The 115,343-nt window shown below is 70.4% G+C and carries 88 protein-coding genes, 1 tRNA gene and 1 riboswitch (2 of these 90 running past the window's edge); of the genes, 49 read left to right on the forward strand and 40 right to left on the reverse strand.

Annotated elements, in window-relative coordinates; genetic code table 11:
* Nucleotides 1–895, forward strand: partial view of a sensor histidine kinase gene (locus tag ACI2LP_RS14250; RefSeq protein WP_404724808.1) — the 3' portion only. 440 nt of this gene lie to the left of the window's left edge; 895 of the gene's 1,335 nt are visible here — the last part of the coding sequence; its start codon lies off the left edge, out of view; it ends in the stop codon at nucleotides 893–895.
* 125 nt (nucleotides 896–1,020) lie between these two features.
* Here the strand turns inward: ACI2LP_RS14250 and ACI2LP_RS14255 are convergent, their stop codons facing one another.
* Nucleotides 1,021–1,512: an SUKH-3 domain-containing protein gene (locus ACI2LP_RS14255; RefSeq protein WP_404724809.1), complete on the reverse strand. Its 492-nt coding sequence runs from the start codon at nucleotides 1,510–1,512 to the stop codon at nucleotides 1,021–1,023.
* 10 nt (nucleotides 1,513–1,522) lie between these two features.
* Entirely contained in the window at nucleotides 1,523–2,038 is a 516-nt protein-coding gene (locus ACI2LP_RS14260; protein ID WP_404724810.1) for a YwqJ-related putative deaminase, read from the reverse strand.
* Between the two features lie 229 nt (nucleotides 2,039–2,267).
* Here ACI2LP_RS14260 and ACI2LP_RS14265 point away from each other — a divergent pair, with 229 nt between their 5' ends.
* From ACI2LP_RS14265 to ACI2LP_RS14280, 4 genes are all read left to right on the forward strand, one after another.
* Entirely contained in the window at nucleotides 2,268–3,254 is a 987-nt protein-coding gene (locus ACI2LP_RS14265) for an SMI1/KNR4 family protein (RefSeq protein ID WP_404724811.1), read from the forward strand.
* 7 nt (nucleotides 3,255–3,261) lie between these two features.
* On the forward strand, nucleotides 3,262–5,967 hold the full coding sequence (locus ACI2LP_RS14270) for an SUKH-4 family immunity protein (RefSeq protein ID WP_404724812.1): 2,706 nt from the start codon (nucleotides 3,262–3,264) through the stop codon (nucleotides 5,965–5,967).
* 222 nt (nucleotides 5,968–6,189) lie between these two features.
* On the forward strand, nucleotides 6,190–7,080 hold the full coding sequence (locus ACI2LP_RS14275; RefSeq protein ID WP_404724813.1) for a cellulose-binding protein: 891 nt from the start codon (nucleotides 6,190–6,192) through the stop codon (nucleotides 7,078–7,080).
* Nucleotides 7,081–7,201: 121 nt separating this feature from the next.
* Complete coding sequence (locus ACI2LP_RS14280; protein ID WP_404724814.1) at nucleotides 7,202–7,540, forward strand: hypothetical protein; 339 nt, start codon at nucleotides 7,202–7,204, stop codon at nucleotides 7,538–7,540.
* Between the two features lie 65 nt (nucleotides 7,541–7,605).
* Here ACI2LP_RS14280 and ACI2LP_RS14285 read toward each other — a convergent pair whose 3' ends face one another.
* From ACI2LP_RS14285 to ACI2LP_RS14300, 4 genes are all read right to left on the reverse strand, one after another.
* Nucleotides 7,606–8,307, reverse strand: a complete 702-nt coding sequence (locus tag ACI2LP_RS14285; protein ID WP_404724815.1) for a hypothetical protein — start codon at nucleotides 8,305–8,307, stop codon at nucleotides 7,606–7,608.
* A 2-nt stretch (nucleotides 8,308–8,309) separates the two neighbouring features.
* On the reverse strand, nucleotides 8,310–10,595 hold the full coding sequence (locus ACI2LP_RS14290) for a DUF6571 family protein (protein ID WP_404724816.1): 2,286 nt from the start codon (nucleotides 10,593–10,595) through the stop codon (nucleotides 8,310–8,312).
* A gap of 19 nt (nucleotides 10,596–10,614) precedes the next feature.
* Nucleotides 10,615–11,055: a hypothetical protein gene (locus ACI2LP_RS14295; RefSeq protein WP_404724817.1), complete on the reverse strand. Its 441-nt coding sequence runs from the start codon at nucleotides 11,053–11,055 to the stop codon at nucleotides 10,615–10,617.
* A gap of 149 nt (nucleotides 11,056–11,204) precedes the next feature.
* Nucleotides 11,205–12,995: an MFS transporter gene (locus tag ACI2LP_RS14300; RefSeq protein ID WP_404724818.1), complete on the reverse strand. Its 1,791-nt coding sequence runs from the start codon at nucleotides 12,993–12,995 to the stop codon at nucleotides 11,205–11,207.
* A gap of 347 nt (nucleotides 12,996–13,342) precedes the next feature.
* On the opposite strand from ACI2LP_RS14300, the gene ACI2LP_RS14305 reads away from it, so the two are divergent.
* The 5 genes from ACI2LP_RS14305 to ACI2LP_RS14325 all read left to right on the forward strand — a co-directional run bounded on the left by ACI2LP_RS14305 (nucleotide 13,343) and on the right by ACI2LP_RS14325 (nucleotide 22,288).
* The gene (locus ACI2LP_RS14305; RefSeq protein ID WP_404724819.1) at nucleotides 13,343–14,131 is read left to right on the forward strand and encodes an ABC transporter ATP-binding protein; all 789 of its coding nucleotides are present in this window, start codon (nucleotides 13,343–13,345) and stop codon (nucleotides 14,129–14,131) included.
* On the forward strand, nucleotides 14,128–16,701 hold the full coding sequence (locus ACI2LP_RS14310; protein WP_404724820.1) for an ABC transporter permease: 2,574 nt from the start codon (nucleotides 14,128–14,130) through the stop codon (nucleotides 16,699–16,701). Before ACI2LP_RS14305 ends, ACI2LP_RS14310 begins: the two co-directional genes overlap by 4 nt.
* Before the next feature lie 301 nt (nucleotides 16,702–17,002).
* The gene (gene mfd / locus ACI2LP_RS14315) at nucleotides 17,003–20,551 is read left to right on the forward strand and encodes a transcription-repair coupling factor (protein WP_404724821.1); all 3,549 of its coding nucleotides are present in this window, start codon (nucleotides 17,003–17,005) and stop codon (nucleotides 20,549–20,551) included.
* Nucleotides 20,552–20,792: 241 nt separating this feature from the next.
* On the forward strand, nucleotides 20,793–21,746 hold the full coding sequence (locus ACI2LP_RS14320; RefSeq protein ID WP_404724822.1) for a M48 family metallopeptidase: 954 nt from the start codon (nucleotides 20,793–20,795) through the stop codon (nucleotides 21,744–21,746).
* Nucleotides 21,743–22,288 carry a zinc ribbon domain-containing protein gene (locus ACI2LP_RS14325; RefSeq protein WP_404724823.1) on the forward strand — a complete coding sequence of 182 codons (546 nt, stop codon included), beginning with the start codon at nucleotides 21,743–21,745 and terminating at the stop codon, nucleotides 22,286–22,288. Before ACI2LP_RS14320 ends, ACI2LP_RS14325 begins: the two co-directional genes overlap by 4 nt.
* Here ACI2LP_RS14325 and ACI2LP_RS14330 read toward each other — a convergent pair.
* The 3 genes from ACI2LP_RS14330 to ACI2LP_RS14340 form a co-directional block, all read right to left on the reverse strand.
* A complete protein-coding gene (locus ACI2LP_RS14330; RefSeq protein ID WP_404724824.1) occupies nucleotides 22,270–24,354 on the reverse strand; it encodes a TCP-1/cpn60 chaperonin family protein in 2,085 nt (694 codons plus the stop codon). The two genes, ACI2LP_RS14325 and ACI2LP_RS14330, sit on opposite strands and share 19 nt — an antisense overlap.
* Nucleotides 24,351–24,761: a hypothetical protein gene (locus ACI2LP_RS14335; RefSeq protein WP_404724825.1), complete on the reverse strand. Its 411-nt coding sequence runs from the start codon at nucleotides 24,759–24,761 to the stop codon at nucleotides 24,351–24,353. The genes ACI2LP_RS14330 and ACI2LP_RS14335 overlap by 4 nt, the downstream gene beginning before the upstream one ends.
* 71 nt (nucleotides 24,762–24,832) lie before the next feature.
* Nucleotides 24,833–25,393: a TetR/AcrR family transcriptional regulator gene (locus ACI2LP_RS14340; RefSeq protein WP_404724826.1), complete on the reverse strand. Its 561-nt coding sequence runs from the start codon at nucleotides 25,391–25,393 to the stop codon at nucleotides 24,833–24,835.
* A 94-nt stretch (nucleotides 25,394–25,487) separates the two neighbouring features.
* On the opposite strand from ACI2LP_RS14340, the gene ACI2LP_RS14345 reads away from it, so the two are divergent.
* Entirely contained in the window at nucleotides 25,488–26,360 is an 873-nt protein-coding gene (locus tag ACI2LP_RS14345; RefSeq protein ID WP_404724827.1) for a hypothetical protein, read from the forward strand.
* Between the two features lie 219 nt (nucleotides 26,361–26,579).
* Nucleotides 26,580–27,365 (forward strand): HNH endonuclease family protein, encoded by a 786-nt coding sequence (locus ACI2LP_RS14350; RefSeq protein ID WP_404724828.1) that lies wholly within the window; start codon nucleotides 26,580–26,582, stop codon nucleotides 27,363–27,365.
* A 108-nt stretch (nucleotides 27,366–27,473) separates the two neighbouring features.
* On the opposite strand, the gene ACI2LP_RS14355 is transcribed toward ACI2LP_RS14350, so the two are convergent.
* The gene (locus ACI2LP_RS14355) at nucleotides 27,474–28,328 is read right to left on the reverse strand and encodes a DUF4352 domain-containing protein (RefSeq protein ID WP_404724829.1); all 855 of its coding nucleotides are present in this window, start codon (nucleotides 28,326–28,328) and stop codon (nucleotides 27,474–27,476) included.
* Nucleotides 28,329–28,554: 226 nt separating this feature from the next.
* Between ACI2LP_RS14355 and ACI2LP_RS14360 the strand changes: the two genes are divergently transcribed.
* The 3 genes from ACI2LP_RS14360 (at nucleotide 28,555) to ACI2LP_RS14370 (ending at nucleotide 32,930) form a co-directional block, all read left to right on the forward strand.
* A complete protein-coding gene (locus ACI2LP_RS14360; RefSeq protein WP_404724830.1) occupies nucleotides 28,555–30,678 on the forward strand; it encodes an N-6 DNA methylase in 2,124 nt (707 codons plus the stop codon).
* Between the two features lie 114 nt (nucleotides 30,679–30,792).
* The gene (locus ACI2LP_RS14365) at nucleotides 30,793–31,374 is read left to right on the forward strand and encodes a hypothetical protein (protein WP_404724831.1); all 582 of its coding nucleotides are present in this window, start codon (nucleotides 30,793–30,795) and stop codon (nucleotides 31,372–31,374) included.
* The gene (locus tag ACI2LP_RS14370) at nucleotides 31,371–32,930 is read left to right on the forward strand and encodes a protein kinase (protein ID WP_404724832.1); all 1,560 of its coding nucleotides are present in this window, start codon (nucleotides 31,371–31,373) and stop codon (nucleotides 32,928–32,930) included. Before ACI2LP_RS14365 ends, ACI2LP_RS14370 begins: the two co-directional genes overlap by 4 nt.
* On the opposite strand, the gene ACI2LP_RS14375 is transcribed toward ACI2LP_RS14370, so the two are convergent.
* From ACI2LP_RS14375 to ACI2LP_RS14385, 3 genes are all read right to left on the reverse strand, one after another.
* Nucleotides 32,904–36,293: a LamG-like jellyroll fold domain-containing protein gene (locus tag ACI2LP_RS14375; RefSeq protein ID WP_404724833.1), complete on the reverse strand. Its 3,390-nt coding sequence runs from the start codon at nucleotides 36,291–36,293 to the stop codon at nucleotides 32,904–32,906. The genes ACI2LP_RS14370 and ACI2LP_RS14375 overlap by 27 nt on opposite strands.
* Before the next feature lie 93 nt (nucleotides 36,294–36,386).
* Nucleotides 36,387–38,354 carry a tachylectin-related carbohydrate-binding protein gene (locus ACI2LP_RS14380; RefSeq protein ID WP_404724834.1) on the reverse strand — a complete coding sequence of 656 codons (1,968 nt, stop codon included), beginning with the start codon at nucleotides 38,352–38,354 and terminating at the stop codon, nucleotides 36,387–36,389.
* Between the two features lie 87 nt (nucleotides 38,355–38,441).
* Complete coding sequence (locus ACI2LP_RS14385; RefSeq protein WP_404724835.1) at nucleotides 38,442–40,865, reverse strand: YfhO family protein; 2,424 nt, start codon at nucleotides 40,863–40,865, stop codon at nucleotides 38,442–38,444.
* A gap of 124 nt (nucleotides 40,866–40,989) precedes the next feature.
* Between ACI2LP_RS14385 and ACI2LP_RS14390 the strand changes: the two genes are divergently transcribed.
* Together ACI2LP_RS14390 and ACI2LP_RS14395 are read left to right on the forward strand one after the other, a co-directional pair.
* Nucleotides 40,990–41,967, forward strand: a complete 978-nt coding sequence (locus ACI2LP_RS14390) for a glycosyltransferase family 2 protein (protein WP_404724836.1) — start codon at nucleotides 40,990–40,992, stop codon at nucleotides 41,965–41,967.
* A complete protein-coding gene (locus ACI2LP_RS14395; protein ID WP_404724837.1) occupies nucleotides 41,964–42,395 on the forward strand; it encodes a GtrA family protein in 432 nt (143 codons plus the stop codon). Before ACI2LP_RS14390 ends, ACI2LP_RS14395 begins: the two co-directional genes overlap by 4 nt.
* On the opposite strand, the gene ACI2LP_RS14400 is transcribed toward ACI2LP_RS14395, so the two are convergent.
* Nucleotides 42,379–43,872 carry a D-glucuronyl C5-epimerase family protein gene (locus tag ACI2LP_RS14400; protein WP_404724838.1) on the reverse strand — a complete coding sequence of 498 codons (1,494 nt, stop codon included), beginning with the start codon at nucleotides 43,870–43,872 and terminating at the stop codon, nucleotides 42,379–42,381. The genes ACI2LP_RS14395 and ACI2LP_RS14400 overlap by 17 nt on opposite strands.
* Before the next feature lie 72 nt (nucleotides 43,873–43,944).
* Nucleotides 43,945–45,867: a tachylectin-related carbohydrate-binding protein gene (locus ACI2LP_RS14405; RefSeq protein ID WP_404724839.1), complete on the reverse strand. Its 1,923-nt coding sequence runs from the start codon at nucleotides 45,865–45,867 to the stop codon at nucleotides 43,945–43,947.
* A gap of 272 nt (nucleotides 45,868–46,139) precedes the next feature.
* On the opposite strand from ACI2LP_RS14405, the gene ACI2LP_RS14410 reads away from it, so the two are divergent.
* The 13 genes from ACI2LP_RS14410 to ACI2LP_RS14470 all read left to right on the forward strand — a co-directional run bounded on the left by ACI2LP_RS14410 (nucleotide 46,140) and on the right by ACI2LP_RS14470 (nucleotide 68,568).
* Complete coding sequence (locus tag ACI2LP_RS14410) at nucleotides 46,140–55,712, forward strand: polymorphic toxin-type HINT domain-containing protein (protein WP_404724840.1); 9,573 nt, start codon at nucleotides 46,140–46,142, stop codon at nucleotides 55,710–55,712.
* Nucleotides 55,657–56,031, forward strand: a complete 375-nt coding sequence (locus ACI2LP_RS14415; protein ID WP_404724841.1) for an Imm53 family immunity protein — start codon at nucleotides 55,657–55,659, stop codon at nucleotides 56,029–56,031. The genes ACI2LP_RS14410 and ACI2LP_RS14415 overlap by 56 nt, the downstream gene beginning before the upstream one ends.
* A gap of 192 nt (nucleotides 56,032–56,223) precedes the next feature.
* On the forward strand, nucleotides 56,224–56,874 hold the full coding sequence (locus tag ACI2LP_RS14420; RefSeq protein WP_404724842.1) for a SurA N-terminal domain-containing protein: 651 nt from the start codon (nucleotides 56,224–56,226) through the stop codon (nucleotides 56,872–56,874).
* A gap of 54 nt (nucleotides 56,875–56,928) precedes the next feature.
* Nucleotides 56,929–57,912: a nucleoside triphosphate pyrophosphohydrolase gene (locus tag ACI2LP_RS14425; RefSeq protein WP_404724843.1), complete on the forward strand. Its 984-nt coding sequence runs from the start codon at nucleotides 56,929–56,931 to the stop codon at nucleotides 57,910–57,912.
* A complete protein-coding gene (locus ACI2LP_RS14430; protein WP_404724844.1) occupies nucleotides 57,909–59,144 on the forward strand; it encodes a cytochrome P450 in 1,236 nt (411 codons plus the stop codon). The genes ACI2LP_RS14425 and ACI2LP_RS14430 overlap by 4 nt, the downstream gene beginning before the upstream one ends.
* Nucleotides 59,145–59,256: 112 nt before the next feature.
* On the forward strand, nucleotides 59,257–60,162 hold the full coding sequence (locus tag ACI2LP_RS14435) for a transglycosylase family protein (RefSeq protein WP_404724845.1): 906 nt from the start codon (nucleotides 59,257–59,259) through the stop codon (nucleotides 60,160–60,162).
* A gap of 265 nt (nucleotides 60,163–60,427) precedes the next feature.
* A riboswitch (cyclic di-AMP (ydaO/yuaA leader) is annotated at nucleotides 60,428–60,599 on the forward strand.
* A 3-nt stretch (nucleotides 60,600–60,602) separates the two neighbouring features.
* Nucleotides 60,603–61,271 (forward strand): transglycosylase family protein, encoded by a 669-nt coding sequence (locus ACI2LP_RS14440; protein WP_404724846.1) that lies wholly within the window; start codon nucleotides 60,603–60,605, stop codon nucleotides 61,269–61,271.
* Nucleotides 61,272–61,656: 385 nt separating this feature from the next.
* Entirely contained in the window at nucleotides 61,657–62,943 is a 1,287-nt protein-coding gene (gene eno, locus ACI2LP_RS14445; protein WP_360884865.1) for a phosphopyruvate hydratase, read from the forward strand.
* A 148-nt stretch (nucleotides 62,944–63,091) separates the two neighbouring features.
* Nucleotides 63,092–63,568, forward strand: a complete 477-nt coding sequence (locus ACI2LP_RS14450; protein WP_404724847.1) for a septum formation initiator family protein — start codon at nucleotides 63,092–63,094, stop codon at nucleotides 63,566–63,568.
* Between the two features lie 104 nt (nucleotides 63,569–63,672).
* Complete coding sequence (locus tag ACI2LP_RS14455; RefSeq protein ID WP_404724848.1) at nucleotides 63,673–64,206, forward strand: DUF501 domain-containing protein; 534 nt, start codon at nucleotides 63,673–63,675, stop codon at nucleotides 64,204–64,206.
* The gene (locus ACI2LP_RS14460) at nucleotides 64,203–65,117 is read left to right on the forward strand and encodes an exopolyphosphatase (RefSeq protein ID WP_404724849.1); all 915 of its coding nucleotides are present in this window, start codon (nucleotides 64,203–64,205) and stop codon (nucleotides 65,115–65,117) included. Before ACI2LP_RS14455 ends, ACI2LP_RS14460 begins: the two co-directional genes overlap by 4 nt.
* A gap of 357 nt (nucleotides 65,118–65,474) precedes the next feature.
* Nucleotides 65,475–66,854: an NAD(P)/FAD-dependent oxidoreductase gene (locus tag ACI2LP_RS14465; RefSeq protein WP_404724850.1), complete on the forward strand. Its 1,380-nt coding sequence runs from the start codon at nucleotides 65,475–65,477 to the stop codon at nucleotides 66,852–66,854.
* 415 nt (nucleotides 66,855–67,269) lie between these two features.
* Entirely contained in the window at nucleotides 67,270–68,568 is a 1,299-nt protein-coding gene (locus ACI2LP_RS14470; protein WP_404724851.1) for a class I SAM-dependent methyltransferase, read from the forward strand.
* A gap of 62 nt (nucleotides 68,569–68,630) precedes the next feature.
* Here the strand turns inward: ACI2LP_RS14470 and ACI2LP_RS14475 are convergent, their stop codons facing one another.
* Nucleotides 68,631–71,180 (reverse strand): ABC transporter permease, encoded by a 2,550-nt coding sequence (locus ACI2LP_RS14475; RefSeq protein WP_404724852.1) that lies wholly within the window; start codon nucleotides 71,178–71,180, stop codon nucleotides 68,631–68,633.
* 53 nt (nucleotides 71,181–71,233) lie between these two features.
* Nucleotides 71,234–72,004 (reverse strand): ABC transporter ATP-binding protein, encoded by a 771-nt coding sequence (locus ACI2LP_RS14480; protein WP_404724853.1) that lies wholly within the window; start codon nucleotides 72,002–72,004, stop codon nucleotides 71,234–71,236.
* A gap of 454 nt (nucleotides 72,005–72,458) precedes the next feature.
* Here ACI2LP_RS14480 and ACI2LP_RS14485 point away from each other — a divergent pair.
* A tRNA-Leu gene (locus ACI2LP_RS14485) sits at nucleotides 72,459–72,541 on the forward strand.
* Nucleotides 72,542–72,706: 165 nt separating this feature from the next.
* Nucleotides 72,707–73,576: a Bax inhibitor-1/YccA family protein gene (locus ACI2LP_RS14490; protein WP_404724854.1), complete on the forward strand. Its 870-nt coding sequence runs from the start codon at nucleotides 72,707–72,709 to the stop codon at nucleotides 73,574–73,576.
* An 82-nt stretch (nucleotides 73,577–73,658) separates the two neighbouring features.
* Here ACI2LP_RS14490 and ACI2LP_RS14495 read toward each other — a convergent pair whose 3' ends face one another.
* Nucleotides 73,659–73,889 (reverse strand): DUF4287 domain-containing protein, encoded by a 231-nt coding sequence (locus ACI2LP_RS14495; protein ID WP_360883100.1) that lies wholly within the window; start codon nucleotides 73,887–73,889, stop codon nucleotides 73,659–73,661.
* Between the two features lie 99 nt (nucleotides 73,890–73,988).
* Here ACI2LP_RS14495 and ACI2LP_RS14500 point away from each other — a divergent pair, with 99 nt between their 5' ends.
* Entirely contained in the window at nucleotides 73,989–74,339 is a 351-nt protein-coding gene (locus tag ACI2LP_RS14500) for a hypothetical protein (RefSeq protein ID WP_404724855.1), read from the forward strand.
* Between the two features lie 197 nt (nucleotides 74,340–74,536).
* Here the strand turns inward: ACI2LP_RS14500 and ACI2LP_RS14505 are convergent, their stop codons facing one another.
* The 3 genes from ACI2LP_RS14505 to ACI2LP_RS14515 form a co-directional block, all read right to left on the reverse strand.
* Nucleotides 74,537–75,352 (reverse strand): hypothetical protein, encoded by an 816-nt coding sequence (locus ACI2LP_RS14505; RefSeq protein WP_404724937.1) that lies wholly within the window; start codon nucleotides 75,350–75,352, stop codon nucleotides 74,537–74,539.
* A gap of 278 nt (nucleotides 75,353–75,630) precedes the next feature.
* Complete coding sequence (locus ACI2LP_RS14510) at nucleotides 75,631–76,851, reverse strand: acetyl-CoA C-acetyltransferase (protein ID WP_404724856.1); 1,221 nt, start codon at nucleotides 76,849–76,851, stop codon at nucleotides 75,631–75,633.
* A 375-nt stretch (nucleotides 76,852–77,226) separates the two neighbouring features.
* Nucleotides 77,227–78,228 carry an SGNH/GDSL hydrolase family protein gene (locus ACI2LP_RS14515; protein WP_404724938.1) on the reverse strand — a complete coding sequence of 334 codons (1,002 nt, stop codon included), beginning with the start codon at nucleotides 78,226–78,228 and terminating at the stop codon, nucleotides 77,227–77,229.
* 140 nt (nucleotides 78,229–78,368) lie between these two features.
* On the opposite strand from ACI2LP_RS14515, the gene ACI2LP_RS14520 reads away from it, so the two are divergent.
* Entirely contained in the window at nucleotides 78,369–79,757 is a 1,389-nt protein-coding gene (locus tag ACI2LP_RS14520; RefSeq protein ID WP_404724857.1) for a cystathionine beta-synthase, read from the forward strand.
* 485 nt (nucleotides 79,758–80,242) lie between these two features.
* Here the strand turns inward: ACI2LP_RS14520 and ACI2LP_RS14525 are convergent, their stop codons facing one another.
* The 5 genes from ACI2LP_RS14525 to ACI2LP_RS14545 form a co-directional block, all read right to left on the reverse strand.
* A complete protein-coding gene (locus ACI2LP_RS14525; RefSeq protein WP_404724858.1) occupies nucleotides 80,243–80,662 on the reverse strand; it encodes a hypothetical protein in 420 nt (139 codons plus the stop codon).
* Between the two features lie 78 nt (nucleotides 80,663–80,740).
* The gene (locus ACI2LP_RS14530) at nucleotides 80,741–81,682 is read right to left on the reverse strand and encodes an ABC transporter substrate-binding protein (protein WP_404724859.1); all 942 of its coding nucleotides are present in this window, start codon (nucleotides 81,680–81,682) and stop codon (nucleotides 80,741–80,743) included.
* A gap of 9 nt (nucleotides 81,683–81,691) precedes the next feature.
* Nucleotides 81,692–82,354, reverse strand: coding sequence for an ABC transporter permease (locus ACI2LP_RS14535; protein ID WP_404724860.1), 663 nt, complete (start codon nucleotides 82,352–82,354; stop codon nucleotides 81,692–81,694).
* Nucleotide 82,355: 1 nt separating this feature from the next.
* The gene (locus ACI2LP_RS14540) at nucleotides 82,356–83,000 is read right to left on the reverse strand and encodes an ABC transporter permease (RefSeq protein WP_404724861.1); all 645 of its coding nucleotides are present in this window, start codon (nucleotides 82,998–83,000) and stop codon (nucleotides 82,356–82,358) included.
* The gene (locus tag ACI2LP_RS14545; RefSeq protein WP_404724862.1) at nucleotides 82,997–84,130 is read right to left on the reverse strand and encodes an ABC transporter ATP-binding protein; all 1,134 of its coding nucleotides are present in this window, start codon (nucleotides 84,128–84,130) and stop codon (nucleotides 82,997–82,999) included. The genes ACI2LP_RS14540 and ACI2LP_RS14545 overlap by 4 nt, the downstream gene beginning before the upstream one ends.
* 141 nt (nucleotides 84,131–84,271) lie before the next feature.
* Here ACI2LP_RS14545 and ACI2LP_RS14550 point away from each other — a divergent pair, with 141 nt between their 5' ends.
* Nucleotides 84,272–85,777, forward strand: a complete 1,506-nt coding sequence (locus ACI2LP_RS14550) for an aromatic amino acid ammonia-lyase (protein ID WP_404724939.1) — start codon at nucleotides 84,272–84,274, stop codon at nucleotides 85,775–85,777.
* Nucleotides 85,774–86,610, forward strand: coding sequence for a MurR/RpiR family transcriptional regulator (locus ACI2LP_RS14555; protein ID WP_404724863.1), 837 nt, complete (start codon nucleotides 85,774–85,776; stop codon nucleotides 86,608–86,610). Before ACI2LP_RS14550 ends, ACI2LP_RS14555 begins: the two co-directional genes overlap by 4 nt.
* An 88-nt stretch (nucleotides 86,611–86,698) precedes the next feature.
* Here the strand turns inward: ACI2LP_RS14555 and ACI2LP_RS14560 are convergent, their stop codons facing one another.
* The 5 genes from ACI2LP_RS14560 to ACI2LP_RS14580 all read right to left on the reverse strand — a co-directional run bounded on the left by ACI2LP_RS14560 (nucleotide 86,699) and on the right by ACI2LP_RS14580 (nucleotide 90,222).
* On the reverse strand, nucleotides 86,699–87,073 hold the full coding sequence (locus tag ACI2LP_RS14560) for a hypothetical protein (protein WP_404724864.1): 375 nt from the start codon (nucleotides 87,071–87,073) through the stop codon (nucleotides 86,699–86,701).
* A gap of 57 nt (nucleotides 87,074–87,130) precedes the next feature.
* Nucleotides 87,131–87,517 (reverse strand): roadblock/LC7 domain-containing protein, encoded by a 387-nt coding sequence (locus ACI2LP_RS14565; RefSeq protein WP_360883057.1) that lies wholly within the window; start codon nucleotides 87,515–87,517, stop codon nucleotides 87,131–87,133.
* Between the two features lie 79 nt (nucleotides 87,518–87,596).
* A complete protein-coding gene (locus ACI2LP_RS14570; protein WP_404724865.1) occupies nucleotides 87,597–88,358 on the reverse strand; it encodes a transcriptional regulator in 762 nt (253 codons plus the stop codon).
* A gap of 17 nt (nucleotides 88,359–88,375) precedes the next feature.
* Nucleotides 88,376–88,756: a hypothetical protein gene (locus tag ACI2LP_RS14575; protein WP_404724866.1), complete on the reverse strand. Its 381-nt coding sequence runs from the start codon at nucleotides 88,754–88,756 to the stop codon at nucleotides 88,376–88,378.
* A gap of 137 nt (nucleotides 88,757–88,893) precedes the next feature.
* Complete coding sequence (locus ACI2LP_RS14580; RefSeq protein ID WP_404724867.1) at nucleotides 88,894–90,222, reverse strand: diaminopimelate decarboxylase; 1,329 nt, start codon at nucleotides 90,220–90,222, stop codon at nucleotides 88,894–88,896.
* A 118-nt stretch (nucleotides 90,223–90,340) separates the two neighbouring features.
* On the opposite strand from ACI2LP_RS14580, the gene hutU reads away from it, so the two are divergent.
* The 4 genes from hutU (at nucleotide 90,341) to hutI (ending at nucleotide 95,938) form a co-directional block, all read left to right on the forward strand.
* Nucleotides 90,341–92,002 (forward strand): urocanate hydratase, encoded by a 1,662-nt coding sequence (gene hutU / locus ACI2LP_RS14585; RefSeq protein WP_404724868.1) that lies wholly within the window; start codon nucleotides 90,341–90,343, stop codon nucleotides 92,000–92,002.
* Between the two features lie 74 nt (nucleotides 92,003–92,076).
* Nucleotides 92,077–93,282: an allantoate amidohydrolase gene (locus ACI2LP_RS14590; protein WP_404724940.1), complete on the forward strand. Its 1,206-nt coding sequence runs from the start codon at nucleotides 92,077–92,079 to the stop codon at nucleotides 93,280–93,282.
* Entirely contained in the window at nucleotides 93,273–94,607 is a 1,335-nt protein-coding gene (locus ACI2LP_RS14595) for a formimidoylglutamate deiminase (RefSeq protein ID WP_404724869.1), read from the forward strand. The genes ACI2LP_RS14590 and ACI2LP_RS14595 overlap by 10 nt, the downstream gene beginning before the upstream one ends.
* Before the next feature lie 164 nt (nucleotides 94,608–94,771).
* A complete protein-coding gene (hutI, locus tag ACI2LP_RS14600; RefSeq protein ID WP_404724870.1) occupies nucleotides 94,772–95,938 on the forward strand; it encodes an imidazolonepropionase in 1,167 nt (388 codons plus the stop codon).
* Here hutI and ACI2LP_RS14605 read toward each other — a convergent pair.
* Nucleotides 95,917–96,783 (reverse strand): SDR family oxidoreductase, encoded by an 867-nt coding sequence (locus ACI2LP_RS14605; protein WP_404724871.1) that lies wholly within the window; start codon nucleotides 96,781–96,783, stop codon nucleotides 95,917–95,919. The genes hutI and ACI2LP_RS14605 overlap by 22 nt on opposite strands.
* 36 nt (nucleotides 96,784–96,819) lie before the next feature.
* Nucleotides 96,820–97,578 (reverse strand): hypothetical protein, encoded by a 759-nt coding sequence (locus ACI2LP_RS14610; RefSeq protein ID WP_404724872.1) that lies wholly within the window; start codon nucleotides 97,576–97,578, stop codon nucleotides 96,820–96,822.
* Nucleotides 97,579–97,681: 103 nt separating this feature from the next.
* Between ACI2LP_RS14610 and ACI2LP_RS14615 the strand changes: the two genes are divergently transcribed.
* Nucleotides 97,682–98,377, forward strand: a complete 696-nt coding sequence (locus ACI2LP_RS14615) for an aspartate/glutamate racemase family protein (RefSeq protein ID WP_404724873.1) — start codon at nucleotides 97,682–97,684, stop codon at nucleotides 98,375–98,377.
* A 21-nt stretch (nucleotides 98,378–98,398) separates the two neighbouring features.
* On the opposite strand, the gene ACI2LP_RS14620 is transcribed toward ACI2LP_RS14615, so the two are convergent.
* Nucleotides 98,399–99,604, reverse strand: coding sequence for a cytochrome P450 (locus ACI2LP_RS14620; protein ID WP_404724941.1), 1,206 nt, complete (start codon nucleotides 99,602–99,604; stop codon nucleotides 98,399–98,401).
* Nucleotides 99,605–99,930: 326 nt separating this feature from the next.
* Here ACI2LP_RS14620 and ACI2LP_RS14625 point away from each other — a divergent pair, with 326 nt between their 5' ends.
* The 3 genes from ACI2LP_RS14625 to ACI2LP_RS14635 are packed head-to-tail and all read left to right on the forward strand — an operon-like array spanning nucleotide 99,931 to nucleotide 103,178.
* On the forward strand, nucleotides 99,931–101,007 hold the full coding sequence (locus tag ACI2LP_RS14625; RefSeq protein WP_404724874.1) for a GNAT family N-acetyltransferase: 1,077 nt from the start codon (nucleotides 99,931–99,933) through the stop codon (nucleotides 101,005–101,007).
* Between the two features lie 12 nt (nucleotides 101,008–101,019).
* Nucleotides 101,020–102,384 (forward strand): glycosyltransferase, encoded by a 1,365-nt coding sequence (locus ACI2LP_RS14630; protein ID WP_404724875.1) that lies wholly within the window; start codon nucleotides 101,020–101,022, stop codon nucleotides 102,382–102,384.
* Entirely contained in the window at nucleotides 102,381–103,178 is a 798-nt protein-coding gene (locus tag ACI2LP_RS14635; protein ID WP_404724876.1) for a polysaccharide deacetylase family protein, read from the forward strand. Before ACI2LP_RS14630 ends, ACI2LP_RS14635 begins: the two co-directional genes overlap by 4 nt.
* Before the next feature lie 39 nt (nucleotides 103,179–103,217).
* On the opposite strand, the gene ACI2LP_RS14640 is transcribed toward ACI2LP_RS14635, so the two are convergent.
* The 6 genes from ACI2LP_RS14640 to ACI2LP_RS14665 form a co-directional block, all read right to left on the reverse strand.
* Nucleotides 103,218–104,201 carry a glycoside hydrolase family 26 protein gene (locus ACI2LP_RS14640; RefSeq protein ID WP_404724877.1) on the reverse strand — a complete coding sequence of 328 codons (984 nt, stop codon included), beginning with the start codon at nucleotides 104,199–104,201 and terminating at the stop codon, nucleotides 103,218–103,220.
* A 104-nt stretch (nucleotides 104,202–104,305) separates the two neighbouring features.
* Entirely contained in the window at nucleotides 104,306–104,752 is a 447-nt protein-coding gene (locus ACI2LP_RS14645) for a hypothetical protein (RefSeq protein WP_404724878.1), read from the reverse strand.
* Complete coding sequence (locus ACI2LP_RS14650) at nucleotides 104,749–106,581, reverse strand: glycosyltransferase (protein WP_404724879.1); 1,833 nt, start codon at nucleotides 106,579–106,581, stop codon at nucleotides 104,749–104,751. The genes ACI2LP_RS14645 and ACI2LP_RS14650 overlap by 4 nt, the downstream gene beginning before the upstream one ends.
* A 90-nt stretch (nucleotides 106,582–106,671) precedes the next feature.
* Complete coding sequence (locus ACI2LP_RS14655; RefSeq protein WP_404724880.1) at nucleotides 106,672–108,885, reverse strand: lipopolysaccharide biosynthesis protein; 2,214 nt, start codon at nucleotides 108,883–108,885, stop codon at nucleotides 106,672–106,674.
* Nucleotides 108,878–110,062, reverse strand: coding sequence for a DegT/DnrJ/EryC1/StrS family aminotransferase (locus ACI2LP_RS14660; protein ID WP_404724942.1), 1,185 nt, complete (start codon nucleotides 110,060–110,062; stop codon nucleotides 108,878–108,880). Before ACI2LP_RS14660 ends, ACI2LP_RS14655 begins: the two co-directional genes overlap by 8 nt.
* A gap of 184 nt (nucleotides 110,063–110,246) precedes the next feature.
* Nucleotides 110,247–111,140: an RNA polymerase sigma factor SigF gene (locus tag ACI2LP_RS14665; protein WP_404724881.1), complete on the reverse strand. Its 894-nt coding sequence runs from the start codon at nucleotides 111,138–111,140 to the stop codon at nucleotides 110,247–110,249.
* A gap of 327 nt (nucleotides 111,141–111,467) precedes the next feature.
* Here ACI2LP_RS14665 and ACI2LP_RS14670 point away from each other — a divergent pair, with 327 nt between their 5' ends.
* The 5 genes from ACI2LP_RS14670 to ACI2LP_RS14690 form a co-directional block, all read left to right on the forward strand.
* On the forward strand, nucleotides 111,468–111,836 hold the full coding sequence (locus tag ACI2LP_RS14670) for an STAS domain-containing protein (protein WP_404724882.1): 369 nt from the start codon (nucleotides 111,468–111,470) through the stop codon (nucleotides 111,834–111,836).
* A 156-nt stretch (nucleotides 111,837–111,992) separates the two neighbouring features.
* Nucleotides 111,993–112,481 carry an ATP-binding protein gene (locus ACI2LP_RS14675; protein ID WP_404724883.1) on the forward strand — a complete coding sequence of 163 codons (489 nt, stop codon included), beginning with the start codon at nucleotides 111,993–111,995 and terminating at the stop codon, nucleotides 112,479–112,481.
* A gap of 185 nt (nucleotides 112,482–112,666) precedes the next feature.
* Nucleotides 112,667–113,332 (forward strand): peptidase, encoded by a 666-nt coding sequence (locus tag ACI2LP_RS14680; protein WP_404724884.1) that lies wholly within the window; start codon nucleotides 112,667–112,669, stop codon nucleotides 113,330–113,332.
* 9 nt (nucleotides 113,333–113,341) lie between these two features.
* Nucleotides 113,342–114,256 carry a hypothetical protein gene (locus tag ACI2LP_RS14685; RefSeq protein WP_404724885.1) on the forward strand — a complete coding sequence of 305 codons (915 nt, stop codon included), beginning with the start codon at nucleotides 113,342–113,344 and terminating at the stop codon, nucleotides 114,254–114,256.
* Between the two features lie 299 nt (nucleotides 114,257–114,555).
* On the forward strand, nucleotides 114,556–115,343 hold the 5' portion of the coding sequence (locus tag ACI2LP_RS14690) for a hypothetical protein (protein WP_404724886.1). It continues 346 nt past the right edge of the window; the window shows 788 of its 1,134 coding nt (coding positions 1–788); the start codon lies at nucleotides 114,556–114,558; its stop codon lies beyond the right edge, outside the window.

The following is a 115,343-nucleotide window of genomic DNA, read 5'->3' on the forward strand; positions in this document are numbered from 1 at the left end:
CGCGTGGTACGTGCCGACGATGGCGGGCTTCATGTCGGTGGGGCTGACCGCGCCGCCCGTGCTGCTCGGTCTCTACATAGGGGCCAGGCGTCGGCTGATGGAGAGTCTGCGGGACCGCGCCGACAGCCTGGAGCAGGAGTTGTCGCTGCTGGCCGACCGGGCGGAGCAGCGGGCCCAGTGGGCGCGTACGGAGGAGCGGACCCGGATCGCGCGCGAGATGCACGACGTCGTGGCGCACCGGGTGAGCCTGATGGTGGTGCATGCGGCCGCGCTGCAGGCGGTGGCTTTGAAGGATCCCCAGAAGGCTGTGAAGAACGCGGCGCTGGTGGGTGACATGGGGCGGCAGGCGCTGACCGAGCTGCGGGAGATGCTCGGGGTGCTGCGGGCGGGCGAGAACGAGCAGCGGGGGGCGGCGCCGGTGCCGCTGGCGGCGGTGGGTGCGGCTGCTGCCGCGGCGGCTGCGGCGGCCGCGGACGACGGGCCGTCTCTGGCGGACATCGACGCGCTTGTCGGGCAGTCCCGGCAGGCCGGGATGGTCGTGGAGCTGGCTGTGCACGGCGAGGCGAGGGTGTATGCGCCGGAGGTCGAGCAGACCGCGTACCGCGTGGTTCAGGAGGCTCTGACGAATGTCCACAAGCATGCGGCGGGGGCGAAGGTGATGGTGCGCCTTGCGCACCGTGAGTCCGAGGTTGCGATGCAGGTGGAGAACGGCGCTCCGGACGCGAGTGGCGCGGCCGTGGCCGCTGGCCTGCCGAGTGGTGGCAACGGCCTGGTCGGCATGCGGGAGCGGGTGCTGGCGTTGGGCGGGGTCTTTGTGTCGGGCCCGACCGATGCGGGCGGCTTCCGGGTCTCGGCGGTGCTGCCGGACCGGGTCGGGGTCGGGGAGCCGGCCTGAGTGACGGGTCGGGGTCGGGGAGCCGGCCTGAGTGACGGGTCGGGGTCGCGGAGCCGGCCTGAGTGACGGGCCGTGGTGGCAGAGCCGGCCTGAGTGACGGGCCGGTACAGGACGTCGGTGTGTCCTCAGTCCAGGGTCAGGCGGGCCGGCTGGATGCCGGTGACCAGGGTTGTCAGGGCGTGCTCGAGGTCCGGGCCCAGGTACCAGTCGCCCGTGTGGTCCAGGCTGTAGACGCGGCCCTCGGTGTCGATTGCCAGTACTGCCTGGCTGTCGCCCTCCTCGCCGAGCGGGGAGATCTCCGTGTCCAGTGCCCGGCCGAGGTCGGCCAGCGTACGGGCGAGGTGGAGTCCGGCCAGCGGGTCGAAGCGCACCGGGGTGGGGGCGGTCTGGCGGCCGGGGCCGGGGGATGTGATGCGCAGGCCGCCGAATTCAGCCCATGCCTCGACGGCTGCTGGGAAGACGATGTGCCGGTGGCCCGCCGGGGAGGCGTACGCGCGCAGCGTGTCGGCCCAGTGTTCGGCCAGCTTGATGTCCCAGCGGCCGGGCTGCCAGCCTGCCTCGCGCAGCGCGGCGTCGACCGCGACCGGGAATCGGGTGGTGCTGAGGTGGTCGCGCATCGGTGCGGGGTCAGCCGTTCTCGGTTGTGGTCGGGGCGACGGGGCGTACCCCGAAGTGGTCGAGCATCTGCGTACAGGAGCGGCAGGGTGGTGCGTAGCTGCCGTGCAGCGGGTCGCCGTCTTCGCGGATGCGGCGTGCGGTGAGTTTTGCCTGTTTGAGGGAACGCTTTGCCTCGCTGTGAGTCAGTGGCTTGCGCTGTGCCCGCTTCGAGCGCGCTGTCTCCGCCGCGGTCAGATGCCGTGAGAGCAGGATCGCCTCGGGGCAGCGGCCGGTGAAGCGTTCGCGCTGGCCGCTGGTGAGGGTGTCGAGGAAGTCCTGTACGAGTGGGTGGAGTACGGGTGGCTGGTCGCCCTTGCCCGCGGTGCAGGTGAGGGTTTCGCCGCGTACCGAGAGTGCTGCGGCGACGGCGGGCAGGATGCCGTCGCGGCGGTGGTTCAGTGCGGGCGGGTGATGGGCCTCGGTGCTGCTCCAGCTGAGGCGTGGATCACCCGAGGTGCCCGACGCGCTTGGTTGCGCTGTGTGCATGGTGCTGTGATCCCCTCCCGTGCACGCCCCCCAGTTGAGGGGACAGCCTGCCAAATGGGGCGGGTGGTGTGGAAGCTGGGGCACTGAAACGTGTCTGCGTGTCGTCGGTGCTTCGGCTTTCGGTCACTCGTATGTGACTGATCGTGATCGAAGTGGAGCGTTGGTTCCCCCTATTGCCCCACCGCTTAGGCTGTCCTGAACCAGCCAGAAGCAGCAGGGGGCAACCGCCATGACGACAGGTCGGCTCGGGCAGCAGCATGCCGCGCCACCGAACGCGGCCTACGCCGGGCAGGTCGTGAATTTCCCGGACCCGGTCCGGGCTTCCCGCCACCCCAGGGGTGTGCGCGTGGACGAGCACGGCCATCCGGATTTCTCGCCGTACGCGCGCGCGGCCGCGGAGATCGCCGAACCTCCGCAGGGCTTCGGCATCGACGAGCTGCGGCTCACGGACTATGTGTCGGCGAACGCCGCGCTGCACGCCGATGGCCATGCGTTGTGGGACACGATTGCTTCGGTCGCCACTCCGCACGGCTGGACCTGGCACCACGTGCCGGGCACTCGCCGTCTTGAGCTGGTGCCGGTCGAGGTGAAGGCGCTGCTGCGGCATCACGGTGGTCTGGCGACGGCGCCGGTGGACCAGGGCAAGCGGGGCACGCGGCCGTTGCAGGAGACCCGGCCCACGCACTTCGGGCTGCCCAAGGGTGCGGTGTCGGTGACGGAGGAGCAACTGCTGGGCGTCGAGGAGGACTTGGGCTACCGGCTGCCCGGTGCGTACCGCACGTTCCTGAAGGCGGCCGGTGGCTGTGCCCCGGTCGGGGCGGCGCTCGACGCCGAGTTGGGGCTGCTGGTCGACCAGCCGTTCTTCACGGTGCGGGACGAGGCCGCGGTCAATGATCTGGTGTACGTCAACAAGTGTCTGCGGGACCATCTCACCAAGGACTACCTGGGCGTTGCGTTCGTTCAGGGCGGGATCCTGGCCGTGAAGGTCAAGGGTTCGGCGACCGGCTCGGTGTGGTTCTGTGCGTACGACGACGCGCGGGACCAGGACGGGTGGAGCGTGCAGGAGCGTGTGGAGCGGCTGTTGCTGCCGTGCGGCGACGACTTCGACGGTTTTCTGCAGCGTCTTGCGGGCAGTCCGCCGGAGCTGGAGACCGTGGCGAACCTGATGGTGGACGGCGGCTTCGCGCGCGCCGTCCCGATTTCGGACGAGGGGTGACGGTCCGATGGTGACCTTCGCGCAGGCGCAGGAGCGCGCGGAAGAGTGGGTGAATGGCGATGTGCCCGCGTATCAGCACCGCGAGGTGCGGGTGCGGGAGTTCGAGCTGGGCTTTGTGGTGTGGGCGGAGGACCGCGAGGGCGGTGTGCGCTCGGACGGCGGGCAGCAGCGTCTGGTGATCGCCCGGGACAGTGGTGAGGCGACGCTGTGGCCGGGGCTGCCGGTGGGTGAGGTGATCCGCCGGTACGAGGAGGAGTACGGGGCGCCGGAGGAGGCTCCGGCGGCGCCGGAGCCGCCGCAGCGGATCGATCTGAACCAGACGTCGTTCCTGTTGAGCCCGCCGGAGTGGCTCCAGGACGCGGCGGACAAGCTGGGGATCCCGGACCGGCGTTCGCCGCAGTCCGGGGAGTCTGTGGCCGCTTCGGCGGCGTCCGAGGCTGCGGCTGGGCGGGCTTCCGCGCCCTCGCCCACCCCGTCGCCCACCCCGTCGCCCACCCCGTCTTCCGCGCCGCCTTCTGCGCCTTCGTCCGGGGCGGACTGGTCGGCTGCCGCTGCCGCTTCCGGCGCCACGGGCCCCAATGCCTCGCAGGCCGGGGGGAGTTCGTCCGCGGCAGGGTCGATGTGGCCCGAGGCCGGTTCCTTGGGTGGCGGCGCCTCGCAGGGCGGGGCCGGGTGGCCCAGTGCCGGTGGCGGCGACTACGAGCCGACGGCTTCCGACGGGGTTCCGCCGACGCCGTCCGGGGCCACGCCGTGGACGGACACCAACGCGGCCGGTTCGGGCGATGCGTCAGTGCCGTTGCCGGCGACGGTGTTTGCGCCGCCGATCTCCGGGGCCGACGACGACGACAGTCCGACGCCCGTGGTGGGCGCGGACGCGCCGACGGCGCTGATGTCGGGCGGCAGCAGTCTGCCGCGGACGACGGTCTCCCCGGCGCTGAACCAGCCTGGTCCCGGCGCCCCTTCGGGTCCTGGCGCACCTTCCGGGCCCGGTGCTCCTTCCCGTCCGGTTGCGCCCGGGGCCAGTGACATCGCGGACGCGGCGACGAGCAAGGCGGCGGTGCCGCCGCGTGGTGCGCGCGGCACCGGTTCCACGACTCCGCCGCCGCCCGGCGCTCCCGGCATTCCGGGTGCGCGGCCGGGTGCGACTCCGCCGGGCCCGCCCGGGGCTCCGGGTGCTCCCGGTGCGGCGGCCGGCTATCTGCCGACGCAGCTTGTCTCGCAGCTCGGCCCGGAGGGTCCGCAGCCGCCTGGCGCTCCGCAGCCTCCTGGTCCGCCCGGTCCGCCTGGTTCCACGCCGCCGCCGGGTGGTGGTGTTCACCATGCTGCGACGATGCTTGCGGACCCGAGTCAGATGGGTCCGGGGGCTCCCCAGCCGCCCGGTCCGCCCGGGGCACCGCAGCCTCCCGGTCCGCCCGGTCCGCCTGGTTCCACGCCGCCGCCGGGTGGTGGCGTTCACCATGCTGCGACGATGCTTGCGGACCCGAGTCAGATGGGTCCCGGTGCGCCGCAGCCCCCCGGTCCGCCGGGAGCGCCGACGCCGCCCGGTCCGCCTGGCGGTGGCGTGCACCACGCTGCGACCATGCTCGCCGGACCCGCCCAGATGGGTCCCGGCGCTCCGCAGCCGCCCGGCCCTCCCGGTGCACCGCCCGGTGCGCCTCCCGGCCCCGCACCGCATGCGCCGCAGCCTCCGCACGGCGGTCAGCCGCCCGCGTACGGCTATCCGCAGCAGCCGACCGGTCAGCCGACCGTCGGCCCCGGCTACCAGGCCGTGTTGCGCTACCGCGCGCCCGACGGCTCCGAGGCCCAGTTGATCCGCCGCTCGGCGCCCGGCACTCCGCATCCGGAGTGGCAGATCCTGCATGAGCTGCGGGCCATGAACGTGCCGCCGCAGCAGGTGCTCGAGCTGCACACCGAGCTGGAGTCGTGCGAGCTGCCCGGCGGCTACTGCGCCCGGATGATCCGGGAGACCTGGCCGCAGGTGCGGATCACCTCCGTCGCGCCGTACGGCAGGGACCACGCCAGCCGACAGCAGGGCATGCAGCATCTGCTCACCCACCAGGGCGAGTTGCACCAGGTCGCGGACGGCCCGGCGCGCCCCGCGCCGGTGCGGGCGCCGCTGCCGCAGCTGCCGCCGGCTCCGCCGATTCCCCCGGAGGGGATCGCGCAGGAACTGGTGGCCGCGTTCGGGCCGCAGGGCATCTGCCGGTTCGACCAGCGGGCCGTGTCGCGTCAGGGCGTGCCGGAGATCGTCGCGGCCACGCTGGTGTGGGCGGGGCTGCCGGGCGACTTCAACCCGTTCTTCTGGGCGCAGCCCGCGCAGCCGGTCGTCCCGACGCTGGCGGAGCTGGCGGCGCAGCGGCAGGTGCAGCCCGCGGCCGACGCGGGTTCGTATCTGGTGGTGGGCAGTGACTTCGGCCGGGCGATCTGCGTCCAGTACGGCACGGCGCACATCGTGGCGGTTCCGGTGGAGTCGGGCCCGGGCGGTCAGCCGGTGGCGCCGCAGTTCGTGAACAGCGGGCTGCCGGAGTTTGTCCGCTGCCTGGCGCTGCTCGGCCGGATGTGGCGGCTGCGGTTCAACCTCAACCCGGAGCAGGCCGGCCGTTGGACGGTCGACTTCCAGGCGCAGCTCACGGCGCTGGACCCGGCGGCGCTGGCGTCGCCGGAGAGCTGGTGGTCGGTGCTGCTCGAGCAGATGTGGGACGGACTGTTGTAGCCCGGTACTCATGAATCACCGGGGCGCCCGGCCTGCTTGCGGCAGGCCGGGCGCCCCTGTCTTTTGCCCCTGATAGGTCTGATTCCGACTTCTTTCTTCCCTCTTTTGACAAATGGCGCACCACTGATCGCTGCGGCTGGTGGAGTGTCGGTTATGGGTACTTCGCTGCAATCGAGCAGGATGTGCGCCAATCGCGTTGTCTGTCGGAGAGGGGCTCGAAGGATGAGTGCTGCATCGGTGTCACCTCACGGCTTCGTCGCCGTACGTGGCCGTGGCTACCGCATGGAGGAGGCCGACGCCCATGTCACCGCACTGTCCCAGAACCGCGACGACGCGTGGGAGCGTGCGGCGCGCCTCACCGTCCTCGCGAGGGACATGGAGGCGGAGGCGGCCGGCCTGCGCGAGGTGGTCTCCGCTCTCGTCCCCCAGACGTACGACACGCTCGGCACGCGCGCCCAGTATCTGCTGGCGGTCGCCGAGGAGGAGGCCGAGGAAGTACGCACCGCGGCCGGGGAAGCGGCGCAGGGCGTGATCGAGGCGGCCGACGCGGCGGGCCGGCAGACGCGTGACGCGGCCCGGGAACAGGCCGAGGCGGTACGGGCGGACGCCGAGGCGCGTGTCCAGCAGATTCTGCTCGCGGCGCAGGCGGAGGCCGACGAGACCCGTGTCGAGGCGCGCCGCCAGGTGAAGGAGCTGCGCGGCGAGGCGGTGGCCGCCTGGAAGGAGATGCGCCGCCGGGCCGAGGGCATGCTGGCCGAGCTGGAGCAGGAGCAGGCCGAACGCTGGGAAGTGATGGAGCGTGAACTGGCGGACTGCGAGTCGGCGTTGGACGCGCACCACGCCGAGCTCACGGCCTGCGCCGAGGCCGGCCTCTCGGCGGCCGAGCGCACCTTCGCGGAGGCGGAGGAGAGCGCCCGCCACGGCCAGGAGGACGCGGAGGCGCGGGCCGCGGAGCTGATTGCCGAGGCCCGGGTCCACGAGGAGCGGATCGGGCGGGACGTGGAGCGGGCGCTGCGGCAGCACGAGGAGTCGCGCGACGAGATGCAGGCGCACATGGCGCACATCCGCAACAGCCTGGCGGCACTGACGGGGCGGGCGGCTGCGGAGGGCTGACGGGGGTTCCGGGGTTCGGGCTGAGCCATCCATTGCCCGGGCATGGTCGTCACATGGGCAAATCTTGATCATGCCCTTCTAGGGTCGGGAGTTGCAGTCCGGACGACGGGGGAGGCTTCGCGTGGGCGGAGGCAAGGGTGACGGCAAGGTCCTGGAAATACTTGCCGCAGGGGCGCACGGGCCGTCGCCGGTGATTATTGGCGTCTTTGCGGTTGGCGGCCTGGTCGCGGTGTGGTGCGGTGCGAGTTGGGCGTTCAATGTACGGGGCATTGCCGACCGGCGGGCCGAGAACATCCGGCAGCGGCGCCAGTTGAGCGGGGCGCCGCTGGGGCAGCTGGATGGCGCGCCCTCGGGGCTGATGTGGGCTCAGCCTTGGTACCAGCGGCTTCTGGGGGCGGTCATGGCCCTCGCAGGCCTGGTGATGGTGCTCGCGGGCGCCATGCTCTGGCATCTCGGCTGAGGGAGGGCGGAGCGGCCGGTCCGCACGGCGGCGGAGAGCTGAGCAGCCCTCCGCCGCGGAAGGCGCTACTTCACCGAGGCGGGCGGCTCGGCCGGGACGACGGGCTTGTTCTGGCAGTCCAGGTTGTCGGCCATCACCTTGGCGGAGTGCAGCAGATGGGTGAGGTGGACGCGGGCACCGGTGTCGCCGGTGAGCGTGTCGGTCAGCTGTCCCTCGATCGGCACCTCGTTCTCCTGCTTGGGGGACGTGCCCGGAATTTTGCACTTGACGTACACGCGGTAACGGACCATGCCATCGCGGTCCTTCCCGTGTACAAGTTTGACGGTGGAATTGACCGGGGTCACGGTCTGCGCAGGACTGACTTCGGAAGCCTTGTCGAATGGGGCATCGAAGCGGAAGTACGAGGGCCCGTACCGGATTTCGAGCTGCTTTTCGGCATTCGTGACGTCTGTCCTCGCCAAGCAGGTATCGGCCCTCAGGAACGTGCGGGCGCCGCTATCGTCCGGACCCCAGTTCTCCACCTGCTGGTAGAACAGCGAGCGTGCCTTCTTGAGATCGTCGACGACCTTCAGACGTACCTTGCCTCCTGTACGCTCTTCGATCCATTTCAGTCCGGCGTTGCCCAGGAGTTCGTTGCAGGTGGAGTCGTCGAGAACGTCCCCCTTGGCTGTCTCTTCGGCCTCCTCCTTGGCCTCCTTGTCGGCCGTGCAGGCGCACGCACCCAGCAGGAGGACGGTCACGGCGGTAAGTGTGAGCGCGCTTCTCATGATCACCATCCTCGGGAGGCGCCGGTATTGCTGAGATGCCCGCCGTTGTTGTACTGGCCCTCGGCGCGCTCGGCCAGATCGCCGACTGCCGTTTCGCTCATTCCGTGCGCCTCTGCATAGTTCAGGAGAGGGGTCATCGCATTTCTGCGACCGTCATACATGGCCTTGTCGACGCCCGCGACCGAATCATCGAAGTTGTCGAACTCGTGGTCCTTGAGCCATTGCAGTGTATCCGTGGAGACATGGGTGTTGGCTGCGCCGCCGATCGTCTCAATGGCGAGAGGGACGGCAACCACCGCCACCGGACCGGTGGGGACGATCAAGGCAGTGGCTACGCCCGCGCCGACGCCGACCGCAGCCTCGGCGGCGAATTTGCGCCATTCGCCCTGCTTCTCGAGCTCCAGATTCCGCCGGTCCTTGTCGTCGGCGAATTCGTGGCCGATGGCCTCGGCTCGCGCTTGGTCCAGCAGACCGTGCATCCTGACGCTTTTTACCCCGGCGTCCAGCGCGGCCTCGTGGTCGGCGCCCTGGGCGGCCATCGAGCTGGCCCCGTACACCTGCTGGGCTGTTGAAACCGTCTCGTAGGAGCCCTCGTCTGCGGCCAGGGCTCGCAGGAAGTTCTTGCTGCCCATCTCTCCGAAGTCGCGGAGGTGTTGCTCCTTGGCATGAAACAGATCATCCCTGCCGGAGGCTTCTCCAGTGCCGCCCCAGTTGGCCATTGTGTAGTCGAGGCTGTCGATATGGCCGGCCGCCATGTTCGCCAGGCTGTCGCGGATTCCGTCCTGCTTGTCGATCATGTCGGCGCTCTGATAGTGGTCCACGACGCGGTCCATGAGCAACGTGCGCTGTTCGCGCGCCGCGATCTGCTCATCGGTCTTCATCGGAGGGATGGACGGGTCCTTGTCGTCGTACGCGTACCCGAGCGTCCCCGACTCCAGCGCGTGGCCCAGGTTCTTGAACCCCGTCGTCTTCCCGTCATCGTCGGTCGGCCACTCGCGCGCGCCCTCGCCGTCCTTGTTGACCAGGTAGTCCCAGTTGCTCATGGCGTCGTCGCCCTTGCCGGACGAGCCGTTGAAGAACTGCAGGGAGGCTTCCGGGTTGTGGCCGAGCGCCTCCATCAGGTTGGCGACCGGGTCGCTGTCCGGCTTGGTGCCGCCGGGCGGGTAGGAGAGCTGGGCCGGGTTGAAGCGGTTCTCCCAGAGCTCTTTCGGGCCGCCCAGCACCGGGTCGTCGGACTTGCGCTCGAACTCGAGCATCTTCTCGCCGTACTTGTTGAGGAAGGACGTGTCCCACTTGCCTTCAGTCATCAGTGGGCCGAGGACCTGGAAGCCGTACGGTGCGCTGGGGATGCCGCTCTTGGCCTTGATCGGATCGTCGCCCAGCTCGATCATCCGGTCCTTCCACGCCTGCATTTCAGGGGTGTCGACACGGGTGGCGTTGGCGAGGGTGATGCCCAGGTTGTCCTGCACCTTCGCGAGGATCTTCGCGCGATCGCCGTCAGGGTCCGGTGTGCGTCCCCGGCCCGGGTCGGCGAGGCTGCGCCAGAACTCGAGCGTGCCTTCGGGGCCCAGCTTGGTCGCGAACCGCTCGGCGAAGGCGGGATTGTCGCGGTGGTACTTGGAGATCTCGTTGAAGCGCTTCAGCTCGTCGTCGGTCATCCCGTCGCCCTTGGATGCGAGCTTCACCATCGCGTCGGCGTCCTCGATGCCCTGCTGCCGGTCGGCGTCCTTGAGGCCCTTGTAGCCCGTCTCGTCGAAGTCGTACTTGCTCTGGGCGTGCTTGCGCAGCGCACGCGCGGCGATCCGGTCGGTCTCGTTCGCCGCCTCCAGGATCCTGCCGACCTCGCGTGCCGCCTGGTCGACCTCTTCCTGGCTGGTCTGCTCCTTGGGGCCGCCCGGGACCTCGCGCTGCGGACCGGAGTACATCGCGCTGCCCTTGTCGTCGATGTAGACGTTCTTCTTGGCCCACGTGTCGATCGTGGTCTTCAGGTCTTCCTTGTGCTTCTTCAGGTTGGCGTGGGCTTCCTCAAGGATCTTGTGGATGCTGCGGGCCTCGGTGACCATGTCGTCGAACTGGCGCGCCGTCGTGGTGGTGAACTCCTTGGTGACGGTGGCGTTGTCGCCCTTCCAGTCCGCGGCGTTGGCCTTGCGCTCCAGATCGGCGGCGTTGATGCCTCCGTCGCCCCCGTCGGCGAGCGTGACCAGCTTGTCGAGCATCTGCTTCCACTGCGTGACCGCGGTGTTCAGCTTGGTGAGGTTGAGGTCCTGCAGTTCCTGGCAGGTGACCATGGCGAGCTTCCCCTTTGCCCTACTTGAACTCGTCGTAGATGCGCGACACGGTCATCGTCTTGCCGTCCAGGGACTGCATCCCCGTCACGATCTTGTGCTCCTGCTTTGCATGTGTGGAGCGCGAATAGTCGAGATGGTTGGAGATGTGCGCACAGGCTTCCTTGAGCGTGGCCAGCTTGGTGCTCCAGGCGTCGTGCACTTCAAGGAGTCCGGAGCCCATGTCCAGGCCGTCGTTGAAGAGCTGATTCGAGGCCTCGAAAGTGGCTACGCGGGCGTGATCGCCATCGGTGGACAACTGCTCGCGCAGGGAGCGTGCCAGGTCGCCGAGTTTGCCCAACTCATCGTCGTGGACAGTCAGGTCGTCCTTCCCACCGCCTGATCCACCGCCCTCCGCGGGCAGTTGATTCAGCCGCGTCTGCGTCGAACTGGACTTGGCCTGCTCCCACTCGTCCCATGCCACTGGCTGCCCCCGTCGTGATCACTGCAATGTGCATGCCTTCACTCCGCTCCACGGTAGACGGGTGTCATGTGCGATTGCCAAGCGGGAAAGCCCCGGTGGTGAAAGCTTCACGGAGATCGCACAATCCCTTGGCGGACAGGAGCATCCGGCTAGCGGACAGGAGCATCCGGCTTCGGTTCGTCGATTACGGGGAAGCGGCGCGGGGCGACGAACAGCAGGACCAGCAGGGCGACTCCGGCCGCCGCTGCCGCGCCCACGTACACGTAGTCCACCGCCGCGTCCACTGCGCGCCGCAGATGGTCCGTAGCTTCGGTGGTCATCGACGACGGGTCGGCGAGCGCGTGCGCGACCGAGTCCAGGTCGCCCGTGCCGCCGAGGCGGGCGGCGAGGACGGTGTTGGCCACGGCACCGAACAGCGCCGCGCCCACGCTCTGGCCGACCTGGCGGCAGAAGAGTACGGACGCGGTCGTCGTGCCGCGTTCCGACCAGCCGACCGTCGACTGGACGCCGACGATCAGCGGCAGTTGGAAGAGGCCGAGTGCCCCGCCGAGCAGCAGCATGATCAGGGCCGGCTGCCAGGGTTCGCCGGGGAAGGGGAGCAGGGGGAAGGCCGCGAGGATCAGGCCGGCGAGCGTGATGCCGACGATCGCCGTCCGTCGGAAGCCGATCCGGGTGTAGACCCGGTTCGACAGCGCGGCGCTGACCGGCCAGCTCAGCGTCATGACCGACAGGACGAAGCCCGCTGCGATCGGGCCGAGTCCGAGCACCGATTGTGCGTACGTCGGGAGGAAGACGGTCGGGGCCACCATCAGCAGGCCCAGCGCGCCGAGGGCCAGGTTCACCGCGGCTATGGTGCGCCGCCGCCAGACCCAGCCGGGGATGATCGGCTCCGCGGCCCGCCGTTCGATGACAACGACGACGGCGACGAGGAGGGCGCTTGCGCCGAGCAGCGCGAGTGACGGCGCGGACAGCCACGGCCAGGCGATGCCGCCCTGGACGAGCGCGGTGAGCAGGAGTGTGCCCGCCGCGAAGATGGCCAGTGCGCCCGGCCAGTCGATACGGGGGCGGGCGGCCGGTCGCGTACGGGACGGCTCGCGCAGATGACGGGCGATCAGCCAGAGAGCGACCGCGCCCACGGGGAGGTTGATCAGGAAGATCCAGCGCCAGTCGGCGTACGAGGCGAGCAGCCCGCCGATCGCGGGCCCGGCGACGGCCGAGACCGCCCACACGGTCGACAACCTGGCCTGGATTCTGGGGCGTTCCTTCAGCGGGTAGAGGTCGGCGGCGATGGTCTGGACGGTTCCTTGCAGCGCTCCGCCGCCCAGTCCCTGGACCACGCGGAAGGCGATCAGCGCGGCCATGTTCCAGGCGGCGGCGCACAGCACCGAACCGGCGAGGAAGAGGACGATGCCGGCGATCAGGACCGGCTTGCGGCCGAAGGTGTCGGAGAGCTTTCCGTACACGGGGAGTGTGACGGTCACGGCGAGGAGATAGCCGGAGAAGAGCCAGGAGAAGACGGTGAAGCCGCCGAGGTCGCCCACGATTTGGGGGACGACAGTGGAGACGATGGTCCCGTCGAGCGCGGCGAGCGCCATCCCGAGCATGAGGGCGGCAACGACGGGCCCACGGCGGGCGGCGTCGGCGCGGGGTGTCCCGGGTGTCTCGGTCGCACCTCTCGTGCGGGCCGTGGGCCCGGTGCCGCTTCCCGGCCCGGTGGCGGCACCAGGGGCCGCCGCGGTGTCGGCAGGCCCACTGCCGGCCGCGGGCCCGGCCCCGGCGGCGGTGCCTGGCGTGGTCCCGGCCGGAGCGGCCGTGGCGCGGCCACCGCGCCGGGCCTCGCCGGCTGGCGACCGACGCGGCGCACGGCCCCCGCGCCCCGCGTCTGTCGGGGGCCTGGTCCGTATGCCCTCCGGATCGTCCGTGCTTTCCTCCGCGCTCACCCCAGGATCCTTTCCCCCTGCACGTATTTTCCCGGGACACCATCTCACTTGAGCCTCACGCAGGGGGAGGGTGCAGGCTCAAGCCGTGCGGATCCACCCGCAGGTGGAGTCCCCCTAGGGGCTCCTCCTTACTGATGGCCAGGGGAGGTTCGTCCCGGGGGACGAGGAGGAGGCGGGGAGGATTCCTTAGGTTGGTCTTACGGCCGCAGCTGAGGCCCCACCACCGGGGGGTGGGGAAAACCCCCGGCTCAAGACTGCGCTGCGCACCAGCGACCCGGACCGTCTCGGCCGACAGACTCAAACCGTACGGGGCAACACCCTTTCATCACCGACATAGGAGAAATACCGTGACAACGGCTGTGACCATTCCTCAGCACGGGGGCACCGGAGGGAGTACGGCCGTTGCCGCTCGCGGGCGGCAGGTCGTCAAGGCATACGGCTCGGGGGAGACCCGTGTCGTCGCCCTCGACCATGTCGATGTCGACATCGCCCGCGGGCAGTTCACCGCGATCATGGGCCCCTCCGGGTCCGGCAAGTCGACGCTGATGCACTGCCTGGCCGGCCTCGACACCGTCACCTCGGGCAAGATCTACCTCGACGAGACCGAGATCACCGGGCTCAAGGACAAGAAGCTCACGCAGCTGCGCCGGGACCGGATCGGTTTCATCTTCCAGGCCTTCAATCTGCTGCCGACGCTCAACGCCCTGGAGAACATCACCCTGCCCATGGACATCGCCGGCCGTAAGCCGGACGCCGCCTGGCTGAACCGGGTCGTCGAGACCGTGGGCCTGTCCGAGCGCCTCAAGCACCGGCCCACCCAGCTCTCCGGCGGCCAGCAGCAGCGTGTCGCCGTGGCCAGGGCGCTCGCCGCCCGGCCCGAGATCATCTTCGGTGACGAGCCGACCGGAAACCTCGACTCCCGCGCGGGCGCAGAGGTGCTGAGCTTCCTGCGCCGTTCGGTCGACGAGTTGGGTCAGACCATCGTGATGGTCACGCACGACCCGGTGGCCGCCTCGTACGCGGACCGGGTCCTCTACCTCGCCGACGGGCGGATAGTCGACGAGATGTTCCGGCCCACCGCCGACGCCGTACTGGACCGCATGAAGGACTTCGACGCGCGGGGGCGGACGTCGTGACCGTACTCAGGACATCCCTGCGCAACTTCCTGGCGCACAAGGGGAGAATGGCGCTCTCGGCGGTGGCGGTGCTGCTGTCCGTCGCCTTTGTGTCGGGGACGCTCGTTTTCACCGACACGATGAACGCGACGTTCGACAAGCTCTTCGCCGCGACCGCGTCCGATGTCACCGTCAGTCCCAAGGGCGCCGGCGACGACGACAACCCGCAGACCGGCAAGCCCGAGTCGTTGCCCGCCTCGCTCGTCGAGAAGGTGGCGGGGGCCAAGGGCGTGAAGTCCGCCGAGGGCTCGGTCACCAGCATGAGCGTGACGGTCGTCAACTCCCGGAACAAGAACATGGGTTCCAGCACCGGCGCTCCGACGATCGCCGGCAACTGGAACCAGAACGACCTCAAGGCGATGGAGATCAGCTCCGGCCACGCGCCGCGCGGTCCCACCGAGGTGATGGTCGACGCCGACACCGCCGAGAAGCACCGGCTGAAACTCGGCGACGAACTGCGCACCATCTCCGTCATCGGCGACCTCACCGCCAAGATCTCCGGCATCGCCTCTTTCAAGGTCACCAACCCCGGTGCGGCGGTCGTCTACTTCGACACCGCCACCGCGCAGCGTGCACTGCTCGGCAAGGAGGGCCTGTTCACGGGCGTCTCCGTCACCGCCGCGGCGGGCGTCAGCGACGAGCAGCTCAAGCAGAACGTCGCCCAGGTGCTCGGCAGCGGCACGTACAAGCTGCAGACGGCGAAGGAGTCCGCCGACTCCAACCGCGAGGACGTCGGCTCCTTCCTCAAGGTGATGAAGTACGCGATGCTCGGCTTCGCGGGTATCGCCTTCCTCGTCGGCATCTTCCTGATCGTCAACACCTTCTCGATGCTGGTTGCCCAGCGCACCCGCGAGATCGGCCTGATGCGGGCGATCGGCTCCAGCCGCAAGCAGGTCAACCGCTCCGTGCTGGTCGAGGCGCTGCTGCTCGGCATCGTCGGATCCATCGCGGGCGTCGCTGCCGGCGTGGGCCTGGCCGTGGGGCTGATGAAGCTGATGGGTTCCATGGGCATGGAGCTGTCCACCCGGGACCTGACCGTGAAGTGGACGACTCCGGCGGTCGGCCTGGTCCTCGGCATCGTGGTCACCGTCGTCGCCGCGTATGTTCCGGCGCGCCGGGCCGGCAAGGTCTCCCCGATGGCCGCCCTGCGCGAGTCCGGTACGCCGGCCGACGGCAAGGCGGGACGGCTCCGGGCCGCGATCGGCCTGGTCCTCACGGGCGGTGGCGCGGCCGCGCTGCTGGTCGCCACCCAGGCAGACAAGGCGAGCGAGGGCTCGATGTTCCTCGGCCTCGGCGTGGTCCTCTCCCTCATCGGCTTCGTGGTCATCGGCCCGCTGCTCGCCGGTGTCGTGGTGCGGGCGCTCAGCGCCGTCGTACTGCGGATGTTCGGCTCGGTCGGCCGGCTCGCCGAGCGCAACGCGCTGCGCAACCCCCGTCGTACGGGAGCGACGGGCGCCGCCCTGATGATCGGCCTCGCCCTGGTGGCGTGCCTGTCGGTGGTCGGCTCCTCGATGGTCGCCTCGGCGACGGAGGAGCTCGACAAGTCGGTCGGCGCGGACTTCATCGTCTCGTCCGCCACTAGGCAGCCGATCATGCCGCAGGTCGAGAAGGCCCTGAAGAAGACCCGGTACATCGACCACGTCACCAACTACAAGGAGGTCATGACCAAGCTGACCGCCCCGGACGGCAAGACCGAGGACGAAGGCCTGATCGCCGCCGACCCGACGTACGCACAGGATCTGCGCCGCGAGATGGTCGCGGGCGAGATCTCGGCGGCGTACGGCAAGGACGCCATGTCGGTCGGTGACGCGTACGCCAAGGAGCACGCCGTCAAGGTCGGGGACAAGATCAAGGTCGCGTTCAAGAACGGCCGGACCGCCGAGCTCAAGGTCGCGGCGATCACGTCCGACGACACGAACGTCGACAAGGGCGCGATGTACACCAACATCACGACCGCCGCGCAGTACGTTCCCGCCGACCGGATGCCGAAGAACATGATCATGTTCGCGTCGGCGCAGGACGGCAAGGAGAAGGAGGCGTACGCGGCGCTCAAGGCGTCGCTGGCCAAGTATCCGCAGTACAAGGTGCAGAACCAGACCGACTTCAAGCAGGAACTGAAGGACCAGGTCGGCCAGCTGCTGAACATCGTCTACGGCCTGCTGGCGCTCGCGATCATCGTCGCGGTGCTGGGTGTGGTGAACACGCTGGCCCTGTCGGTGGTCGAGCGGACCCGGGAGATCGGCCTGATGCGGGCGATCGGCCTCTCGCGCCGCCAGCTGCGCCGGATGATCCGCCTGGAGTCGGTGGTCATCGCCCTCTTCGGCGCCCTGCTCGGCCTCGGTCTGGGCATGGGCTGGGGCACGGCGGCCCAGAAGCTGCTGGCGCTGGAGGGTCTGGGGGTCCTGGAGATCCCGTGGTCGACGATCATCACGGTCTTCGTGGCCTCGGCGTTCGTGGGCCTGTTCGCGGCCCTGGTCCCGGCCTTCCGGGCGGGCCGGATGAACGTCCTGAACGCGATCGCCACGGAGTAGGTGCGGGGGAGGCCCTGCCCGGCCGATGACCAGCGGGCCCCGGTGAGCACAGATGTGCTCACCAGGGCCCGCGCATGCCCGCGGACCGCATATGACCTGCTGTTTCCGGCGCCCGGCGAGTGGGGTGGCGCCCGTGGCGGACGCGGGAGCGTGCCGCAGCCGCGGAACCGGACGGCGGGTGTCGCACCCACGTCGTAGGCTGGAGACCCCCGGCCCGTTCGACGTGTCGGGCGGTTCGCGTTGCCCACTCCACGCCCCAGTATCGCCACGCCCCAGCCTCGCCCCCGGATGGAAGCCCTTCATGAGCCTGCACGGTCTGCTCGATGCCGTCGTACGTGACCCGTCGCTCGCCGAAGCGGTGAAGGCGGCGAGCGACGGTCACCGTATGCATGTCGATCTGGTCGGCCCGCCCGCCGCGCGCCCCTTCGCGGTGGCCGCGCTCGCCCGCGAGACCGGCCGGCCGGTGCTGGCCGTCACGGCGACCGGGCGGGAGGCCGAGGATCTCGCGGCCGCGCTGCGTTCGCTGCTGCCCGAGGAGGGCATCGCCGAGTACCCCTCCTGGGAGACCCTGCCGCACGAGCGGCTCTCGCCCCGCTCCGACACCGTGGGCCGCCGGCTGGCCGTGCTGCGCCGGCTGACCCACCCGTCGAAGGACGACCCGAGCGCCGGACCGGTCTCGGTGGTCGTCGCGCCGATCCGTTCCGTACTGCAGCCGCAGGTCAAGGGGCTTGGGGAGCTGGAGCCCGTGGCGCTGCGCACCGGGCAGCAGGCCGATCTGAACGAGGTCGTGGACGGCCTCGCGGCCGCCGCGTACTCCCGGGTCGAACTGGTCGAGAAGCGCGGCGAGTTCGCCGTACGCGGCGGCATCCTCGATGTCTTCCCGCCGACCGAGGAGCACCCCCTTCGGGTGGAGTTCTGGGGCGACGACGTCGAGGAGATCCGCTATTTCAAGGTCGCGGACCAGCGGTCGCTGGAGGTCGCCGAGCACGGTCTGTGGGCGCCGCCCTGCCGCGAGCTGCTGCTGACCGACGATGTACGGCAGAGGGCCGCGGCCCTCGCCGAAGCGCACCCCGAGCTGGGCGAGCTGCTCGGCAAGATCGCCGAGGGCATCGCGGTCGAGGGCATGGAATCCCTGGCACCCGTCCTCGTCGATGACATGGAGCTGCTGCTCGACGTGCTGCCCGAGGGCTCCATGGCCGTGGTCTGCGACCCGGAGCGGGTACGCACCCGGGCGGCGGACCTGGTGGCCACCAGCCAGGAGTTCCTCCAGGCGTCCTGGGCAGCGACCGCCGGCGGAGGCGCGGCCCCGATCGACGTCGGCGCGGCCTCGCTGTGGGGGATCGCCGACGTCCGGGACCGGGCGCGCGAGCTCGGCATGATGTGGTGGTCCGTGTCCCCCTTCGCCGCGGACGAGGAGCTTGCCGACGACACCGTCAAGCTGGGGATGCACGCCCCGGAGGTGTACCGCGGCGACACGGCCCGCGCGCTCGCCGACACCAAGGGCTGGCTGGCGGACGGCTGGCGCACGGTGTTCGTGACGGAGGCGCACGGCCCCGCGGCCCGTACCGTCGAGGTGCTGGGCGGCGAAGGCATCCCCGCCCGCCTGACTGCGTTTGATTCAAGGACGGGGGAGCTCGGCGAGATCTCGCCGTCCGTCGTCCATGTCGCGTGCGGCTCCATCGACTACGGCTTCGTGGACCCGGCGCTCAAGCTGGCCGTGCTCACGGAGACGGACCTCTCCGGCCAGAAGGCGGCCGGCAAGGACGGCCAGCGGATGCCCACCCGGCGCCGCAAGACGATCGACCCGCTCACCCTTGAATCGGGCGACTACATCGTGCACGAGCAGCACGGTGTGGGCCGCTACATCGAGATGGTGCAGCGCACCGTCCAGGGCGCCACGCGGGAATACCTGCTGGTGGAGTACGCGCCGGCGAAGCGCGGCCAGCCCGGCGACCGGCTGTACATCCCCACGGACCAGCTGGAGCAGGTCACCAAGTACGTCGGCGGCGAGGCCCCGACGCTGCACCGGCTCGGCGGCGCGGACTGGACGAAGACGAAGGCGCGCGCCAAGAAGGCCGTGAAGGAGATCGCGGCCGACCTCATCAAGCTGTACTCCGCCCGGATGGCGGCGCCCGGCCACGCCTTCGGCGCGGACACCCCCTGGCAGCGGGAGCTGGAGGACGCCTTCCCGTACGTGGAGACCCCCGACCAGCTGAGCACCATCGCCGAGGTCAAGGAGGACATGGAGAAGACGGTCCCGATGGACCGCCTGGTCTGCGGCGACGTCGGTTACGGAAAGACGGAGATCGCGGTACGGGCCGCGTTCAAGGCCGTCCAGGACGGCAAGCAGGTCGCGGTCCTGGTCCCGACGACCCTTCTCGTGCAGCAGCACTTCGGCACCTTCTCCGAGCGCTACTCCCAATTCCCGGTGAACGTACGGGCGTTGTCCCGCTTCCAGTCGGACGCGGAGGCGAAGGCGACCCTTGAGGGGCTGCGGGACGGCGCGGTCGACATCGTGATCGGCACGCACCGCCTCTTCTCCGCCGAGACCACGTTCAAGGACCTGGGCCTGGTGATCGTCGACGAGGAGCAGCGCTTCGGCGTCGAGCACAAGGAGCAGCTGAAGAAGCTCCGCGCGAATGTCGACGTACTGACGATGTCCGCGACACCGATCCCCCGTACGTTGGAGATGGCGGTCACCGGCATCCGCGAGATGTCCACGATCACCACCCCGCCGGAGGAGCGGCACCCCGTTCTCACCTTCGTCGGCCCGTACGAGGAGAAGCAGCTCGGCGCGGCGATCCGCCGTGAACTGCTGCGTGAGGGCCAGGTCTTCTACATCCACAACCGTGTGGAGTCGATCGACCGGGCCGCGGCCCGGCTTCGCGACATCGTGCCCGAGGCCCGCATCGCGACCGCCCACGGCCAGATGCCCGAGTCGGCGCTCGAACAGGTCGTGGTGGACTTCTGGGAGAAGAAGTTCGACGTGCTCGTCTCGACGACGATCGTCGAGTCCGGCATCGACATCTCCAACGCGAACACCCTGATCGTGGAGCGCGGCGACAACTTCGGTCTCTCGCAGCTGCACCAGCTGCGCGGCCGCGTCGGCCGTGGCCGCGAGCGCGGTTACGCCTACTTCCTCTACCCGCCGGAGAAGCCCCTCACCGAGACCGCCCACGAGCGTCTCGCGACGATCGCCCAGCACACCGAGATGGGCGCGGGCATGTATGTCGCGATGAAGGACCTGGAGATCCGCGGCGCGGGCAACCTCCTGGGCGGCGAACAGTCCGGCCATATCGCGGGCGTCGGCTTCGACCTGTACATCCGCATGGTGGGTGAGGCGGTCGCCGACTACCGCGCAGCGGTCGAGGGCGGCGTGGAGGAGGAGCCCCCGCTCGAGGTCAAGATCGAGCTCCCGGTCGACGCGCATGTCCCGCACGACTACGCACCGGGCGAGCGGCTGCGCCTGCAGGCCTACCGCGCGATCGCCTCGGCGAACAGCGAGGAGGACATCAAGGCGGTCCGCGAAGAACTCTCCGACCGCTACGGCAAGCTCCCCGAGCCCGTCGAGAACCTGCTGCTGGTGGCGGGCCTGCGAATGCTGGCCCGCGCCTGCGGAGTGAGCGAGATCGTGCTCCAGGGGCCGAACATCCGCTTCGCGCCGGTGGAGTTGAGGGAGTCGCAGGAGCTGCGGCTGAAGCGCCTGTATCCGCGTACGGTGATCAAGCCGGCGGTGCGCCAGGTCCTGGTGCCGCGCCCGACGGCGGGGAAGATCGGCGGGAAGCCGGTGGTGGGGCGTGAACTGCTGGCGTGGACGGGGGAGTTCCTGACCACGATCCTGGGGTCGTAGAGCTTCGCCGGGCGGCTTGCCCGGCTCCCGGTTCAAAGACCTTGCCGTCGAGGTGAGTTCGCGTCAGCTCTTTGCCGTACGCCTCGACCAGGATCAGGCTGATCCGGTCACCGTGGAGGCGTAATTCACGGCGAATCGGGTTCGGCCGTGTGCTCCGTTACGCCACGATTGCGCACAGGTCGGGCACATCGGGGACTCCCGGGCATCGGCCGCGCAATGGCCTGCACCACGAGGGGGAGCCGTGACGCTCGCGTCCTTCAACACCCATGACATTCTCCATCCCCTTGATCTCGCCGCCCGTCAGCAACTGGAGAAGATCCCGGGGCTCCAGACCGCGGCGAAGAAGTACCGCAGCATGATCGCGGACCGCCGCGACCGTGCCCGGCTGCTCTCCAACGCGATCCGGCTGGGCCCTCACCAGGTTCCGGACGTCTACAACCTGCTGCCGCCGATATGTACGGCCTTCGGCATCGAGGAGCCCGAGCTCTTTCTGATGCCCGGACCGGCCAACGCGCTGACGACGGGGCACTCCAGAACCTGTGTCGTGATCCACAACGAGCTGTTCCTCGACCTTCCCGAGGACGAGATCCAGGCGGTGCTGGCGCACGAGTGCGGCCATATCCTGGCCGAGCACGTGCTCTACCGGCAGATGGCGCTGGCGGTGTTCGGCGGCATGGGAGCCCTGAGCGGCAAGGCCGGGATGGTGGCCGCTCTGCTCTCGGAACCCCTGAAGGTGGCGCTGCTGGACTGGTACCGCAAGAGCGAGCTCACCGCCGACCGGGCCGCGGTGGCGTTCATGGGCGGCCCCGAGGAGCTCCAGCGGGCTCTCTTCCACCTCCACGGGATACCCAAGTGGCTGCCGAAGGAGCAGATCAGCTACGCGGCGTTCGCGGCGCAGGCCGACGAGTTCGACGCGGCGATGAGTGAGACGAAGCTGGACCGCTTCCTCCTGCGCCAGTTGGACAACGAGGCGACCCACCCGAACCCGGCGCTGCGGCTGCGGGAGATTCAGCGTTGGGCGGAGTCGGAAACGTTCCGGCAGGTCATGGCGATCGCGAAGGCCCCCGGCACTGCCGGGATCGGCGGGACCGATCCGGAGCCGTGCGGCGGGTGCGGTCGCCCGGTCAGGGCCGACTGGCTGTACTGCCAGGGCTGCGGAAAGGATCTCAAGGCGACTGCGGGGGCAAACTCATGAGCGCGTTCAGCAGCGAGAAGCTCATCACCGTCACGATTCCCGACCTCGCGCCCGTGACCGCCGATCTCGTCACCCACTTCCAGGAACGGGGCTACGAGAGCGTCAGCATCGCGGGTCCGGACGGCGGACATGAAGTCAGTATCACCAAGGGGGGCACCTTCAAGAAGGTGGTCGGCCTACGGACCGCGCTCAAGATCGAGATCCTGCCGCAACCGACGGGAACGCTGATCCGGGCGGGGGTCGGGATCTTCGGCAAGCAAGCGCTGCCGTTCGCGATCGCCATGCTGGTCACCTGGCCCGTACTGCTGACCCAGATCTGGGGGCTCATCAACCAGGCCGGGCTGGACGACGAGGCGATCAAGGTGGCCGAGCTGAGCCTGAACCGCCTCTCCCGACTCGCGGGCCAGCCGGATTTTGCCGGTGCGCCGGCACTGAACGGGGCGCGGAGTTTCTGCCACAAGTGCGGCCACGCACAGTCCGGCGATGCCGACTTCTGCACGAAGTGCGGCACCCGGAGTACGGATCACAAGGCGGCCACATAACGGGAGACCGTGGCCACCGCGTTCTCCACCACGCCCCGTAATGTCGCCACCGGATCCAGCACTCCCGCGGCACGCAGATCGGTCACCGAGCCGCTGTCGTACTCGAACCCGGCAGACGCATCGGCCGACGTGGCGTCGAGCAGGGCCATCACCTTGTCGGCATCCTGCCCCGCATTGCGGACGAGCTGCCGCAGCGGGGCGGCCAGCGCGGTGCGGAACAGACCGGCATCCGCTCCGAGTGGACGCCCGGCGCGGTACAGTCCGGTCCCGCCTCCGGGCAGCACACCGGAGCGGGTCGCCGAGCGGGCCACGGCGAGCGCCCGTACGGCTGCGGCGTGTGCCGCTTCCCCCGCCGGACCTGCGTGAACCTGGACCCGCCCGCTGTCGCGTGGTGCGGCCCCGGGTAGCCCGGTGACCGTGGTGGAGGACGGGGTGACCAGCGCCCGGCCGGCCCGGCCCAGCGGCCGGCCGGCCAGCAGGCCGTGACCGGTCCGGGTGCACAATGCATCCCAGTCGGTGGCGGTGCCCGTGGGGCGCACCACGACCACCGTCCCTGCGAACAGACTGTGCAGGGAGCTCATGGCGAAGGAGTCGATACGCGGCGCGATGATCAGCAGCGGTCCCGGCTCCCGCCAGCCGATCCGCTGCAACTCCTCGACCGGGATGTCCCCTCCCGGTGCGACCAGAACGTACGGCTCATGGAGCGTCACGGGACGGGCGGAGGAGTTCGGGGCCAGGACCGACGTGTCCAGGGTGAGCCGGCTGACGAAGGACAGCCCCGGCTCGGGGTCGGCGGCAGCCCGGGTGCCGGTGGCGATCTCGACCTGGTTCGCCCCCACGCGTGCGACTGCCGACATGACCAGCGTTCGTGCCGGGACGTCCCCGAGGGCTGTCGCCACGGCTCCGCCCAGTTCTTCCACGGAGAGCGTTTCCGGGTCCCGGTCCGGGTCCGGCGCGGTCAGCCGGCGCAGGACTGCGGCGGCATCCTCCTCGGCGCGGTCGGCGATCTCCTCCCACCGGGCGCCCGCCCGTACCGCCTCATGGATCCCGGAGAGCAGTTCGCTGACGACGATCGCGGCGGTCGCGGCCCCGTCACCGTAGTCCCGGCGCATCGCCGTCATCACGTCACGGACCAGTTCCATCCCCGGCAGCCAGCGGCGGTCGGCCGTGTCGATCGCCGCCTCGAGCTCAGTGAGGCAATCCGGCCCTGCGGGGCCGAATACGGGCCGCAGCGCGCTCACGCCGACATGGATCCCCACGACGAGGTCCGAGGCGTCCGTCCCTGCTCCCGCGGCGGGGCGTCGACGCTGCGTGAACCATCGGAGCACGCCCGACCATGGATTTCGCATGAGCTGCAGCTCCCGAATCCTGTTTTCGTGGCCCTGCGTCGGTTGCGGCCAGCCATGACTGGCCATGATCTTCTGGGTGTAGTCAAAGAGGTCGCCGGGGGTGAGAAACGGTCTTCCGCTGGGGACACCGCTGCCGATGACCTCCAGCAGCCCGCCCGTGAACGCGGTGTGCCGATTGCCCTCGGGGGCCATGCCCAGCACCGTGGCTCCTGTGGCGGACAGGACATACGTCCCCTCGATCTCCAACTGCCCCACGACGACCGAGGACGGATCCGCCATGATGCCGGTCGCCCGCCCGCTGAAGCAGCAGTCCAGGATGAGCAGCAGTCTTCTGGCCCGGCAGCGCCGGAGGATGTCCCGGACGTCCGGGTATCTCAACCCGGTGAGATGCGGTAACCGGGAGGTTGTCCTGCCAGTGGCCAGGACCAGTTCACCGGTTGTCGGTTCGACCAGTCCGTGCCCGGAGAAGTAGACGAGCAGGGTGTCGAGCGGCTCCTCCGCGACCTGGGCCAGCACGGTGCTGACATCGGCGGAGTCTCTTCGGTCGGGCAGTACGACGCAGTGTTCCTGCGGCAGTCCCCACTTCTCCGGGTCACGGAGAGCCGCGGCGAGATCCGTGACGTTGTTGACGACAGCGGGCAGCGGAGGCAGCTCCTCGTACGTGCTGTTGCCGATCAGAACCGCCTTGGAAAGCAGCGGATCAGCGGGATCGGTCATGACGCCCCGTCAGCGGGCGCACCGTCGTCACGATCACTGTCAGGGGACGAACCGCTGTCGGTGGCGGGGCGTTGCTCCAGGAGCTGCGTGATCAGGGCGGCAGGGTCCCTGACGTTCCCGGCCTCCACCTCAAGGCTTCCCTGCGGACCCTCGATCCGTACCTTGACCTGCGTCACACGGCTTTGCAGCCACACCGAGACAGAGTTCGCCATCACCGCCCCGGCGCCTCCCGCACCCAATGACGCCAGCAGAATCTCGCTGACCGCTCCCATCTCGCCCGGCCGGGGAGCGGGCGCGGGGCGCGTGATACGAGCCTGCCGCAGACCAGGCTCCTGAAGCAGCCACTGCTCCAAGGAGCGAAGGTCCGCTTCGCCCTGTTCGGAGTCAACTGTGATGCTGATATCCACCTTTGTACTGTGACACAGGCGGTGGCCGCACCGAGGCGGGTCGCCGAGATTGAGCGGACGGGGGCGGCCGGTCAGCTCGGCGGGGCCTTGAAGGTCAGGCCGGTCAGCGCGCGGAACACCTCCTCCGGATCGCGGTCGCCCACCGGCCCCTCCAGGTTGTGACTCAGCAGCAGCGTCGCGAAGCCGTGGGCGATGGACCAGGCCGCGATGCCCATCAGGCCGGCGTCCTCGGCGGGGATGCGGTCCGCGACCGACGCGCGGAGTTGCTCCGCGGCCCGGGCCTTGGCTGCCAGGAGTTCCGGATCGTCGGGGCGGTACAGGTCCGGCTGGAACATCACCTGGAAGTGCGCGGGGTGCTCGACCGCGAAACGGACGTAGTGCACGCCTCGTTCGCGAAGGTCGGGCGCGCCCGCGAGGGAGGCGGCCAGAAGGTCGTAGCCCTCCGTCGCGATCGCTGTGAGCAGGCCGGCCCGGTCCTTGAAGTGGTGTGCGGGGGCCGCGTGCGAGACGCCCGCCCGGCGGGCAAGGTCGCGCAGGCTCAGGGCGGACGGGCCTTCGGTGGTGATGACGTCGAGCGCGGCGGTCAGGACGGCCTGCCGCAGATCGCCGTGGTGGTAGGTGCGCTGGCTCATGAGTTCAGGCTACGCGGAATCTAGGCATTGACAAGTTCGGCACGGGAGAGCAATCTAGTCGGTGTCAAGATGACGACGGGTTGAGGAGAAGGACATGTCGGAGCAGCTTGAGCTGGGCAAGGTCCGCCAGATGTGGCATCTGCTGGAGCCCCTGCATGCCGTGCTCTACTACGCGCCGGAGGCCTTCGAGGAGGCCGCCGCCCTCGGCTACAAGACCGATGAGCGCTGGCCGAGTTACTTCGCCTGGCGTGCCGCGCCGCTCGGCGCGGCCGGGGCGGCGCGAGTGACCTCGGCGTTCTACAGCTTCAGCCCGCGAATGGTGGAGCGGTACGTCCCCGCCGCCTGGGGCATCGCCTCGCCCGGCGACGTACTCGACGCACGGCTGCGGGCCGTCGACCGCACCTACCGGAAGGTGTTCGGGGACCGGGTGGACGCACCCGAGACCGCAGAGGCGGCCGCGCTTGTGCGTCGTGCGGCCGAGGCCGCGAACCTGGCCGGGCGGCCGCTGGCCGCCGGCAACGCCGAGCTCGCCTGGCCCGACGAGCCGCATCTGGTGCTCTGGCAGGCCGCGACGATCCTGCGCGAGCACCGCGGCGACGGTCATCTCGCCGCGCTGCTGACCGCGGGGCTCGACCCCGTCGAGTCGCTCGTCTCCTTCGCGGCCATCGGCGCGGCCTCGGTGGAGAGGTTCGCCAGCCGCGGCTGGAGCGATCAGGAGTGGCGTGCGGCGCGCGAACGGCTCGTCGCGCGCGGCCTGTTGGACGCGGACGGCACGGCCACAGGGGCCGGGCGCGAGCTGCGGGCCGAGGTCGAGCGGCGGACGGACGAACTGGCCGCCGCGCCGTGGGCGGCGCTCGGCGCCGCGGGCCGGGAGCGGCTGACGGAGCTGCTCGGGACGCTGTGGGTCGAGGTGCTGAGCGCCGGTGTGCTGCCCGCCGAGACGACCCTCGGCATCGGCAAGGTGTGAGGCCCGGGCAGGCGAAACGCCTGCGAACGCCACACCGCCCGCGGGGGCCGGCTCGGCTCCGCGGGCGGTGCGTGTGCGTATGTATCTGATGCGTCCGTCTGCTGATGTCGCCTCCGGTGGGGTGGAGGCCTCTGCTCGGGCCTGTGCGTTTTCGACGCTACGCCCGCCCTGCGCATCCCGCGCGCCGGACAACGGACTTGGGCTCAGTAAGGTACGACGGTGGACAGACTCGGGGTACGAATATCGCGTGCGCTCTCGGCCGCGCTGGTCGCCGCCGTCGTGCTCACCGGCTGCGACGGAGCCGGACTCGACGGAAACGGACTCGGCGGAAGCGGAGTCCCGGACAGCTCCAAGCCCGGTGACCCCGCCACCACCGGCACCTCCCCGTTGGCCAACCCCGACGGTACGAAGCCCGGCCTCGGGGCCCTCACCTCCGAGCGGGACCGCGCCGCCGCCCGCCGGCTGATCGAGAAGGTGGCCACCAAGGGGCGTGGTCCCAAGACCGGTTACGCCCGCGACCGCTTCGGCCACGCCTGGATGGACACCGCCGACGGTGTGCCGCTGGCCCGCAACGGCTGTGACACGAGGAACGATCTGCTCGCCCGCGACGGCCGGCAGCTGCGTTACCGCTCAGGATCGGACTGTGTCGTCATCGCGATGACGCTCGACGACCCGTACACCGGCACGGTCATCGACTGGAAGAAGCAGAAGGCGTCGGCGGTTCAGATCGACCATGTCGTGCCGCTCTCCTACGGCTGGCAGATGGGCGCCGCCCGCTGGGACAGGGCGAAGCGGCAGCAGCTCGCCAACGATCCGCTGAATCTGCTGCCCGTCCAGGGCTCCGCCAACAGCTCGAAGAGCGACTCAGGTCCGGCGTCCTGGCTGCCGCCCAACAAGCGGATCCGCTGCTCGTACGCGGTACGGATCTCGCAGGTGGCGCTCAAGTACGGCCTGCCGGTGACGGCGGCGGACAAGAAGGCGATGCTCACGCAGTGCGGCGGCTGAACCAGGCCGTGCCGGGGGAACGAGCCGTGCCGGGGAAAGAACCCGTGCCGGGGGAACGAGAAGAGGCCGCCCCGGAGGCGGCCTCTGCGCCCGAGGGGCGGCGGGGGGTCAGAGCGTCAGCTCCCACTGGGAGGCGTCGTACGAGATGCCGGGGCTGATCTCGACCGTGAGGATCTTGGCGTCCGCCGGGGCGTCGAAGGCGAACTTCACCGTGGCCTTCTTTCCGGGCAGGATCTTGCCGTTGAAGCCGTCGCCGACCCCTTCGTCGAAGATCTGCTCGGCCTTGACGCCGTCCTTGCCGGCGCGCGCCTCGGCGGTCGCCAGGGTGGCGTCGAACTTCTCCTTGCCGGCGTTCTCGATGACGACGGTCACCACGTAGGCCTTGTGGCCCTTGGTGTGCCCGACGGCGAAATCGTTGGGGGTGAAGTCCTTGGGCGCGGAGACGGTGACCTGAAGGTCGTCGTCGTAGATGGACGTGTCGCCCGCCGCGAGGGTTTCGGCCGGGTCGGCCTTGTCGTCGCTCTTGGGCTTCTCGGCCGTCTCGGCCTTGCCCTTGCCACCCTTTGCGGCGGCCGGCGCCTTCGACGCCGTGGTGCCCGAGGTGGCCTTGTTGATCTCGTCCACCGCGTCGCCCACGGCCTTGAAGGTGATGACCGCGCCGACGATCGAGAGGATCAGCGCGACCAGCCCGAGGATCGCGCCGGTCGTGGTCACACCCTTGTTGGCGGCCTCACCGCGCTTGACGCGGCCGCGGCCCACCAGGCCCAGGATCAGGGCGATCAGGCCGAGGATGCCGGCCAGCCAGAAGAAGAAGGGGATCAGCCCGGAGATGGTGCCGATGATCCCGAGCACCAGAGCGGCCGTGCCGAGCCCGCCCCGCAGCTGCTGAGGGGCCGGCGCGTAGGGGGCCGCGCCGGGCGGCTGCTGCGGGTCGTACTGGGGCTGCTGCGTGGAGTGGGACATGGGTGCCCTCCCGGACGTGGAGTGTGGTCGGGACCGTGTCATGAGCCCCGTTCAGCGCGCCGCTGCGGCGACGGGTTAATAAGAGCAGAGCCTGTGAACCGAGTCAACGTGCGTCACGGAATTGTGATTTGCTCACACTGTGAAGGGGTTTCTCTTGTGTGCGCGGCTATGCTCGGCCGCACAACAGGCAAGTGCAGATCAGCGCTTACGCGAGGGAGCCAGCCAGGTGCCGGAGAAATCGAGCGAGGTGACCGCGGCCGGAATCGCCCGGCTTGCGGGAGTCGGACGCGCCGCGGTCAGCAACTGGCGGCGCCGTCACGCCGACTTCCCGAAGCCGGTCGGCGGCACGGAGACGAGCCCGTCGTTCGCACTCGCCGAGGTCGAGCAGTGGCTCCGTGACCAGGGCAAACTCGCCGAAGTCCCGCTCCGTGAAAGGGTTTGGCAACAGCTGTCAGGTCATCTCGCGGGCCCCGTACCGGCGTTGGTACAGGCGGGCTGCACGCTGCTGCTCGTGAGGGACCGTCACCCGGCCTGGCTGGAGCTGGCGGCGGTCTCGGACGAGCGCCTGGCGAAGCTGCTGCCCGGCGCGCTGGAGCAGGTGCTCACGGCGCGCTTCGAAGAGGATGCGGTCGCGCTCTTCACGGAAGTGTTCACAGCGCACGCGAGCTCGGTGACGCGCCCGGAACTGTTCACCGAGGCGACGGGCTCGGAGTCGGCAGCGTCCGTCCCCTTCCTGCGTGGTGTCGCCGAGCTGGCCGCCGAACTCGGCGCACGCCAGGCCTTCGAGTTTCTGCTGGGGCGCTACCTCGATGCCAACCCGCGGCAGTACACCCTCACTCCGCCCGGGCCCGCCGCGCTCATGGCCGCGCTCGCCGGGGCCGGCGCCCGCGTCGTGCTCGATCCTGCTGCCGGGACCGGGACACTGCTACGAGCCGTCGAGCGGCCCGCCGAGCTGTATGCGCAGGACGCCGACCCCGACCTCGCCGCGCTCACCGGACTGCGGCTCGCCCTGCACTGCGACGCCACCGTGCGCGCCCGCTCTGGCGACACCCTGCGCGGCGACGCGTTCCCGAAGCCCGCTTTCGACGCCGTGCTCTGCCACCCGCCGTTCAACGAACGCAACTGGGGTCACGACGAACTCGCCTACGACCCCCGCTGGGAGTACGGCTTCCCGGCCCGCACCGAGTCCGAACTGGCCTGGGTCCAGCACGCGCTCGCCCGGCTGCGCCCCGGCGGTGCCGCCGTCCTGCTGATGCCGCCCGCCGCCGCGTCCCGCCGTTCCGGCCGCCGGATCCGCGCCGGGCTGCTGCGCCGCGGTGCGCTGCGTGCCGTCGTCGCCCTGCCCGCCGGCGCCGCGCCCCCGTACGGCATCCCTCTGCACATCTGGGTGCTGCGCAAGCCCGATCCGGGCCGGCCGGCCCCGCCCGAGCTGCTGTTCGTCGACACCACGGAGCACGCAGGGGCGGGCGGCGGCCGCGACAAGCTGGACTGGCAGGCCGTTCACAGCGCCGTACTCGACGCCTGGCAGCCCTTCGAGAATCACGGCACGGCCCAGGAGCAGCCGGGCGTCAGCCGCTCGGTTCCCGTCATCGAACTCCTCGACGACGACGTGGACCTGGCCCCCGCCCGGCACCTGCCGCCCCCCGCCGCGGGCGGCGGCGCGGCCGAGCTGCTGCGGGTGCGGGACCGGCTCGCCGACACCCTCCGGCTGACCGGAGAGCTCACCCCCGCGCCCGCCGCCCACGCGGAGCCCGCGCCCTGGCCCGCCACCACCGTCGGCGAACTGGCCCGCGCGGGCGCGCTGGTGCTCAGCGCCGGCGGCACGGGCAGCACGAGCGGCACCGGCAGCACGCGCAGTACGAACGCCGAGCCCGTGCCCGTACTCACCGAGCAGGACGTGCTCTCCGGCACCGCGCCCTCGGGCACGCTCCCCGAAGGCCCCGACGAGGAGCCCGTACGCGTCGAGGAGGGCGATGTCGTTGTGCCCGTGCTCGGCGGCGGATCCGTCGTACGCGTCGTCGACGAGGCCACCGCAGGAGCGGCCCTGGGCCGAAACCTCCAGCTACTGCACCCAGATCAGGCCGCGCTCGACTCCTGGTTCCTGGCCGGCTTCCTGCGCGGCACCGCCAACAACCGGCAGGCCAGCAGCTACGCCTCCACCGCGACCCGGCTCGATGTGCGCCGGCTCCAGCTGCCCCGGCTGCCGCTCGCGGACCAGCAGCGCTACGGCGAACGTTTCCGGGCGCTCGCCGAGTTCGAGGACGCGCTCAGGCAGGCCGGGCGGCTCGGCGAGCAGCTCGTCCAGGGGCTGTACGACGGGCTGACGGACGGCACGGTCACACCGGAGTGAGAGCCGGAGCGTGACGCATCGGACAACGGGTCGGTACAACCCGGGACCCCTTGTCCGTGTCGGTGTATACGCTCATCCTCTATCTGCCTCGTCCCCAGGCCTTCAGGAGCAGTAATGCACGGCCACGGCTATGCGCCGCCGCAGCCCAAGCGACCGCCCACCGCACTGCTCGTCGCCATGCGCGTGCTCTTCGTGGCGCTCGCGCTGCTCAGCTTCGGCATGCTCGCCTGGGGCACGATGCTCCGAATAGCGATCATGCGCCGCCGACGGCTCGACTGGCTGCTGTTCTGGGTCAGCCTCGCCCTCGCGATCACCGCGTTCGTCGTCATCGGCGAGTTCGGTTCCGACGCCGAGACCCAGGACGCCAAGCAGGACGAGATGACCGCCCTCGACTATGTGTTCGTGCCGGTTCTGCTCGGGCTCGCCATCGGGGTGCCCATTCACTATCTGGTGGCCGACATCCGCCACTACCAGGAGCCCCGGGCGGCCTGGGGCCCGCCGCCCCCGCCGTACGCCGCGCCGAGCGCCCCCTACGGCCTGCCGCCCCGGCCGCAGCCCACCTACGGCTCTCCGCCGGTCCAGCCCCAGCCACCGGCACCGGCACCGGACAAGCCCCGTATCGACCAGGTCCGCGCCGAGCTCGACGAGCTCAGTGACTACCTCCGCAAGGAGAAGGACCGAGGGCAGGGCCGGTGAACGGACGCGTCATAGCGAACCGTTACGAGCTCTCGACCGTCATCGGCCAGGGCGGCATGGGCCAGGTCTGGACGGGATACGACGGCCGCCTCGACCGCCGCGTCGCCGTCAAGCTGCTCCGCCCCGACCGCATGGCAGCCGCCACCGCCGCCGACGAGATGCGCCGCCGGTTCGTGCGCGAGTGCCGGGTCACCGCCCAGGTCTCGCACCCCGGCCTGGTGACCGTCCACGACGCGGGCAGCGACGGGGACGACCTCTATCTCGTCATGCAGTACGTCGAGGGCGCGGACCTCGCCGACCATCTCGCCGAGCACGAGCCGTACCCCTGGACGTGGGCCGCCTCCGTCGCCGCCCAGCTGTGCGCCGTGCTCGCCGCCGTGCACGCCGTGCCGATCGTCCACCGCGACCTCAAGCCGCGGAATGTGATGGTCAAGCCGGACGGCACGGTCACCGTCCTCGACCTCGGCGTCGCCTCCGTCATCGACGTGGACACCACCCGCCTCACCCACACCGGATCACCCATCGGCAGCCCCGCCTACATGGCCCCCGAACAGGCGATGGGCGGCGCGGTCGGCCCGTACACCGATCTCTACGCACTCGGCGTGCTGATGCACGAACTGCTCAGCGGGAACGTCCCGTTCGCGGGTTCCACCGCCCTCGGCGTGCTCCACCGCCATCTCTACGAGCCGCCGCTGCCGGTCCGCCAGCTGCGCCCCGAGATACCCGAGCCGCTCGAAGCGCTCGTCCTGCGGCTGCTCGCCAAGGACCCGCAGCACCGCCCGTCCGGCGCGCAGGAAGTGTACGAGGCGCTGGTGCCGCTGCTGCCGGGCCGCGGTGCGCCCGGGCGCAGTCCCGGGGGAGGGCCGCTCGATCCCACCCGCCCCTTCCTGCGCCCTCACGCCCCCTGGCCGGACCGCGTGGCGACCCCGCCGCCGCCCGCCGCGCCCCCGGAGCCGCCCGCGCCCCGCCCGGATGTCGCGGCCGCCGTCGACGAGGCCAAGCGCCTCCTCGGCGAGGGCAGCATCACCCAGGCCGTGGACATCCTCGGCGGCATCCTCCCGGCGGCCGCCGCCGAGCACGGCGAGCACTCCCCGGTCGTGCGGATCCTGCGCAAGCAGTACGCGGCGACGCTGCTGGACGACGGGCAGTACCGGCGTGCGCTGCCCGAGCTGCGACGGCTCGCCGACGACCGGAGTGCCGAGGCGGGCCCGGCCGACTCTCAGACACTGCACTACCGCTACGACGCCGCGCAGTGCCTGGAGCAGCTGGGAGAGCCGGCCGCCGCGCTCGCGGAGTACCGGGCCGTGCTGCCGTACTACGAGGGCCGGCAGGCCGCCGACCCCGCCCGCGCCTTCGACGTGCGCCACCGCATCGGGAATCTGCTGCTCGCGGTGGGCGATCACACGGCGGCGTGGCGGCAGCTTCAGGGGCTGCTCCACGACGCGGAGCGTGCGTACGGGCCGTACCACCCGCTGCCGATCGAGCTGCGTCGTGCGCTCGACCGGCAGCGGCAGTTCAACGGCGGCGGATCACATCCGGGCGTACCCCTGCGCTGACAGCGTCTCGAACGGCAGCCGGACCGCGGTGGCCGTCCCGGTGTCGGCGTTCGACGCCCTGAGCGCGGTCAGCTCCGTGTCGCTCAACGCCCGCCGCACCAGACGGAATTCGTCCAGTGAGCCCTTGAAGTGCTCCCCGCCGTCCGGCCTGACGCCCAGCTGGATGCCCCAGACGGCGAAGCTGTCCCCGTACGTCACCGAACCGGCCGGGACCGTGGCGTCGTCCAGTACCTTCCCGTCCACCGACAGACTCAGCACGGTGCCGGAGCGCTTGAGCACGACATGGTGCCAGGCTCCGTCGCCGAAGCCCGAAGCGCTGCCGCTGTCGGCTCCGTACAGCTGGACGGTGGCGGTGTCGGTCTGCAGGAGCGCGGTGAGCCGGTCCTGGGCGGGCTGGGCGCGCAGCCACAACTGCCGTTCCGTACCGCCCATTCCGTACGACCACGCAATCACCTGGCTGCCCGTGGTGGGTCCCGCGGTGTACTTCAGCCAGGTCGCGACGGTGAAGTCACCTCCGCCCAGTGCCTCGTCGGCGCCGTAGGGCAGCTCGACGCCGTCGTCCGTGCCGTCCAGCGCCAGCCCGGAGCCGAACCGCCCGCTGCCCGCCCAGGACGACGGCAGCGCGCCGCCGCGCACATAGGCGTGGTTGCAGTGCGCCGACGAGTCGGGTGTCGCGGGCCCCGCGGCGGGCCGCGCCACCGAGTGGACCTCGGTGTTCCCGGCTTCCATGGACCACCACAGATCGGGCCGATCGGCAGGATAGCCGCCGGTCGAACCCGTCGCGGAGGCCGCCACCTTCTGCACCTCGGCCTGCGTCAGAGCCCGCCCGTAGAGCCGGAAGTCGTCGAGCTGCCCGGTGAGGATGTCGGTGCCGCCCGGCTTGGAGCCGACCCGGACGCCCTCCGGGTTCGCGGCGGCGGTCAGCGATCCCGAAAGACCGCCCGCTTCGGCCGCCGCGGCTCCGTCCACGCTCAGCCGCAGCGTGCCGCCGCTGCGGCTGAGCGCCAGCAGATGCCACTTGCCGTCTCCGTAGGCGAGGGAGGTCCCGGGGTCGGGCAGCGCGACCTGAACCGGGCCCGCCACCGTCTGGGCCCAGGCGAACAGCCGGTCCTGGGCGGGCTGGGCACGCACCCACAGGGAAGGCTCCCCCGACGCGGAGCCGTACGCCCACAGCAGCGCGGAGTTCGCACTCGACGCGGTCGCCGAGTGCGAGAACCACAGGGTGTAGGTGAAGTCGTCCGCACCGACCCCCAGCGCGGGGACGTACGGCACCTCGACGCCCGGCCGGGTGGCCGAGACGCCGATCGCGCCCTTGCCGATGCGGCCGGGGGTCTCGGTGGGCAGCCCGCCGAGCAGGCTGCCGTCGGCGCAGTGGCCGGAGACGTCGTCCTCGACGGCGACCGGGGTGAGTGCGGGCACTTCGGCCGTGTCCGCCACCTGGAAGGGCAGCCGGACGGACTGGGTTGCCGCGGCGTCCGGCGCGCTGTTGGCGGTACGCAACCCGGCGAGCTGGGCATCTGTCAGCGCCGTGCGATGGAGGCGGAATTCGTCGATCGAGCCGGTGAAGTAGTCGCCGGCGCCGGCGTCCGGCTTGGCCCCGAGCCGGATGCCGTCGACGCCCTCGGCCCGGGAGTCGGTCAGCGAGCCGGTCACACCCGTGCCGACCGCGGGCACCCCGCCGTCCACCGAGAGCCGGAACTGCCCTGCCGAGCGCACCAGCGACAGCTGGTGCCACGCGCCGTCGCCGTAGGCAACCGACGCCCCCGGGTCGGGCAGCGGAAGCGCCACCGAGCCCGAGTCGGTCTCGGCCCAGGCGAACAGCCGGTCCTGCGCGGGCTGCGCGCGCACCCACAGCTGGGGCTTGCCCGCGCCGAACCCGTACGCCCACAGCAGCGCCTGCTGCGGGCTGCTCGCGGTGGCGGAGTAGCGGAAGAAGAGGGAGTACGTGACGTCCGACGCGCCCGGATCGAGGGACGGCGTGTACGGCAGGTCGGCGAAGTCGCCGGTCCCGTCGAGGACCAGGCCCTGGCCGAACCGGCCGGCACCCAGCGTCGAACTGCCGCCCAGATAGGCGTCGTTGGCCTCCGGGCCCGCATCGGGGGTGGTGCGTCCGGCGGGCGGCGACGGCTGCGGATCCAGGGCGCCGGTGAAGGTGCCGGGCACCCCGACCGCGGTCGGGGTGAAGCGGTTGAAGTAGATGTTCGCGGCGGAGAAGTCGGCGCCGCCCTCGTAGACGAGCCCGAGCTGGCCGTCGCCGAGCTCGGCCAGGTCCGAGTAGCCCGCGCGCCTGCTGTTGATCTGACCGCCGGATGCGTCGCGCCAGGTGGTGCCCCGGTCCGTCGAGTAGCGGATGCGCATGCTCTGCCGGTCGGTGGGGTGCGAGGGCGCGGCGAGGACCAGGGTGTCGCCCGGCGTGCTGCGGTAGGTCTTCCGCAGCGCGAGCACCGAGCCCTGCACCTGCGGCGTGACAAGGCCCGGCACGAGGCGCTGCGCGGGCACGGTGGCGCCCTGGTCGGTGCTCACCGCGTGGGTGCGGTGCCCGGCGTCGGTGTTGTTGCGGGAGGTGATGTAGATGCCGCCGTCGTCGAGTTCTGCGACCGCGGGCTCGCCGGGCAGCAGTACGTCCATCTCGTACGAGTTCGCAGTCTGGCTGGTCTTCCAGTTCTCGCCGTGGTCGTCGCTGTAGATCAGGCCGACGTACTGCGTGGTGGGCGTCGGGCTCTCGTACGCCCCGACCACCAGCCGGCCCTCGGCCTCACCCTGCCTCAGCTGGATGCCGTGCGTGGGCCCGGTGCCGAACCAGCCCGTCTCGCCTCCGCTGAACCGGGGCAGCGGCGCGGGCGCCCCGAAGCCGATGCCGTCGTCGGTGCTGCGCTGCACCCACGGCAGCCGCCTGCCGCCGGGCTCGGCGGTGGCGGGCTCCGAGGTGGAGAGCAGGAAGACGTCGCCGGTGATCTCGTCGGCGACGGGCGACGGGTTGCCGCGGGTGTAGGGCGTGTCGGGGTCGCTGTCGCTGCCGGAGAGCACCACGCGGATCGGGCTCCAGGTGCGCCCGTCGTTGGTGGAGCGGCGGACAACGATGTCGATGGAGCCGCGGTCGGCACAGGACGGGGATCTGCGGCCCTCGGCGAAGGCGAGCAGGGTGCCCGCCTTGGTGCGGACGAGGGTGGGGATGCGGAAGCAGCCGTAGCCCCCGGTGCCGGAGCGGAAGAGGATCTGTTCGGTGCCGGTCAGGGCGTCGGCGGATTTCTGGGTGCCGCTGGCGGCGGCGGGCGGTGCGGTGACTAACGGGGCGGCGGTGGCCCCGAGCAGCAGGCTCAGCCCCGCGAGTGCGGTTCTGAGCCGGGTTCGTATGTGAGCCAAGGGGTTTCGGGCCTTTCTCGTACGACCTCGGGCAGGACGCCGACCGCCGTCCGGTCCCTGAAGGACCGGACGGCGGTCGGCGTGGTGTACCGGTTACGGACGGGGCAGCGCGCGGCCGGCGAAGGCCGGCGCCTTGTCCTCGGCGCGCATCGCGCTGAGCGAGGCGGTCTGCTGCACCTGGTAGACGCGGGTCTGGTTGTCGGCCGTGCGGAACGAGTACGCCCAGGTCGGGCCGGTCGCGTTGGTGTAGGTGAACGCGGTGGGCTCGGTGGCGGAGGTCTCGAAGGAGGCCTGCTGCCAGGTGCGCCAGGTGCCGCTGCCCTGGGTGGTCTCACCGGTGCTGTAGGTGTAGCCGTCCTCGCCGCGTACGACGATCTCGGTGAGGCCGGTGAGCGGGGAGATCACGGCGCTGGGGGAGCCGTTGGCGGTGAGCCCCTCGAGGGCGGTCCACTCGCTGTAGGTGCTGCCCTCGGCGGACTGGGACGCGGTCACGACCCTGCCGAGGCCGTCCGTCGCGAAGACCCGGATGCGGTAGCCCGGGTAGACGACCGCGGTCGGTGTGCCCGTGATGGCCTGCGCGCCCAGCGACGACCAGGCGGAGATGGTTCCGGCCTCCTTGAACAGCGCCGTGCTCAGCACGCCGGACGCGTTCTTGCCGAAGAGCTGAATGCCGTCCCGTACGGTCACGGCGGTGAAGGGACCGCTGAAGCCGGAGCCGGCCAGCGGCGTCCACCCCATGAAGTCCACATTGGCGCGCTGCTGGATGCGGTACCAGGGCTTGCCGTCCGCGTCCACGGCGAACTGCACCAGCAGACCGGAGGGGGTCTTCGCGGTGACGACGTGCTGCGCCATCGCGCCCGCGAGATTGATCCAACTGCCCCAGTCGGAACTGGATTTGGCGGCCTGGTTGCGCTGCCAGACGCTGCCGGACGTGTTGTGCGCGGAGACGACGACGCGGCCGTCGGTGTGCTCGGCGAGCGAGGGCTGGCCGGTGAAGGCCTCATTGCCGGAGATCGTCGTCCACAGCACATCGTTGATGTTGGAGGCGTCCGGCATCCGGCCGTGCACCAGGCGGCCGATGTTGTCGGTGTACGCGAACTCCAGCGAACCGGCCGAGGACTGCATCACCGAGGCGCGGCTGTAGTTCTCCAGCGGCACGGACGGCGAGGCCGGGGTGTGGTTGACATCGATGCGGCAGGGGTCGGGCGCGCCGGACACCGAGGTGAACGCGGCCCAGCCGCTCGCCTCGATCTGCTTGTTGTAGACCGGGAAGTCCCGGATGCCCTCGTCGAAGCGGTAGTACGCGACCGAGCCGTTGCCCTTGACCCGGAAGAGGGTGTCGCCGCCGAAGGAGGTGATCGTCTTGGAGTCGCTCCAGTCGGCCGCGGACTCCAGGACGTGCCGCTCGATCCAGCGCTGGCTGGTCACGTCGTAGCGCGAGCGGTAGAGCTTGCCGTCGGTCGCCGAGCGGCCGTACAGCACGCCCTTGTCGCCGGCGTAGATCGCGTCGTAGCGGTCCCAGCCCATGTCGACGATCTTTCCGCTGCCGGTGATGAAGTCCCCGGCGGTGGCGTCGTACTTGTACCAGCGCAGACCGCCGGTGGTGCCGGCCAGCGTCCAGATGTAGCCGCCGCGGTCGGTGGTGATCTCATCGGTCTTGCCCGCGGCCTTGAACTCCGTGAAGCCGGAGCTGATCTTCTTGTGGTGCACGTCCCATGTCGCCGACGAGCTGATGCGGTGGGAGTAGTAGAGGCCGTCCGACTTGATCCCGTAGAACGTGGCGCCGGGTCCGGCCATCATCTGCCCGTAACCGGTCCATGTCGTGTCGATCGCGCTGCCGGTCGGCACGGCTGCGCCGGTCAGCGGGGTCGGCATGTCCTGCCGGTACAGCTTGCCCGCCGAGTCCAGCGTGTACGTGGGGCCGGTGGCGGTGCAGGTCACCGGCGCATTGGCCGCCTGGGCGGTGCCGGCGGGCAGTGCCACGAGCACCGGAAGAGCCACGGCAAGGGCGGCGGTGAGTGCCGTGCTTCCTATGTGTGAACGGGGTGAAGTCCTTGTCATGGTCTGGACGTTAGGCGTCGGCAGGTGAACGGTGCGGTGGCCTTCGGATGAACAAGATCCACTGGTAGATCACGAGTTGATGAACAGTCAATGTGCTTGCTGTAGTTGGTTGTTGCTTGTGATGCCGATGGTTTCGGGGGTCCCGGGAGTGCGGCGCGAGCGCTTGAGGGGCCTGGGCAGCAGCGCAAGCAGTACGAGTCCCAGCAGGCCTGCGGCCCCCAGCGCCGAGCCCGCCTTCAGGCCGGGCGGGCGGAAGGTGCAGTCCACCGTCGTCGACGAGCCGTCCAGCGGTACGGCGACGAGCCCCAGATAGGAGCCGGCGGGCTTGCCGTTGCAGCTCCAGCCCGCGATCCGGGGCGCGGCGAGGACGGCCGTTCCCTCGGTGCCGGGTGGAAGCTCGGCCCGTACACCGCTGTCGGTGACCTCGACCGAGCCCGCGCCCGTCGTCTTCAGCCGGTCCACGGCGGCGGTCAGCTTCGCCCGGTCCAGACAGCCGAGAGTCGTGCGATGCGGGTCCTTGCTGTAACCGACCTTCTGGCCGGGCGAGTTCACCGTCCCGAGTGAGGTGAGCGCGGCACGCCGTTTGGGCTGTCCGCCGCGCAGCGTCACCCACGGGGAGTCGCCCAGCCTGGCCTTGCCACTGTAGTTGGGCGCCCAGAGGAAGACCTCGCTGCCGACCGGACAGGAGCCGCCCACGGGGGCGCTGTAGACCGGTGAGCCGAGCAGCCTCTCCTGGTTGCGGAACGGGTTCCAGTCATAGCGCGGCTCGGCCCCCGGCGGCCGCACGGTCACCAGCGGTGGCGTCCGGTCGGCCCGGATCACTTCCGGGTGCGCGCCGGGCGCGGTGCGCACCCGTGCGCCGACGGCGAAGATCGCGTCCGTGACCGGGTTGTCGAGGGACTGCACACTGCGGCCGTTGGAGGTCCAGCCCGCGCCGAGTGCGGCCAGCGTGCGTGTGTACACATCAGGGGTGTGGCTGCTGTAGTACGAGCCGCCCTGGCCGCCGACCAGGACCGGATCGTTCCCGGTGAGCTGGTCGCGGCCCGGGTCGGTGCGGTAGCGCGGCCAGCCGTCGGCCTTCGCCACGGCCGCCGCACGCTCGCTGTGGGCCTCGCCCCAGGCCGGGTAGTCGTCCAGCCTGCCGAGCCGCATCCGGTCGGAGTATGCGGTGGTCGCCGCGGCCTGGCCGACCAGAGCGCCGCTGAGCAGCAGCGCGGCGACAACGGCGTACCTGCCGCGCCTGGCGAGGACCAGACCGCCGACGACGGCGGCAAACCCGGCCGCGAACAGCGGAAACGTCCAGACAGTGACCAGCTCACTGGTGGCGCCCCCGAGCGCGATCACCGTCACCACGGCGCCGCCGCGGAGCAGGGCGCGCCATCCCGGCCAGTCGTACGAGAGACACACCCAGGCGGCGATCACCAGGATTCCGGCGAAGACGAAGGTCTGCCGGTACGGGCTGCCGTTGGGCGTCGCGAAGACATGCCACACCAGATGCGTCGGAGCCCACTGCAGGGACAGCGCGACCGCCATGGCCAGCCCCGTCCACACCCAGCGCTCGCGCCGCGGGACCGCGCCGTTGAAGGCGAGCGTGCACGCCAGCAGCAGCGCACCGGTGCCCAGGAAGACGGCGGGAGTGAAGAAGCTGTACGTCGCGGGCAGCGTGCGCGCGAACACATCGGCCCAGCCGGCCGGCGCGAACTGCTTCGTCCACCCCGGATAGGCGTGCCGGGAGCCGAGGAAGACGGGGATGAGCACGGGCCCGGCCAGCGCGACCCCGAGCAGCACGGTCCGGGTGGCCCGCAGCAGCGCCCGCATCCGCTCCCGTGTGTCCGTATCCGCGAGCAGCAGCCGCACCGCGAGCACCAGTGCGGCCCCGATGGTCGCCATGTAGGCGGTGTAGAAGTTGGCGATCCACGCCACCGCGACGATCAGCGGGCCGAGCAGCGGCCGCCGTCCCGTGCGCGCCCACTCGCCGGCCAGGCACAGCAGAGGGAAGGCGACCAGGCCGTCCATCCACATCGGGTTGTACGAGGCCTCGACGACCGACCAGCCGCACAGCGCGTACGAGCCGCCGAGGACCGCCGCCATCCACCAGCGGCCGCCCTCTCGTCCGCCTCGGTGCAGGCAGAACAGCAGCCAGGTCATGGCCGCGGCCGCCGTCGCCATCTTCAGCAGCGTGATGACATAGACGGCGAGGTCGATCTCGTCCCGCGGGAAGAGCCCGACCAGTACCGAGTAGGGGCTGGTCAGATAGGTCCCGAGGTCCGGTAGAAAGCTGGTGCCGTACCCGGACTGCCAGTTGAGCAGCAGCCCGCCGTCCGCCCGGCCGTGCAGCAGATCCCACAGATGGGCGTGGAACGGCACGAACTGATTCCCGAGGTCGTTCACGCTGCGGGTCTTCGGCCCGAAGGGGAAGCTGCGGGCCACGGCGTCACCGGCGCACACGGTCACCACGGTGATCAGCGCGGCGAGGGCGGCGGCACGGCCGCGCGCGGATTGCAGAGTCATGATGACTCGAATATGCCAGCGCCGCTCGTGAAAACATGCCGCAGGAAGCCCAGTTCACTGGATGGTCGCCTACGCGTCATGTGAGGAATCCACCTCGGACATTCGGGTGGGATGTTGTTCTTCCGTGCTGATCTCGATAGTCGTCCCCTGCTTCAACGAAGAGGAGATCATCGGCCGCTTCCACGACCATGTGACCACGGAACTCGCCCTGCTCGGGCAGGAATTCGAGCTGGTCTATGTGGACGACGGAAGCCAGGACCGAACCCTTCCTCTCCTCGAGGAGATCGCCGGGGCCGACCCGCGCACCCGCTATGTCTCTTTCAGCCGCAACTTCGGCAAGGAGGCGGCGATGCTGGCCGGTCTCCAGCATGCCGAAGGCGACGCCGTGGTCATCATGGACGCCGACCTCCAGCACCCTCCGGAGCTGGTCAGGCGCATGCTGCAGCTGCACGAGGAGGGCTTCGACCAGGTCATCGCGCGGCGCACCCGCAAGGGCGACCGGGTCACTCGCACCGTCACCGCGCGGGCCTATTACTGGCTGATCAACCGCCTTGTCGATGTCGAGCTCGTCGACGGCGTGGGCGATTTCCGGCTGTTGTCGCGCCGTACCGTGGACGCGATCCTCGAACTCACCGAGTACAACCGCTTCTCCAAGGGCATCTTCGCCTGGGTCGGATTCCGCACCACGACCTTCGAGTACGAAAATGCGGTGCGTGAGCAGGGCCGCTCCAAATGGAGCTTCGGGAAACTGCTCAACTACGGGCTCGACGGACTGCTCTCCTTCAACAACAAGCCGCTGCGCGCGGCCGTCTATCTCGGGCTTCTCCTGGTCACCGTCGCCATGGCGTATGCCGCCTGGATCGTCGGTGTCGCCCTGGTGAACGGCGTGGACACCCCCGGGTATGTCACCCTTCTGGTGGCGGTCACCGCACTCGCCGGCGTCCAGATGCTGATGCTGGGGGTGGTCGGCGAGTACGTCGGCCGTATCTACTACGAGGTGAAGCGGCGACCGCACTTCCTGGTGAAGGCCACCAACGCCGGTCTTCCCGAGCAGCGGGAAGCGGACCGGCACAAACGCACGGGGGAGCTCGTAAGACGATGACAGTCCAGGTCCAGATGGTCAGATTCGCCCTGGTGGGTGTCGTGAACACCGGGACGTACTACGGCCTGTATCTGGCCCTGCTGACCTGGCTGCCCTATGTCGCGGCCCATGTTGTCGCCTTCGCGCTCAGCATGGTCGGGTCCTTCTTCCTGACCTCGTACTTCACCTACCGGACCCGGCCCACCTGGCGGAAGTTCCTGCTGTTCCCGCTCACCAACGCCGCGAACTTCGTCGTCACGACGAGCGGCGTCTATCTGCTGGTGGACGTGCTGCACTTCGGCAGCCGCTATGCCCCGCTGATCGCGGCGGGTGCCGCCGTCCCGATCACCTTTGTCGTCTCGCGGGCGATCATGCTGCGGCCGGAGCGGGCGCGGCGGGAGCCGGAGCCGGCCCGCGAGGGGCCGGCACCGGTCAGCGCCCGTCGGTGAGGACCTGGGCGCAGGGAGCCCAGAAGCCCGTGAGCGCGCCCGCGGTGATCTGCACCATGGGCCGGCCGTTGACGATCGACCTGCGGTCGAAGGGCGCGTTGGAGTCCTTGGCGAACTCGACCGTCCTCGTCGCCTCGACGGTGCCGTCGGAGGCCACCTTGGTGCAGGTGATGCTGAGGTTCGCGGGGAATGTGGCGACCCGCTGCGGCCGGTACACGGACCGGAACCACTCGCCCAGCAGATACACCTTGGGGAAGTACTCGGGCAGGTACCAGCCCGTGTAGGCACCTTCCTTGATCAGATAGTGGATGCCGCGTCCCTCGATACGCACCCGTTGGGAGGCGGGCGCCTGGGTGTCACGCGTGAAGGACACATCCTTGGTCGCGGTGACCGCTCCCGTTCCGTCGAACTTGTAGAAGGTGTGGCCGCCCGCACCGATGGCGATCGTGCCGCCGTCCGCTCCCAGATGCGGGTGCGGATAGTCGTCCATCAGCACATCCGACAGATAGGCGTGCCGCACGCTGCCGGAGAGCCAGTGCAGCTGGCGCAGCAGATTGATGTGCACCGGGTGGTAGGACGAGGTCGCGATGCTGTGGGTCAGGCAGTAGTGCGACAGCCAGCCCTTGTTGCGCATGCTCGGGAAGTATGCGTTGAAGGTGGTCAGCGCGCCGTCGAAGAGCTGCTCGGCCAGCGGATTCCCGGTCAGCCGGTGGTAGTCCCACAGGCCGAGCGTGGCGAACATGAAGCCGTTGTACGTGTAGTCCGACGTGCCCGGCGCGTCCATCGGGTACTCGTGGATCCACAGGTAACCCGCGCTGTCCTTGGCGACCACCCAGGGCTTGGCGTCGTCCGCACGCAGCAGTGACGCGAACGCCCCGTCGGCCGCGGCTCGGTAGCCGGCCCGCTCCTGTGCCGAGACCCCGTCCAGTTGTGCAAGCTGTGCGAACAGGCTCAGCGCCTCGCCCTGGGCCATGCCGGAGTACCACGGGGCCTTGTAGGTGATCCCGGTGTGCACGGCATGGGCATAGTCGAAGGGGTACGGGAAGTACCAGGCGCCGCGTGCCTCCACCCGCCGGTCGGTCAGCCGCTTGGCCTGGGCTTTGGCCCTCTCGAGGTAGAAGCTGTCCTTGGTCTGGCGATAGCTGGTGATGTTCTGCAGGCCGAACTGGATCTGGCCGACCGGGTGGTCGTACAGCTTCCCGTCCACCTCGAACATCCGGATGCCCTCGGCGTCGTGCGGAGCGGTGTCCACCCGTGCCGCGTTGCGGTCCCGCCACGGCTGCATCGCGTCCGGCACATCGCTCGCGCAGGTGTAGCCGCTGGTCCTGAACTCGAAGGGCAGGGTGGTGGGTACGTCGTCGGCGTGCGCGGGCCCGGCGAAGGGCCCGCCGATCCCCACGGCGGCGACGGCCGCGGCACCTCCGGTAAGCCGTATGAAGGTCCTGCGGCTGAGGTGGTCATGCCTCGCCTCGGTCATGGATTCTCCCGTCGAAAATGTGCGGGGGCGGCCGGAGGGGCCGCCCCCGCGGTCGTGCTTGGCCGGTCGGTGCTACTCGGGCGCGGGCAGTGAGCGCGCGGCGAACGCCGAGCTCGGCTGGACCTGGTAGACCCGGGTCTGGTTGTCCGCCGTGCGGAAGGAGAACGCCCAGGTCGGACCGGAGCTGTTGGTGTAGGTGAAGGCCGTCGGCTCGGTCGCGGAGGTCTCGAAGCTCTCCGACTTCCAGGTGCGCCAGACGCCCGAGCCCTGGGTGGTCTCGCCGGTGCTGTGGATGTAGCCGTCCGTGCCGCGCACGACGATCTCGGTGAGGCCGGTCAGCGGGGAGATCACGGCGCTGGGGGAGCCGGCCGCGGCGACCGTGTCGACCTGGGTCCACGCGCCGTACGCCCCGCCCTCGGCGGACTGCGTCGCGGTCACCACGCTGCCCGCGGTGTCCGTCGCGAAGACGCGGATACGGAAGCCGGGATAGACGACCACGGCCGGGGTGCCGGTGACCGTCTGGCTGCCCAGCGAGGTCCAGGCCGACAGGGTCCCGTCGTCCTTGAACAGGGCGGTGGACAGCGTGCCGTCGGCGCCCTTGCCGAAGAGCTGGATGCCGTCGCGCACGGCCACGGTGCTGAAGGACCCGGCGAAGCCGGAGCCGGCCAGCGGCATCCAGCCCATGAAGTCGGCGTTCGCCGCGGTCTGGATGCGGTACCAGGGCTTGCCGTCGGCGTCGACGGAGAACTGCACAAGGAGACCGCCCGACGTCTTCGCGGTCACCGCGTGCTGCGCCATCGCGCCCGCCTGGTCACTCCAGTTCGCCCAGTCCGCACTGGACTTGGCGGCCTGGTTGCGCAGCCAGACACTGCCCGAGGTGTTGTGCGCGGTGACGGCGACCCGGCCGTCGGCCTGCTCGGCGAGCGAAGGCGTCCCCGCAAAGGCCTCGGTCCCCGAGATCGTCGTCCACTGCACGTTGTTGGTGTTGGACGCGTCCGGCATCCGGCCGTGCACCAGTCGCCCGATGTTGTCGGTGTACGCGAACTCCAGCGAACCGACCGAAGACTGGATGACCGAGGCGCGGCTGTAGTTCTCCAGCGGGACCGCGGGTGCGGCCGGGGTGTGGCCGGCGACCAGGCTGCAGTTGTCGGGCCTGGAGGTGATGTTGGGGAAGTTCTGCCAGCCGCCCGCGGCCACCTGCTTGGCCAGGACCGGCCAGGTGCGGGTGTTCTCGTCGTAGCGGTAGTACAGCGCCTCACCGCTGGTCTGCACGGCCACCAGGGTGTCGCCGCCGCCGGCGGTGATGGTCTTGAAGTTGCCCCAGGCCGCGGAACCGACCAGGACGTGACGCTCGATCCAGCGCTGGCTGGTCACGTCGTAGCGGGAGCGGTACAGCCTGCCGTCGGTGGCGCGCCCGTACAGAACGCCCTTGTCGCCCGCGGTGATCAGGTTGTAGCGGTCCCAGCCCTTGTCGAGGATCTTGAGCGACTTCAGTCCGCCGCTGGTCCCGATCGTCGAGTCGTACCGGTAGGCGTAGAGCTGACCGAGGTTGTCGGCCACCCACAGCCAGCCGTCACGGTCGACGGTGGCCTGCTCGTGGTCCGCGGCGTTCCCGAGCCAGCCCAGGGCGGTGCTGATTTTCTTGGGGGCTATGTCCCAGGTGCCGCTGTCGGTGCGGTGGGCGTAGTACGTACCGTCCGACTTGAAGGCGTAGAACTCCCCGTTCGGCCCGGCGAGCACCTTGCCGTAGGCCCCCCAGCCCGCGCCGGCCGTGCTGTACGCCGAGAAGGTCGAGCCCGTCAGCGGCGTCGCCATCGTGTACTGAAGCAAAGAACCCGCCGAATTGACGACATACGTCTTGCCGTTGGGCGCGCAGGTCGCCGCCTCCGCGGCCTGTGCCGTGCCCGGCGCCGCGATGAGCAGGGGCAGTGCGGCGGCGGCGGCCGTGGCTGCTGCCGTCAGAGTGCGACGCCCCTGGTGAAAGGTGAATGCCATGTGAGTCCTCGCTGTCCATCCGTCAAATGAGCCTGCACGGCTGCCTCTTGAGGCTCCGAGCGGAAGCCCCCCCGTCAGCTGGGCCGTCGTTGGTGACCTTGAAACATTACGGGCGGATGCCGTCTTGATGATCACGACACGATAACGCTCAGGTGAATGGTCTACACAAGCAGTCGACATGGTCATCACAAACAGTCAGGCTCTGTGTGCACATTCGCTTTTGGCTTCTGGGGGGACCGCCGGTGTACCGGAGACTCGCGCGCAATTTCCTGATGACCAGGCTGCGCCGCAGCAGATGGTCCAAGGCGATTGGCATCTCCGTCGCTCTGGTGATCGCCGTCGGTTCGCTCGCCGTGGCAGGCGTGGGCTTCCCGTTCTTCCCGGATGCGCCCGCCGCCGCGAAGGGCCCCGGCCAGCGCTGGGGCAGCGCCGAGGGCCGCAGCCACGGCGTGGGCGGCCCCGGCAACACCGAGGCCCCCGAGTCGCTGCGCTCCAAGTACCCCCTCAAGAGCCCCGCTTCGGCCAGGCCCGCTGCCGGGCGCAACACCGCCGAGGTCTCCACGCCGCCCGCCCAAAAGCTCAAGGGCTTCGACCGCAGGACCAGTCAGGAGATCGTCTCCGAGCGTGATGCGCGCAGCCGCATGTACGCCAACGAGGACGGCACCCGCACCAGCGAGCTCTCCACCACCCCCATCAACTACCAGGACGAGCGCGGTGTCTGGCGTCCGATCAACGCGGACCTGGTGGAGCAGAACGGCGGCTGGGTCAACGCCGCCGACTCCGTGGGCCTGCGGATCGCCGAGCGCGCCGACGCACAGCAGCTCGCCGCCGTCACCCTCCCCTCCGGTGAGTCCTTCGGCTACGGGCTGAGCGGCGCGGCCGACGCCATGGGCAGCGCCGAGGGCAACCGGGTCGCTTACGAGAAGGTCCTGCCCGGCACCGACCTGTGGCTCGACTCGCAGGCGGGCGGGGTCAAGGAGACCCTGGTCCTGCGCTCCGCCGACGCCCCCACCAGCTTTGTCTTTCCGCTCAGCCTCAGCGGCCTCACCGCTCGTGCCGGTGACGGAACGATTGTCCTCGCGGACTCGAAGGGCCGCACCAAGGCAGTGATCCCGGCCGGCTTCATGGAGGACGCCAAGGGCGCCGTCTCGCACGCCGTCCGCTACGAACTGATCGAGCAGGGCGGCGGCCAGGCCCTGAAGGTGAGCACCGACGCCGGCTGGCTCGCCGACCCGGCCCGCGCCTTCCCGGTCCGTATCGACCCCTCCGTCGACACCACCGCGGCCTCCACCTCGATGTACGTCAGGAACGGCGGCGCGTCCGTCGTCGGCTCCAGCGAACTCCAGGTCGGCAAGAGCCCGACCGGCGCCACCTACTCCTTCCTCGGCTTCCCGGGCCTCGACGAGGAGCTCAGGCGCCACCGCATCTTCGGCGCGCAGCTGCAGATCGTGAACTTCGACTCGGCGTCCTGCAAGCCGCGTTCGGTCTCCGTGCACCCGGTGACCGAGTCCTGGACGGCCGGCACCGGCACCTCCTACCCCGGTCCGGCGGTCGGCGGCTCGCTCGCCTCGAAGTCCTTCGCGTACGGCTACATCGGCTTCGGCCAGTCCCAGTCCGCCTGCCCCGCCGCCGGTGAGCTCTTCGACCTCGGCAAGGGCGGCCGCGACCTGGTGCAGCGCTGGGTGGACGGCACCCAGCCCAACTACGGTCTGTCCCTGCGTGCCTCGGCCTCCGACTCGCTCGCGTTCAAGAAGCTGACCGGCCACTCGACGGCCAACCCGCCGAAGCTGTTCGTCACGCACTCCCCGTACAGCGCGAGCTACTCCTTCCCCAAGCCCGTCCCCGACCCGCCGGTCCTGCAGAACCAGGCCGGCAGGGTCAAGGTCACCGTCACCAACAAGGGTGCGGAGACCTGGACTCCGGGCACCTACTACCTCGCGTACCGGGCCTACAACTCCAAGGGCAAGCTGGTCACCCAGCAGCGCGCGGCCAATCTCACCGGCAATGTGGCGTACGGCGCGAAGACCACCCTGGACGCGACCATCAAGGCGCTGCCCCCGGGCACGTATCTGCTCGACTTCACGATGGTGCGCCAGGGCGGCAAGGTCTTCACCGACGAGCAGGTGCCGCCGGGCCGGCTGACGCTCCAGGTCTTCGACATCGCCCCGGTGGTCAAGGAGCAGACCCCGCCCAACGGTTACCAGGCGCAGACGCTGACCCCGCAGCTGTGGGCGAGCGGTGTGGACATCGACGCGCCCCCCGGCTCCGCGCTCCAGTACAAGTACGAGATATGTGAGGCGGACAAGGACGGCAAGCCGACCGGCTGCACCACCTCCGCCTACCAGACCAGCTCCGCCTATCCGGTCCCGGCCGGGCGGCTGAAGTGGGGCAAGACCTATCTGTGGCGCGGCTTCGTCAAGGACGCCTCCAACGAGGTGCCCACCGCGCAGATCGCCCTGGTGGCCGCGGTCCCGCAGCCCGAGATCACCTCCCGGCTCTCCGAGGCGCAGGGCAAGGAATTCGACCCGAACGTCGGTAACTTCACCTCGGCGGCCATCGACGCCTCGATCACCGGCGTGGGCCCCGAGCTCACCCTCGTGCGGACGTACAACAGCCTCGACCCGCGGCGTGACCTCGCCTTCGGTGCCGGCTGGTCGACCCGCTACGACATGCGGCTCACCCCGGACGACGACGGCACCGGCAATGTCGTCATCCGCTACCCGGACGGCCGGGACGTCCGTTTCGGCAAGAACTCCGACGGCACCTTCGCGCCGCCGCCGGGCCGGTTCGCCAAGCTGACGTACGACTCCACGGCCAACACCTACAAGCTGCAGGACAAGTCGGGCACGACATACGACTTCAGCACCGGCGGTCTGCTGAGCAAGGTCACCGACCAGTACTCCAACGCCGTCACCTACACCTACAGCGGCGGCAAGCTCTCGACCGCGGTCAACGCCCGCAGCAACCGCTCGCTGACGTTCACCTGGACCGGCGCGCATGTCACCAAGGTCTCGACGACCGCCGTCGACGGCGCCCCGCTGAGCTGGTCGTACACCTACACCGGCGATCTGCTGGACAAGGTCTGCGACCCGAACGGCGGCTGCACGCAGTACACCCACGGCTCCGGCAGCCACTACGGGACCACGGTCCTCGACTCCCGTCCCGAGTCCTACTGGCGGCTCGGCGAGGACGAGGGCGCGGCGGCGAACAGCACCATCGAGGCCAACCTGGGCAAGGACCGCGGCACCTACTCCAACGTCACCCTGGGCGCGCCCGGTGCGATCACCGGCGACCCCGGCACCGCCGCCACCTTCAACGGCACCACCTCACGCGTCGACCTGCCCACCGGCACCCTGAAGAAGAGCCGTGACGCGGCCGTCGAGGTGTGGTTCAAGACCATCGCCACCGGCGTCGGCGGACCGCTCGTCGGCTACCAGAACAAGGCCTGGGGCACCGCGCCCACCACGGGTCTCCCGGTGCTCTACGTCGGCACGGACGGCAAGCTGCGCGGCCAGTTCTCGACCGGCACCGTCGCCCCGATCACCGACATCACCAAGAACGTCAACGACGGCAAGTGGCACCACGCCGTCCTGTCGGCCTCCGGCCCCACCCAGAGCCTCTACCTGGACGGCAAGCTGTCCGGCACCAGCACCGGCAAGCAACTGGTGCAGGGCGATCTGACGTACAACCAGATCGGTGCGGCCAACGCCACCACACCCGCCTCCTGGCCCGGCTGGGGCACCACCGGCGCCAAGTCCTTCGCCGGCACCATCGACGACGTCGCCGTCTACCACCACCCCCTCGGCTCCGCCGCCGTCGCCGGCCACTACCGCGAGGGCACCCGCACCGCGGACGTACTGACGAAGACGACGCTGCCCTCCGGCCGTATCGCCTCCGAGGTGCAGTACGACACCTCCCGCGACCGCGTCGAGGAGTACACCGACAGCAACGGCGGCACCTGGAAGATCGGTACCCCCGCGGTCTTCGGCAACGACAAGGACCTGCGGCGCACCGTCGAGGTCCACGACCCGATGGACGCCCCGTACTTCTACGAGTACGACGGCATGACCTCGAGGATGCTGCGCTACGGCGAGCCGATGGCGCTCGGCGCCCGCGAGAGCGCCACACCGTCGCCGTCCCCGTCCGGCAGCAACCCGCCCGATCAGATCTGCACCCAGCCCGACCCGGGCGACCCGGCCTTCTGCACCAACCCGCCCGGTGACGGCGGCAGCGAACCCGACTTCATCAGGCACCCTGCCGACGGCGTCGCGATCCGCCTCTTCGAGTACAACGACAACGGCTTCCAGACCGGGATCACCAGCGAGAACGGCGACAAGGTCACCCTCGGCTACGACGACCGCGGCAATGTGAACAGCCGTACCACCTGCCGGGCCAAGGACGACTGCCAGACCTCGTACACCACCTATCCGGTGGCATCGGGCGACTTCGACCTCAGGGCCGACCAGCCGACCGAGTCCCGCGACGGCCGTTCTTCGGGGCCGACGGACAACCGTTTCCGCACGCAGTACCAGTACAACACCAGCGGCGCGCTGACCCAGCAGACCACGGCCGACGGCGGAACGGTCAAGCACACGTACACCACCGGCGTCGAGCCGGCCGTCGGCGGCGGCAACACACCCACCGGGCTGCCGCTGACGACGACCGACCCGCGAGGCAAGGTCACCCGCTACCAGTACTTCAAGAGCGGTGACCTGGCGCAGGTGACCGAGCCGTCCGGCGTGATCTCCAAGTTCACCTACGACGCGCTCGGCAGGAAGATCACCGAGACCGCGGTCTCGGACGCCCAGCCGGCCGGTGTCACCTCGACCTACACCTACGACAAGCTCTCCCGAGTCGCCTCCACCACCGACCCGGCGGCGACCAACGTCGTCACGCTCGGCAAGCACCAGCAGAAGACCGTCACGACGTACGACGCCGACGGCAAGGTGGTGCGCACGGAGGTCAGCGATGTGCTGGGCGGCGACGCCCCGCGGGTGATGACGTTCGAGCTCGACGAGCACGGCCGTCCGGAGAAGGCGGTCGACGCCGAGGGCAGCGAGACGACGTACACGTACGACACGCTCGGCAACAAGACCTCGATGGTCGACGCCAACGGCAACAAGTTCTCCTACGTGTACACCGCGCGGAGCATGATGGCCGAGACGCGGCTGCACGACTGGGACGACGACGGCGGTGACGACGACTACACGGTGCTCCAGTCGTACGCGTACGACATGGGCGGCCGGGTCGCCCGGCACACCGACACCATGGGCCGGACCCTGAACTACGAGTACTACGGCGACGACCTCATCAAGTCCATCACCATGAAGGACTTCCGCAACCCCGACGGCAGCAAGCGCGACATTCTCGTCGAGTCCAACACGTACGACGGCGCCGGAAACGTCCTCAGCGAGACGGCCGACAACGGCAAGCTCGTCACCGAGCACACCTACGACGCCGTGGGCCGCGAGAAGTCGACCGTCACCGACCCGAACGGGCTCGCCCGCCGCACCAGCTTCACCTACGACCTCGCCGGCAATGTGGAGACCTCCGCCTCCAACGGCGCCGCCTCCAATGTCCCGTGGCCGACCAGCGTCACGCCCGAGACCGTCCGCTATGTCTACGACGACGCGGGCAACGCCAGGACGGAGACCATCGAGAACGGCACGGACTCCCGTACCACCACGTACGACTACGACCAGCGTGGCCTGATCAAGGCCAAGACGGACCCGGCGGGCAACAAGACGGAGTACGCCTACGACGAGCTGGGCCGGCCGCTGTCCAGCACCTCGCCCGCCGTCCAGACCGAGTCGAACGGCTCCGCGCCCGTCTCCTCGCGCCCCACCACCTATACCGGCTACGACACCTTCGGCGCCGTGACCGAGTCGGTGGACGCGCTCGGCAACACCAACCGCACCACGTACGACCGGCTCGGGCGGGTGCTCACCAGCTCCGCGCCCTCGTACACGCCTCCCGGCTCGACCGAGACCGTCACGCCGACCAGCAGCAACACCTACGACGCGCTGGGCAATGTCGTGGAGTCGACCGACCCGCTGGGACGCGTCACCAAGTTCACCTACGACCGCCAGAACCGGATGACGGTCAAGGACCTGCCGGTCGGCACCGGTGACGACCGCGCCCAGTGGAAGTACACCTACACCCGCACCGGCGAGGTGCTCACGGTCACCGACCCGAACGGGTCGCGCGCCGAGACCACCTACGACGACCTGGACCGCCCGGTCACCACCACACAGATCGAGCGCAAGCCGCTGCCCGCGGCCTTCACCACCCGCAACGAGTACGACGACGCGGGCAATGTGGTGAAGCAGACCGCGCCGGGCGGTGGTGTCAGCCAGTTCACCTATGACGCCCTCGGGCAGATGACCCGGACGGTCGACGCGTCCGGAGTGCTCACGCAGCTCGGTTACGACATGACCGGTCGCGAGGTGCGCCGGACCGACGGCATGGGCCGCACCTCGTCCAAGCTGTACGACGGCCTCGGCCAGCTGGTCCAGGACGCGGACCTGGACGCGACCAACAGCCAGCTGCGCAAGGTGGGTTACGGCTACGACAAGGCCGGCAACCTGACCTCGTCGACGGACCCGCTGAACCGGGTCACGACCTATGCGTACGACGCGCTCGGCCGGCTCGGCAGCCAGGTCGAACCGGTCGCGGCGGGCAAGTCCATCACCACGTCCTTCGGGTACGACGCGGTGGGCAACCGCACCCGCTACACCGACGGCCGCGGCAACAAGACGATCTACACGGTCAATTCGCTCGGCCTGGCCGAGTCGGTGATCGAGCCGTCGACGCAGCGCGATCCGTCGCCGGAGGCCCGCACCTGGACCAGCGCGTACGACAAGGCCGGCCAGGCGGTGAAGCTGACCGCGCCGGGCGGCGTGGTGCGCGAGCGCGAGTACGACAAGGCCGGGGAGCTGGTCCGTGAGACCGGCACCGGCGCCGAGGTCGCGACCCCGGAGAAGAAGTTCCAGTACGACCCGGCGGGCCGCCTCACCAAGGCGTCGTCCCCGAAGGGCGACAACACCTATGAGTACAACGACCGCGGTGCGCTGCTGAAGGCGGACGGCCCGTCGGGCAAGGCCGCATACGAGTACAACAACGACGGCCAGCTCACCAGCCGCACCGATGCGGCGGGCACGGCGACCTTCGGCTACGTCAAGCAGCAGTTGAACTCAGCGACGGACCCGCTCACCGGCGTGGCCCAGACCTACGGCTACGACGGCGCGGGCGCGATCAAGTCGGTCAACTACGGTGGGGGTCAGTCGCGTTCCTTCACCTACGACGATCTGGGCCGGCTCGACACCGACACGGTGAAGAGCAGCGGCGGCGGCACGGTCGCCTCGACCGACTACGGCTACGACACCGACGACCACATGACGTCGAAGAAGACGGTCGGGACCGCCAAGGCCGGCGAGAACACCTACGGCTACGACGACGCCGGCCGGCTCACGTCCTGGACGGGCGACGGCCAGACCACCCAGTACGACTGGGACGACAGCGGCAACCGGATCAAGAACGGCGCCAAGACGTCCACGTTCGACGAGCGCAACCGGCTGCTGTCCGACGGCGACTTCACCTACGACCACACTCCGCGGGGCACGCTGGCCACCCGTACCAGCTCCGGTCTCACGGAGAACTTCAGCTTCGACGCCTTCGACCGTATGACGAAGGCGGGCGAGTCGGGGACGCAGTACACCTACGACTCCCTGGACCGGGTGTCTTCCCGCAACGGCGCGGACTTCAGCTACGCGGGCTTCTCCCCGGACCCGGTGAAGGACAACTCGGCCACCTACGGCCGCGGCGCGGCGGACGAGCTCATGTCGGTCGCGGAGGGCACCGGCCCGGCGCAGCTGACCGTCACCGACAAGCACGGCGACGTGGTGGGCGACATGTCGGCGACGAACGGCGCGGCGGCCTCGCTGACGCAGTCGACTGCGTACGACCCCTTCGGCAAGCGGCTCGGCACCTCGGGCGTGGCCGGAAACGCGGGCTACCAGGGCGATTACACCGACCCCGACACCGACCAGGTGAACATGGGCTCGCGGTGGTACGACCCGGGCACCGGCGCCTTCGACTCACGTGACTCGTACACCTACGCCTCGGGCGCGTCGATCCTGGCCAACCGGTACACGTACGGCGCCGGCGCACCGATGGACTTCACCGACCCGGACGGCCACTGGCCGAGCTGCGGCTGGTGCAAGAAGGCCTGGAACAAGGTCAAGAAGAACAAGTACGTCCGCGCGGCGTACAAGGGCGCCAAGGCCGTCGTGAACGCAGCGATCTACACGGTGCGCCACCCGCTCTCGGCGCTGCGGATCGCGGGCCGGTACCTGGGCGCGGCCGCGTCGTGGGCCTATGAGAAGTCGGGCCTGAAGCATGTGGTCGACGCGGGCATCAGGATCGCGAAGGACATCGGCCGCAGAACCGGCATCACCGAATGGGCCAAGGAGAAGGCCGAGCAGGCACGCCGGGCGTACCACGAGGCGAGAGCGGCGATCACCCGCAAGGCCAAGGAGGCGGTGGCCTACGCGGTCAAGCACAACCCGATCCCGGAGATCATCGCCGCGGCGAGACCGCTGATCACTGTCGCCACGATGGTGGTCACCGGTGACCCCAGACTTCCGGCGCTGCTGCTCAGCTCGGCCCGCAATGTGATCGTGGACGCCGCCAAGGCGGCGGACTCGATCCGCCAGGCGGTCGTCGAACAGGTCGGCGCGGTCGTCGAGGACGTCAAGAACGCGGTCGACTCGGTCGACTGGGGCGACGTCTGGGACGGCGTCAAGACGGTCGGCAACGTGGTCGGCGAAGTCACCGGCTTCAACGACATCAAGAACTGCGTCACCAAGGGCGACATGGAGGCCTGCGCCTGGGCGGTCGCGACGGTCGCGGGCGTGGCGCTGGGCGGCGCGGGAGCGGGCCTGGTCCGGGCGGCGAAGGCCGGGCGGATGGCCTCGAAGGCGGCGAAGTACGCGGACGACATCGCCAAGGCCGCCAAGAAGATTGACAACGCCGTTGAGAAGGTCGAAACCGCTGTCGACCGGGCGGAGACCGCGCAGGAAGTCACCCAGTGCGTGATCAGTGCGGCCCGGGGGGCCAAGGGCAACAGCTTCGCGCGGGGCACCGAAGTGCTGATGGCCGACGGGACCCGCAAACCGATCGAAGAGATCAAGGTCGGCGAGGATGTAATGGCCACCGATCCCACCACCGGCGAGACGTCCAAGGAGCGGGTGACCGACACGATCATCGGCAGCGGCGAGAAGTCGCTTGTCGCGGTCACCGTCGATACCGATGGCGCCAAGGGCGACGCCACGGCGGTCATCACCGCCACGGACGGTCACCCCTTCTGGGTCCCCTCCCTTCGCAAGTGGGAGAGGACGGACGAGCTGAAGCCCGGCCAGTGGCTCCAGACGAACACGGGCGCACGCGTCCGGGTCGCGAGTGTCCGTGAATGGGCTCAGCCGGCCACGGTCTACAACCTCACCGTGGACGTCACCCATACGTACTATGTGCTGGCGGACGGGGTTCCGGTTCTTGTCCACAACGGGAGGAAGCCCGGACAGCGGCCGAACTACGACGCCGAGGGGCCGCACACAACGTTCCTCCGAGATGGCACGACGGGCCGGATCAAGAAGTATGCGGAGTGGGCACCGCAGACGAATCCGCGGAATCCGGCTCCCTTCGAGTTGGTGAAGAGGTTCGACCTGCAAGGCCCCTCCCACACCAACGCAAACGGCGATGTGATCCCCACGCCGCACATCAATTCCCCGAATGGTGGTGACGCTCGTGCCCCCGAGGACTGGGAGAAGCCGCTCGGCTGCCCCTGAGCAAGGTGAAGGGATCGCCTTCATCCAGTCGTGGTATGCATCCTGCTGCGACGGGGAATGGGAGCACGAATTCGGAATCAGGATCGCCACGATCGACAACCCGGGGTGGCATCTTGAGATCGACGTGGCCGAGACGGAGCTTGAGGGGCTCGTCACCGAACGGACGAGAATCGAGCTCCCGGAAGGCGAGTGGATGATCGCCTGGAGTGATGGGGAAATCTTTCACGCCTCGTGCGGTGTGCGCTCGCTGGGGGTCGTCGACGGATTCTTCAAGGAGTTCGCCGTGAGCTCCGCTGCTCCCGGTCCAGCGACGGATTGAACCGCGCGGGGACGGCCGGCTCGCCGAGGGAGCAGCCAGCCGTTCCCAAGGCGGGCGGCGTAGGTCGCGGCCGCGCATCCGCAACTGCGGGGGAATCGTTCGGCGAATCAGTGGCCCAGACCCCTGGGACTGCCTACCATCGATCACCGCAGGGTCTTGTGCACCGAAGCACAATCACGCCGGGAGGCTCCTTTGCACCGCCGCCGTCGCACCGCGCTCGCCGTCTCCGCCGCTCTCCTCTCCGCCGCGCCCCTCCTCGCCGCCTGCGGCAGCGAGGCCCACCCGGGCGCCGCCGCCGTCGTCGGTGGGGAGCGGATCGAGGTGGCCACCGTCCAGGCGAAGGTGAAGGACGTGCGCGCCGCACAGCAGCGCTCGCCCCAGGCCGCCCAGCTGATCAAGGACAGCGGGCAGCTCAGCCGCGCCAAGCTGTACGACCTCATCGTCGAGGAGGTCGTACAGCGCGCCGCCGACGACGCCGGGGTCACGGTCAACCGCAAGGAGATCCTGGACGCGCGGGCCGCGCTCGTGCAGCAGTCGGGCGGCGAGGAGCAGCTGGCCGCCATGTATCTCCAGCAGCGCGGCGTCGCCCCGGACCAGCTCAACGACGTCGTACGCCGCGACATCCTGGTCAGCAAGCTCGCCACCGCTCTCGGCGCCACCAACACCCCCGAGGGCCAGCAGAAGCTCAACCAGGCCTTCACCGCGGCCGCCAAGGCGCTGGACATCGACGTCAACCCCCGCTTCGGCGTCTGGGACGACAACAAGCTGGAGCTCGGCAGCTACAAGGCTCCCTGGATCAGCCAGGTCAGCAAGGAGCCGGAGCCCGTCGAGGCCGGTGCGTAGGTCCTGTCCGGCCGATCTTGCCGGGCTCGGCCTGGCCCGGGGTAGGTTCGAGGGGTGACCACCGAAGCACCCGTCGCCCCCGGCCGTATCGTCCTGCTCACCGCCAGCCACCGCGTGGCCCCCGGACTGCTGTCCTGGCCCGCGTGGCAGACGCTGCACGCGGCGGACCGGGTGCTGTGCGCCGACGAGGGGCACCCGCAGCTGCCGTATCTGCGCGAGGCGGGGATCGCCGTGGAGATCACCGCCGTCACCGCGCAGGAGCTGGTCGACGCCTGCGCCGGCGGGCGGACCGTGGTCATCGTCCCCTCCGGTGAGGGCGACCAGGCCCTGACCGACGGGCTCGCCCGGCTCGCCGGGTCCGGGCGGGTGCAGATGCCGGACCTGGAGCTGCTGCCGGGCTCGTACGACCTGCCCGGCGCCCGCCTCCTCGACCTCGTGCAGGTCATGGACCGGATCAGGCTCGAATGCCCCTGGTCCTCGCAGCAGACCCACAAGGGCCTCGCCAAGTACGGCATCGAGGAGGCGTACGAACTCGTCGAGGCGATCGAGGACGGCGACCGTGACGAGCTGCGCGAAGAGCTCGGGGACGTACTGCTCCAGGTCGTCTTCCACGCGCGCATCGCGGAGGAAGGCCGCGAGGAGGACGGTGCGGAGCCGTTCTCTGTCGACGATGTCGCCGGGACGATCGTCGAGAAGCTGATCCACCGCCACCCGCATGTCTTCGGCGACGAGAGCGCCGAGACCCCGGAGGACGTCAAGGAGCACTGGCTCCGCACGAAGGCGATAGAGAAGCAGCGTGACTCGGTGACGGACGGCGTGCCGCTCGGCCAGCCCGGCCTTGCGCTGGCCGCGAAGCTCGCGGGCCGGGTCCGTACCGCGGGACTGACCGTGCCGCTGCCCGCCGGCGAAGGCATGGGGTACGAACTGCTGGCCCTCGCCGTCCGTGCCGAGGCGTCCGGCACCGACCCGGAGGCCGCGCTGCGGGCTGCTGCCCGGGCCTACCGCGATGCGATCCGGGCCGTTGAGGGGCAGGAGTGAGCGCTCAGCCCGAGCTGTTCACCTGGGAGTTCGCCACCGACCCCTACCCTGCATATACCTGGCTCCGGGAAAACTCGCCGGTCCACCGGACCACCCTCCCCAGCGGGGTCGAGGCATGGCTGGTGACGCGGTACGCCGATGCCAAGCAGGCCCTCGCCGACCAGCGGCTCAGCAAGAATCCCGCGCATCACGACGAGCCCGCGCACGCCAAGGGCAGAACGGGCATCCCGGGCGAGCGCAAGGCAGAGCTGATGACGCATCTGCTGAACATCGACCCGCCCGATCACACCCGGCTGCGCCGCCTCGTGTCGAAGGCGTTCACCCCGCGCCGAGTCGCCGAATTCGCGCCGAGAGTGCAGGAGTTGACGGACCGGCTCATCGACGGGTTCGCGGAGAAGGGGGAGGCGGACCTCATTCACGAGTTCGCGTTCCCGCTCCCCATCTACGCCATCTGCGACATGCTCGGCGTCCCGCGCGAGGACCAGGACGACTTCCGTGACTGGGCGGGGATGATGATCCGGCACGGCGGTGGGCCGCGCGGAGGCGTCGCCCGTTCGGTGAAGAAGATGCGCGGCTATCTCGCGGAGTTGATCCACCGAAAGCGGGAGGAGCCCGGCGACGACCTGATCTCCGGACTGATCCGGTCCAGCGACCACGGCGAGCACCTCACCGAGAACGAGGCCGCTGCCATGGCCTTCATCCTTCTCTTCGCGGGTTTTGAAACCACCGTGAACTTGATCGGTAATGGGATCTACGCCCTGCTTCGTCATCCGGAACAGCGGGAGCGGCTCCAGGCGTCCCTCGCCGCCGGTGAGACCGGGCTGCTGGCCACCGGCGTCGAGGAACTCCTGCGCTACGACGGGCCCGTGGAGCTCGCGACCTGGCGGTTCGCCACCGAGCCGCTCGTCATCGGCGGCCAGGAGATCGCGGCGGGCGATCCCGTACTCGTCGTGCTCGCGGCCGCGGACCGGGACCCGGAGCGGTTCGCCGAACCGGACACCCTCGACCTGTCGCGGCGCGACAACCAGCATCTGGGATACGGGCACGGCATCCACTACTGCCTCGGTGCGCCGCTCGCCCGGCTGGAGGGGCAGACCGCGATCGCCACGCTGCTCAGGAGAATGCCGGACTTGCGGCTTGCGGGTGATCCAGCCGATTTGCGGTGGCGTGGGGGACTCATTATGCGTGGATTGCGCACACTGCCCGTTGAGTTCAGGACTCGACAGATCTGACGGTCTGTCAAGACTGTGACTTTCACGTGATCTCCGCTGCATCGACTTGTGACATGCCTTCCTATGCAGCTACTTTCACTGCCGTCTCGGCAGTCACGCGAAAGGCAACCGCATGCTCTCCGGTAATGGTCGACACCGCCGCCCCCGTCAGGCTCCGGCCATCGTTGTCGCGGCAGGTGTGACCGGATCGGCCATCGCGATCCCCCTTCTCGGTGCCGGTTCGGCCTCCGCCGCCGACGCCTCCATGTGGGACCGGGTCGCGGAGTGCGAGAGCGGCGGCATGTGGATGGCCGACCTCGGCAACGGCTTCTACGGCGGGCTGCAGTTCTCGCAGGAGACCTGGCAGAGCTTCGGCGGCACCGCGTACGCGGCGCGCGCCGACCTCGCCAGCCGCTCCCAGCAGATCGCGGTTGCGGAGAAGGTCCTGGAGGCGCAGGGCCCGGCGGCCTGGCCCGGCTGTGCGGCGATCGCGGGGCTGAAGAACGACGGCGCCGCGACCGGCGTCGACCCGGGCGTCCTGCCCCTGCCCGGCCAGAGCGCCCCGGCGGCGCCGGACGCGCCGGACGCGCCCGACGCGTCGCCGAAGACGACCGAGCCGTCCGAGGCCGCGGAGCCCTCTGCCGAGCCGTCCGCCGAACCGTCCGCGGACGCGACGGAGCCGGCGACGCCCGATGCCACTCCGAGCGCGGACGCGGGCGTCGACAGCGGAAGCGGTAAGCACCGCGGCGAGTCCGCCCCGGAGGAGACCGAGCCGGGCAATACGGACAACACGCGCGAAGCGGGACGTCATGCCTCGCGAAGTGACGGCCCAACACGCGCCGAAGCGGACAAGAGTGACACTTCGGACGTCCCGTCGGGCGAGTACACCGTCCAGGCGGGCGACAGCCTGTCCGCGATCGTCAACAAGGAGAAGCTCTCCGGCGGCTGGACCGCGCTCTACGAGGCGAACCGGGGGACCGTCGGCGACGACCCCGACCTCATCCTTCCTGGCCAGAGCCTCGATCTGGGCGCGAAGTAGCGGCAGTTCGCGGGCTTATGTCCGAGTCTGCGCAAGTGAGACATGAGTCTCTTTGTCCCAACTGGCATGACTCGTCGGGCGGAATCGCTCATTCCGCCCGCTACCTGCGGAAACGAGTGTTACCGGAGAGGCGAGATGGGCGATTTCTCCCCGATGTTCATCTTTTGAACATCGGGGAGAGGTGTGTCTACGGTCTGACCGCTCGCCATCGCGGGCACCACTGACCGTCACGCCGAATCCTGCCGTCGGTCGGGGGGAGTAGTCGTCGCGTAGAGCGCCGAAGGCAGGAGCGGGGGACCCAAGGTAAGCGCCGGCCCCGGCCACTGAGAGGTGGTCACCAACCGGCTAGGGGTGAAGTCGCGCGCTAGGACGCACGACCGGGCAACTCACAGGCCCGAACCCGACAGCTCACCTCGTAGGCGTCGGTGAGGAGACGTTCCATGCTGTTTTCCAGCAAGGGCAAGCACCGCCGCCCGTCGAAGACCACTCGCATCGCCACGCTCGCCGGTGTCACCGGTGCCGCCTTCGCCGTCCCGCTGCTCGGCGCGACCTCGGCCTCCGCCGCCACCGCCGCCGAGTGGGACCAGGTCGCCCAGTGCGAGTCCGGCGGCAACTGGTCCATCAACACCGGCAACGGCTTCTACGGCGGCCTGCAGTTCACCAACTCCACCTGGGCCGCCTACGGTGGCACCGCCTACGCCTCGCGCGCCGACCTGGCCTCCAAGGACCAGCAGATAGCCGTCGCCGAGAAGGTCCTCGCGGGCCAGGGCAAGGGCGCGTGGCCGAACTGTGGCGTGGGTCTGTCCAACGCCGCGTACGACGGCGGCTCCGCCGACTCCGGCACCGCGCAGCAGGCGAAGCCCGCCCCGAAGCGCGCCGAGGCCCCCACCACCCGCTCCGCGCGCCCGGCCGCTCCGAAGCCCGCCGCCAAGGCCACGGGCTTCAAGAAGGGCGACGGCGAGTACAAGGTCAAGGCCGGCGACACGCTCAGCAAGATCGCGCAGGCCGAGAAGGTCAAGGGCGGCTGGACGAAGCTGTTCGACCTGAACAAGGACATCATCAGCGACGCCAATGTGATCTACCCGGGCCAGCAGCTCCACCTGAGCTGACCCGAGGTCCCGGGCCGGCAGCTCCACCTGAGCCGGCCCCACCCGGACTTCTGCATCAGTTGTCCGGGACCGGACATCCGGACCCCGGATTCCGGTGGACCCGGCGGCCCACCGGAAGCGGCGGACCCCCGTCCCCCAGCCACCCCGGCTCGGTGCGTTTTCCCCCGTACGCACCGGGCCGGGGTTCTGTCTGTCGTCCCCCGCCTGCCGCCGCAGGCCGTTACCCGCTGGTAGACCTTGTACCCCTTTGTCCGCTGCCGCGAGCCTTGGGGGCCTTTTTTGTCCCAGCGGGCGGGCATCGGCTGGCCACAGCCCTGGAGCCGGTTAGGCTCATGTCGCAAGGCCAAAGAGACCCTGCACTTCAAGCGTCACATCCCAGAAGGAGATGCTCGTGCCGTCCATCGACGTCGTCGTAGCCCGGGAAATCCTGGACTCCCGAGGCAACCCCACGGTCGAGGTCGAGGTTGGCCTCGACGACGGCAGCACGGGTCGTGCTGCTGTTCCGTCCGGCGCCTCCACCGGTGCGTTCGAGGCTCTTGAGCTCCGCGACGGTGACCAGAACCGCTACCAGGGCAAGGGCGTCGAGAAGGCTGTCCTCGCCGTCATCGAGCAGATCGGCCCGGAGCTCGTCGGCTACGACGCCACCGAGCAGCGCCTGATCGACCAGGCGATGTTCGACCTGGACGCCACTCCGGACAAGTCCTCCCTCGGCGCCAACGCCATCCTCGGCGTCTCCCTCGCCGTCGCGCACGCCGCCTCCGAGGCCTCCGACCTGCCGCTCTTCCGCTACCTCGGCGGCCCGAACGCGCACCTGCTGCCCGTTCCGATGATGAACATCCTGAACGGCGGCTCGCACGCCGACTCCAACGTGGACATCCAGGAGTTCATGATCGCGCCGATCGGCGCCGAGTCCTTCTCCGAGGCTCTGCGCTGGGGCGCCGAGGTCTACCACACCCTCAAGTCCGTCCTGAAGACCAAGGGCCTCTCCACCGGCCTCGGCGACGAGGGCGGCTTCGCGCCGAACCTGGACTCCAACCGCGCCGCCCTGGACCTCATCCTCGAGGCCATCAAGCAGGCCGGTTACGCCCCGGGCAAGGACATCGCGCTGGCGCTCGACGTCGCCGCGTCCGAGTTCTACAAGGACGGCCTCTACGAGTTCGAGGGCAAGTCCCGCTCGGCCGCCGAGATGACCGAGTACTACGAGGAGCTCGTGGCGGCCTACCCGCTCGTCTCCATCGAGGACCCGCTCTTCGAGGACGACTGGGCCGGCTGGAAGGTCCTCACCGACAAGCTGGGCACCAAGGTCCAGATCGTCGGCGACGACCTCTTCGTCACCAACCCGGAGCGCCTGGCCCGCGGTATCGAGGACGGCGCCGCGAACGCCCTTCTCGTCAAGGTCAACCAGATCGGCTCGCTGACCGAGACCCTGGACGCCGTGGAGCTCGCCCAGCGCAACGGCTTCAAGTGCATGATGTCCCACCGCTCCGGCGAGACCGAGGACGTCACGATCGCCGACCTCGCCGTCGCCACCAACTGCGGCCAGATCAAGACCGGCGCCCCGGCCCGCTCCGAGCGCGTCGCCAAGTACAACCAGCTGCTGCGCATCGAGGAGATCCTCGACGACGCGGCGGTGTACGCGGGCCGCTCGGCGTTCCCGCGCTTCAAGGGCTGAGGCCCGCAGGGTGTTTGACGCCCGTACGGGGCTGAGGCCCGCAAGGCGCTGACGCCCGTAAGGGGCTGAGGCTCCCGCCTGCATACGTCCCCGGTCGCGGTCCCGTACCGTGTCCGGGGACGTACGCGCGTAACGGGGAGGCGAGATCATGGCACGCAAAGGGGACCAGGACCGGTTCTCCACCGCGACACGGCTGCGGCTGCTCGGGGAGCAGACCGCCGCGCGCGTCTACCGTTCGCAGAGCCGCCGCCAGGACCGCCGCTCCCGGCTCACCGGCCGCGCGGCCTTCCTGGCACTGGTGGTCTGCTCGCTGGTTGTCGCGCTTGCGTATCCGATGCGGCAGTACGTGTCCCAGCGCGCCGACATAAACGATCAGGAGCGCCGGATGGCGGACGCCCGGCAGCAGGTCGAACGGCTCCGGGACGAGAAGGCGCGCCTCCAGGACGACAAGTACATCCAGCGCCTCGCCCGTGAGCATCTGCATCTGGTGCTGCCGGGCGAGACCGGCTACACCATGATCGACCCCGACGCCGCCGAGAAGCGCCGCACCGAAGAGGGGGCGGCCGACCGCCCTTGGTACTCCAACGTCTGGGACGGCGTCGACAACGCCGACACGCGCCGCTAGCGCGGCACCGCAATCATGGGGCGGCCAGGACCTCAGCCGTACCGCACGGCAGCGGACCCGCCGGGCCGCCCGATCACGAACCGAACGAGAAGACAGACGCAGGCATGGAAACCCCTCCTCCCACCACTGCACCGACCGAGCCCACCGACGCGGACATCGCCGCGTTCAAGAAGCAGCTCGGCCGCCCGCCGCGCGGGCTGCGCGCAATCGCGCACCGCTGCCCGTGCGGACAGCCGGATGTCGTCGAGACCGCGCCCCGGCTGCCCGACGGCACGCCCTTCCCGACGCTGTACTACCTGACCTGCCCGCGGGCCGCGTCGGCGATCGGCACGCTGGAGGCGAACGGCGTGATGAAGGAGATGACCGAGCGCCTCGCCACCGACCCGGAGCTGGCGGCCGGGTACCGGGCGGCGCACGAGGACTACATCGCGCGCCGTGACGCGATCGAGGTGCTGGAGGGCTTCCCCAGCGCGGGCGGCATGCCCGACCGGGTGAAGTGCCTGCACGTGCTGGTCGGGCACTCGCTCGCGGCCGGGCCCGGCGTCAATCCGCTGGGCGACGAGGCGATCGCGATGCTGCCTCAGTGGTGGAGCAAGGGTCCGTGTGTGAGCCCTTGTGAAGAGGAGGACAAGAAGTGACCCGGGTCGCCGCCATCGACTGCGGTACGAACTCCATCCGGCTGCTGATCGCCGACGTGGACCAGGAGACCGGTGAACTGGTCGACCTGGAACGGCGGATGATCATCGTCAGGCTCGGGCAGGGCGTCGACAAGACCGGCCGACTCGCGCCCGAGGCGCTGGAGCGGACGTTCGCCGCGTGCCGCGAGTACGCCGCGCAGATCAAGGAGTACGGCGCCGAGAAGCTCCGCTTCGTGGCCACTTCGGCGTCGCGCGACGCCGAGAACCGCGAGGACTTCGTGCGCGGGGTGCTCGACATCCTGGGCGTGGAGCCCGAGGTGATCACCGGGGACCAGGAGGCGGAGTTCTCCTTCATCGGTGCCACCGGGGGTCTGCCGGGACATGAGGAGCGCCTGGTGGTGGACATCGGCGGCGGCTCGACGGAGTTCGTCGTCGGCGACGAGCATGTGCAGGCCGCGCGGTCGGTCGACATCGGCTGCGTACGGCTGACGGAGCGGCACACACTGAGCGACCCGGCGAGGCCGGAGGAGATCGCGGCCGTCCGCGCGGACATCGAGACGGCGCTCGACCTGGCGGAGGAGACCGTCCCGCTGCGCGAGGCCCGCATGCTGGTCGGCCTGGCCGGTTCGGTGACGACGGTGGCCGGGATCGCGCTGGGCCTCGACGCGTACGACTCGGCGGCGATCCACCACTCGCGGATCTCCTACGAGCAGGTACGGGACGTCACCGAGGCGCTGCTGAAGTCCACTCACGAGGAGCGCACGCGGATCTCCGTGATGCACCCCGGCCGGGTGGATGTCATCGGCGCCGGGGCGCTCGTACTGCTCGCGATCATGGAGCGGACCGGGGCGCGGGAAGTGGTCGTCAGCGAGCACGACATCCTGGACGGGATCGCCTCGTCGATCGCGTAGAGCCGGTCCTGGAACGAACTTCGTGAAGTTCTTCACAAGGAAAAGTGCCCTGATGGGGCCCTGGAGGGGCGCCTTGGAGAGGTGAAAGGCCCCTCCGGCCTGTGAATGGGGCCCTCGGTCGCGTATCAAGGGCGGCGCGGCGCGTGTTGCGGGGGTGTGAAGCGGGCCGGTGGTCCACGTCGCGGCGGCCGCGTAGCGGCAGCTCACGAGGGGTGAACAACGTCCGCCCCTATACCGTGGTTCCCCTGCGGTGCCATGACCTCGGTCACGTGGGCCGCGCAGTGTAGCAGAGGTGGGTCCATAGCTTGTGAAGGGGCTCACGAGCACCCCCTCAGAGGGGGGTGGATACTCGATGGCATGAGCACCACGGAGCGTCCCAGGATCCTCGTTGTAGGCGGTGGGTACGTAGGCCTGTACGCAGCTCGACGCATTCTGAAGAAGATGCGTTATGGCGAGGCGACCGTCACGGTCGTCGACCCGCGCTCGTACATGACGTACCAGCCCTTCCTCCCCGAAGCTGCCGCCGGCAGCATCTCGCCTCGGCATGTCGTCGTCCCGCTGCGACGCGTGCTGCCCAAGGCGGAGGTGCTCACCGGCCGAGTCACCACCATCGATCAGGACCGCAAGGTCGCGACGATATCGCCGCTGGTCGGCGAGGCGTACGAGCTGCCCTTCGACTACCTGGTCGTGGCGCTCGGCGCGGTCTCCCGCACCTTCCCGATCCCCGGCCTCGCCGAACAGGGCATCGGCATGAAGGGCATCGAGGAGGCCATCGGCCTGCGCAACCACGTGCTCGAGCAGCTCGACAAGGCCGACTCCACGACGGATGAGGACGTCCGCCGCAAGGCGCTGACCTTCGTCTTCGTGGGTGGCGGCTTCGCCGGCGCGGAGACCATCGGCGAGGTGGAGGACCTGGCGCGCGACGCGGCCAAGTACTACGCGAGCGTCAAGCGCGAGGACATGCGCTTCGTCCTGGTCGACGCGGCGGACAAGATCCTTCCCGAGGTGGGCCCGAAGCTGGGCAAGTACGGCAAGGAGCACCTCGAGGGCCGCGGCATCGAGATCTACCTGTCGACGTCGATGGACTCCTGCGTGGACGGCCACGTGGTGCTGAAGAACGGCCTCGAGGTCGACTCCAACACCATCGTGTGGACGGCCGGTGTGAAGCCGAACCCGGCGCTGGCGCGCTACGGCCTGCCGCTGGGGCCGCGCGGTCACGTCGACACCGCGACGACGCTTCAGGTGCAGGGCACCGACTACATCTGGGCCGCGGGCGACAACGCGCAGGTTCCGGACATGGCGGCGCGCAAGGCCGGCGTCGAGAACGCCTGGTGCCCGCCGAACGCGCAGCACGCGCTGCGTCAGGCGCGGGTCCTCGGCGACAACGTCATCTCCGGTATGCGGGGCTTCCCGCAGAAGGAGTACAGCCACGCCAACAAGGGTGCGGTGGCCGGTCTCGGTCTGCACAAGGGCGTCGCGATGATCGTCATGGGCAAGGTGAAGATCAAGCTCAAGGGCCGTCTGGCGTGGTACATGCACCGTGGCTACCACGGCATGGCGATGCCGACCTGGAACCGCAAGATCCGGGTCTTCGCCGACTGGACGCTGGCGATGTTCCTGAAGCGCGAGGTCGTCTCGCTCGGCGCGATGGAGTCGCCGCGCGAGGAGTTCTACGAGGCGGCGAAGCCGGCGCCGTCGGCGTCCGTGCCGACCCCGGAAAAGGCGAAGGCCTCCTAGCCCACCCCGAAGGGGCCGCCCGCCATCCGTGGTGCGGGCGGCCCCTTCGGCATGCCCGGGGCGACTTTGCCCACCCGCCCGCCCTTGACCGGGGGCGCGGCCCCCGCTCCCCGGCCCGGCAGCTCCCCGCCACCCGCCCCGCGTTGGACCATGATCTTTCCGCGCGGCCCCCGGGGCGCGGGGTTGCCCGTGCGCCGGTGCGCGCTTCTGTGCGCCGGGGGGTGGCTCCCAGGCGTACAGCCTTCTGAGCGCGGGCCCGGCGCCGCCTCGCCGTCCCTCGTACCGGGCCCGGCCGCAGGTCGACGCATTTTGCTGGCGTATTGCAACTGCGCGGGAAGCCCGCGATGTGATCGGATTGTTCACTGAAGTGCGCGCTGGAGCAGTTCTGGGATCCATCGTCACGGAGGTGTGCGCCATGGGCGACGCCGCGATGCGGCTGATCACTCTTGCCGAGGAGTTGCTGGGAGCCCCGTTCCCGGTTCGGGTGCGGGCCTGGGACGGCAGTGAGGCCGGGCCGCCAGGTGCGCCCGTACTCGTCGTACGGCACCGGCGTGCCCTGCGGCGGCTGTTGTGGCGGCCGGGGGAGCTCGGGCTCGCCCGGGCCTGGGTCGCCGGGGAGATCGATGTCGACGGAGATCTGTACGCCGCCCTCGACGTGCTCGCCGGGATCGTCTGGGAGCGCGAAGAGCAGGGCGAGGACACACGTGCCGTCCATCCCCTGCGCGACCCCCGCCTGCGCGCCGCCGCCCGCGGCCTGCTGAAGATCGGCGGTGTGCTCCCGCCTCCGCCCCCGCCCGTCGAGGAGGTCCGCAGACGCAGGGGCGGCCCGTTGCACACCAAGCGCCGCGACAAGAAGGCCATCAGCCACCACTACGACGTGGGCAACGGCTTCTACGAGCTCGTCCTCGGGCCGTCGATGGTCTATTCGTGCGCGTACTGGACGGACGGCGGCACCCTCGAAGACGCGCAGCGCGACAAGCTCGAACTCGTCTGCCGCAAGCTCGCCCTCAAGGAGGGCGACCGGCTCCTCGACGTCGGCTGCGGCTGGGGCTCCATGGCCATCCACGCCGCCCGCGAGTACGGCGTCCAGGTCACCGGCGTCACCCTCTCCCGGGAGCAGGCCGCCTACGCCCGCAAGCGCATCGCCGAAGAGGGACTCACCGACCGGATCGAGATCCGCGTTCAGGACTACCGGGACGTCAGGGACGGTCCGTTCGACGCCATTTCCTCCATCGGTATGGCCGAACACGTCGGGGCGGTCCGCTACCACGAGTACGCCACCCAGCTCCTCTCCCTCCTCAAGCCCGGCGGCCGGCTCCTCAACCACCAGATCGCCCGCCGCCCGGAGCAGGACGAATCCGCCTACCACGTGGATGAGTTCATCGACCGCTACGTCTTCCCCGACGGCGAGCTCGCACCCGTGGGCAGTACGGTCACGCTCCTCGAGCAGGCCGGGTTCGAGGTGCGGGACCTGGAGGCCATCCGCGAGCACTACGCCCTCACCCTGCGCCGCTGGGTCGCCAACCTGGAGGCGAACTGGCGTCAGGCGGTACACCACAGCTCCCCGGGACGGGCCCGTGTCTGGCGGCTCTACATGGCCGCCTGCGCGCTGTCCTTCGAGCGCAACCGGATCGGCGTCAACCAGATCCTGGCGGTGAAGACCCCGGACAGCGGAGCCTCCGGGCTGCCCCTGCGCGCCCGCGACTGGCGCTGAGAACAGACGTGGCGGACCTCCGGCCCCGCCGGGCTGGGGGTCCGCCACACCGGCAGCGGCGACTACTCCGTCTTGATCGCCGTCAGCATGTTGAGCCTCGCCGCACTGCGCGCCGGCCACAACGCGGCCAGCACGCCGACCACCCCGGCCAGCAGCAGGAAGATCCCGATCCGGTCCCACGGCACGACCAGCTCGTAACCGGGGACGCTCGCCCTGACCGTCTCGCCGATCGCCCAGGCCAGGAAGGATCCGAGCCCGACACCGATCACCGCGCCGAAGAGCGAGATCACCACCGCCTCCAGGCGGATCATGCGCTTGACCTTGCGGCGGTCCAGGCCGATCGCCCGCAGCATGCCGATCTCCTGCTGACGCTCGAAGACGGACATCGCCAGGGTGTTGATGACGCCGAGCACCGCGATGATCAGGGCCATCGCCAGCAGTCCGTACATGATGTTCAGCATGGTGTTGATCATGCCGCCGAACTTGTTGCGGATGTCCTGCTTGTCCATGATGCTCATCGCCGGGCTGTCGCCCAGCGCGTCCACCAGCGCCTGCTCGTTCGCCTTGGTCGCGCCGCCGTCCATCTTCACCCAGATCTCGGGGATGTACGGCTTCGCCTCGTACGGAGCGATTACGGCCGTGGACACCAGCACCGGCGAGAGGAACTCGTTGTCCTCGTAGACCGCGCCGACGGTGATGTTCTTCGTCTTGGCCTTGCCGCCGTCGCGGTTGTCGCCGAACGACACCGGCACCACGTCACCGGCCTTCCAGCCGTTCGACTTCGCCGTCTTCTCCGCGACCGCGAGCTGGCCCTTGCCGAGCGTGGCCAGCGAGCCGGCCACCGTCTTGAGGTCGAGGACCTTCTCCACGGCGCCCGGGGTGACGGCGGACACGGCATGCCATGTGCCCTTGATCTCCAGCGAGGTGGCCTGCTGCGGGGAGACCGCGCTGACGCCCTTCGCCTTCTCCAGCGCGGTGACCGCCGACTTGTCGAGCGCGCCGCCCCCGGCCATCGCCACCATGTAGTCGGCCCGGAGGTTGTCCGTCGTCATCTTCTCCACGGCGCGGCCCATCGAGACGCCGAGGACGGTGAGGCCGGTGACCAGCGTGAGACCGATCGCCAGCGCCGAGGCGGTGGCTCCGGTGCGGCGCGGGTTGCGGACCGCGTTCTGCCCGGCCAGCTTGCCCGCCACCCCGAACACCCGGTGCAGCAGCGGCCGCGCCAGCGCGATGACCGGACGGGACAGCAGCGGAATCAGCACGATGATGCCGATCAGCGACAGGAACGCGCCGATCCCGATGATCATCCGGCCGTCGTCCTTGCCGACCGCCGCACCGGCGGCGATCGCGCCCACACCGGCCAGCGTGATGACGCTGCCGATGGTGTTGCGTACGACCAGGGACTTGGTGGTCGCGGGCAGATGGGCGCTGCCCATCGCGGCAACCGGCGGGATCTTCGCGGCCCGGCGGGCGGGCAGCCATGCGGCGAGCACGGTGATCAGTACACCGACGCCGAGCGCCGCGGCGACTGCGGTGGGCGAGACGATCAGCGGTCCGGCAGGCACCTTCGCGCCGAACGCGGTCATCGCGGAGCGCAGCGCGGTGGCAAGCCCGAGACCGAGCGCGAAGCCGACCACGGAGGCGATCGCGCCGACCACCGCCGCCTCCAGGATCACCGAACGCTTGACCTGGCGGCGGGACGCGCCGACGGCGCGCATCAGCGCCAGTTCCCTGGTGCGCTGGGCGACCAGCATGGTGAAGGTGTTGGCGATCAGGAAGACCCCGACGAAGAGGGCGATGGCCGCGAAGGCGAGCAGCATCGTGTTGAGGTTGGACAGGCCCTGCTCGATCTCCCGGGCCTGGTCGTCGGCGAGCTGCCTGCCGGTCTGTGCCTCGGAGTCCTTGGGCAGCAGTGGCTTGACCCCGTCCAGGATCTTCTGGTCGGAGGCGCCGGCCGCGGCGGTGATGGTGACGTCCTTGAAGTACCCGGGCTGCAGATACAGCTTCTGTGCGACGGACGTGTCGAAGAGGACGAGGCTGCCGCCCGCGTTGACGGCGCCGTCCTCGGTGGTGAAGACGCCGGAGAGGGTGTACTCCTTCACCGGCCCGTTGGTGGCGACCCGTACGGTGTCGCCGACCCGGTACTTGCCCTTGTCGGCGGAGTCCTGGTCGAGGGCGATCTGAGAGTCCTTCACCGGGCCGGAGCCGTCGGTGAAGGTGTAGGCGGCGTCGTTGCCGTCCTTGCCGGGGGCGAAGTTCGCGCCGGTGTTGGACCAGCCGTTGCCGATCAGCTTGCCGTCCTGGTCGGCGACCCCGGCGAAGCCGGAGACCCGGCCGGTGGCGCCGGCGACCCCGTCCAGACCCCGGATCTTCTCCAGGGTCTTCGTGTCGATGCCGGCGTTCTTCTTGCCGTCGCCCGCGTCGGCGAAGGTGGTGACGGCCACGGCGACGTTGTCGTAGCTCTTGGCCGACTGCTTGCGGTAGGCGTTGCCGAGAGTGTCGGTGAAGACCAGGGTGCCGGAGACGAAGGCCACGCCGAGCATCACGGCGAGGACGGTCATCAGCAGCCTGGCTTTGTGCGCGAGCACATTGCGCAGGGCGGTACGGAACATGTCTGTGTCAGTCCTGAGGTGAGAGCCGGAGGGGTCTGCGGAGCAGCGGTCGGTCAGCTGGTCCGGCCCTTGGCGTCGAATTCCTTCATCCGGTCGAGGACGCCGTCGGCGCTGGGGTGGATCATCTCGTCGACGATCCGGCCGTCCGCCAGGAAGATCACCCGGTCGGCGTAGGAGGCGGCCACCGGGTCGTGAGTGACCATCACGACGGTCTGGCCCAGCTCCCGTACCGAGTTGCGCAGGAAGCCCAGCACCTCCGCGCCGGAGCGCGAGTCCAGGTTTCCGGTCGGCTCGTCACCGAAGATGATGTCCGGCTGCGAGGCGAGGGCGCGGGCGACGGCGACGCGCTGCTGCTGGCCGCCGGAGAGCTGGGTGGGGCGGTGGCTGAGCCGGTCCTTGAGGCCCACCATGTCGATGACCTGCTGCAGCCACCGCTTGTCGGGCCTGCGTCCCGCGATGTCCATCGGGAGCGTGATGTTCTCCAGCGCGGTCAGCGTGGGCAGCAGGTTGAAGGCCTGGAAGATGAAGCCGATCTTGTCCCGGCGCAGCTGGGTCAGCTGCTTGTCCTTGAGCGAGCCGAGCTCGGTCTCACCGATCCGTACGGATCCGGAGCTGAAGCTGTCCAGGCCGGCCACGCAGTGCATCAGCGTGGACTTGCCGGAGCCGGACGGGCCCATGATCGCGGTGAACTCCGCCTGCCGGAAGTCCACGGTCACCCGGTCCAGCGCGACCACCTGGGTCTCGCCCTGTCCGTACACCTTGGACAGATCCGTGGCGCGGGCGGCCACTGCGGTGGCGCGGTGAGCGATGGGGGTGGTGGTCACGAGGGAACTCTCCTTGCGGGGTGGTCGTTGGGAACCACCTCATCCTGTCCGCCGCCCGGTTACGGATCGTCAGTCCCGGTGCCCGTTCCCGAGGCCCTCTTGGGTCGGACCCCCCGGCCCGTCCCTCCTCCTTTGGTATGACGGCGTCCCTGAGACGAGAGCAGGCGCGAGCTGAGACGAGACCTGGCGCGAGCTGAGACGGGAGAGCCGGGATCTGAGACGCGACCAGAGACGGGACCAGGGAGGAGACCTGGGGCGCGAGGAGGCGAGTTTCCGTCATTCCCATGGGGACGCGGGGGCGCCCGGAGGCAGCGCGCGGCGCGTAAGAATGCGCTCTTACCTGCGCTGACGCACCCTCAGAAGCCAATAAAATAAGACAACATCGGGCCAGAGGCCCGCGGGCGGGGTGATCCACCCGGATAGGCTCATGTACCAACGCGAAGCCGCGCGTCACGCCCGGATGGTGGAAAGCAGACACGGCGAGCTTAAACCTCGCTGCCCCTCGGGGGCGTACCGGTTCAAGTCCGGTTCCGGGCACTTGACCGCCCACTTTGGACCGTTCGCCGGGGCGGGTCGCGATCTTGGTCCCGCCGCCGGCCGGTCACGATCGTGGAAAGATCCTCCCCCAGCACTAGGGTGCTCCTTTTGCTTCCGCATTACTCTTGACTCCAAGGCCGCGCAGGGTGGCCATGGAGGAGTGAGATGAGGAGCAGTAACCCGGTCTTCTCGCGACGGGGGTTCAGCCGCGACAACGGCTACGCCGGCTTCAACGCGCAGCAGCCGCAGGCCGGGGGCCCCGCCGTAGGAAACCCCTACGCACAGGGCGCGGCCAACCCGTACGCGACCAACCCGTACGCACCCACTGACACCCAGTTCGGCGCCCCGGCGCCGGTCCGCACGAACGCCATGACGATGGACGACGTCGTCTCGCGCACCGCGATCACCCTGGGCACCGTCACCGTCGGCGCCGTTCTCGCCTGGACGCTGCTGCCCGTCTCGGCGACCAGCTACGGGCTGGCCATCGGGGCGGCCCTGGTGGCCTTCGTCCTCGCGATCGTCCAGTCCTTCAAGCGGACGCCGTCGCCCGCGCTGATCATCGGCTATGCGGCGTTCGAGGGCATCTTCCTCGGCGTCATCAGCGAGATGTACAACAGCGTCTGGTCGGGTGCGCCCTTCCAGGCGGTGCTGGGCACGATGGCGGTGAGCGGCGCCACGCTGTTCATGTACAAGCAGCGCTGGATCCGGGTCACCGCACGGTATGCCCGGATCGGCATGACCATCGCGATCGCCTTCATCGTCGTGCTGGCCGTGAACCTCCTGCTGGTGGTCTTCGGCGTCGCCGACGACGGCGGTCTGCGCAGCTTCGGCCCGCTCGGCGCGATCGTGGGCATCCTCGCGATCCTGATCGGCTGCTTCTTCCTGACGCTGGACTTCAAGCAGATCGAGGACGGCGTCGCGTACGGCGCCCCGCGCGAGGAGTCGTGGCTGGCGGCGTTCGGTCTGACGATGTCCCTGGTGTGGATCTACCTGGAGATGCTGCGCCTGGTGGCGATCTTCAGCGGCGACGACTAGTCGTCCTGCGCCCGGTTCGGCCGGGCGTGACGAAGGGCCCGTACGGCACTGCCGGCCGGGCCCTTCGGCGTCTGGGACCTAGCTAGAGCAGTTTGCGCGCTGCCCGCCTCAGGTCGTACTCATGAATGATCGCTTTGGCATGTCCGTAAGCGAGGTTGTGTTCGCTCCGGAGCCAGCTGACCTTCTCCTCGAAGCGGAAGAGGGACGGGCCTTCATCGACCGTGCGAAGCCAGTCGGAAATATCACGACCGGTGCAGTGGGGGATTCGGGAGAGCAGATTTCGATGGGTCTCTTCGGAGAAGACTTGGGACATCGGCGCCTCCGGACGCGTTGCGCGTGTGCTCCTTCACGCCACCGTGCCTGAGCGTTCGCGTATTGGCAACAGTCCGGGGGCGGCGCATAGGGTCGCGGGGTGCTGGATACGACTGAGTTTACGTCCGCGGTGGAGCACTTCGCCGATCGTCTGCGGGCCGCTCCGCAGAGCCGCCTGCAGCGGGGTGCGGCGGCGGAGGGGCTGGCGCTGGCCAGGGAATTGGCACTGCGTGCCCAGCGGATCGAGGCCCCGGGGAGCGTTCCGAGGATCATGCCGGACGGGGGTTTGTTCGCGATCGCGGATCAGCTGATGGTCGCGGGCCATGATTTGGCTGAAGCGCTTCGGGAGGCCCGTCCCGGTTCCGGCTCCGGCTCTGGCTCAGGTTCCGTGGAGGAACTGTCCGAGGCGGTGTCCCTGGTGCGGGCGGCGGAGGGACGGGCCGGGCTGTAGCGCGGGCTGCGTGGCGCCGTGCGCGGCCGGTGCGGCCGTTCTGCGGGCCGCGGAGGAGCCCGGCTGCGGACGGGGGCCAAGAGGGGGCGCTGTGCCTGCGACGGGGCTGTTCAAGCCGGTACGGCAGCCCGCGAGGCCCGGGCCGTGCGGCAGGGCGCAGCCGGCCCGTATGGGTACCGCCGGACGGGGCTGCGGGGCTACATCGAGGCGATGACGCGGTCCGCGAGGATGTACACGCTCTCCTCACCGCACGCAAAGGTCAGCGCGTACGCGCCCGAGACGCTGGAGCCGCCGAGCAGGACCGGGGCGTCGCCCGTGCGCAGGGCCTCGGCGAGCCGCTCGGCCGTCTCGCGGTGGCCGGGGGTCATGCACAGCGTCGTTCCGTCCGCGAAGACGTACACATCCAGCGTGCCGAGCGGCCCGGGGCGTACGTCGGCGAGCTCCGTGCGCGTCTCCGCGAGCGCTTCCAGGCGCGCCACCGTGCGCTCGTGGTCGGTGACCACCGGGGTCTGGACCGGTACGAAGTCGGGGTGCGAGGGGTGCCGGCGGCGGGCCGCCGCCAGTTCGGGGGAGTCCTCGGCGAACTCCGTCACCTCGGGCAGGTCCGCCATGTCGTCGAGCGCCTCGACCGCCTCGAAGTCCATCGCCTCCAGGCCCACGAAGTCGGACTGGCGCGGAACGTAGAAGGGAAGCTCCTCGCCCGGCGCGGCCAGGCCACCGAGCAGCGAGGGCGCGTCGGCAACGTCGCGGGTCTCCTGCGCGGCCCAGAAGGCGCGTGCCTCCGCCAGCTCCCGCTCACGCTCCTCGGCGAGCGCCTCGGCGACCGCGGCCCGTATCTCGGCGGCGGGGGTCTGACGGGCCTGCGGCACGGTGGCGATACGGCCCGCGCCGTGCGAGGCCCACAGCTCCGTGCGAAGCGAGGTGACCTGCTTGCGGAGCCCGTGCGCGGCGTGCAGCGCAGCGGCGCCCACAGCCGTCGCGGCGGCGGTGGTCAGCAGCAGGGCAAGAGACATGGCGCTCACTGACGTACTCCCGGTTTCAATCGATCCCCCCGACTTCCTACAACAGCTTGCGGTCAGCCCGCTCCCCCTGTCAGTGCATTACGTCACGAATTGGACAGGACTTTGGGCTTGGCGTTTAGCCGCATCACTGCTGTGACCTGCGCAAATGACTCTCCCCCAGGAGATAGGTCACATCCTGGGGGAGATTCAGTCACGACTTGAGTTCCGCGCGGGCCCGAAAAGGGTCCCTCGAGGCTGTTCCGGGGGTCCGGCAGAGGCTCAGCCGATACTCAGCTGAGGCGCTCGATGACCATGGCCATGCCCTGGCCACCACCCACGCACATGGTCTCCAGACCGAACTGCTTGTCGTGGAACTGGAGGCTGTTGATCAGTGTGCCGGTGATCCGCGCGCCGGTCATGCCGAAGGGGTGGCCGACGGCGATGGCGCCGCCGTTGACGTTCAGCTTGTCCAGCGGGATCCCCAGGTCTTTGTACGAGGGGATCACCTGGGCGGCGAAGGCCTCGTTGATCTCGAACAGGTCGATGTCGTCCACGGTCAGCCCGGCGCGGGACAGGGCCTGCTTGCTGGCCTCGACGGGTCCGTAGCCCATGATCTCGGGGGAGAGGCCGGAGACGCCGGTGGAGACGATCCGGGCGAGCGGGGTCAGACCGAGCTCACGGGCCTTGGTGTCGCTCATGATGACGAGCGCGGCGGCGCCGTCGTTGAGGGGGCAGCAGTTGCCGGCGGTGACGAGGCCGTCGGGGCGGAAGACGGGCTTCAGCCCCTGCACGCCCTCCAGGGTCACTCCGGCGCGCGGGCCGTCGTCCTTGCTGACGACGGTCCCGTCCGGGGTCGTCACCGGGGTGATCTCCCGCTCCCAGAAGCCGTTCTTGATGGCTTCCTCGGCGAGGTTCTGAGAGCGGACACCGAACTCGTCCATCTCCTGGCGGGTGACGCCCTTCAGGCGGGCCAGGTTCTCGGCGGTCTGCCCCATCGCGATGTAGACGTCCGGGATCAGGCCGTCCTCGCGCGGGTCGTGCCAGTCGGCGCCCTCGCTCTGCGCGACGGCGGCGGTGCGGGCCTCGGCCTCGGCGAAGAGCGGGTTGCGGGTGTCGGGAAGCCCGTCGGAGGAGCCCTTCACGGTGCGGGACACCGTCTCGACACCGGCGGAGATGAAGACGTCGCCCTCGCCCGCCTTGATGGCGTGCAGCGCCATGCGGGAGGTCTGCAGCGACGAGGAACAGTAACGGGTGATGGTGCAGCCCGGGAGGTGGTCCATGCCCATCTGTACGGCGACGACGCGGCCCAGGTTGTAACCCTGCTCGCCTCCGGGGCCGCCGCAGCCGAGCATCAGGTCCTCGATGTCGCGCGGGTCCAGCTCGGGAACCTTGGCGAGGGCGGCCTGGACGATGGTGGCGGTGAGGTCGTCGGGGCGCAGGTCCTTGAGGGAGCCCTTGAATGCGCGGCCGATGGGGGAGCGGGCGGCAGACACGATCACGGCTTCGGGCATCACGGCTCCAGAGGGCGAGGCGAGTTGGCTTGAGGGGGCTGGTTGGGAAGTTACCCGGACGTATGGCTTGGGTCACGGGGGGAGGCGTGTGATGAGGACCTCTTTTCTAAGCGAGCGCTCAGTTGGCACCCCGGGGGTTGTTCCCCCACCCCGTAACCGGGGCTCGGCCCCGGACCCGCCCCCTACGCCCTGCGGGCGTGGGGGGACCCCAGCGCCTCAATCGCCGGAGGGGCTGAATTTCAGCCCGTCCGGGGGTCCCCCCGGACGAAGTCTGGGGGAGATTGAGGACATGCGGCCGAAGGTCGCATACGGGGCTGTGGGGGCTTGCCCCCAGTTTCCGACAGGGGCGCGCCCTGCCGACAGCCAAGCGCAGCCCTACGCCTTGCGTACCTTCGGCGAGGCCGGTTCCTCGGTCGGGACCGGGCCCGCTGCGGGTGGCAGGCGACGGCGCCGTCGGTGCTTCAGGAGCGCCCAGGGCGCACGCGCACCCGTGACCTCCGTGCCCGCCTCCGCCGCCGCCGTGGCCGCCGCCCTCGCCACCGGCAGCATGTCCTCGTCCCGCTCCGGCTCCAGCCGGTCCGACTCGGGCCACAGGCCCAGCACCGCGCACAGCGTCGGCAGCACCGCCATCGCCGCCGTCGCGTAGCCCTCGGCCGACGGGTGGTAGTTGTCCGCCCCGAACATCTCCCGCGGGTTCGCCGCGAACTCGGGACCCAGCAGGTCGCCCAGCGAGACCGTCCGTCCGCCCTGCTCGACGACAACGATCGTCTGCGCGGCCGCGAGCTGGCGCGAGACCCGGCGGGCCAGCCACCGCAGCGGCTGGTACACCGGCTCGATCGTGCCCAGGTCGGGGCACGTCCCCACCACCACCTCCGCGCCGGCCGTACGCAGCCTGCGCACCGCGGAGGCGAGATGGCGGACGGACTGCGTGGGCGGCATCCGATGGGTGACGTCATTCGCGCCGATCATGATCACGCAGACGTCCGGCGTCCGCCCCCGGTCCGCCAGCAGTAACGTCACCTGGCGCTCCAGATCGTCCGACTGCGCCCCCGGCAGCGCCACATTGCGTACTTCCACCGGCCGCTCCGCGACCGCGGCCAGCCCGGACGCGAGCAGCGCCCCCGGCGTCTGGCCCGCGCGGCGCACCCCCTGCCCCGCCGCCGTCGAGTCCCCGAGCACGCACAGGTGCAGTGGATCGATGCGCCCGAAGGCCAGCCCGTACAGACCGTCGCCGCGCGGTGGGACCGGGGCCGTGCCTCCGCCCACCGAGCGTTTGGCCAGCTGCACCTCCGCCAGCACCACTCCGACGGCCGCCGCTCCGAGCAGGCCGATGCTGCCGCCGCCGTATGCCGCACCCGCGGCGATGCGCCGTGCCACCCTCGCTCTCGACACAGTCCGAGCCACCTCCAACCGCACTACTTCGGTCATCAGCTAACTGCCCCGTCGCAACCGTCGCCCAATCACGTGCCGGTCCGGCTTACCCTGGCCGCATCACTACGGAGATCCCGGAGAACATTGTGCGCATCCACGACTCGATGATCAGTCTCGTCGGCAATACCCCGCTGCTACGGCTGAACAGCGTTACCGCAGGCATCCAGGCGACCGTCCTGGCCAAGGTCGAGTACTTCAACCCCGGCGGGTCGGTCAAGGACCGGATCGCGCTGCGCATGATCGAAGCGGCCGAGCAGAGCGGCGCGCTGCAGCCGGGCGGCACCATCGTCGAGCCGACCAGCGGCAATACCGGCGTCGGCCTTGCGATCGTGGCCCAGCAGAAGGGCTACAAGTGCATCTTCGTCTGCCCGGACAAGGTGTCCACGGACAAGATCAATGTCCTCCGGGCGTACGGCGCCGAGGTCGTCGTCTGCCCCACCGCCGTCGACCCCGAGCACCCCGACTCGTACTACAACGTCTCGGACCGGCTCGTACGTGAGACCCCGGGCGCCTGGAAGCCCGACCAGTACTCCAACCCGAACAACCCGCGCTCGCACTACGAGAGCACCGGCCCCGAGCTGTGGGAGCAGACGGACGGGAAGATCACCCATTTCGTCGCGGGCGTCGGCACCGGCGGCACGATTTCCGGTACCGGCCGTTATCTGAAGGAAGCCAGCGACGGCAAGGTCAAGATCATCGGCGCTGACCCGGAGGGCTCGGTGTACTCGGGCGGCTCCGGCAGGCCCTACCTCGTCGAGGGCGTCGGCGAGGACTTCTGGCCAAGTGCGTACGACCGGACCGTGACCGACGCGATAGTCGCTGTGTCCGACAAGGACTCCTTCCAGATGACGCGCCGTCTCGCCAAGGAGGAGGGCCTGCTCGTCGGCGGCTCCTGCGGCATGGCGGTGGTCGCGGCGCTGCGCGTGGCTGAGGAGCTCGGCCCGGACGACGTGGTCGTCGTACTGCTGCCGGACAGCGGCCGCGGCTATCTCTCCAAGATCTTCAACGACGAGTGGATGGCGGACTACGGCTTCCTGGAGGACGCCGGCCCGTCCGCGAGCGTCGCCGATGTGCTGCGCGACAAGGAGGGCGGCAAGATCCCCAGCCTTGTGCACATGCACCCGGAGGAGACGGTCGGCGAAGCGATCGAGGTGCTGCGGGAGTACGAGGTCTCGCAGATGCCGATCGTGAAGCCCGGCGCAGGTCACCCGGACGTGATGGCCGCGGAGGTCATCGGCTCGGTCGTCGAACGCGAGCTGCTGGACGCGCTCTTCGCGCAGCGCGCCTCGCTGGGCGATCCGCTGGAGAAGCACATGAGCGCACCGCTGCCACAGGTCGGCTCGGGCGAGCCGGTCGGCGACCTGATGTCGGTGCTCGGTGCGGCTGACGCGGCGATTGTGCTGGTAGAAGGCAAGCCGACGGGTGTGGTGAGCCGTCAGGACCTGCTGGCGTTCCTGGCCAAGGGCGCCAAATAGCCCGTACGGACGCGGGTTTCGCACAATCGGTACGTGCGCGTCACGTACGCGCAGCACCCGCTTAACACGCGTCCGGCACATTGGTGGATGTCGGCAGGGGGACCGGGCAGGGATCCCAGCCGGCACCCACAGCGGCGTCTAGGACAACCGGAGCGGCTCCCGGACCTCCCAAGACGCCCTGGACGCGGAGACCGGCCCTGACCCGGACCGTGTCCCACGCGGGGACCGCCGTCGTCCCGCCCCCCGGGGCAACCCGGGGGTGCGGCGGTCCCCGCGCACATCCTTTTTGCGGCTTGGTTCGCCTCCGGGCCGCCTAAGACGGTGTCGACGGTCGATCGTGCTCGACCGCTCGTTCCTCGCGGCCTCCGCGCGTTCTCCCTTTCGACACCGCCGCGCCCCTTCGGCTCACTCACCAGGGCGGTCGGGGCGCCAACTGGGTCGCAGCGCAAGGCTGTCCGCGGTCGCCAGCCCTTCGTACGGGAGGGTCAGTCCTCCCAGTCGGATGTCTCCCCGCGTCCCCGCCGCAGCCACGGCCACCCCCGCGCCGCGTGTGCCGCGTTCACGCCGACGATGCCGAGCCAGGTCACCGTCAGGCCCACCAGGTCCGCTTTGACCACGGCGATCGACGTCAGCGGGACGGCGAGGATCAGCGAGATGATCCCGAAGCCGAAGCGCTCGCCGAAGTTCGCGTCGGCGGACTGGCGCGGGCGGGTGCCGCGGGCCAGCACCGTCTGCTGTTCGGCGAGCCGACGGCGCACACGTCGGTCCACGACGGTGTCGAGGCGCTGCTCGACCTTCTCCAGAAAGGAGTCCACGAGCGCGGACTCGTACTCTTCGCCCAGCTCACGGCGGGCGTGCAGGGTGGCGTCGAGCTCCTTCTTGAGCTCAGGGTCGCGGGCTTCCATAGCCGTTCACGCTACGGACGGCGGGCCGCCCCGTCAGTGGGGGTAGCCCCACCGTCTTCCCCTAGGGGGAGCCGGAGGTCACGCCCCCTTCTTGGCGAGACCGTGCTGCTCGGCCCACGTGTTCGCCACGTCCTCCGGGTCTTTCTTGTCCTTGTCGACCAGGCGATTGAGCTCGGTCAGCTGCTCCGTCGTCAGTACGGCACCGAGCCGGGCCAGCGCCTTGCGGACGGTGGAGTCGGCCTTGCGGTCGGCGATCAGCGGAACGACATGCTGACCGGGGATCAGGTTCTTGGGGTCGGCGAGGACCACCCAGCCCTCCGCGACGATGTCCGTGTCCGTGGTGAAGAGGTTGGCGACGTCGACGTCGCCCTTCTTCAACGCGCCCTTGACCAGCGGGCCGGAGGAGTCCAGCGACTTGAACTCCTTGAATTCCACGCCGTATTCGTCCTTCAGGCCGATGACGCCGACGACCCGCTTCTTGACCTCGGGGGCCGCGCCGATGACCAGCTTGCCGTTCTGCCTGGCGAGGTCGCCGAGCGTCTTCAGGCCGTACTTGTCGGCGGTCTCGCGGGTCACGGCGAAGGCGTCGGAGTCCTCGGCCATGCCGTACGGGAGGACCTGCAGGCCCGCCGGGAGGGTGACGGCGAGGGCGTTTTGCATCTCGCCCTCCTCGGTGGCCTTCGCCTTAGGGTCGAGGTAGTGCAGCAGGGCGCCCTGGTACTCGGGGAGCAGATCGATGTCGCCGCCCTTGAGGGCGGGGATGAGGATCTCGCGGGTGCCGAGGTTGGGGCGGACCCTGGTCTTTACGCCGGCGGCTTCGAGCACGGCCGCGTACAGGTAGCCGAGTATCTGGTTCTCGGTGAAGTTGGCGGTGCCGATGGTGACACCGTCCTTGCTGGAGCCGCCTCCTGACAGGTCGCCGCCCTTGCCTTCGAGGGAGGTGATGCCGCTGCTGCACGCGGCGAGCGCGGGGACGGAGGCCGCGGCGAACAGGCCGCCGAGCAGGGTGCGTCGGTTCATGGGAGGTCCTTACGCGGGGCGGTTGCTGAAGAGGACGCGCTGGAGGGCGGCGAGGCCGAGGTCGAGTGCGACGGCGACCACCGCGACGAGGACGGCGCCGCCGAGCACCTGCACGAGGTCGCGCTGGGCGAGGCCGTCGAAGACGTACCGGCCGAGGCCGCCGAAGCTCACATACGCGGCGATGGTGGCCGTCGCCACGACCTGGATGAGAGCGAGCCGCAGCCCGGTCATGATCAGCGGCAGCGCGAGCGGGATCTCGACCTGGAGGAGGACCTGGTGGCCGCGCATGCCCTGGCCACGGGCGGCGTCCTTCACCTCGGGATCGACGGCACTCATCCCGGCGTAGGTGTTGGTGACGATCGACGGGACGGCGAGGGCGACCAGCGCGACGTACACAGGCGTCATGGACAGGCCGCTCGCCAGGAACACGAGGACAACGAGTCCGACGGTGGGCAGGGCGCGGCCGAAGGACGAGAGGTTGATGGCGAGGAACGCGCCGCGGCCGGTGTGCCCGATGAGCAGGCCGATCGGCAGCGCGATCACGGCGGCGATGAGTGTGGCGAGCAGCGAGTACTGGAGGTGCTCGGCGAGGCGGTGGGCGATCCCGTCGCTGCCGGACCACTGCTCGCCGCTGGTCAGCCAGGAGCCGAGGTCCTTGAAGAGCTCGTACATCTCAGGCCCTGCCCTTCCTGGTCCAGGGGGTGAGGACGTACTGCACGGCGACGAGCAGCGCGTCCGCGATCAGCGCGAGGAGGAGGGTGAGGACGACGCCGACGACGACGGGGGTGGGGAAGTTGCGCTGGAAGCCGTCGGTGAAGAGCTGGCCGAGGCCGCCGTCTCCGATGTAGGTGGCGACGGAGACGAGTGAGATCGACATGACGGTGGCGATCCGTACGCCCGCCATGATCACGGGAAGTGCGAGGGGGAGCTCGACGGTGAGGAGGGTGCGCAGCGGGCGGGTGCCCATTGCCTTGGCCGCCTCCTTCGTCCTGGCGGGTACGGAGTCCAGGCCCTCGACCGTGTTACGGAGCAGCACGACGAGGGTGTAGATCGTCAGGCCGATGACGGTGGTGGTGCGGGTCAGCCCGGAGACGGGCAGGAGCAGCACGAAGACGGCGATGGAGGGGATGGTGAACAGGACGTTGGAGAGCCCGAGGAGGAATCCGCGCAGGGGGCGGACGCGGTGGGCGAGGACGGCGAGAGGGAGGGAGATGAGCAGCCCGAACAGGACGGCGGTGAGGGCGGCCTGTAGGTGGGAGAGGCTGAGGGTGGTGAGATCGGACGCGTGGTCGGATATCCACGACCATTGGATGGTCATGAGGCGCCGCCCTTGGGGGTGACGGTGCTCGCGGTGCCCAAGGCGCCGTTCCCTGCGGCGGTGTCCGGCGCGGCTGAGGCCGTGGTGCCGCTCGATGCCGAGGCGTGCCAGTCGCCCGCGTGGGCGTGGATCACGTCCCGCGGGGTGACGCCCGTCAGAGCGCCCGCCGCGTCGACCCGGGCGACCAGGCCCGTCGGCGAGGCCACCGACTCGTTCAGTGCCGAGAGCAGTGAGTCGCCGTCGCGCAACGGGCGTACCGGGACCAGGGTTTCGGATTCGCCCGCGTCCCGGTCGAGCCAGCCGAGCGGGGTACGGGCGGAGTCCAGGACCAGCTCCCAGCGGCCGCCCTCGGGGGCCGGGCTCTGCGGGACGTCCGTCAGGGTGGAGAGCGACAGCAGCTTCAGACCCCGTTCCGCGCCCAGGAAGTCCGCCACGAACTCGTCCGCCGGGCGGGCCAGCAGTTCCGCCGGGGTCGCGCACTGGACCAGATGGCCGCCCGTGCGGAACACGGCTATCCGGTCGCCCAGCCGTACCGCCTCGTCGATGTCGTGCGTGACGAAGACGATCGTCTTGCCCAACTCCTGCTGAAGGCGCAGCAGTTCGTCCTGGAGCTGGGTGCGGACGACCGGGTCGACCGCGCCGAACGGCTCGTCCATCAGCAGCACCGGCGGGTCCGCCGCCAGCGCCCGGGCCACGCCCACGCGCTGCTGCTGGCCGCCGGAGAGCTGGTGCGGGTAGCGCTTGCCGGACTCGGCGGTGAGGCCGACCGTCTCCAGGAGTTCGGCCGCGCGGCTGCGGGCCTTCTTCCGGCCCCAGCCCAGCAGCAGCGGCACGGTCGCGATGTTGTCCAGGATCGTGCGGTGCGGGAAGAGCCCCGACTGCTGGATGACGTACCCGATGGAGCGGCGCAGCTGTGCCGCGTCCTGCGTCAGCACGTCCTTGCCGCCGACGTGGATGGTGCCGGAGGTCGGCTCGACCATCCGGTTGATCATGCGAAGGGTGGTGGTCTTACCGCATCCGGAGGATCCGACGAGGACGGTGATACCACCGTCGGCCATCTCCAGACTCAGGTTGTGGACTGCCGTCGTGCCGTTGGGGAAGCGCTTGTTCACTGCTTCGAACTTGATCATCAGTGGTCCCTTGCCCGGCCTGCATATAGTCATGCAGAGTTCTCGGTACCTGAATAAGTTGTCAATGCCTCGGAGTGAATCGCTCGTCAGGGATGCTCGGAAGGCAAGACAATCCGTCCGAAAAGGAGGGGTTTGCGCATGATGTCGTCCCACATGGTGGACTCACCCACCGGCATCGTGGTCCTCGACGGACAGAGCCTCCCGGTCGCGGACATCGTTCGGCTGGCCGACGGCGCGGCCCGTCCCGTCCCCGGAACCGAGGCGATGAAGCGCGTCGAGGTGGCCTGGGACGTCGCGCGCGAGCTCGCCGCGTCCGGCCGCGTCTACGGGCGCTCCACCGGCGTCGGAGCGAACCGCAACGAGGACGTGCCCACCGAGGCCGCCGCCGACCACGGCCTGCGCCTGCTGCGCTCCCATGCCGGGGCGATCGGCGAACCGCTGCCCGCCCGCGAGGTCCGTGCCATGCTCGCGGTGCGGGCCAACCAGCTCCTCGCGGGCGGCGCCGGACTGCGGCCGGGCGTCATCACCGCGCTCTGCGAGGCGCTGGAGACCGGCGCCTACCCCCTCGTCAACGAATTCGGCTCGGTAGGCACCGGCGACATCGCGGCGCTCGCCCAGATGGGCCTCGCGCTGGCCGGCGAGCATCCCTGGCAGGGCGGCCCGCCCCCCGAGGCGCAGGCCCTCGACAACAACGACGCCCTGGCCCTGATCAGCTCAAACGCCCTCACCCTGGGCCAGGCCGCGCTCGCACTCGAGGAGCTGCGCGCCCTCGTCTCGGCCACCGAGCTGGTCGCCGCCCTCTCCCTGCTCGCGGTCGACGGCTCCTACGAGGCCTACGCCGAACCGGTGCACGCGGCCCGCCCGCACCCCGGCACGTACGCCGTCGCGGCCCGGATGCGGCACTTGCTCGGCGCACCGGAGCGGCCGACCCCGCCGCTGGGCCGGATCCAGGATCCGTACGGATTCCGCTGCCTCCCGCAGATCCACGGGCCCGCGCAGGACGCGGCGGACGCCCTGGAGCGGACCCTCGCCGTCGAGATCAACGCGGCCGCGGAGAACCCGCTGATCCGCCCCTCGGACCTCGCCGCGTACCACCACGGCGGCTTCTACATGGCCCAACTCGCCCTGGACCTTGACCACTTCAGGCTGGCGCTGACCCAGACGGCCCGGCTGTCCACCTCCCGGCTCTCCGCCCTGAACGAGCCCGCCTTCACCCGGCTGCGGCCCTTCCTCGCGGACGCGGAGGCGGCCAGCTCCGGCGTGATGATCCTCGAGTACGCGGCGGGCGCCGCCCTCGGCGATCTGCGGGCGTTCTCCGCGCCCGCGTCGCTCGGCCACGCGGTACTGTCCCGTGGCGTCGAGGAGCAGGCCAGCTTCGCCTCGCTGGCGGCGCGGCAGACGCTGCGGGCGGGGCGCGCCTACCGGCTCGTCGTCGGCTGTGAACTCGTCGCCGCGGTACGGGCGTTGCGTCAGCGCGACCTGCGGCCCGACCCGGAACTCCCGGTCGGCCGGGCTTTCGAACTGGCCGAGACGGTCCTCGACGAGGAACTGGCCGACCGGCCGCTGACCGATGATGTGACGGGGGCGGTGGCGCTGCTCGACCGGTTCACCGACCTGATGACCGAACTGACGAGGGGGACGGCATGAACGACAGCCCTGCCGCACGACTGCAGCAGCTCTTCGAGGGCCATCGGCTCACCCCGACGCAGCGGCGGATCGCGCACAGCATGGTGCGCCGGGCGGGCGATGTGCCGTTTCTGTCCAGCGTGGAGCTCGCGGAGCTGGCCGGGGTCAGCCAGCCGTCCGTCACCCGCTTCGCCGTCGCACTCGGCTTCGACGGGTATCCGGCGCTGCGCAAGCATCTGCGGGAGGTCGCACCCGCCGAGAGCGAGCCGGACCAGGGCGGCCTCAACGAGTACCAGCAGGCGGTGCAGGCCGAGATCGAGAACCTGCGCCAGCTGTCCGAGCTGCTCGCCGACCTGACACCGGTGGAGCGCGCCGGCCGGCTGCTGGCCGCGTCCCGCCCGCTTCCGGTGCTCGGCCTGCGCGCCGCGTCCTCGCAGGCGCGCGGCTTCGCGTACTTCGCGGCCAAGGTCCACCCGGACGTACGCCTCCTCGACGAGGGCGGCACGATGCTCGCCGACCGCATCGACGCGGCCCGCCGCGCCGGTGCGAGCGCGCTGATGTGCTTTGCGCTGCCGCGGCATCCGAAGGAAGTCGTGGAGTCCCTGGCGTACGCACGCACGGTGGGCCTGAAGGTCGTGACGGTCGCGGACTCGGCCTTCGCCCCGGTGGCGGCACACAGCGATCTGCTGATCCCGGCGGCGGTCGGCACGGGCCTGGCCTTCGACACGGCGTGCGCACCGATGCTGCTGGGCCGGGTGCTGCTGGAGGCGATGTGCGACGACCTGCCGGACGCGCAGGCGCGGCTGGAGGACTTCGACGCGAAGGCGGCGGCGCGGGGCCTGTTCGCGGAGTAGGTCCTCCTGCGTCCCCGCTCCCGCGGCGCCGGAAGGCCCGGCCGTCCGGCCCCGGGGGCGGACGGCCGGGCCGTCGGACTGCGGGCGGTCAGACCTCCAGCTCGGCCTCGATCTTCTTCAGCTGGTGGCGGGCCATCGCGAGGTTCGCACGGTCCTTGTCGAGTGCCAGATAGAGGAACAGGCCGTTGGCCCCGCGGCCCTTCATCAGCCGGATCATGTGGTACTGGGTGCTGAGCGTGATCAGGATGTCCTCGATCCCGTCCTTGAGCCCGAGCTGCTCCATGGTGCGCACCTTGGCGCGCACCACATCGGTGTTGCCCGCCGCAGCCACCGAAAGATCCAGGTCCTTTCCGCCGCCCACGGTGCCGAGGGCCATTCCGCTGCTGTAGTCGACGAGCGCGGCTCCGATTGCCCCGTCGATGACAGTGATGGCTTCCTTGAGGGCGCTTTCGGTGTTGGCCATGAGATGCGCACTTCCTTTCCGTCTGCTGGGTGTTCGTGATGGTGTGTCGGTCATGGGTCAGGTGTTCTCCGGTCGTTCGAGGGCGCCGTCGACCAGCTCGCCGATGCGCGAGCAGGAGCGGCGGGCCTCGAGGTGGAGCCGACCCACGTTGATGCGTGGCTCGGCCAGGAGGGTGAGGACGGCCGAGGAGCCCGCCGCGTAGGTCGCGACGTACCCCCGCTCGCCCTGGACCAGCAGCTCGCGGAAGCCCCCCTGTCCGGTCGCCTCGGTCAGCCGCACCGCGACGCCGAGGGCGGCGGCCGTCAGTGCGGCGACGCTCTCCGCCTCCGCGGTGTCCGCCGCCAGCACAAGACCGTCCGAGCTGGCGGCGAGTGCGCCGGTGAGCTGCGGCACGTGCACGCGCAGCCGTTTCAGTTCAGCGAGCACGTCGGCCTCGGCCGTCATGAGCGCTCTCCTCTCGGCGCGCAGCCTCATCGCGCGCCTCATGACGGGGGTAAAGGGATCTGGTGGACGGTGCGCTGCCTCACAGGGTTGCCTCCAGTGCATCGCGGAGCCGGCGGAGCAGGGCGGAGTCCAGGACGGACGGCGGCTCGGTGGCCTCGGCAGTGGCAGCGGCAGGGGCGGCGGACCCGGTGGGCGCCGGGGTCCCGGACCCGTCGGGCGTCCCGATAAGCCCGGCGGCGGCCAGCCTCCGTACCTCGATCAGGGTGTTGAAGGCAGGGCGCCCCAGCTCCCGCGCGATGGCTGCCGGGGTGCGCACACCGTCGGCGAGGTCCAGCAGCGACTGCCGGCGGGGGCTGAGCGCCCGCCCCGCGGGGTCCGGCCGGCGCTCCACGGGGGCGGTGTCGACTGCCGGGTGGGGCCATACGGAGTCCAGCAGCCGGCTGCGCCGCAGCGCCTCGCGTTCGACGACCCGGGTGGGCACCGGCCGTACCCGGCCCATCCAGTGGGCGACCCCGTAGCGGAAGCGCGAGGGCCCGCTCGCCCGCGCCAGCGCGAAGAAGGCCGCGTCGAACAGCGCGCCGAGATGGCAGATCTCCAGCTCGCCGTCCGCCACCTGGCCACTGTCGACCAGATAGCGGCCGACCTCGCGGCGCGAGGCCGCCTGTGCGACCGCGTCCGCCCAGTTGTCGGGCCGCAGCCGGCCGCTCGCGGTCAGCAGGACGTCGAGTCCGGGCGCATCGGGGCTCTCGGCGTGCACGACCTGGCCGTCGGCCAGATAGAGGGTGCCGCCGTCACGTACCAGCACGCCCGTGGCCCGCTCGTCCGCGAGTCTGACGAGCATCGGGGAAACGGCCGCTCTCATTGGAGCACCAGCCCTTCGGCGAGGTTCTTCAGGCGCAGCCGGGCCAGTGCGAGATTGCCCATGTCCCGGTCGAGCCAGAGATGCAGGAACACGCTGCTGTCGAAGCCGGTCTCGACGAAACGCACCACGTGATAGTTGGCGCGGGTGGTGACGATGAGGTCCTCGACCGTGGGCCCGGACTCCTCGGGCGCGAACGCGGTGTACTCGTTGGCCATCCTGGCCAGTTCGGCCGTCTCCGCGGCGGTGGCCTCGTGGTCGCTGCCCGGCGCCTCACCGACCGTGCCGAGCGCGAGCCCGCTGATCCAGTCCACGATGGCCGCGCCGCGCGCGCCCGGCACCAGCATGGCTTCCAGCAGACACTCGTCGATTCCGCGCACGCCGACTCCCCTCCCCGCCACGGCGTTCCACGCACTGATGTGCCGCAGTGACGAGGAGGTTACGCAACGTGGCTGCGGATGAGGGGAGTTGGGGCATTTTCCATCGGAACATGCCCCGGCACCGCTAGCGTACGGGCTCAGGCGTGTCCGGGTGTGACCAGTGCGCCGGGCTGCGCGCCGCCCGATTCCGCGACGATCTCCGTCGTGCTCTGCGGAGCCCGTACGGTCGCGAACCGCACCGCCGCGTCACCGTCGTCGAAGAAGCCGTAAACACCGGGCCGCGGAAGGCTGTTGTAGCCGTAGTGGTTCGAGAAGTAGTACGCGCCGGTGTCCAGCGCCGCGATCACATCGCCCTGTTCGAGCAGCGGCAGCGGCCGCGCCTGTGCGAGCAGATCGCCCGCGAAACAGGCCGGCCCCGCGATGTCCTGCTCGACGGCCGCACCGGCCTTCGGACGGCCCTCGGAGTCGTACGCGGCGATGCGCAGCGGCCAGGAGACCGGGTCGTAGACGGTGCGCGTCGCCACCTGGACGCCCGCGTGGGTCACCGCGATGGCGCGGCCGCCCGCGCTCTTGGCGTACTCCACGCGCGCCAGCACGGTGCCGTGCTTGGCGATCAGGGAGCGGCCGAACTCGGTGACCAGGCCGTAGCGCCCGTCGAGCAGCCCAGGGACCAGCTCCTTCAGCAGCTGTGCGTACTGGACGAAGGTCGGGGTCTGCTCGTCCGTTGCGAAATTGACCGGGAGGCCGCCGCCGATGTCGACGGTGTCGATCTGCTGCCGCCCGGCCGCCGCGTTGATCTGTTCGGCGAGTTCGTACACCGTCCGGATGCCCTGGGCCATCAGGGTCAGCGGCATGCCCTGGGAGCCGGAGTGGGCGTGCAGCCGGGTCAGCCAGGGGCGGTCCAGACAGGCCCGTACGACCAGGTCGCGGGCTCCCTCGTCGCGCAGCGCGACACCGAACTTCGAGGTCGGCGTGGCCGTGGACAGCGCCCCGATCGCGCCGCCGCCGACCTGCGGATTGACGCGCAGCCCGAGCGGCGACGTGGTGGGCGTCGCCGCGACAAGGGCGTCGATGCGCTCGAGCTCCGAGAGGTTGTCGGCGTTGACCGCGATGCCGAGCGCCAGGGCCTCGCGCAGCTCGGCGGGGGTCTTGGCGGGGGAGTCGAGGACGGTACGGGACGGCGGGACGCCGGCCGCGCGGGCCAGTGCCAGCTCGCCGGGGCTCGCCACCTCGGTCCCGATGCCCTCGGCCCGCAGCAGCGCGAGTACGGGCACGAGGGGGGCGGCCTTCACGGCGAAGGCGTGCAGCACGGGGGCGTCGGTGACGGTGGCGAAAGCGGCCCGCAGCGCGGCGGCCGAGGCGCGGATTCCGGCCACGTCGAGGAGGGCGGCGACCGGCTGAGCCTCGCTGAGAAGGCCTTGCTCGACTGCTGCACGTACGGCCTGATCACGGCGGTCGAAAGGCATGTCGGCCAGCCAATCATCCGAGCGGCCGCACCGCAGCTGTTGACTAAGACTATTCAGAGCCTCAGGATGTGAATAGAACCGCCAACAGTGATGGTCGCAGTCGCGAGGAGGCATTGCCATGTCAGGACCCCGCCCCGTACGGGCACCGCGCGGTACGGAACTGAGCGCCCTGGGATGGCAGCAGGAAGCCGCCCTCCGCATGCTCCAGAACAACCTCGACCCCGAGGTCGCCGAGCACCCCGACAAGCTCGTCGTCTACGGCGGCACGGGCAAGGCCGCGCGCGACTGGCGCTCCTTCGACGCGATGGTGCGCACGCTGCGGACGCTGAAGCAGGACGAGACCATGCTCGTCCAGTCCGGCCGTCCGGTCGGCGTCATGCAGACGCACGAGTGGGCGCCGCGCGTGCTCATCGCCAACTCCAACCTGGTCGGCGACTGGGCGAACTGGGAGGAGTTCCGGCGGCTGGAGGCCCTCGGTCTCACCATGTACGGCCAGATGACGGCCGGGTCCTGGATCTACATCGGCACGCAGGGCATCCTGCAGGGCACGTACGAGACGTTCGCCGCCGTCGCCGCGAAGAAGTTCGGCGGCACGCTCGCCGGGACGATCACCCTGACCGCCGGCCTCGGTGGCATGGGCGGCGCGCAGCCGCTCGCTGTGACGATGAACGACGGCGTGGCGATCTGTATCGACGTCGACCCGCGCGCGATCGAGCGCCGTATCGAGCACCGGTACCTGGATGTGCGCGCGAACTCGCTGGAGCACGCCCTCCAGCTCGCTGTCGAGGCCCGCGACGCCCGCAAGCCGCTCTCCATCGGCCTGCTCGGCAACGCGGCCGAGTTGCTGCCGCGGATGCTCGCCGAGGGGGCGCCCATCGACATCGTGACCGACCAGACCTCGGCCCACGACCCGCTCGCCTACCTGCCGATCGGTGTCGACTTCGACGACATGGCGTCGTACGCGGCGGAGAAGCCCGCGGACTTCACCCAGCGCGCGCGTGAGTCGATGGCCAGGCACGTCGAGGCGATGGTCGGCTTCATGGACGCGGGCGCGGAGGTCTTCGACTACGGCAACTCGATCCGCGGCGAGGCCCAACTGGCCGGTTACGACCGGGCGTTCGCCTTCCCCGGCTTCGTACCCGCGTACATCCGGCCGCTCTTCTGCGAGGGCAAGGGCCCGTTCCGCTGGGCGGCGCTGTCCGGCGAGGCGTCGGACATCGCCAAGACCGACAAGGCGATGCTCGAGCTCTTCCCGGAGAACGAGTCCCTGCACCGCTGGATCAAGATGGCCGGCGAGCGCGTCCACTTCCAGGGCCTGCCGGCGCGTATCTGCTGGCTGGGCTACGGCGAGCGGGACCGCGCGGGCGAGCGCTTCAACGACATGGTGGCGTCCGGCGAACTGGCCGCCCCCCTGGCCATCGGCCGCGACCACCTGGACTGCGGCTCGGTCGCGTCCCCGTACCGCGAGACCGAGGCGATGCTCGACGGCTCCGACGCGATCGCCGACTGGCCGCTGCTGAACGCGATGGTCAACGTCGCCTCGGGCGCCTCCTGGGTCTCGATCCACCACGGCGGCGGCGTCGGCATGGGCCGCTCCATCCACGCGGGCCAGGTCTCCGTGGCGGACGGCACGAAGCTCGCGGGCGAGAAGATCCGCCGGGTGCTGACGAACGACCCGGGCATGGGTGTCATCCGGCATGTGGACGCGGGCTACGACATCGCGGAGTCGGTCGCGGACGAGCGCGGTGTGCGGGTCCCGATGCAGGAGGGCGACGCGTGACGTCGGACGCGGTCAATCCAGCCGGTACGCCCGCATCGGGCGGCACCGGCGCGGCCGGGGATTCGTTCCACCGGATGTGGGGCGACCTCGCCCCGATCGGGCGCGACGCCGACACCCGCGGGTACCGGAGGTACGCATGGACCGAGGCCGACCGTGACTGCCGTGCCTGGTTCCAGGCGCAGGCCGAGTCCCGCGGCCTCGCCTACGAGGTCGACCGCAACGGCAACCAGTGGGCCTGGCTCGGTACTGCGACATACAAAGACGTCACCGCCGGTGACGCCGTTGTCACCGGCTCCCACCTCGACTCCGTACCCGACGGCGGCGCGTTCGACGGTCCCCTCGGCGTCGTCTCCTCCTTCGCCGCCCTCGACGAACTCCGGGGCAGGGGCGCGGAGTTCACCCGCCCGCTCGCCATCACCAACTTCGGTGACGAGGAGGGCGCCCGCTTCGGACTCGCCTGCGTGGGCTCCCGGCTCACCTCCGGGCAGCTGACCCGCGAGGCGGCGTACGAGCTGCGCGACGGCGCCGGGACCACCCTCCCGCAGGCCATGGAGCGCGCCGGGTACGACCCGTCGCGCATCGGCCCCGACCCCGAACGCCTCGCCCGCATCGGCGCGTTCGTCGAGCTCCATGTCGAGCAGGGCCGGGCGCTCGACCTGTCCGGGGACCGCGTCGGCATCGCCTCCGCGATCTGGCCGCACGGCCGCTGGCGGTTCGACTTCCACGGCGAGGCCAACCACGCGGGCACCACCCGCCTCGTGGACCGCCGGGACCCGATGCTGACGTACGCCGAGACGGTCCTCGCGGCGCGCCGCGAGGCCGAACTCGCGGGCGCGGTCGCCACGTTCGGCAAGATCGCCGTCGAGCCGAACGGCGTCAACGCGATCCCGTCCCTCGTGCGCGGCTGGCTCGACTCGCGCGCCGCCGACCAGGGAACGCTGGACACGGTCGTCGCCGCGATCGAACAGGCCGCGAAGGAACGGGCCGAGCGGGACGGTATCGATCTGAGGGTCGTACGGGAGTCCTTCACACCCGTGGTCGAGTTCGAGCACGCCCTGCGCGACGAGCTGAACAAGATCCTGGGCGGTGCGGTCCCCGTGCTCGGCACGGGCGCGGGCCACGACGCGGGCATTCTGTCCGGCTCGATCCCGACGGCCATGCTGTTCGTACGGAACCCGACGGGCGTCTCGCACTCCCCGGCGGAGTTCGCCGCCGAGGACGACTGCGTGGCCGGGGTGCTCGCACTCGCCGACGTATTGGAGGGCCTGGCGTGCAGCTGACGTACTGGGCGGAGCAGGCCTGGCTCGAGACGAATGTCGAGCCGGGCGTGTCCCTGGAGGTGGCGGACGGCCGGATCACGGCCGTACGCACGGGTGTCGAGACCCCGCCGCAGGGCGCCCAGGTCCTGCGCGGCCTGACGATCCCCGGCCTCGCGAACGCGCACAGCCACGCCTTCCACCGGGCCCTGCGCGGCACGGTCCAGGTGGGCTCCGGCACGTTCTGGACGTGGCGCGAGGTGATGTACCAGGTGGCCTCGCGGCTCACCCCGGAGACGTACTTCGAGCTCGCGCGAGCGGTGTACGCGGAGATGGCGCTGGCGGGGATCACGAACGTCGGCGAGTTCCACTATCTGCACCACGCTCCCGGGGGCGTCTCGTACGCCGTCCCGAACGCGATGGGCGAGGCACTGATCGCGGCGGCGGCGGATGCGGGGGTCCGGATCACGCTGCTCGACACGGCGTATCTTTCGTCAGGCTTCGGTCAGGCGCCGAACCAGCACCAGCTGCGCTTCTCCGACGGCACGGCCGAGGCATGGGCGGAGCGGGTCTCCGCCCTGAAGGACAGCGACCATGCGCTGATCGGCGCGGCGATCCACTCCGTACGGGCCGTCCCGGCCGCGCAGCTGGGCACGGTCGCGGAATGGGCCACCGCCCGCCGGGCCCCGCTCCATGTCCACCTCTCCGAGCAGACCGCGGAGAACGACGCCTGCCTCGCGGCGCACGGCTGCACCCCCACGCGGCTGCTCGCCGACCACGGCGTGCTGGGCCCACGTACGACGGGCGTCCACAACACGCACCTGACGGACGAGGACATCGCGCTGCTGGGCTCCTCCGGCACCGGCACATGCATGTGCCCGACGACGGAACGCGACCTGGCGGACGGCATCGGCCCGGCGGTCGCCCTGCAGCACGCGGGCTCCCCGCTCTCCCTCGGCTCCGACAGCCACGCGGTGATCGACCTCCTCGAAGAGGCCCGCGCGATGGAACTGAACGAACGCCTGCGCACCCGGACCCGGGGTCACTGGACAGCGGCGGCCCTGCTCCGCGCGGCAACCTCGGACGGCCACGCCGCGCTGGGCCGCCCGGACGCGGGCCGTATCGAACCCGGCGCGCTCGCGGACTTCACGACGGTGGCGCTGGACTCGGTCCGTACGGCGGGTCCGCTGCCGCGGCTGGCGGTCGAGACGGCGGTGTTCGCGGCGACGTCGGCGGATGTACGCCACACGATTGTGGGAGGCCGGCAGGTTGTGCGGGACGGGGTGCACGCGCTGATCCCGGACGTTGCGCAGGCGCTGGCGAGGTCGATCGGCGCGCTGCGGTCGTGAGGCCGTGTTTTCTTCCCCCACCCCGCCCCTTCCCGTACCTGGGGGCTTGAGAATCAAGCCCGTCCGGCGATTGAGGACACGCCCGAAGGGCGTCCGGGGCTCCGGGGCGGAGCCCCGGTTACGGGAAGGGGCGGGTAGGGGAAACAACCCCCGGAGAGGAACCCATGAGCACCGTTATCACCAACATCCGCAGCCTCGTCACCAACGACCCCGCCCTCGGCACCGGCCCCCTCGGCCTCATCCACGACGCCGCCGTCGTCCTCGACGGCACCCGCGTCGCGTGGGTGGGCCCAGCCGCCGCCGCCCCCGGCGCCGACGAGGCCCACGACGCCCGCGGCCGCGCCGCCATCCCCGGTTTCGTCGACTCGCACTCGCACCTCGTCTTCGCGGGCGACCGCACCGAGGAGTTCAACGCCCGGATGTCCGGCCGCGCCTACTCCGCAGGCGGCATCCGCACCACCGTCGCCGCCACCCGCGCCGCCACCGACGAGGCGCTCGAAGCGAATCTCACGCGCTACCTCGACGAGGCGCTGCGCCAGGGCACCACGACCTTCGAGACCAAGTCCGGCTACGGGCTGACCGTCGAGGACGAGGCCCGCGCCCTGCGGATCGCCGCCGAGCACACCGACGAGGTCACCTATCTCGGCGCCCACATCGTCGCGCCCGAGTACGCCGACGACCCCGCCGGCTACGTCGCCCTCGTGACCGGCGAGATGCTCGACGCCTGTGCTCCGTACGCCCGTTGGGTCGATGTCTTCTGCGAGAAGGGCGCCTTCGACGGCGACCAGGCCCGCGCGATCCTCACCGCCGGCAAGGCCAAGGGCCTGCACCCCCGCGTGCACGCCAACCAGCTCGGCCACGGCCCCGGCGTGCAGCTCGCCGTCGAGCTCGACGCCGCGTCCGCCGACCACTGCACGCACCTCACGGACGCGGACGTCGACGCCCTGGCCGGCAGCGCGACCGTCGCCACGCTGCTCCCCGGCGCGGAGTTCTCCACCCGCGCCGAGTGGCCGAACGCCCGCCGTCTCCTCGACGCCGGCGCGACCGTCGCGCTGTCCACGGACTGCAACCCGGGCTCGTCCTTCACGTCCTCCGTCCCCTTCTGTATCGCCCTTGCCGTACGGGACATGGGGATGACCCCGGACGAGGCGATCTGGTCCGCGACCGCGGGCGGCGCGGCGGCCCTGCGCAGGGACGACGTCGGCCGCATCAGCCCCGGCGCCCGAGCCGACCTCGTACTGCTCGACGCGCCGAGCCATGTCCACCTCGCGTACCGGCCGGGCGTGCCGCTCGTGTCGCACGTGTGGCGTCAGGGCAAGAGGTGCCGGTAGTTGCCCGGATTCAGCGTCAGATAGTCGGCGAAGGACATCGCCGGATGTCCAGTGAGCCGCGGTACCGCATCGGACACCGTGGCCAGCTCACCGGCGGCGATGGCTTCGTACGAGGACACCCACCCGGCGACTTCCCACTCCGGGGCTCCGTATCCGGCACGTGAGGCGTACGCCTCCTCGCGGGTCTGAGGCACATAGCGGATCTCGCGCCCGGTGACGCGGCTCAGCTCGGCGGCGGCCTCCGCGAGGGTGAGCGCCTCGGGCCCGGTGATGTCGTACGTCGCTCCGTCGTGCCCGTCCCCGAGCAGTACGGCAGCGGCCGCATCGGCGATGTCCTCGTGCGCCACCGCCGCGACCCTCCCGTCTCCGGCAGGACCGCTGATCACCCCGTCCGCGCCGGTCATGGCGGGCAGCGCGGTCAGATAGAGGCTGTCCCGCAGGAAGGTGTACGCGAGACCCGTGCCGCGGATGTGCTGCTCGGTGTGCCAGTGGTCGCGCGCGAAGGTGAACGTGGCGTCCGGCGCGGCCCCCAGGAACGAGACGTACACAATCCGCTCGACCCCCGCCGCGGCTGCCGCGTCCACGGCGCTGATGTGCTCCCGTACCCGGTCGGCCGACTCGTGCGCCGACACCAGGAAGAGAACGCCGGCCCCGTCGACCGCCTGCCGCATGGCATCCCCGTCCCCGTAGGACGCGGGCGGCGCCTTGACGCACCCGGCGAGCTCCGGCAGCCGTCCGGGATCACGCCCGAGCAGCCGCGCCCCCACCCTTCGCTCGGAGAGCCGCCGCGCGAGACGCCCGCCGATCTGTCCACCGGCTCCGGTGACGGCGATGAGTGGGGTCATGGGCGCGTCCTCTCGTCGTGCTGCTTGCTCCCGAGGCTACGGCGGCCCAAGCCCCCCACCCTCGGCCTGCGGAGGCGGCGGGCCCGCAGGAGCCTCGGGCTTCCCCTTCTGACCCTCCTGCCCCTCGCGCCTGCTCTCGATCGCGTTCAGGATCAGCACCACGCTCGCCCCCAGCACCCACGCCGCCAGCAGCACCGGCGTCAACCATGCGCTGAAGGGTCCCGCCAGCGAGAGCACCGCCACCACCAGGCCGGACCAGCCGAGCCAGGCCGGGATGGCATGGCTGTCCTGCGCCGCGCGCCAGACCGCGAACAGCATGACCGCCGCGCCCGCCATCGCCGCGATGACCGCGCCGTACGCCACGTTCAGCAGCAGGATCGCGATCAGCGAAGTCCCTGGCAGCACCGGGAAGACATCGGTGTGGTTCACCGTGATCGCGAAGATGTTCCCGGCGAGCGCGGCGACCATCAGGAACGCCACGAAGACCGTCCCTCCCACCAGCACCAGGTGCGAGCGGTTCCCGGCAAGGCGGGAGAGGGCCACCAGGAAGAACAGGAACAGCAGCCCTGCTGCGAGCAGGATGAACGCCGTGGCTTCGGAAGCGTCCCGGTTGCTCTCCTTGAGGTAGAAGAACAAGACCCTCCGAAGCGCGCCGCTGCCACTCACGTCGGGGGTGTCCCACCACAGCACATACCCGGCGATCAGCAGCCCCGCGGCCCCGAGACCGGCTATCCCGGGCCAGAGGTCTCGGTGCTGGAGGGGCTGGGCAGGTTCTGCGTTGTGCGACGCCATCATGGTGCCTCCCACAGGAGAGCCCCCGAGAACGGGTCTTTTGTCACTTTCATTATATTTTGTTAATTGCTACAAGGGCGGCCGAGCCGCGTGGCACAGTGGGGCGATGAAGACCATCGGGCTGATCGGCGGCATGAGCTGGGAATCCAGCGCTGAGTACTACCGGCTGCTCAACGAGCTCGTACGGGAGCGGCTCGGCGGTCTCCACTCCGCCCCCTGCATCCTGCACTCCCTCGACTTCGCGGAGATCGAGGAGCTCCAGGTCGCGGGCGGCTGGGAGCGCGCCGGTGAGATCCTCGCCGACGCTGCCCGAGGCCTCCAGGCGGCGGGCGCGGACCTCCTGCTGATCTGCACCAACACCATGCACAAGGTCGCGGGCCAGGTGGAGGCCGCCGTCTCCGTGCCACTGCTGCATCTCGCGGATGCCACCGCCGATGCCGTACGCGCCGAGGGACTCACCCGGGTCGGGCTGCTCGGGACCGCCTTCACCATGGAGCAGGCCTTCTACCGCGACCGGCTGGCCGGGCACGGCCTCGAGGTGCTGACCCCCGACGCCGACGGGCGTGCGCTGGTGCACCGGGTGATCTACGAGGAGCTGTGCCGCGGAGTCGTACGGGAGGAGTCCCGCTCCGCGTACCAGGACGTCATCGGCAAGCTCGTCGCCGCGGGGGCGGAAGGTGTCGTACTCGGGTGCACCGAGATCGAGTTGCTCATCGGGGCGAAGGACAGCCCGGTGCCGGTGTTCCCGACGACCCGGCTGCATGCCGAGGCCGCCGTGAACGCCGCTCTGGGCGGGCGCTGACGCCCGCCCACGGCATGCGGCTCAGGCCCGGGGCCGAACCGGCAACTCCCGCACGCTGTTGCCCACAAAGCTCGCGTGCCGACGCAGCTGAGCCTCCGGGACCGCCAGGTCCAGCTCCGGAAAGCGGGTGAACAGCCGCTCCAGCGCGATCGTCGCCTCCATCCGCGCCAGGGGCGAGCCCAGGCAGTAGTGCGGGCCGTGCCCCAGCGAGAGATGCCGGGCCCCGCCCGTCCTGGTGATGTCGAAGCGGTCGGCGTCCGGGCCGTGCGCGGACGGGTCGCGGCCGGCCGCCGAGTAACCGGCAAGCACCGGCGTGCCCTTGGGGATCAGGGTCCCGTCGAGCGTGAGATCCCGGGTCGGGTAGCGGAACGGGAAGTAGCTGACCGGGCTGTCCCAGCGCAGCGTCTCCTCGACCACGTCCGACCAGGACGCCTTGCCCAACTGCACGAGATGGAGCTGGTCGCGGTGGCCGCACAGGGCACGGACGGCGTTGGTGATCAGATTCAGCGTGGTCTCGTGTCCGGCGATGATCATCAGCAGCAGGGTGCCGATCAGCTCGTGCGGGCTCAGCCGGTCGCCGTCCTCCTCACGGGCGGCGAGCAGCGCGCTGGTCAGGTCGTCGCCCGGGTTCTCCAGCCGGGTCTGGGTCACCGTCGCGAGGACGGCGACCATCTCGCGGTTCGCGGCCATCGCCTCCTCGGGGCCGATGGAGGTGCTCACCACCTGGTTCGACAGCTGGTGCAGCCGGTCCTGGAACTCGGCGTCGACGCCGAGGAGTTCGCAGATGACGCCCATCGGCAGCGGCAGCGCGAAGCGCGTACGCAGATCGGCCACGCCGTCACCCGCCGCGGCCGCCTCGTCCAGGTCGTCCAGCAGCTGGGTCGTCACCGTCTCGATCCGCGGCCGCAGCTCCTCCACCCGGCGGGCCGTGAACGCCTTGCTCACCAGTGAACGCAGCCTCCGGTGGTCCGCGTCGTCCGCGGTGGTCATGCCCTGTACGGTCGCGAAGGTCTTCAGCGGCCAGCCGTCGGGTATCCGCCCGTCGCGCAGCGCCGTGAAGTGCTGCGCACCCTTGGCGACATCGGGGTGGGCGAGGAATTCCCGGAGCGCCTCATGGCCGAGCACCGCCATGCCCGGTACGTCGCCGGGCAGCACGATCTCGGCGACCGGTCCCGCGGCGAGCAGCCGGGCGTTGTCCGAGTGCGGGCAGCCGCCGGCCGGGTCCATCCGGTGCGGCACATCACGTGAAGTGGTCAACTGAGCTCTCCTGACTCCGCGTTGGGCGGGGGCTCCGGCTGGTCGGGGCGGGGCCGATGAGCAGCATGTCACCGGCCTGGAGCCGCCGCCCGCCGAAGACCGGATCGCGGGCGGAGTACACCTCCCTCCGTCACTCGGACATCATCCGTATCCCGCCTTCCCGACTCCTTCACGGATCCGTCACAAAAGGGGTGACGCTCCCTATCCTGTCGGTATATGGACCGGTACCGTCCTGTATTGGGGAATGGCTCAAAGGGGAGGACCGGGGGGTCGAGTTGAGCGGTGTCCGCAGTGCTGTGCGTATAGATGTGGTGAAACCCGACGATCTTGCCGAGGCGGAGATAGAGGCCTGGCGAGAACTGCGCGCGAAGAGCGGGGCGCCCGCCAACCCGTTCATGGAGCCCGAGTTCACCCTGGCCGTCGGCCGGGTGCGGCCCGCCGCCAGAGTGGCCGTGCTCTGGGAGGACGGACAGCCCGCCGGCTTCTTCCCGTACGAACGCGGGCCACTCGGCCACGGCCGGGCGATAGGCCTGGGCGTTTCCGACTGCCAGGGCGCCGCCCTGCGCCCCGGCGTGCGCGTCGCGCCCCGCGAGCTGCTGCGCGCCTGCGCGCTGTCCGCCTGGGAGTTCGACAACCTCGAAGCCGACCAGGCACTGTTCGTTCCGTCCGCCGCCGAGGAGTTCACCTCGCCCGTCATCGACGTCGGCGCGGGCTATGCGGCGTACGAAGAGGTGCTGCGCGCCCAGTCGCCGAAGTTCCTCAGGACGACCCTCGCCAAGGAGCGCAAGCTGGGGCGGCAGGCCGGCGAGGTGCGGTTCGTGTTCGACGAGCGCGACCCGGCCGCGCTGCGCACACTGATGGGGTGGAAGTCCGCGCAGTACCGCAGGACCGGCCGCAGGGACCGCTTCGCCAAGGAGTGGATCAACACCCTGGTCCGGCTGCTGCACGAGACGCGCACGCCCGGCTGCACCGGAGTGCTCTCCGTGCTGTACGTCGCCGACCGGCCCGTCGCCGCACACTTCGGGTTGCGCTCGCGCACCGTCCTGTCCTGCTGGTTTCCCGCGTACGACCCGGAGTTCGCCAAGTACTCACCGGGCCTGATCCTGCATCTGCGGATGGCCGAGTCCGCCGCCGCGGAGGGCATCGGGATGCTCGACCTGGGGCGCGGGTCCTCGGAGTACAAGGACGCGCTGAAGACCGGCGAGCTGCGGGTGCACGAAGGCTCCTCGGTACGGCCGGGGGCGCGGGCGGCCCTGTACTGGATGAGCCGTGAGCCCTCGCGCCTCGCACACAGCTTCGTACGCAACCGGCCGCGGCTCGCCGGATACGCGCAGCAGACGCTGAAGCAGATCGGCCGGCTCCGCGGCCAGTGACGGGGGAGAGCCATGGAAAGCACACCGCTCGGACCGCGGCCGGCCGAGCTCCAGGTCACCGAGCTCGACCTGGACGGGCCCGACGGTGCCGTCCTGAGCTTCGGCCCCGCCCTGCCGGGCGGACCGGCCGTCCGCGGCGGTGACGTCTACGCCCTCGTGCGCCTGCGCGGCCGGCCCGTCGCCACCGTCGTCTGCCGTGTCCCGCCCGGAAAGCAGCCCGCGGACGCCGTCGCCGCCACGGCCCGCGCGAAGCTCGCGGGCCGCGAGCCGACGGCCCCGCCCGGAGACAACGCGCTCGGCGACGACGCCCCCGGCCCGCAGGAACCACGGGATGCCGGGCGCCTTGAGGGCGATCTGCCGCGTACCAGCGTCGTCGTCGCCACCCGCGAGCGCGCCGACCAGCTGGCCCGCACGCTGGACTCGCTGTTCGCCCAGGACCACCCCGACTTCGAGATCGTCGTCGTCGACAACGCGCCCGCGACCAGCGCCACCCAGGACCTCGTCGAGCGCAAATACGGCAAGCGCGTCCGGTACGCCCGCGAGTCCGTGCCCGGTCTCGCGATGGCCCACAACCGCGGCATCGCCGTCGCCGACGGCGCGGTCATCGCCTTCACCGACGACGACGTGGTGGCCGACCCGCACTGGCTCACCGCGCTCACCGCGCCCTTCGCCGCCGATCCGGGGCTCGGCTGCGCCACCGGGCTGATCCTGCCCGCCCGGCTGCGCACGCCCGCGCAGATCCTCCTGGAGAGCCACGGCGGCTTCGCCAAGGGCTTTGCGGCACGCGAGTACGATCCGGCGCACCCGCCCGCAGACGAGCCGCTCTTCCCGTTCACCGCGGGCAGCTTCGGCTCCGGCGCCAACATGGCCTTCCGGGCCACGGCGCTGCGCGACATCGGCGGCTTCGACCCCGCCACCGGCACCGGCACCCCCGCCAGGGGCGGCGACGACCTCTACGCCTTCGTCAGCGTCCTCGTCGCCGGGCACCGGCTGCGCTACACGCCCGAAGCGCTGGTCTGGCACCACCACCGGGAGACCTGGCAGGACCTGAAGAACCAGGCGTACGGATACGGCGCCGGCCTGACCGCGTATCTCACCGCCGTACTCGCCCGCCATCCCGCCATGCTGCCCTCGTTGCTGCGCAAGCTCCCCCGGGGACTGGCCCACGCCCGTACGATCACCGCCCACCGCGACGCGGCGGGAGCGGCGGGGCCGGGCGGGCACGGCGCGCAGGACTACCCATGGCCGCGCCATCTCTCCAGGCTCGAGCGCCGCGGCATGCTCGCCGGGCCCCTCGGGTATGCGAAGGCACGCCGCAGGGTCCGGGGCCTGCCGCTGCCCTGGGACCAGCGGGCCAGACCCCAGGGGGACGGATGACGACACCCCGGATTCCCGTACTGCTCTACCACGCCGTGACGGACGATCCGCCCGACTGGATCGCCGAATTCACCGTCACACCCAAGGACTTCGGCGCGCAGCTCGACGCGATCGTCGACAGCGGCCGCACACCGGTCGGGATCAGTGCGCTCGCCGGGCACTTCGCGGGCAACTCAGTGCTTCCGGACCGGCCCGTCGTGCTCACCTTCGACGACGGCTTCGCCGATCTGCCCGGCCCCACCGCCGAGGCGCTCGCCTCCCGCTCGCTGCCCGCGACCGCGTACCTCACCACCGGAGCGATCACGCCGGGCCGGTGCAGTCTGCTGCCGCCCGCGCCGATGATGACGCTCTCGCAGGCGCCGCTGCTCGAGCAGTACGGCCTGGAGGTCGGCGCCCACACCGTCACCCACCCGCAGCTGGACACTCTGCCGCCCCGGGCTCTGCGCCGCGAACTGCGCGAGCCCAAGGCGGTGCTCGAGGACCTGCTCGGCCATGAGGTGGCGCATCTCGCCTATCCGCACGGCTACAACAGCCGAGCGGTGCGCAAGGCCGCTCTCGGCGCGGGCTACGCCTCGGCCGTGGCCGTACGGCATGCGCTGAGCTCCGGGACGGACGAGTCGTACCGCATCGCCCGCCTCATCCTGCGCCGCGGCCACACGGTGGCGGACATCGAGGCGTGGATGGACGGGCGTGGCGCGCCGGTCGCGCCGTATCCCGACTCGCTTCCGACGATCGGGTACCGGCTCTTCCGGCGCGCCCGCGCCGCCGTCAAGGGCCCGGTCTTCGCGGGCTGACGGATCGGCCGACGGATCGGCCGACGAACCGCACGGCCGTCAGGATCCGGGTCTGACCTGGTTGAAGTACGGGTCTGAGACCGCCTTGCGCAGGCTCTTCCAGGACTCGTCCCTGGCAAGGGAGAGATCACAGCCGGGGCCCGGGTCGCGGAAGTTCCACTGGAGCGCGGCGTGCACGCCCTCAAGTCGCTTCACCACGCGCGGCACCTGCTCGTACCACTCGGCCTGCGCGGACGGCTTCGAAGGCTCGTCCGCCGTGCCGAACTCCGAGAGCATCAGTGGTTTGCCGGCGGAGATGTTCTCGCGGATCCAGTCGTGCGAGGCCGTCTGGGTCTGCGCGAAACTCTGCCACTGCGCCTTGTGGCAGCGGTAGTAGTTGTACTGGTTGTAGCCGATCCAGTCGACGTACGCGTCGCCCGGATAGAGCCCCCGGAACAGCTCGCTGTGGCCGGTGTAGCCCGTGATGATCCAGGTCCACACCACATTGGTCACACCCAGCTCGCGGAACCGGTCATGGATGTGCCGGTAGGCGGCGACATACTCTTCGGGTGTGCCGCTGGCCGGGGTACGGGTGTCCATCTCCAGGTCGAAGGAGAGGAAGAGCGGCTTCCCGTACGCCGTGATCCGCCTGGCCTGGACGTCGATCACGCTCTTGTCCAGCGCCCCCGAGGCGATCTGACTCCAGCGCGGCTGCTCGGCCGGGCTGCCGTTCCACCGCTTGCTCTCCCAGGACAGCAGCAGCATCCGCTTCTTGCCGACGTGCTGCTCCTGCTCGGTCAGCAGCTGTCCTTCCAGGCCGCCGAGGGACATGTCGTGGTACGTGTACACGATGTCCAGCGTGCGGCCGATGCGCTTCTCGTAGGCGAGGACGTTCTTCTCGAGGTCGGGCTTGCTGTGCCGTACATAGGCGCCGAACCAGGCGCCGCAGCGCGGCACCAGAAGCTTGGTCGGGCGGCATTGAGGGCTGTTCGCCGAAGGGTTGGAGTCGCCTGTTCCGGAGGACTTCAGGGCGAGTACGCCCACCAGCAACACACTGAGGAGAGCTGTGGAAACGGCCCACAGCCGTCGTCGGTCGTGCGGCCTGCGATGGATGCCTGGCGCCCCGGGAAAGGGGCGTCGGGGTAACGTCACAGAGGTGCGCCTTTCTCGGGCGGTGACGATGCCCGCGCGGTCCTGGTCCGGCTGCCGCGCAGCTGCGGACAGCAGGCGGCGAGCATCGTCAGCAGGGTGAGCAGCACCAGGACCCGTTGGCCGCTGAAGGCGTGCGCGGCCATCAGCGCCGTGGCGCTGATGACGGCGGCACTCACGCTCAGCAGGGCCGCGAGGACGAACTGCTCAAGTCGGTCGGAGTCCCGTTCGAAGCCGTGGTCGAAGCTCTCCACCGGTCCTATCGCCCGATGACGCGTCAGGGCGGGTCCGCAGACGCGCAGGACGGCGGCTCCGGGACCGGCGAGCAGGAACATGGCGACGGGCGCGGCCCGCAGCGGGGATCCGGCGGGGAGGGCGGTGGCGCCGATGGCGCACCAGCCCACGAAGGGCGGCAGCAGCCGGATCGCGAGCGTCTGAGGTCTCATGGGGTCCTCCCCGCCGAGCTGTCGGTGCCATCGGTGCCTTTGGCGTCTTCGGTGGCTTCCGTGTGCTTCAGTTCGTAGACGGCACCTGCGCTGTTGCGGCCCACCTGCTCGAAGAGCGGCGAGGCCGCGACGGATTGCTGGATGCTCCGCAGCTGATCGCCCGTGAGCATGCCGTTCATCTCGGAGTTGGCGATCTGGCCCTGGGTGAGCAGGAAGTATGCCCGGCCGGGCGGCTCGACCGAGGCCATGTCGCGGGCGAGGGTTGCGGCCGGGTCTCTCAGGATCTCCTCGACGTGGCTTTTGGCATCGTCGAGGAACCAGTAATGCCGCACATTCCAGTACGAAGCGTACGCGAGCGGGTAGTTGCGGTGGGCGGCAACGACAAGAGAGCCCTTGGGCGCCTGGTCGATGACCTGCCGGACCAGCGCGACCTCCTGCGGCGGGAAGTAACTGAGCCGGTCCTTGCCGGAGTAGCTGGGCACGAACGCCGCCGTGAGCGCGAGCAGTGCGGCGCCGGGCAGCACGGCGCGCAGGCCCGACACGGGTTGCGGCGCCCCGTGCCCGCCGGGCTCGGCGGCCAGCGGCCGTACGTCGGGCAGCAGCGCGGACGCCGCGAAGAAGCAGGCGCCCGGCAGCATGAACAACAGCACCCGGAAGATCATTTCGCTGCCGTAGTCATTGGCCACGAGCATCAGCAGCGGGACCGCGCCGAGCAGCAGCAGCGGCCGGGCGCGATGCCGCAGCACCCGTCTGCGCAGCACGCCGATCAGCGCCAGCAGCAGTACGGAGGCCGAAAGGAGCCGGCAGACCCACGAGACGATCACCGGTCCGGTGCCGGTCGGCGTCGACCCGTATCCCGTCTCCAGGTTGTGGCTCACATCGCCGAAGGAGCTCACCATCTCGGGCACCGCCTCGCGCAGGAACGGCAGCGAGGCGGTGAGATTCCAGGCCAGGAACACCAGCAGCAGCGTGACCAGCAGGGTCCAGTCCCGGTATCGCCGGGTCACGCACAGCACGCCGAGAGACGCCACCAGCATCACCGGGGTGAGCTGGTGCGAGATAACTACGGCGGTGATCAGCGGGATGAGCAGGGCGGTCCACAGCGCCTGCCGCGATCGGCGGCCCCGCGTCGGACGCTCGCCGCGTCTCAGCACGATCGCGATCACACCGAGATACAGGGCCAGCGCCAGCGACTGCGGCGAGAAGTAGTCCTGCCCCACCCAGTTGGCGACGTAGAACAGCCAGACCGCGGTCCAGATCAGCCGGCGGTCCTGGGTGAAGGTGCGGTAGATCAGCAGCAGCGGTGCGAGCATCAGCAGGCTGGACAGAAGCGGCCACCAGGCCATGTACATCGCGGCGTTCTCCACACCGGTCAGTCGCACCAGCGCGGCCTGCGCGGCGAAGAAGCCGGGCCACTGGTCGTACACCGCCATGTCGCCGAGCTGGTCGCCGCGTTGCAGGCCGCCCGCCGTGAGCAGATGCTCGATGACCGCGTCGTGTTTCCACGCCCAGGAGTAGAGCGGGGTGGGGTAGACGAGCGCCTGGGTGGCGCGCTCCAGCACGATCAGGCCCACCGTGTACGCGAGTGACCATCGGCTCGCGCGCATCGGATCCCGTACGCAGATCCAGAAGCCCGTCGTCAGCAGCGCCAGCGCGATCCAGAAGGCCGCGGGCAGCGCCCCGACAAGGCCGAAGTCGCCGAGCCGTGAGGTGTCGGTGCGGACCACGGCGTACGCCCACAGCGCAAGCGCGCCGACAAGCGGGGCGGCAAGGCCCAGCGGGCCCGACCAGCGCGTGTGGTCGGCTGCGGGCAGATCGGCGAGATCCATTGCTGAGCCGTTCCCGGCCTGGTGGTGGGGGGCGGCCACAGGTCTCCCGGCGTCGGTGGCTGGCTGGTGCACGCTTGTCCCCCTGGTGGTTCAGTTCCGAGCCGGCGCCGAACGCGCCGCGCGTATCCAGATCAGTGCCAACGCCGCACAGGTCAGCAGCAGTTGGAGCGGGAGCGCGAAGGGCGCGAGAGGTCTCTGCAGCGCCCAGCCGCACACCGCGAGCAGCCACAGCGCCCCCCATTGCGCCGCGACCGGCAGCCCGACCGCCCGCACCATCGCCAGCACGGCGACCAGACACAGGAGTTGGCAGACGGTGGGCAGCCAGCGCAGCAACGGCTCGGGGCTGTCGAGACCTGCGGCCGACGCGAGGAAGCCGGCCAGTGTCTCGTACCACGCGCCCTCGGCGGGCTCCGGTTCCCAGCCGAGCACGGCGGGCGCGGTGTGCAGCGCGGCAAAGGTGACCAGCATTGAGGCGCCGAGCAGCACGGGGCGCGGTTGCAGCAGCGAGAGCGCGGCGCAGTACACGACGATCAGCAAAATGCCCGCGGTGAGCGTGACCGGCGGCAGCGCCGCCAGCAGCTGGGTACCCGAGAGCTGGTCCATCGTGATGTCCGGGGCCCGGAACATCGGGGCCCAGAAGAGCACGGCCGCGAGGCCGAGGAGAGCCCAGAGCGCGGTGGCGAGGCGCTCCTCACCGGGATCGGCCTCCGGGCGCCCGCCGGTGGCCCGGGCCGCCGGATCCTGTACGTGGACGATGCCGAAGGCGGGCGTGGCGGTGTCGTCGTGGGCACCGCGCAGATACGCGGTCTGCCGCGCCCAGTCCGTCCCGTACTCCTTCGCGTACTCGGCCGCCGCCTGCCGGCGCCGTTCCGCGGCCTTCCGGGCCCAGGTCGTGCCGTACTCGACCTCCTCCTCGCGCCCCCGGTACAGCAGCCGGGCCAGCCGGGAGGGCCGCGGCTCGCGGCCCAGCAGCACGCTGCGCAGTCCCGGCGCCGAGACCGCGGCCATGAAGGTCATCGACAGCAGCATCGCCCAGCCCGCGCCGGAGATCCCGGTGTGGCCGAGCAGCACGGCCGCGCTGCCGAGGACCAGCGCGCACATCGTGCCCTGGAGGACGGCGAGCACGCCCGTACGCCCCTGGACGCGCAACACCCCGATGTACAGCTCGACGGCGACCCGCGGCAGGGCGGCGGCGGCCAGCAGCCGCAGCACGGTGGTGCCGTGCTCGGCGTAGTGGGCGCCGAACGGCGTGAGGATCTGCGGGGCGAAGACGATCAGGATCAGCACGACGGGCACCAGCAGGATCGCCATGCGGCGCAGCGCGCCGCGCACGCCGTCGGCGAGGCTCTCCGGGCTGTGCGAGGCGTGCGCGGTGAGCGACGAGGCCATGTTGATGGCCATGAACTCCATCGTTCCGCCGACGGTGTACGCCGTGTAGAAGAAGCCGTTGTGCGCGGCGTCGAAGCGGACCGCGACGATCACCGGCAGCAGGTTGATCATGGCGAGGCTGAACAGTGCGCCGACCGAGTCCCCGGCGAGGAACCGGACCAGCTCCCGCATGCCGGGCGGCTCGCGGTTGCGGTCCGCTGCTGCCTGGCGGGGGATGAGCCGGCGGAAGATCAGCCAGGCGAGCGGCAGCACCGACAGCGCGATGGCCAGCGCCCAGGACACGAAGATGCCGAGCACCGGCATGGTGGTGGCGAAGACGACGAGCAGCAGCAGCTTGCCGGTCGAGAAGACGGCGTTGCCGACCGGCACCCAGACCGCCTTGCGCAGACCGGTCAGTACGCCGTCCTGGAGCGTGAGCAGCGCCCAGGCGACACAGGCGACGGTGAAGAAGAGCCCGGCGGTCAGTCCGTGCAGCGGGGCGAACGAGGCGCCCCACATGTCGAGCGTGAAGAGGAAGGCGGCGCTCGCGACACAGACCACCAGCGAGCTGGCCGCGTAGGCGCGCCAGACGAGCGGTCCGGTCGCCCGTCCCGCCCGCGGGACGTACCGTACGACCGCTCCGATCATGGTGGTCGCGGTGATGGAGGCCAGCAGCCGCATGGCGGCGATGGCCGCCGAGCCCTGGCCGACCGCCTCTTCGGTGTAGTAGCGGGCGGCGACCAGCCAGAAGCCGAGGCCCAGGGCCGCGGAGACGCCGGTGGAGAGCATCAGAGCGTAGGCGTTGCGGAACATCGAGTCACCGCTGGCGGGCTTCGCCGCACTCGCCGCGCCGTCCGCCCCGGTCACAACCGGGGCGGACGGCTCGGGCGGCGGCGCGGCGTCCGACGGCTTGCGCAGCCGGGTGGTGTCAGACACCGCGGTCGCCCCGCAGGGGCGGCTGTGCGGCCGTGGCCCCGGACGGCGGAGTGGCGGGCCGGGCGCCCAGCTCGGTGAGTACGGATATCGCCGCCTCCGCCCGGAGCGGGTCGACGGGCAGGGCGTGCCGGGCGAACCAGGCGGCCGCCTCCGGCGCGGGCGAGGGATCGGTGAAGACCTCGCCGGCGTAGGCGTCGAGCGGCGGGTCGTAGAGATAGCCGGTGGTCATTCTCCGCCGGGCGAGCGCCGCGATGGCGGCGTCGCGGTCCTCCACCAGCAGCGGCACCCGGAACAGCGGCTGCACCGGGCCTGGCCGGGGCAGCGCCCATCGGGTGGCCGACAGCCGCAGCGCCCCGGCGCGATGGGCCGCCAGCCGGCTCTCCAGGCGCCTCAGCAGCCGCCCGGTGCGCCGCAGCCGCAGCCCGCCCGGTCTGAGCCGGTAGTCGTGCATGTCCACGCGTATCCACGAGTGAAAGTCCTCCAGGGCCGCGGGCGCGGCGGACAGCGCCTGCTTCAGCTCGCCGGGTCGCAGCTCCATCCGGATGTCCTCGCGCTCCTCGAGACCGAGCAGCCGCAGGGTGGCGCGGGCCGCCGCCACCAGCCGCAGCCCCCGCACGCCCGCCTCGGCGTACGGTCGCAGGCCGTAGGCGAGCTCCGCCGCCAGCCGTGCCGGTTCGAGGAGCTCGTCCCGTGCCCGCTCCAGCCCCGCCCGCAGCGCCGGGTCGGCGACGGTGAGGAATCCGCCGGTCTTGGCCCCGGTGTGTTTGGAGAGGCTGAAGACGGACGCGTCGCCGAAGCTCCCGACCGGCTGCCCGGCCGTCTCGCTGCCGATCGCGTGTGCGGCGTCCTCGATGAGCGGAATTCCCAACTGGTCGCAGCGGGCGCGCAGTTCGGGGGCCGGGTCGGGATTTCCGTACAGATTGGTGGTGAGCACGGCACCGAGGCCGCGCCATACGGACTCGGGCACGGCCGCCATGTCGATGGAGCCGTCCTCGGGCCTGAGCGGCGCCTGTACCGGACGCAGTCCGGCGGCGAGTACCACGAAGAAGATGACGTCGTCGTTGACCGGGGACATCAGCACCCGGGCGCCGGGCGGGCACCAGTGGCGCAGCGCCACATAGAGCCCGAGACGGCATGACGGCACATACAGACATTCCCTGCCCAGACGGTTGCGCATCAGCGCTTCCAGTGGTGCGTACGCCGCCGGGCAGCCCTCCCCAAGAGCCATGTTGTCCCCCCACTAACCCCGCGCTCAATGTGGACCAAACGGGACTGCCCCGTCAATAACGAGGAAGAGCCCATTCCTTGACGGAATGGGCCCTTCGAACGGCCTGTGCGGCGCGTCCCCGGCAGGTCCTCGCTCACTCCTCGAGCGTCAGGGCCTTCCTGAGGCTGATCAGGGTGCGGGACAGCAGCCGGGACACATGCATCTGCGAGATCCCGAGCTCCTCGCCGATCTCCGCCTGGGTCATGTTGGCGACGAAACGCAGGGAGAGAATTTTACGGTCCCGTGGCGGAAGGCTTGCAATCAGCGGCTTCAGCGACTCGACGTACTCGATGCCCTCGAGGCCGTGGTCCTCGTAGCCGATACGGTCCGCGAGCGCGCCCTCCGAGTCGTCCTCGTCGGGCTGCGCGTCCAGCGAGCTCGCGGTGTACGCGTTGCTCGCCGCCATGCCCTCGACCACCTGGTCCCTGCTGATGCCGAGCTGCTCTGCCAGCTCGTCCACGGTGGGTGCGCGGTCGAGCTGCTGGGAGAGTTCGTCGCCCGCCTTCGCGAGGTCGAGCCGCAGCTCCTGGAGCCGGCGCGGCACCCGCACCGACCACGAGGTGTCGCGGAAGAAGCGCTTGATCTCGCCGATGATGGTCGGCATCGCGAAGGTCGGGAACTCCACGCCTCTGCTGAGCTCGAAGCGGTCGATCGCCTTGATCAGGCCGATGGTGCCGACCTGGATGATGTCCTCCATCGGCTCGCTGCGGGAGCGGAAGCGGGAGGCGGCGAACTTGACCAGTGCCAGGTTGAGTTCGACGAGTGTGTTGCGTACGTAGGCGTACTCGTGGGTCCCTTCCTCGAGCGACTCCAGCCGTCCGAAGAGGGTTTTCGACAAGGCGCGGGCGTCCAGCGCCGCCACCTCGTCGAAGGGGGGAATCTCAGGCAGCCCTGCCAGACCTTCGGGGCCCTCGGAAGGGGCGGTGGCGGGGGCGGGCAGTGTCGACGGCGCGGTGGGGGTACGCGATTCGTCGAGCCGGGGTGACATGGTGGTCCTCCATCGTTCTCGGCATATGGCTGCCGATGCCAATACATGCGCTGCGGTGAGCGGCGCCTCCAAAGCCGGTCGTGGTTGGTTGTGTCTATCTAGGCCTACCCGCTCCCCACCGGCCGTCGCAAGTGTCATTTGTTCGATATGTCCGTTTTAGTGGGGAGTTCGGCTGGCAGGTCTGCGTGTCGAGGGCGTAATGTTCGTCGGACGTCGGCGCCGTCGAGCGACGGTGCCGGGCGCACCGAGTGACACGGCGGACGATGCGACGACAGTCGGCAAGTACGCAGTGATGACGCAGCAAACGACACGGCGAAGAGGGACGGCATGGACCGCGGCACGGTCGGCAGCGCGAATCGGGGCCGGCTTCAGGTCGAGGTCCGGACCGAGGGTCACAGTGAGATTGTGAAACCGGCGGGTGAGTTGGATCACCACACCGCCGAACTGCTCAGCGCGCCGCTCGAGCATGCGCTCGAGCGCGGGCGTGCACGTCTGGTTATCGACTGCTCACAGCTCGAGTTCTGCGACTCCACCGGCCTCAATGTGCTGCTCAGCGCGAGGCTGAAGGCGGAGGCCGCCGGGGGAGGGGTCCATTTGGCCGGGATGCTGCCGGTAGTGGCGAGGGTTTTCGAGATCACCGGAGCGGAGGCGGTCTTCACCGTGCACGATTCCCTCGAAGCGGCTCTCTCCGGCTGACTGTCCCCTCAGTTGTTGTTCGCGTCCCGCGCAACGTGCCGCGTGCGGGTGTTGTCACGATTCGGCAGGGCAGGAGAACCCCGCAGAACGATGACGGCCCGGAACTCTCAGTATCGACGTAATGGCGAATTGGTGAATCGGTGAGGTGAAGCGCTGATGAGCACCACCCGGCAGCAGCCGCCGGGCGACCGCGGCTCTGAGCCGCACGGCGCCACCGCCTCCTCCGGGGTCCCCGGCGGGGCGGTGCGCCGCCTTGCCCTGGGCAGCGCCAGCGGCATCGTTCCGCTCGCCCGAGACTTCACCCGCCAGGCGCTGTACGACTGGGGGTGGCTGCCCGCCGCCACGGCCGACCGCCGGGCGGCGGCCGAGGATGTGCTCCTCGTCGTCTCGGAGCTGGTCACCAACGCCTGTCTGCACGCGGAGGGTCCGGAGGAGCTGAAGGTCGGCTGCGACGGCAAAGTGCTGCGCCTCGAGGTCTCGGACCGGGGCACCGGGCAGCCCGCACCGCGCACCCCCCACCGGGCGGGACGGCCCGGCGGGCACGGCATGTTCATCGTCCAACGGCTCTGCATGGACTGGGGAGTTGTGCGCGTGCCCGGGGCTCCCGGCAAGACGGTGTGGGCGGAGCTCGCCGCCCCCTCGTAGTCTGCCTCGCCCCGTTCGCAGGGTGTGGAGAAGGTTTTGAAGCTCTTGTGGAGCACGTCAATACGGCGTGCTCTTTGTCTTCCCTCCCCAAGGTCCCAGGCGTACCTTGAGCGCCCGATCTGATGTGTCGTCAGTTTGTCTCATCAGTGACTTGTGGCGACTTCCGGCGTGAGGGGAACTCTGAGGTGTCGTACCAGAAGCGGACAGCTCTCGCGCTGGCAGCTGCGGTGGCGGGCTCGGTGGTGCTGGTGGCCGCCCCTGCCGCCCATGCCAGTGTCGTAGACGTCGACTACCAGTGTCAGACGCCGATCGGTCCCAAGGGCGCGGTCTCGCCGATCGACATCAAGGCCGTCAGGAGCGGCAGCGGCTACCAGCTGACCATGTCGTTCCAGAAGGGCGTCTCGTCCAGCCCGGTCGAGCTCGGCAAGGGCGCGATGAAGCCGAGCGCGCTGATCAAGCTGGGCGGGGCCGGCGAGGGCACGGTCGCGGTGTCCGGGCCGCCGAATGTGGCGGCGATCCCCGCCAACACCCCCATCAAGATCAATGACTTGACGGGTACGTACACCCCCAAGAAGAACGGCAAGGTCACCTTCACCGCCGGAGTGCTGACCATCAAAGCCCTTGGTACGACGACGACCTGCACGCCCAAGAACAACCCGAAGCCGTCACTGGAACTGGACGTCACAGGGGCGACGGGCTCCCAGAACACGCCGTCCGGCGGAGGCGAACTGCCCAGGACCGGCCCGCTCGACTCGGCGACGGCGCTCGGCACACTCGGCGGCACGGTGCTGCTGGCCGGGGCCGCCGGGGCGCTCTGGCTGACCCGGCGCGGTCAGCGGACCGCGAGCTGACCCGTGCGGATGCGTCCGCTCCGCACGCTCGTCGTCGCCGCGCTGCTGTCCGCTCTGTGCCTCTCCGCGGCGCGGGCGGCCTCGGCGGCCTCGGCGGCCTGGACGGTCGAGCCGGGCGGCGGCAGAGCGTACGCCTATCTGGAGGGCGTGCCCGGCACGGTGCTCGAGGACACGGTGTCCGTGACGAACCACGGCGCGAAGCCGCTCACCGTACGGCTGCGCCCGGCGGATGCGTACAACACCCACTCGGGCGCCCTCGCGGTGCGCGGCGCCCGCACGTCCACGGGCGCGGGCACCTGGATCACCCTCGCCTCCGAGACGCTGACGGTCCCGGGGCGCACCCGTGCCGAGATCCCCTTCTCGGTCACGGTGCCGGCCGGGGCGCTTCCGGGCGACCACCCGGGCGCGATCATGGCGGCGTCGGGCGGCCGCGAGTCGGGCGTACGGATCCATCTGCGGGTCAGCGGCCCGACGCTGGCGGCGTTCACGGTCGAGGACGTACGGATCTTTGCCGGGGCCATCCACTACACCCTGGTCAACCGCGGCAACACGGCCCTGACCCCGCGGGTCGGGTTCCGCGCGGACGGCCTGTTCGGGCAGGTGCTGCGCCGGGCGCCGCGGAGCCTGCCGGTGGAACTGCTCCCGGCCCAGCGCGTCGGCCTCGCCGAGAAGTGGTCCGATCCTCCTTCGCTGGACTCGGTGACGGTCCACATCGAGGCGACGGCGTCGGGCGACGCGAGGGCCGGGGCCTCGGCGTCGGCGGCCTTCGTCCCCTGGGGGACGGTGGCGGGCGCGGGCGCGGGGCTGCTGGCCGCGGGTGGCACGGCGCTGTGGTTCGTACGCCGCCGACGGCATCCTCCGGACCCCGGTCCGCGCGCTGAACAGCAGGGCGGCGACCGGCACTTGGTGAGGGCAGGAGCATGACAATGCACGAAGCCGGAGTGCCCGGAGCCGACCGGCAGGGCCGGCGTGGCGAAGCCGACGGCGGGGTCGTCGGGCGTGGCGAAGCCGGGGGCGTAGGGGCCGAGGGGCGTCGCGAAGTCGATGCCGCAGCGATCGTCGGGCGTGGCGAAGCCGGGGGCGTAGGGGTCGAGGGGCGTCGCGAAGTCGATGCCGCAGCGATCGTCGGGCGTCGCGAAGCTGACGCCGTAGGGGTCGAGGGGCGTCAGCCCCCGCGTGCCCTCCACCGGCTGGGGGTCCGGGGGCTTGCCCCCGGTTACGGGATGGGGGTACTCCCCCTGGCTGCGCCGGGGGCACCCCCACCCAGGCGAAGCTCTGGGGGAGGGCGGGGTGGGGGAGACTTCACCGCCCCCCGCCCCCACGCCCTCGCTCTCCTCCTCGCGCTGCTCCCCCTCCTCCTTCTCCTCCCTACCTCCCCCGCCGCCGCAGCCGACCCGAAACCCCGGGTCAAGCTCTCCCAGGCGCAGGCCGGCAAGGGCGGCGACATCACCGTCAGCGGCAACGGGTGGCGGCCGGGCGCCCTCCTGATGATGCTCATCTGCGGGCAGGCCGTGCCCGGGCGAGGCGTGATCGGCGGCACCAACTCCTGCGCCAACTCCGACGGCCGCGCCGTCACCACCGACACCAAGGGCGCCTTCAGCAAGAAGTTGCCGGTCGCCGAGCCGCCCAGGCCATGCCCCTGTGTTGTGCACGTCGCGACCGTCACCGGTGAACAGACAGTCGTGGACGCCCCGTTCACGGTCGCCGGACACCCCACCGCTCCCCTCTCGGAGCCCACCGGCGGCAAGCTCGCCGTGCTCGCCGCCACCCGGCTCGAAGGCGAATCCGGCATCCTCGTCTTCTTCGGTGCCCCGCCGTCCCGCCGCCTCGAATTCACCGTCGGCAACCTCGGCGCCGCGCCCGTGAGGGACCCCGTCTTCCAGATCGGCACCGCGCACGGCGTCTTCGCCCCGCAGTGGGAGGAGCAGCAGTGGCGCGGCACCATTGCGCCCGGCCAGAAGGCGCTGGTCAAGCTGCCCGTCCAGCTCTCGGCCGGGGCGCACGGCGACTA

The sequence above is a fragment of the Streptomyces sp. NPDC019890 genome (assembly GCF_044903445.1).
Classification (GTDB): domain Bacteria; phylum Actinomycetota; class Actinomycetes; order Streptomycetales; family Streptomycetaceae; genus Streptomyces.

Bases quoted from the DNA above. Each gene is read 5' to 3' on its own strand.
- ACI2LP_RS14505 (WP_404724937.1), bottom strand. From the start codon at position 75,352: ATGTCTCTTGCCCTGCTGCTGACCACCGCCGCCGCGACGGCTGTGGGC.
- ACI2LP_RS14410 (WP_404724840.1), top strand. From the start codon at position 46,140: ATGACCAGGCTGCGCCGCAGCAGATGGTCCAAGGCGATTGGCATCTCC.
- ACI2LP_RS14660 (WP_404724942.1), bottom strand. From the start codon at position 110,062: ATGCGCAACCGTCTGGGCAGGGAATGTCTGTATGTGCCGTCATGCCGT.
- ACI2LP_RS14270 (WP_404724812.1), top strand. From the start codon at position 3,262: ATGGTGACCTTCGCGCAGGCGCAGGAGCGCGCGGAAGAGTGGGTGAAT.
- ACI2LP_RS14635 (WP_404724876.1), top strand. From the start codon at position 102,381: ATGACGACACCCCGGATTCCCGTACTGCTCTACCACGCCGTGACGGAC.
- ACI2LP_RS14615 (WP_404724873.1), top strand. From the start codon at position 97,682: ATGAAGACCATCGGGCTGATCGGCGGCATGAGCTGGGAATCCAGCGCT.
- ACI2LP_RS14365 (WP_404724831.1), top strand. From the start codon at position 30,793: ATGCACGGCCACGGCTATGCGCCGCCGCAGCCCAAGCGACCGCCCACC.
- ACI2LP_RS14385 (WP_404724835.1), bottom strand. From the start codon at position 40,865: ATGACTCTGCAATCCGCGCGCGGCCGTGCCGCCGCCCTCGCCGCGCTG.
- ACI2LP_RS14565 (WP_360883057.1), bottom strand. From the start codon at position 87,517: ATGACGGCCGAGGCCGACGTGCTCGCTGAACTGAAACGGCTGCGCGTG.
- ACI2LP_RS14530 (WP_404724859.1), bottom strand. From the start codon at position 81,682: ATGAACCGACGCACCCTGCTCGGCGGCCTGTTCGCCGCGGCCTCCGTC.
- ACI2LP_RS14605 (WP_404724871.1), bottom strand. From the start codon at position 96,783: ATGACCCCACTCATCGCCGTCACCGGAGCCGGTGGACAGATCGGCGGG.
- ACI2LP_RS14395 (WP_404724837.1), top strand. From the start codon at position 41,964: ATGACAGTCCAGGTCCAGATGGTCAGATTCGCCCTGGTGGGTGTCGTG.
- ACI2LP_RS14685 (WP_404724885.1), top strand. From the start codon at position 113,342: ATGCGTCCGCTCCGCACGCTCGTCGTCGCCGCGCTGCTGTCCGCTCTG.
- ACI2LP_RS14550 (WP_404724939.1), top strand. From the start codon at position 84,272: ATGTCGTCCCACATGGTGGACTCACCCACCGGCATCGTGGTCCTCGAC.
- ACI2LP_RS14340 (WP_404724826.1), bottom strand. From the start codon at position 25,393: ATGAGCCAGCGCACCTACCACCACGGCGATCTGCGGCAGGCCGTCCTG.
- ACI2LP_RS14675 (WP_404724883.1), top strand. From the start codon at position 111,993: ATGAGCACCACCCGGCAGCAGCCGCCGGGCGACCGCGGCTCTGAGCCG.
- ACI2LP_RS14470 (WP_404724851.1), top strand. From the start codon at position 67,270: ATGGGCGACGCCGCGATGCGGCTGATCACTCTTGCCGAGGAGTTGCTG.
- ACI2LP_RS14560 (WP_404724864.1), bottom strand. From the start codon at position 87,073: ATGGCCAACACCGAAAGCGCCCTCAAGGAAGCCATCACTGTCATCGAC.
- ACI2LP_RS14355 (WP_404724829.1), bottom strand. From the start codon at position 28,328: ATGTCCCACTCCACGCAGCAGCCCCAGTACGACCCGCAGCAGCCGCCC.
- ACI2LP_RS14620 (WP_404724941.1), bottom strand. From the start codon at position 99,604: ATGGACCCGGCCGGCGGCTGCCCGCACTCGGACAACGCCCGGCTGCTC.
- ACI2LP_RS14405 (WP_404724839.1), bottom strand. From the start codon at position 45,867: ATGGCATTCACCTTTCACCAGGGGCGTCGCACTCTGACGGCAGCAGCC.
- ACI2LP_RS14465 (WP_404724850.1), top strand. From the start codon at position 65,475: ATGAGCACCACGGAGCGTCCCAGGATCCTCGTTGTAGGCGGTGGGTAC.
- ACI2LP_RS14255 (WP_404724809.1), bottom strand. From the start codon at position 1,512: ATGCGCGACCACCTCAGCACCACCCGATTCCCGGTCGCGGTCGACGCC.
- hutU (WP_404724868.1), top strand. From the start codon at position 90,341: ATGTCAGGACCCCGCCCCGTACGGGCACCGCGCGGTACGGAACTGAGC.
- ACI2LP_RS14450 (WP_404724847.1), top strand. From the start codon at position 63,092: ATGGCACGCAAAGGGGACCAGGACCGGTTCTCCACCGCGACACGGCTG.
- ACI2LP_RS14650 (WP_404724879.1), bottom strand. From the start codon at position 106,581: ATGGATCTCGCCGATCTGCCCGCAGCCGACCACACGCGCTGGTCGGGC.
- ACI2LP_RS14535 (WP_404724860.1), bottom strand. From the start codon at position 82,354: ATGTACGAGCTCTTCAAGGACCTCGGCTCCTGGCTGACCAGCGGCGAG.
- ACI2LP_RS14610 (WP_404724872.1), bottom strand. From the start codon at position 97,578: ATGATGGCGTCGCACAACGCAGAACCTGCCCAGCCCCTCCAGCACCGA.
- ACI2LP_RS14275 (WP_404724813.1), top strand. From the start codon at position 6,190: ATGAGTGCTGCATCGGTGTCACCTCACGGCTTCGTCGCCGTACGTGGC.
- ACI2LP_RS14260 (WP_404724810.1), bottom strand. From the start codon at position 2,038: ATGCACACAGCGCAACCAAGCGCGTCGGGCACCTCGGGTGATCCACGC.
- hutI (WP_404724870.1), top strand. From the start codon at position 94,772: ATGAGCACCGTTATCACCAACATCCGCAGCCTCGTCACCAACGACCCC.
- ACI2LP_RS14540 (WP_404724861.1), bottom strand. From the start codon at position 83,000: ATGACCATCCAATGGTCGTGGATATCCGACCACGCGTCCGATCTCACC.
- ACI2LP_RS14570 (WP_404724865.1), bottom strand. From the start codon at position 88,358: ATGCTCGTCAGACTCGCGGACGAGCGGGCCACGGGCGTGCTGGTACGT.
- ACI2LP_RS14345 (WP_404724827.1), top strand. From the start codon at position 25,488: ATGTCGGAGCAGCTTGAGCTGGGCAAGGTCCGCCAGATGTGGCATCTG.
- ACI2LP_RS14325 (WP_404724823.1), top strand. From the start codon at position 21,743: ATGAGCGCGTTCAGCAGCGAGAAGCTCATCACCGTCACGATTCCCGAC.
- ACI2LP_RS14290 (WP_404724816.1), bottom strand. From the start codon at position 10,595: ATGGTCACCTGCCAGGAACTGCAGGACCTCAACCTCACCAAGCTGAAC.
- ACI2LP_RS14555 (WP_404724863.1), top strand. From the start codon at position 85,774: ATGAACGACAGCCCTGCCGCACGACTGCAGCAGCTCTTCGAGGGCCAT.
- ACI2LP_RS14590 (WP_404724940.1), top strand. From the start codon at position 92,077: ATGTGGGGCGACCTCGCCCCGATCGGGCGCGACGCCGACACCCGCGGG.
- mfd (WP_404724821.1), top strand. From the start codon at position 17,003: ATGAGCCTGCACGGTCTGCTCGATGCCGTCGTACGTGACCCGTCGCTC.
- ACI2LP_RS14665 (WP_404724881.1), bottom strand. From the start codon at position 111,140: ATGTCACCCCGGCTCGACGAATCGCGTACCCCCACCGCGCCGTCGACA.
- ACI2LP_RS14455 (WP_404724848.1), top strand. From the start codon at position 63,673: ATGGAAACCCCTCCTCCCACCACTGCACCGACCGAGCCCACCGACGCG.
- ACI2LP_RS14435 (WP_404724845.1), top strand. From the start codon at position 59,257: ATGCTCTCCGGTAATGGTCGACACCGCCGCCCCCGTCAGGCTCCGGCC.
- ACI2LP_RS14285 (WP_404724815.1), bottom strand. From the start codon at position 8,307: ATGAGAAGCGCGCTCACACTTACCGCCGTGACCGTCCTCCTGCTGGGT.
- ACI2LP_RS14330 (WP_404724824.1), bottom strand. From the start codon at position 24,354: ATGACCGATCCCGCTGATCCGCTGCTTTCCAAGGCGGTTCTGATCGGC.
- ACI2LP_RS14265 (WP_404724811.1), top strand. From the start codon at position 2,268: ATGACGACAGGTCGGCTCGGGCAGCAGCATGCCGCGCCACCGAACGCG.
- ACI2LP_RS14630 (WP_404724875.1), top strand. From the start codon at position 101,020: ATGGAAAGCACACCGCTCGGACCGCGGCCGGCCGAGCTCCAGGTCACC.
- ACI2LP_RS14440 (WP_404724846.1), top strand. From the start codon at position 60,603: ATGCTGTTTTCCAGCAAGGGCAAGCACCGCCGCCCGTCGAAGACCACT.
- eno (WP_360884865.1), top strand. From the start codon at position 61,657: ATGCTCGTGCCGTCCATCGACGTCGTCGTAGCCCGGGAAATCCTGGAC.
- ACI2LP_RS14400 (WP_404724838.1), bottom strand. From the start codon at position 43,872: ATGACCGAGGCGAGGCATGACCACCTCAGCCGCAGGACCTTCATACGG.
- ACI2LP_RS14490 (WP_404724854.1), top strand. From the start codon at position 72,707: ATGAGGAGCAGTAACCCGGTCTTCTCGCGACGGGGGTTCAGCCGCGAC.
- ACI2LP_RS14525 (WP_404724858.1), bottom strand. From the start codon at position 80,662: ATGGAAGCCCGCGACCCTGAGCTCAAGAAGGAGCTCGACGCCACCCTG.
- ACI2LP_RS14580 (WP_404724867.1), bottom strand. From the start codon at position 90,222: ATGCCTTTCGACCGCCGTGATCAGGCCGTACGTGCAGCAGTCGAGCAA.
- ACI2LP_RS14645 (WP_404724878.1), bottom strand. From the start codon at position 104,752: ATGAGACCTCAGACGCTCGCGATCCGGCTGCTGCCGCCCTTCGTGGGC.
- ACI2LP_RS14510 (WP_404724856.1), bottom strand. From the start codon at position 76,851: ATGCCCGAAGCCGTGATCGTGTCTGCCGCCCGCTCCCCCATCGGCCGC.
- ACI2LP_RS14495 (WP_360883100.1), bottom strand. From the start codon at position 73,889: ATGTCCCAAGTCTTCTCCGAAGAGACCCATCGAAATCTGCTCTCCCGA.
- ACI2LP_RS14475 (WP_404724852.1), bottom strand. From the start codon at position 71,180: ATGTTCCGTACCGCCCTGCGCAATGTGCTCGCGCACAAAGCCAGGCTG.
- ACI2LP_RS14670 (WP_404724882.1), top strand. From the start codon at position 111,468: ATGGACCGCGGCACGGTCGGCAGCGCGAATCGGGGCCGGCTTCAGGTC.
- ACI2LP_RS14380 (WP_404724834.1), bottom strand. From the start codon at position 38,354: ATGACAAGGACTTCACCCCGTTCACACATAGGAAGCACGGCACTCACC.
- ACI2LP_RS14545 (WP_404724862.1), bottom strand. From the start codon at position 84,130: ATGATCAAGTTCGAAGCAGTGAACAAGCGCTTCCCCAACGGCACGACG.
- ACI2LP_RS14415 (WP_404724841.1), top strand. From the start codon at position 55,657: ATGGTGGTGACGCTCGTGCCCCCGAGGACTGGGAGAAGCCGCTCGGCT.